At 67.4% G+C, this 113,275-nt stretch carries 108 protein-coding genes (2 of these 108 running past the window's edge); 55 read left to right on the forward strand and 53 right to left on the reverse strand.

Annotated features, from left to right (window positions below; translation table 11 throughout):
• A protein-coding gene (locus BCL79_RS02245) for an FAD-dependent oxidoreductase (protein WP_121036979.1) crosses the window boundary here: on the forward strand, window positions 1-1,271 show its 3' portion. Its footprint begins 517 nt before the window's first position; 1,271 of the gene's 1,788 nt are visible here — the last part of the coding sequence; its start codon lies beyond the left edge, outside the window; its stop codon occupies window positions 1,269-1,271.
• Window positions 1,272-1,289: 18 nt separating this feature from the next.
• On the opposite strand, the gene BCL79_RS02250 is transcribed toward BCL79_RS02245, so the two are convergent.
• On the reverse strand, window positions 1,290-2,483 hold the full coding sequence (locus BCL79_RS02250; protein WP_121036980.1) for a pyridoxal phosphate-dependent aminotransferase: 1,194 nt from the start codon (window positions 2,481-2,483) through the stop codon (window positions 1,290-1,292).
• A complete protein-coding gene (locus tag BCL79_RS02255; RefSeq protein WP_121036981.1) occupies window positions 2,480-5,155 on the reverse strand; it encodes a TonB-dependent receptor plug domain-containing protein in 2,676 nt (891 codons plus the stop codon). The genes BCL79_RS02250 and BCL79_RS02255 overlap by 4 nt, the downstream gene beginning before the upstream one ends.
• Window positions 5,156-5,576: 421 nt before the next feature.
• On the opposite strand from BCL79_RS02255, the gene BCL79_RS02260 reads away from it, so the two are divergent.
• The 6 genes from BCL79_RS02260 (at window position 5,577) to BCL79_RS20225 (ending at window position 10,640) form a co-directional block, all read left to right on the forward strand.
• Window positions 5,577-7,469 carry a DUF885 domain-containing protein gene (locus tag BCL79_RS02260; protein WP_183073640.1) on the forward strand — a complete coding sequence of 631 codons (1,893 nt, stop codon included), beginning with the start codon at window positions 5,577-5,579 and terminating at the stop codon, window positions 7,467-7,469.
• Between the two features lie 155 nt (window positions 7,470-7,624).
• Window positions 7,625-8,407 (forward strand): DUF2092 domain-containing protein, encoded by a 783-nt coding sequence (locus BCL79_RS02265; protein ID WP_121036983.1) that lies wholly within the window; start codon window positions 7,625-7,627, stop codon window positions 8,405-8,407.
• Window positions 8,408-8,868: 461 nt separating this feature from the next.
• On the forward strand, window positions 8,869-9,018 hold the full coding sequence (locus BCL79_RS20360; RefSeq protein WP_220668926.1) for a hypothetical protein: 150 nt from the start codon (window positions 8,869-8,871) through the stop codon (window positions 9,016-9,018).
• On the forward strand, window positions 9,015-9,833 hold the full coding sequence (locus BCL79_RS02270) for a hypothetical protein (RefSeq protein ID WP_121036984.1): 819 nt from the start codon (window positions 9,015-9,017) through the stop codon (window positions 9,831-9,833). The genes BCL79_RS20360 and BCL79_RS02270 overlap by 4 nt, the downstream gene beginning before the upstream one ends.
• A gap of 11 nt (window positions 9,834-9,844) precedes the next feature.
• Window positions 9,845-10,441 (forward strand): YSC84-related protein, encoded by a 597-nt coding sequence (locus BCL79_RS02275; RefSeq protein WP_183073642.1) that lies wholly within the window; start codon window positions 9,845-9,847, stop codon window positions 10,439-10,441.
• A 22-nt stretch (window positions 10,442-10,463) separates the two neighbouring features.
• The gene (locus BCL79_RS20225) at window positions 10,464-10,640 is read left to right on the forward strand and encodes a hypothetical protein (RefSeq protein WP_183073643.1); all 177 of its coding nucleotides are present in this window, start codon (window positions 10,464-10,466) and stop codon (window positions 10,638-10,640) included.
• Window positions 10,641-10,666: 26 nt separating this feature from the next.
• On the opposite strand, the gene BCL79_RS02280 is transcribed toward BCL79_RS20225, so the two are convergent.
• The 10 genes from BCL79_RS02280 to BCL79_RS02325 all read right to left on the reverse strand — a co-directional run bounded on the left by BCL79_RS02280 (window position 10,667) and on the right by BCL79_RS02325 (window position 19,654).
• Complete coding sequence (locus tag BCL79_RS02280) at window positions 10,667-12,964, reverse strand: patatin-like phospholipase family protein (protein ID WP_183073644.1); 2,298 nt, start codon at window positions 12,962-12,964, stop codon at window positions 10,667-10,669.
• Window positions 12,955-14,148, reverse strand: a complete 1,194-nt coding sequence (locus tag BCL79_RS02285; RefSeq protein ID WP_121036987.1) for a BamA/TamA family outer membrane protein — start codon at window positions 14,146-14,148, stop codon at window positions 12,955-12,957. Before BCL79_RS02285 ends, BCL79_RS02280 begins: the two co-directional genes overlap by 10 nt.
• A gap of 108 nt (window positions 14,149-14,256) precedes the next feature.
• On the reverse strand, window positions 14,257-14,805 hold the full coding sequence (locus BCL79_RS02290; RefSeq protein WP_070470735.1) for a DUF4136 domain-containing protein: 549 nt from the start codon (window positions 14,803-14,805) through the stop codon (window positions 14,257-14,259).
• Between the two features lie 156 nt (window positions 14,806-14,961).
• The gene (locus BCL79_RS20440; protein ID WP_121036988.1) at window positions 14,962-15,471 is read right to left on the reverse strand and encodes a hypothetical protein; all 510 of its coding nucleotides are present in this window, start codon (window positions 15,469-15,471) and stop codon (window positions 14,962-14,964) included.
• Window position 15,472: 1 nt separating this feature from the next.
• Window positions 15,473-16,291, reverse strand: a complete 819-nt coding sequence (locus BCL79_RS02300; RefSeq protein WP_183073645.1) for a DUF2092 domain-containing protein — start codon at window positions 16,289-16,291, stop codon at window positions 15,473-15,475.
• A 52-nt stretch (window positions 16,292-16,343) separates the two neighbouring features.
• A complete protein-coding gene (locus tag BCL79_RS02305; RefSeq protein WP_183073646.1) occupies window positions 16,344-17,321 on the reverse strand; it encodes a SphA family protein in 978 nt (325 codons plus the stop codon).
• A gap of 43 nt (window positions 17,322-17,364) precedes the next feature.
• On the reverse strand, window positions 17,365-17,748 hold the full coding sequence (locus BCL79_RS02310; protein WP_121036991.1) for a DUF1622 domain-containing protein: 384 nt from the start codon (window positions 17,746-17,748) through the stop codon (window positions 17,365-17,367).
• A gap of 42 nt (window positions 17,749-17,790) precedes the next feature.
• The gene (locus BCL79_RS02315; RefSeq protein ID WP_121036992.1) at window positions 17,791-18,717 is read right to left on the reverse strand and encodes a formylglycine-generating enzyme family protein; all 927 of its coding nucleotides are present in this window, start codon (window positions 18,715-18,717) and stop codon (window positions 17,791-17,793) included.
• Window positions 18,714-19,253 carry a YidH family protein gene (locus BCL79_RS02320; protein ID WP_259462080.1) on the reverse strand — a complete coding sequence of 180 codons (540 nt, stop codon included), beginning with the start codon at window positions 19,251-19,253 and terminating at the stop codon, window positions 18,714-18,716. Before BCL79_RS02320 ends, BCL79_RS02315 begins: the two co-directional genes overlap by 4 nt.
• Window positions 19,250-19,654: a hypothetical protein gene (locus tag BCL79_RS02325; RefSeq protein ID WP_121036993.1), complete on the reverse strand. Its 405-nt coding sequence runs from the start codon at window positions 19,652-19,654 to the stop codon at window positions 19,250-19,252. Before BCL79_RS02325 ends, BCL79_RS02320 begins: the two co-directional genes overlap by 4 nt.
• A 188-nt stretch (window positions 19,655-19,842) precedes the next feature.
• Here BCL79_RS02325 and BCL79_RS02330 point away from each other — a divergent pair, with 188 nt between their 5' ends.
• Entirely contained in the window at window positions 19,843-21,015 is a 1,173-nt protein-coding gene (locus tag BCL79_RS02330) for a hypothetical protein (RefSeq protein ID WP_121036994.1), read from the forward strand.
• A 21-nt stretch (window positions 21,016-21,036) separates the two neighbouring features.
• On the opposite strand, the gene BCL79_RS02335 is transcribed toward BCL79_RS02330, so the two are convergent.
• The 3 genes from BCL79_RS02335 to BCL79_RS02345 form a co-directional block, all read right to left on the reverse strand.
• Window positions 21,037-21,444 (reverse strand): response regulator, encoded by a 408-nt coding sequence (locus BCL79_RS02335; RefSeq protein WP_147433834.1) that lies wholly within the window; start codon window positions 21,442-21,444, stop codon window positions 21,037-21,039.
• Window positions 21,445-21,560: 116 nt separating this feature from the next.
• Window positions 21,561-22,331 carry a response regulator transcription factor gene (locus BCL79_RS02340; protein ID WP_259462081.1) on the reverse strand — a complete coding sequence of 257 codons (771 nt, stop codon included), beginning with the start codon at window positions 22,329-22,331 and terminating at the stop codon, window positions 21,561-21,563.
• Window positions 22,332-22,409: 78 nt separating this feature from the next.
• Window positions 22,410-23,381: a helix-turn-helix domain-containing protein gene (locus tag BCL79_RS02345; RefSeq protein ID WP_121036997.1), complete on the reverse strand. Its 972-nt coding sequence runs from the start codon at window positions 23,379-23,381 to the stop codon at window positions 22,410-22,412.
• 197 nt (window positions 23,382-23,578) lie between these two features.
• Between BCL79_RS02345 and BCL79_RS02350 the strand changes: the two genes are divergently transcribed.
• From BCL79_RS02350 to BCL79_RS02360, 3 genes are all read left to right on the forward strand, one after another.
• Entirely contained in the window at window positions 23,579-25,270 is a 1,692-nt protein-coding gene (locus BCL79_RS02350; protein ID WP_147433835.1) for a sensor histidine kinase, read from the forward strand.
• Window positions 25,271-25,358: 88 nt separating this feature from the next.
• Window positions 25,359-26,243: an acid phosphatase gene (locus tag BCL79_RS02355; protein ID WP_121036999.1), complete on the forward strand. Its 885-nt coding sequence runs from the start codon at window positions 25,359-25,361 to the stop codon at window positions 26,241-26,243.
• 224 nt (window positions 26,244-26,467) lie between these two features.
• Window positions 26,468-27,052: a fasciclin domain-containing protein gene (locus BCL79_RS02360; protein ID WP_121037000.1), complete on the forward strand. Its 585-nt coding sequence runs from the start codon at window positions 26,468-26,470 to the stop codon at window positions 27,050-27,052.
• A gap of 200 nt (window positions 27,053-27,252) precedes the next feature.
• Here BCL79_RS02360 and BCL79_RS02365 read toward each other — a convergent pair whose 3' ends face one another.
• From BCL79_RS02365 to BCL79_RS02375, 3 genes are all read right to left on the reverse strand, one after another.
• A complete protein-coding gene (locus BCL79_RS02365) occupies window positions 27,253-28,098 on the reverse strand; it encodes an OmpA family protein (RefSeq protein ID WP_121041076.1) in 846 nt (281 codons plus the stop codon).
• Window positions 28,099-28,175: 77 nt separating this feature from the next.
• Complete coding sequence (locus tag BCL79_RS02370; RefSeq protein ID WP_121037001.1) at window positions 28,176-32,708, reverse strand: YadA-like family protein; 4,533 nt, start codon at window positions 32,706-32,708, stop codon at window positions 28,176-28,178.
• Window positions 32,709-32,922: 214 nt separating this feature from the next.
• Window positions 32,923-33,912, reverse strand: coding sequence for a helix-turn-helix domain-containing protein (locus BCL79_RS02375; protein WP_121037002.1), 990 nt, complete (start codon window positions 33,910-33,912; stop codon window positions 32,923-32,925).
• A 793-nt stretch (window positions 33,913-34,705) separates the two neighbouring features.
• Between BCL79_RS02375 and BCL79_RS02380 the strand changes: the two genes are divergently transcribed.
• From BCL79_RS02380 to BCL79_RS02445, 14 genes are all read left to right on the forward strand, one after another.
• Window positions 34,706-34,897 carry a Flp family type IVb pilin gene (locus tag BCL79_RS02380; RefSeq protein WP_121037003.1) on the forward strand — a complete coding sequence of 64 codons (192 nt, stop codon included), beginning with the start codon at window positions 34,706-34,708 and terminating at the stop codon, window positions 34,895-34,897.
• A gap of 97 nt (window positions 34,898-34,994) precedes the next feature.
• On the forward strand, window positions 34,995-35,540 hold the full coding sequence (locus BCL79_RS02385) for an A24 family peptidase (protein ID WP_121037004.1): 546 nt from the start codon (window positions 34,995-34,997) through the stop codon (window positions 35,538-35,540).
• On the forward strand, window positions 35,537-36,025 hold the full coding sequence (locus tag BCL79_RS02390; RefSeq protein ID WP_121037005.1) for a pilus assembly protein: 489 nt from the start codon (window positions 35,537-35,539) through the stop codon (window positions 36,023-36,025). The genes BCL79_RS02385 and BCL79_RS02390 overlap by 4 nt, the downstream gene beginning before the upstream one ends.
• 19 nt (window positions 36,026-36,044) lie before the next feature.
• Window positions 36,045-37,082, forward strand: coding sequence for a Flp pilus assembly protein CpaB (gene cpaB, locus BCL79_RS02395; RefSeq protein ID WP_121037006.1), 1,038 nt, complete (start codon window positions 36,045-36,047; stop codon window positions 37,080-37,082).
• Between the two features lie 19 nt (window positions 37,083-37,101).
• Complete coding sequence (locus BCL79_RS02400) at window positions 37,102-38,469, forward strand: type II and III secretion system protein family protein (protein ID WP_121037007.1); 1,368 nt, start codon at window positions 37,102-37,104, stop codon at window positions 38,467-38,469.
• A 67-nt stretch (window positions 38,470-38,536) separates the two neighbouring features.
• Window positions 38,537-39,772: an AAA family ATPase gene (locus BCL79_RS02405; protein ID WP_121037008.1), complete on the forward strand. Its 1,236-nt coding sequence runs from the start codon at window positions 38,537-38,539 to the stop codon at window positions 39,770-39,772.
• On the forward strand, window positions 39,757-41,112 hold the full coding sequence (locus tag BCL79_RS02410; RefSeq protein ID WP_121037009.1) for a CpaF family protein: 1,356 nt from the start codon (window positions 39,757-39,759) through the stop codon (window positions 41,110-41,112). The genes BCL79_RS02405 and BCL79_RS02410 overlap by 16 nt, the downstream gene beginning before the upstream one ends.
• A 2-nt stretch (window positions 41,113-41,114) precedes the next feature.
• Window positions 41,115-42,053 carry a type II secretion system F family protein gene (locus BCL79_RS02415; RefSeq protein ID WP_121037010.1) on the forward strand — a complete coding sequence of 313 codons (939 nt, stop codon included), beginning with the start codon at window positions 41,115-41,117 and terminating at the stop codon, window positions 42,051-42,053.
• A 33-nt stretch (window positions 42,054-42,086) separates the two neighbouring features.
• A complete protein-coding gene (locus BCL79_RS02420; protein ID WP_121037011.1) occupies window positions 42,087-43,037 on the forward strand; it encodes a type II secretion system F family protein in 951 nt (316 codons plus the stop codon).
• Between the two features lie 5 nt (window positions 43,038-43,042).
• Window positions 43,043-43,957 carry a Flp pilus assembly protein TadD gene (locus BCL79_RS02425; protein WP_121037012.1) on the forward strand — a complete coding sequence of 305 codons (915 nt, stop codon included), beginning with the start codon at window positions 43,043-43,045 and terminating at the stop codon, window positions 43,955-43,957.
• The gene (locus BCL79_RS02430) at window positions 43,954-44,421 is read left to right on the forward strand and encodes a DUF3613 domain-containing protein (protein ID WP_259462082.1); all 468 of its coding nucleotides are present in this window, start codon (window positions 43,954-43,956) and stop codon (window positions 44,419-44,421) included. Before BCL79_RS02425 ends, BCL79_RS02430 begins: the two co-directional genes overlap by 4 nt.
• Before the next feature lie 13 nt (window positions 44,422-44,434).
• A complete protein-coding gene (locus BCL79_RS02435) occupies window positions 44,435-46,606 on the forward strand; it encodes a TadG family pilus assembly protein (RefSeq protein WP_121037013.1) in 2,172 nt (723 codons plus the stop codon).
• A gap of 92 nt (window positions 46,607-46,698) precedes the next feature.
• Window positions 46,699-47,418 (forward strand): DUF2968 domain-containing protein, encoded by a 720-nt coding sequence (locus tag BCL79_RS02440; protein ID WP_121041080.1) that lies wholly within the window; start codon window positions 46,699-46,701, stop codon window positions 47,416-47,418.
• Between the two features lie 118 nt (window positions 47,419-47,536).
• The gene (locus BCL79_RS02445) at window positions 47,537-48,916 is read left to right on the forward strand and encodes a serine hydrolase domain-containing protein (RefSeq protein WP_121037014.1); all 1,380 of its coding nucleotides are present in this window, start codon (window positions 47,537-47,539) and stop codon (window positions 48,914-48,916) included.
• 29 nt (window positions 48,917-48,945) lie between these two features.
• Here BCL79_RS02445 and BCL79_RS02450 read toward each other — a convergent pair whose 3' ends face one another.
• Together BCL79_RS02450 and BCL79_RS02455 are read right to left on the reverse strand one after the other, a co-directional pair.
• Window positions 48,946-49,380, reverse strand: coding sequence for a hypothetical protein (locus BCL79_RS02450; protein WP_147433836.1), 435 nt, complete (start codon window positions 49,378-49,380; stop codon window positions 48,946-48,948).
• A 127-nt stretch (window positions 49,381-49,507) separates the two neighbouring features.
• Window positions 49,508-49,975: a GNAT family N-acetyltransferase gene (locus BCL79_RS02455; protein WP_121037016.1), complete on the reverse strand. Its 468-nt coding sequence runs from the start codon at window positions 49,973-49,975 to the stop codon at window positions 49,508-49,510.
• A 5-nt stretch (window positions 49,976-49,980) separates the two neighbouring features.
• Here BCL79_RS02455 and BCL79_RS02460 point away from each other — a divergent pair, with 5 nt between their 5' ends.
• Window positions 49,981-50,853, forward strand: a complete 873-nt coding sequence (locus tag BCL79_RS02460; protein ID WP_121037017.1) for an AraC family transcriptional regulator — start codon at window positions 49,981-49,983, stop codon at window positions 50,851-50,853.
• 79 nt (window positions 50,854-50,932) lie between these two features.
• Complete coding sequence (locus BCL79_RS02465) at window positions 50,933-51,571, forward strand: LysE family translocator (RefSeq protein ID WP_121037018.1); 639 nt, start codon at window positions 50,933-50,935, stop codon at window positions 51,569-51,571.
• A gap of 61 nt (window positions 51,572-51,632) precedes the next feature.
• On the opposite strand, the gene BCL79_RS02470 is transcribed toward BCL79_RS02465, so the two are convergent.
• Window positions 51,633-54,356, reverse strand: coding sequence for a TonB-dependent receptor plug domain-containing protein (locus BCL79_RS02470; RefSeq protein ID WP_121037019.1), 2,724 nt, complete (start codon window positions 54,354-54,356; stop codon window positions 51,633-51,635).
• A 164-nt stretch (window positions 54,357-54,520) separates the two neighbouring features.
• Here BCL79_RS02470 and BCL79_RS02475 point away from each other — a divergent pair, with 164 nt between their 5' ends.
• On the forward strand, window positions 54,521-55,237 hold the full coding sequence (locus tag BCL79_RS02475) for an MgtC/SapB family protein (protein WP_121037020.1): 717 nt from the start codon (window positions 54,521-54,523) through the stop codon (window positions 55,235-55,237).
• Between the two features lie 75 nt (window positions 55,238-55,312).
• Here BCL79_RS02475 and BCL79_RS02480 read toward each other — a convergent pair whose 3' ends face one another.
• From BCL79_RS02480 to BCL79_RS02500, 5 genes are all read right to left on the reverse strand, one after another.
• Window positions 55,313-56,080: a SapC family protein gene (locus tag BCL79_RS02480; RefSeq protein ID WP_121037021.1), complete on the reverse strand. Its 768-nt coding sequence runs from the start codon at window positions 56,078-56,080 to the stop codon at window positions 55,313-55,315.
• A 125-nt stretch (window positions 56,081-56,205) separates the two neighbouring features.
• Window positions 56,206-57,066 (reverse strand): hypothetical protein, encoded by an 861-nt coding sequence (locus BCL79_RS02485; RefSeq protein ID WP_121037022.1) that lies wholly within the window; start codon window positions 57,064-57,066, stop codon window positions 56,206-56,208.
• Window positions 57,063-57,851 carry a CDP-diacylglycerol diphosphatase gene (locus BCL79_RS02490; RefSeq protein ID WP_121037023.1) on the reverse strand — a complete coding sequence of 263 codons (789 nt, stop codon included), beginning with the start codon at window positions 57,849-57,851 and terminating at the stop codon, window positions 57,063-57,065. Before BCL79_RS02490 ends, BCL79_RS02485 begins: the two co-directional genes overlap by 4 nt.
• Before the next feature lie 86 nt (window positions 57,852-57,937).
• Window positions 57,938-58,564 (reverse strand): decarboxylase, encoded by a 627-nt coding sequence (locus BCL79_RS02495; RefSeq protein ID WP_121037024.1) that lies wholly within the window; start codon window positions 58,562-58,564, stop codon window positions 57,938-57,940.
• A gap of 100 nt (window positions 58,565-58,664) precedes the next feature.
• Window positions 58,665-59,159 (reverse strand): DUF1543 domain-containing protein, encoded by a 495-nt coding sequence (locus tag BCL79_RS02500; RefSeq protein ID WP_121037025.1) that lies wholly within the window; start codon window positions 59,157-59,159, stop codon window positions 58,665-58,667.
• A gap of 118 nt (window positions 59,160-59,277) precedes the next feature.
• Here BCL79_RS02500 and BCL79_RS02505 point away from each other — a divergent pair, with 118 nt between their 5' ends.
• Window positions 59,278-59,583 carry a hypothetical protein gene (locus tag BCL79_RS02505; protein WP_121037027.1) on the forward strand — a complete coding sequence of 102 codons (306 nt, stop codon included), beginning with the start codon at window positions 59,278-59,280 and terminating at the stop codon, window positions 59,581-59,583.
• Between the two features lie 33 nt (window positions 59,584-59,616).
• On the opposite strand, the gene dld is transcribed toward BCL79_RS02505, so the two are convergent.
• The 7 genes from dld to BCL79_RS02540 form a co-directional block, all read right to left on the reverse strand.
• The gene (gene dld / locus BCL79_RS02510) at window positions 59,617-61,338 is read right to left on the reverse strand and encodes a D-lactate dehydrogenase (RefSeq protein WP_121037028.1); all 1,722 of its coding nucleotides are present in this window, start codon (window positions 61,336-61,338) and stop codon (window positions 59,617-59,619) included.
• A complete protein-coding gene (lldD, locus tag BCL79_RS02515) occupies window positions 61,335-62,495 on the reverse strand; it encodes an FMN-dependent L-lactate dehydrogenase LldD (RefSeq protein ID WP_121037030.1) in 1,161 nt (386 codons plus the stop codon). The genes dld and lldD overlap by 4 nt, the downstream gene beginning before the upstream one ends.
• 3 nt (window positions 62,496-62,498) lie before the next feature.
• Entirely contained in the window at window positions 62,499-63,263 is a 765-nt protein-coding gene (gene lldR / locus BCL79_RS02520; RefSeq protein WP_121041082.1) for a transcriptional regulator LldR, read from the reverse strand.
• A 67-nt stretch (window positions 63,264-63,330) separates the two neighbouring features.
• The gene (gene lldP / locus BCL79_RS02525; RefSeq protein WP_121037032.1) at window positions 63,331-64,989 is read right to left on the reverse strand and encodes an L-lactate permease; all 1,659 of its coding nucleotides are present in this window, start codon (window positions 64,987-64,989) and stop codon (window positions 63,331-63,333) included.
• Window positions 64,990-65,174: 185 nt separating this feature from the next.
• On the reverse strand, window positions 65,175-65,609 hold the full coding sequence (locus tag BCL79_RS02530) for a VOC family protein (RefSeq protein ID WP_121037034.1): 435 nt from the start codon (window positions 65,607-65,609) through the stop codon (window positions 65,175-65,177).
• Entirely contained in the window at window positions 65,606-66,064 is a 459-nt protein-coding gene (locus BCL79_RS02535) for an MgtC/SapB family protein (protein WP_121037036.1), read from the reverse strand. Before BCL79_RS02535 ends, BCL79_RS02530 begins: the two co-directional genes overlap by 4 nt.
• Before the next feature lie 99 nt (window positions 66,065-66,163).
• Complete coding sequence (locus BCL79_RS02540) at window positions 66,164-66,922, reverse strand: SDR family NAD(P)-dependent oxidoreductase (RefSeq protein WP_121037038.1); 759 nt, start codon at window positions 66,920-66,922, stop codon at window positions 66,164-66,166.
• Between the two features lie 208 nt (window positions 66,923-67,130).
• On the opposite strand from BCL79_RS02540, the gene BCL79_RS02545 reads away from it, so the two are divergent.
• A complete protein-coding gene (locus BCL79_RS02545) occupies window positions 67,131-68,225 on the forward strand; it encodes an alkene reductase (protein ID WP_121037040.1) in 1,095 nt (364 codons plus the stop codon).
• 11 nt (window positions 68,226-68,236) lie between these two features.
• Here the strand turns inward: BCL79_RS02545 and BCL79_RS02550 are convergent, their stop codons facing one another.
• The 4 genes from BCL79_RS02550 to BCL79_RS02565 form a co-directional block, all read right to left on the reverse strand.
• On the reverse strand, window positions 68,237-70,108 hold the full coding sequence (locus BCL79_RS02550; RefSeq protein WP_147433837.1) for a hypothetical protein: 1,872 nt from the start codon (window positions 70,106-70,108) through the stop codon (window positions 68,237-68,239).
• 125 nt (window positions 70,109-70,233) lie between these two features.
• Window positions 70,234-72,129 carry a CocE/NonD family hydrolase gene (locus tag BCL79_RS02555; RefSeq protein ID WP_121037044.1) on the reverse strand — a complete coding sequence of 632 codons (1,896 nt, stop codon included), beginning with the start codon at window positions 72,127-72,129 and terminating at the stop codon, window positions 70,234-70,236.
• Between the two features lie 98 nt (window positions 72,130-72,227).
• Window positions 72,228-72,623, reverse strand: a complete 396-nt coding sequence (locus tag BCL79_RS02560) for a hypothetical protein (protein WP_121037046.1) — start codon at window positions 72,621-72,623, stop codon at window positions 72,228-72,230.
• Window positions 72,620-73,975 carry an MFS transporter gene (locus tag BCL79_RS02565; protein ID WP_121037048.1) on the reverse strand — a complete coding sequence of 452 codons (1,356 nt, stop codon included), beginning with the start codon at window positions 73,973-73,975 and terminating at the stop codon, window positions 72,620-72,622. Before BCL79_RS02565 ends, BCL79_RS02560 begins: the two co-directional genes overlap by 4 nt.
• A 106-nt stretch (window positions 73,976-74,081) precedes the next feature.
• Here BCL79_RS02565 and BCL79_RS02570 point away from each other — a divergent pair, with 106 nt between their 5' ends.
• Window positions 74,082-74,978 (forward strand): LysR family transcriptional regulator, encoded by an 897-nt coding sequence (locus BCL79_RS02570; protein WP_121037050.1) that lies wholly within the window; start codon window positions 74,082-74,084, stop codon window positions 74,976-74,978.
• A 38-nt stretch (window positions 74,979-75,016) separates the two neighbouring features.
• Here the strand turns inward: BCL79_RS02570 and BCL79_RS02575 are convergent, their stop codons facing one another.
• On the reverse strand, window positions 75,017-77,836 hold the full coding sequence (locus BCL79_RS02575; protein WP_121037052.1) for a beta-glucosidase: 2,820 nt from the start codon (window positions 77,834-77,836) through the stop codon (window positions 75,017-75,019).
• 268 nt (window positions 77,837-78,104) lie between these two features.
• The gene (locus BCL79_RS02580) at window positions 78,105-78,548 is read right to left on the reverse strand and encodes a winged helix-turn-helix transcriptional regulator (protein ID WP_121037054.1); all 444 of its coding nucleotides are present in this window, start codon (window positions 78,546-78,548) and stop codon (window positions 78,105-78,107) included.
• 74 nt (window positions 78,549-78,622) lie between these two features.
• Here BCL79_RS02580 and BCL79_RS02585 point away from each other — a divergent pair, with 74 nt between their 5' ends.
• The 9 genes from BCL79_RS02585 to BCL79_RS20230 all read left to right on the forward strand — a co-directional run bounded on the left by BCL79_RS02585 (window position 78,623) and on the right by BCL79_RS20230 (window position 87,555).
• A complete protein-coding gene (locus tag BCL79_RS02585) occupies window positions 78,623-79,960 on the forward strand; it encodes an MFS transporter (protein WP_121037056.1) in 1,338 nt (445 codons plus the stop codon).
• Window positions 79,882-80,316, forward strand: coding sequence for a VOC family protein (locus BCL79_RS02590; protein ID WP_070425312.1), 435 nt, complete (start codon window positions 79,882-79,884; stop codon window positions 80,314-80,316). Before BCL79_RS02585 ends, BCL79_RS02590 begins: the two co-directional genes overlap by 79 nt.
• A gap of 256 nt (window positions 80,317-80,572) precedes the next feature.
• Complete coding sequence (imuA, locus tag BCL79_RS02595; RefSeq protein WP_088433373.1) at window positions 80,573-81,190, forward strand: translesion DNA synthesis-associated protein ImuA; 618 nt, start codon at window positions 80,573-80,575, stop codon at window positions 81,188-81,190.
• Window positions 81,191-81,199: 9 nt separating this feature from the next.
• The gene (locus BCL79_RS02600) at window positions 81,200-82,615 is read left to right on the forward strand and encodes a Y-family DNA polymerase (RefSeq protein ID WP_121037057.1); all 1,416 of its coding nucleotides are present in this window, start codon (window positions 81,200-81,202) and stop codon (window positions 82,613-82,615) included.
• Window positions 82,612-85,713 (forward strand): error-prone DNA polymerase, encoded by a 3,102-nt coding sequence (locus BCL79_RS02605; protein WP_121037059.1) that lies wholly within the window; start codon window positions 82,612-82,614, stop codon window positions 85,711-85,713. The genes BCL79_RS02600 and BCL79_RS02605 overlap by 4 nt, the downstream gene beginning before the upstream one ends.
• Before the next feature lie 111 nt (window positions 85,714-85,824).
• Window positions 85,825-86,331, forward strand: coding sequence for a hypothetical protein (locus BCL79_RS02610; RefSeq protein ID WP_121037061.1), 507 nt, complete (start codon window positions 85,825-85,827; stop codon window positions 86,329-86,331).
• A gap of 111 nt (window positions 86,332-86,442) precedes the next feature.
• Entirely contained in the window at window positions 86,443-87,210 is a 768-nt protein-coding gene (locus tag BCL79_RS02615; RefSeq protein WP_121037064.1) for a YggS family pyridoxal phosphate-dependent enzyme, read from the forward strand.
• On the forward strand, window positions 87,207-87,329 hold the full coding sequence (locus BCL79_RS20445) for a hypothetical protein (RefSeq protein ID WP_259462083.1): 123 nt from the start codon (window positions 87,207-87,209) through the stop codon (window positions 87,327-87,329). The genes BCL79_RS02615 and BCL79_RS20445 overlap by 4 nt, the downstream gene beginning before the upstream one ends.
• Before the next feature lie 70 nt (window positions 87,330-87,399).
• Window positions 87,400-87,555 (forward strand): hypothetical protein, encoded by a 156-nt coding sequence (locus BCL79_RS20230; RefSeq protein ID WP_167390404.1) that lies wholly within the window; start codon window positions 87,400-87,402, stop codon window positions 87,553-87,555.
• Window positions 87,556-87,655: 100 nt separating this feature from the next.
• On the opposite strand, the gene BCL79_RS02620 is transcribed toward BCL79_RS20230, so the two are convergent.
• Entirely contained in the window at window positions 87,656-88,540 is an 885-nt protein-coding gene (locus BCL79_RS02620; RefSeq protein ID WP_121037066.1) for an AraC family transcriptional regulator, read from the reverse strand.
• Window positions 88,541-88,699: 159 nt separating this feature from the next.
• On the opposite strand from BCL79_RS02620, the gene BCL79_RS02625 reads away from it, so the two are divergent.
• From BCL79_RS02625 to BCL79_RS02635, 3 genes are all read left to right on the forward strand, one after another.
• Complete coding sequence (locus BCL79_RS02625) at window positions 88,700-89,770, forward strand: aldo/keto reductase (RefSeq protein ID WP_121037068.1); 1,071 nt, start codon at window positions 88,700-88,702, stop codon at window positions 89,768-89,770.
• Between the two features lie 3 nt (window positions 89,771-89,773).
• The gene (locus BCL79_RS02630; RefSeq protein WP_259462084.1) at window positions 89,774-90,304 is read left to right on the forward strand and encodes a nuclear transport factor 2 family protein; all 531 of its coding nucleotides are present in this window, start codon (window positions 89,774-89,776) and stop codon (window positions 90,302-90,304) included.
• 107 nt (window positions 90,305-90,411) lie between these two features.
• On the forward strand, window positions 90,412-91,719 hold the full coding sequence (locus BCL79_RS02635; protein WP_121037072.1) for a chloride channel protein: 1,308 nt from the start codon (window positions 90,412-90,414) through the stop codon (window positions 91,717-91,719).
• 13 nt (window positions 91,720-91,732) lie between these two features.
• Here BCL79_RS02635 and BCL79_RS02640 read toward each other — a convergent pair whose 3' ends face one another.
• From BCL79_RS02640 to BCL79_RS02650, 3 genes are all read right to left on the reverse strand, one after another.
• The gene (locus BCL79_RS02640; RefSeq protein WP_121037074.1) at window positions 91,733-92,719 is read right to left on the reverse strand and encodes an MDR family oxidoreductase; all 987 of its coding nucleotides are present in this window, start codon (window positions 92,717-92,719) and stop codon (window positions 91,733-91,735) included.
• Between the two features lie 86 nt (window positions 92,720-92,805).
• The gene (locus tag BCL79_RS02645) at window positions 92,806-93,192 is read right to left on the reverse strand and encodes a lysozyme inhibitor LprI family protein (protein WP_183073647.1); all 387 of its coding nucleotides are present in this window, start codon (window positions 93,190-93,192) and stop codon (window positions 92,806-92,808) included.
• 172 nt (window positions 93,193-93,364) lie between these two features.
• Window positions 93,365-94,009, reverse strand: a complete 645-nt coding sequence (locus BCL79_RS02650; RefSeq protein ID WP_121037078.1) for a TetR/AcrR family transcriptional regulator — start codon at window positions 94,007-94,009, stop codon at window positions 93,365-93,367.
• A gap of 129 nt (window positions 94,010-94,138) precedes the next feature.
• Between BCL79_RS02650 and BCL79_RS02655 the strand changes: the two genes are divergently transcribed.
• Together BCL79_RS02655 and BCL79_RS02660 are read left to right on the forward strand one after the other, a co-directional pair.
• Window positions 94,139-96,421, forward strand: a complete 2,283-nt coding sequence (locus BCL79_RS02655; protein ID WP_121037080.1) for a TonB-dependent receptor — start codon at window positions 94,139-94,141, stop codon at window positions 96,419-96,421.
• A gap of 17 nt (window positions 96,422-96,438) precedes the next feature.
• The gene (locus tag BCL79_RS02660; RefSeq protein WP_121037082.1) at window positions 96,439-97,350 is read left to right on the forward strand and encodes a tyrosine-protein phosphatase; all 912 of its coding nucleotides are present in this window, start codon (window positions 96,439-96,441) and stop codon (window positions 97,348-97,350) included.
• 117 nt (window positions 97,351-97,467) lie between these two features.
• On the opposite strand, the gene BCL79_RS02665 is transcribed toward BCL79_RS02660, so the two are convergent.
• From BCL79_RS02665 to BCL79_RS02675, 3 genes are all read right to left on the reverse strand, one after another.
• Entirely contained in the window at window positions 97,468-98,037 is a 570-nt protein-coding gene (locus tag BCL79_RS02665; protein ID WP_259462085.1) for a hypothetical protein, read from the reverse strand.
• A gap of 131 nt (window positions 98,038-98,168) precedes the next feature.
• Window positions 98,169-98,984 (reverse strand): S1 family peptidase, encoded by an 816-nt coding sequence (locus tag BCL79_RS02670; protein WP_121037086.1) that lies wholly within the window; start codon window positions 98,982-98,984, stop codon window positions 98,169-98,171.
• A 62-nt stretch (window positions 98,985-99,046) separates the two neighbouring features.
• Window positions 99,047-99,487: a MarR family winged helix-turn-helix transcriptional regulator gene (locus tag BCL79_RS02675; protein WP_259462086.1), complete on the reverse strand. Its 441-nt coding sequence runs from the start codon at window positions 99,485-99,487 to the stop codon at window positions 99,047-99,049.
• 93 nt (window positions 99,488-99,580) lie between these two features.
• Here BCL79_RS02675 and BCL79_RS02680 point away from each other — a divergent pair, with 93 nt between their 5' ends.
• Entirely contained in the window at window positions 99,581-101,065 is a 1,485-nt protein-coding gene (locus BCL79_RS02680) for an FAD-dependent oxidoreductase (RefSeq protein ID WP_121037090.1), read from the forward strand.
• A 13-nt stretch (window positions 101,066-101,078) separates the two neighbouring features.
• Here the strand turns inward: BCL79_RS02680 and BCL79_RS02685 are convergent, their stop codons facing one another.
• The 3 genes from BCL79_RS02685 to BCL79_RS02695 form a co-directional block, all read right to left on the reverse strand.
• Complete coding sequence (locus BCL79_RS02685; RefSeq protein ID WP_121037092.1) at window positions 101,079-101,759, reverse strand: hypothetical protein; 681 nt, start codon at window positions 101,757-101,759, stop codon at window positions 101,079-101,081.
• Window positions 101,760-101,915: 156 nt separating this feature from the next.
• Window positions 101,916-102,185 (reverse strand): hypothetical protein, encoded by a 270-nt coding sequence (locus tag BCL79_RS02690; RefSeq protein ID WP_121037094.1) that lies wholly within the window; start codon window positions 102,183-102,185, stop codon window positions 101,916-101,918.
• A gap of 264 nt (window positions 102,186-102,449) precedes the next feature.
• Complete coding sequence (locus tag BCL79_RS02695) at window positions 102,450-103,031, reverse strand: TetR/AcrR family transcriptional regulator (RefSeq protein ID WP_121037097.1); 582 nt, start codon at window positions 103,029-103,031, stop codon at window positions 102,450-102,452.
• 178 nt (window positions 103,032-103,209) lie between these two features.
• Here BCL79_RS02695 and BCL79_RS02700 point away from each other — a divergent pair, with 178 nt between their 5' ends.
• Genes BCL79_RS02700 through BCL79_RS02710 form a run of 3 tightly spaced genes read left to right on the forward strand, consistent with a single transcriptional unit; the run spans window position 103,210 to window position 106,153 of the window.
• On the forward strand, window positions 103,210-104,307 hold the full coding sequence (locus BCL79_RS02700) for an alkene reductase (protein WP_121041084.1): 1,098 nt from the start codon (window positions 103,210-103,212) through the stop codon (window positions 104,305-104,307).
• A 59-nt stretch (window positions 104,308-104,366) separates the two neighbouring features.
• Window positions 104,367-105,155: an SDR family NAD(P)-dependent oxidoreductase gene (locus tag BCL79_RS02705; RefSeq protein WP_121037099.1), complete on the forward strand. Its 789-nt coding sequence runs from the start codon at window positions 104,367-104,369 to the stop codon at window positions 105,153-105,155.
• Window positions 105,152-106,153: an NADP-dependent oxidoreductase gene (locus BCL79_RS02710; RefSeq protein WP_121037101.1), complete on the forward strand. Its 1,002-nt coding sequence runs from the start codon at window positions 105,152-105,154 to the stop codon at window positions 106,151-106,153. Before BCL79_RS02705 ends, BCL79_RS02710 begins: the two co-directional genes overlap by 4 nt.
• Before the next feature lie 35 nt (window positions 106,154-106,188).
• Here the strand turns inward: BCL79_RS02710 and BCL79_RS02715 are convergent, their stop codons facing one another.
• From BCL79_RS02715 to BCL79_RS02730, 4 genes are all read right to left on the reverse strand, one after another.
• A complete protein-coding gene (locus tag BCL79_RS02715) occupies window positions 106,189-107,502 on the reverse strand; it encodes a hypothetical protein (RefSeq protein ID WP_259462087.1) in 1,314 nt (437 codons plus the stop codon).
• A 24-nt stretch (window positions 107,503-107,526) separates the two neighbouring features.
• Window positions 107,527-107,841 (reverse strand): excalibur calcium-binding domain-containing protein, encoded by a 315-nt coding sequence (locus tag BCL79_RS20565; protein ID WP_121037103.1) that lies wholly within the window; start codon window positions 107,839-107,841, stop codon window positions 107,527-107,529.
• On the reverse strand, window positions 107,756-108,331 hold the full coding sequence (locus BCL79_RS02725) for a hypothetical protein (protein ID WP_121037105.1): 576 nt from the start codon (window positions 108,329-108,331) through the stop codon (window positions 107,756-107,758). Before BCL79_RS02725 ends, BCL79_RS20565 begins: the two co-directional genes overlap by 86 nt.
• A gap of 169 nt (window positions 108,332-108,500) precedes the next feature.
• The gene (locus BCL79_RS02730; protein ID WP_121037107.1) at window positions 108,501-108,878 is read right to left on the reverse strand and encodes a hypothetical protein; all 378 of its coding nucleotides are present in this window, start codon (window positions 108,876-108,878) and stop codon (window positions 108,501-108,503) included.
• A 225-nt stretch (window positions 108,879-109,103) separates the two neighbouring features.
• On the opposite strand from BCL79_RS02730, the gene BCL79_RS02735 reads away from it, so the two are divergent.
• The 6 genes from BCL79_RS02735 to BCL79_RS02760 all read left to right on the forward strand — a co-directional run.
• Entirely contained in the window at window positions 109,104-109,556 is a 453-nt protein-coding gene (locus BCL79_RS02735; protein WP_121037109.1) for an FG-GAP repeat domain-containing protein, read from the forward strand.
• A gap of 52 nt (window positions 109,557-109,608) precedes the next feature.
• Entirely contained in the window at window positions 109,609-109,854 is a 246-nt protein-coding gene (locus BCL79_RS20235; RefSeq protein WP_183073648.1) for an FG-GAP repeat domain-containing protein, read from the forward strand.
• Between the two features lie 98 nt (window positions 109,855-109,952).
• Complete coding sequence (locus BCL79_RS02745; protein ID WP_259462088.1) at window positions 109,953-110,369, forward strand: H-NS family nucleoid-associated regulatory protein; 417 nt, start codon at window positions 109,953-109,955, stop codon at window positions 110,367-110,369.
• 9 nt (window positions 110,370-110,378) lie between these two features.
• The gene (locus BCL79_RS02750) at window positions 110,379-110,735 is read left to right on the forward strand and encodes a bleomycin resistance protein (protein ID WP_121037115.1); all 357 of its coding nucleotides are present in this window, start codon (window positions 110,379-110,381) and stop codon (window positions 110,733-110,735) included.
• Window positions 110,736-110,781: 46 nt separating this feature from the next.
• Window positions 110,782-111,711: a hypothetical protein gene (locus BCL79_RS02755; RefSeq protein WP_121037117.1), complete on the forward strand. Its 930-nt coding sequence runs from the start codon at window positions 110,782-110,784 to the stop codon at window positions 111,709-111,711.
• Window positions 111,712-111,901: 190 nt separating this feature from the next.
• Window positions 111,902-113,275, forward strand: the 5' portion of a protein-coding gene (locus tag BCL79_RS02760; RefSeq protein WP_183073649.1) for a TonB-dependent receptor domain-containing protein. 681 nt of this gene lie beyond the right edge of the window; only the first 1,374 of its 2,055 coding nucleotides appear in the window; the start codon lies at window positions 111,902-111,904; its stop codon lies beyond the right edge, outside the window.

Here is a 113,275-nt window from a genome sequence, read left to right on the forward strand (position 1 = left end):
CGGGCACGGCGCCGCAGCCGGCGGTCAGCGTAGGCGCCGGGGCGATGTGGATCGATGCCTACGATGCGGTCACCACCCGCGGTGGGCGCTATGTCCAGGGCGGCGGCTGTACCTCGGTGGGCGTGACCGGCCTGGTCACCGGCGGCGGCTTCGGCAGTTTCTCCAAAGCGCATGGCACGGCCGCGGCCAGCCTGCTCGAAGCCGAGATCGTCACCGCCGACGGGCAGATCCGCACCGTCAACGCCGACAACGACCCGGACCTGTTCTGGGCCTTGAAGGGCGGCTGCGCGGCGAGTTTCGGCATCGTCACCCGGATGACGCTGCGGACCCATGACCTGCCCGACACCTTCGGCGGCGTCTCCTGCCAGATCCAGGCCAGCGACGACGCCAGCTGGCGGGCACTGGCGGTGGAGATACTCCGCTTCTACCGCGACACGCTGTGCAACCCGCACTGGGGTGAGCAGTTCACCTTCAAGGACACGCGCCGGCTGTCGATCTCGATGGTGTTCCAGGGTCTGTCGCGCGACGCGGCCGAAGCGACCTGGACGCCGTTCCTGGACTGGGTCCGCGCCCGACCGGTGTACACGATCACCGAACCCTTGCAGGCACTGGCGATGCCGGCCAGAGACTTCTGGGACGCGGACTTCTTCCGCCGGCACGCCCCTGCCCTCATCGCCGAGGACACCCGCGACGGCGCCTCCTCACGGCACATGCTGTGGAAGGGCGACCAGGGCCAGGTCGGCTGGTTCCTGCATGGCTACGCATCGGCGTGGCTGCCGTCGGGGCTGTTGGACGATGCGCAGCGTGAGCAGGCGGCCGCCGCGATCTGTGCGGCCGCCGATCACATGGATGTCGGCCTGCACTGCAACAAGGGCCTGTTCGGTGCGCCGGCGGCGGCGCTGGCCGCCAGCCGCGACACGGCCACCCATCCGGCCGTGCTGGACGCCTTCGCGCTGGCGATCATCGGCAATGCCAGCGGGCCGGTGTATCCGGGCCTGGGGCGCACGGTGGATGAGCCCCGGGCACGCCGGGGCGCCTTGAACGTGGCGCGCGCCTACCAGGCCCTGAGCGTGGTGGCGCCCTCGGCCCCGGCCTATGTTTCAGAGAGCGACTACTTCCAGAAGGACTGGCAGCAGGCGTTCTGGGGGCCGAACTACCCCCGGCTGCAGGCCGCCAAGCGCCGCTACGATCCGCAGGGCCTGTTCGTTATCCATCACGGTGTAGGCAGTGAGGACTGGAGCGCGGATGGCTTCGAGCGCATCGGCGGCTGACGGCGGGTCGGGCAGCGTCTACGCCGCCGCCCCACCCTGGGCCGTGCCCAGCTGGACGAGCACGCTGCGCAATGCCTGCTGCGCACGCCGGTTCTCCGCCGGCGTGCCGACGGTGATCCGTACCCAGGTGTCATACCGGGCGAACACACGGGCGATGCGCACGCCCTGTTGCAGGAGCCCGGCGGCGACGGCTGCATGGGGGTGCCCGGTATCGACGAACACGAAATTGCCGGCCGCTTCGGTCGAGCGCAGGCGCAGCCCGCTCAGGACCTGCTGCCAGTGCCGCCGCTCCGCCGCCACGCTGCGCCGGACCTGGGCCACGTGGGCGGGATCGGCAAGCGCGGCCGATGCAGCCGCCAGCGACAACTGGTTCTGCGCGTGCGCGCCGCCGACGCCGCGCTGGCGCAGTGCCCCGGCGAGCGCCGCAGGCACCAGCGCATACCCGACCTGCAGCCCGGCCAGGGCATGGATCTTGCCCAGCGTGCGGAACACCACCACGTTCTGGCCCTGCCGCAGCAGGCGCACCGCGCTCAACGTGGCGGCATCCTCGCGGTAGTCGAGGTACGCCTCGTCGACGATCACCAGCGTGCGCGCCTGCGCGGCGCTCACGAAACGATCGAACTCGGCCCCGGGGCTCAGCGTGCCGGACGGGTTGTGCGGATTGACCACGAACAGCGCGCGGGTATCCGGCGCGATCGCCGCCAGCAATGCGGGCAGATCATTCTCCAGCCGCGCGTTCAACGGCACTTCCACCGCCCGGCCGCCAAAGGGCCTGGCCGCATCCACCAGAGCGCCATACCCGGGCACGCTGTAGATGAAACCGCCCGCGCCCTGGCTCAGCGCAAGATGCTGGCCCAGTGCTTCGAGCACTTCACCGACGATGACCTGTTCGGGCGCGACCCCTTCCAGCGAGGCGATCTGGCTCTGCAACGCCTGCAGCTGCGCGGCGCTGACATACCGCGGGGCCTCCACCAGCGCGCGCTGTACCGCGGGCCCGACCCGAGGTGACGGGCCGTAGCTGCTTTCATTGAGATCCAGCCGCAGCAGGTCCGTGGTGCGCCCGGCGGCTGTCACGGCTACCGGAGCGGCCGGTGCAGCGGATCCAGCGGCCGGCGCCAGCGCGACCGCTGCGGCACTGGTCAGCCCGGCACGCAGCCAGTGGCGGCGCTGCGGGTCGGCAGGCAGGTGGCCTGCAATCGTGGAACGGGTCATTGGAAACGGGCCTCCAGGCGTGCGTAGTAGTAGGTGCCACTCCAACCGAACGGCGACAGCTCGCTGTACGGGAACACGCCAAAGGTATCCGCGCCGGAGACCTGCGGGGTGGTGGCGATGTTGCGGGTGGGATAGGTGTTGAAGAGGTTGTTGGCGCCCAGCACCAACGTCACCGTCTCGGTCGCGCGGAAGGCGATGTCCAGATCGGTGACCCAGCGCGCCTCCAGTGTCTGGATCACGTCGACATTGCCAGCACTACCCGCTTCGGTCGGCAGCGTGCGGAAACGGGTCGAGCCCTGCGCAAAGGCGGCGACATTGGCCGCGCTCTGGTTGGTTGCCGCCACGCCTTCGATCTCACCGTAGCGGTGCGTGCCCAGGTGGATGCCCCAGCGGCCGACTTCCCACCCCAGCGCGAGCGTCAGGTTGTCGCGCGGCTGGCCTTTCTCCACGCGGGTGCGCTCGGTGACATCGAACAACGGCGTGCGCACGCCGAGCGCGGCGAGCTGCGCCGGGGTCGAGGCGACATGGGTCAGCTCGGTCTTGTTGCGGTTGTACGCGACGGTCGCGGTGAGCCTGCCATAGTCCGCCAGCTCCCAGCGGTAGCGCGCCGAGGCGTCCACGCCAGTGGTACGGGTATCGGCGGCATTGCTGAAGTAGCGCACGCTGGTGACGCCCGGCGAGCCCAACGCGGCCAGGTAGTCACGGATCGCGGTCGACCCGGCTGCATCAACGAAGTTGCTGGAGAGGAAGATCCGGTCGTCGATGTCGATCCGGTACACATCCACCGACGCGCTCAGCCCACCGATGCCCCAGGTGAGGCCCGCCGTGACATTGGTCGCCTGCTCCGGCTCCAGCGAGCGCGCCCCCAGGGCACGCGCCTCCACCGTATCCACCGGTGCGGTGCGCACCAGCACGTACTCGGGCACCCCGGTCACCGCGTTGTTCAACGTGCGGCTGCTGGTCGAACTGAAGTACTGCTGGGCCAAGGCCGGCGCATGGAAGCCGGTGCTGACCGAGGCGCGCACCGCCACCCCGCCGTCGAGCTGGTAGCGCAGGGCCAGCTTGCCGTTGGTGGTGCTGCCGAAATCGCTGTAGTCCTCCCAGCGCCCGGCCAGCGAGAGCAGGAAGCGATCCGTCACATCGGTTTCCGCTTCGGCGTAGGCCGAAACGTTGTGACGGTGATGGTTGCCGGCGTCCGCCGGCTGGATGCCCGCGAAGCCCTGCGAGCCGATCGTCGGCACCGCGCCGGCCGAAGGGCCATCAAGCACCCGCGCCGGCCCCCAGACGTACGAGTTCAGCTCACCGGGTGAAATGCCGTAGGTATCGCGGCGGAACTCCGCCCCGATCGCCAGCCGCAGCGGCGCATGCCAACCCAGCTCGATGCTGTTGTTGGCATCCAGATTGGTGGTCCACTGCGAGGCCTCCAGCGCACCGTTGTAGAACGCGGTGGGGCTGGCCGCACCCAGCGTGGCGTTGAGCGTGTTGCGGGTGCGGTAGACCAGCTTGTTGCGGCCGTAGACGCTGCTCAGGTCCCAGTGCCAGTCGCCGAGCAGACCTTTGATGCCTGCGCCGAGCGAGGCGTTGGTGCTCTGGGTATCGACCCACGGCAGGAACCCGTCCGGGTAGATCGCGCGCACGTTCTCGACCTGGCCAGCGCGGCGCAGGGAGGCGTTGGAACTGCCCTCGCTTACCCCGTAGCCGCCGAACGCATACGCCTCCAGTTCCTCAGCCCAGGCGAGCGGCTTGCGCAGGTTGCCGAACACAGTCTTTTCCACGGTGTCGGCCGAGTCGGCGAAGCGCCACAGGGCATCGCGGTCGATGCTGGCTTCGCGTGGGTCGGCCACGGCACCCGCCGCCGCGCCCCCGATCGGGGCCAGGCCGGTGCCGGAGCCGAAGGTGCCCGACGGCGCCACCGGCGCACCGTTGCGACCGATCCCGAAGTACTGCTGACGGGTATCGGGCAAGGCGCGGTTGGCGGCCTTGCGGTCACGATAGTCCCAGGTGAGGTGCAGGCCGCCGCCGTCGGCAAAGGCCACGCCGGTGTCCAGGGCGACGGCCGTGGTGCCACCACCGCCGTCGCGGGTGGTGCCGCGGCTGACCCGCCCTTCAACGCCCGCATCCTCGCGCAGCACGATGTTGATCACCCCGGCAATCGCATCGGAACCGTATTGGGCAGACGCGCCATCACGCAGCACTTCGATCCGTTCGATCGCACTCACCGGGATCGCATTGAGATCGGTCGAGACCGCGCCCTTGCCCACCGTGCCGCCGGTGTTGACCCACGCACTGGCATGCCGCCGCTTGCCGTTGACCAGCACCAGGGTCTGGTCCGGCGAGAGCCCGCGCAGCGTCGCTGAGCGGATGTGGGTGTTGCCATCCGGGGTGGTCGGGTGCGGGAAATTGAACGAGGGCAACAGCGACTGCAGGATCTGGCTGATATCGGTGTAGCCGCTGCTGCGGATGTCCTGCGCGCTCAGCACATCGATCGGCACCGGCGATTCGAGCACGGTGCGGGCCAGGGTGCGGTTGCCGAGGACGGTGAGCTGGTCGAGCTGGGTGACCGCCGGCGCACTTGCCACGGTCTGAGCATGGACCGGAACGGTGGTGAACAGGCTGGCAAGCACGGCGACGGACAGACGGCGACGTCGCAGCACGGTGGCGCGAGGATTCATGACAACTCCGAAGAGATCGGGCATCACGCCCGAAGAAGACGATGGAACAGCGCAGGCGGTACGTCAGCGGCGACATCGCCGTGGCAGATTCGAAGCAGGCAAGACACGTCCCCAGGTGACCCTGCGGGACATGTTGCAAACTTGTTGCAGAGCGTCAATCGGTGCGGACGCGTGCATTCGCGCCCCGGTGCGCAGGTGGGTAACGAGTGCGGGGCAAGTCACTGATTTCATTCGGCGCAGCCAACGGCGCCGCACCGATGTCCTTACTTCCGGGCATATCCAGATAGCCAACCGTGCGCGGCCGGCAGTGCCTGCACGCTGCCCGCATCTGCCCGCCTGCGCAGACATGACGATCCGCAGGTGCAGCCGCACCCGTGCAGGCGTAGCCTGCCCGCAGCCTGCCGCCAACGGAGATCGCCCTGTGATTACGACCTCGCCTGCCCGCCGTGTCCCTGTCCTGCTCGCACTGGCCATCGCAGGCGCACTGCTGCTGCCGCGAGCCGATGCACATGCGCAGGCGCCGTCCACGGTGAGCACACCGGCCACCGCCTCGTTCAACGCCCTGCTCGATGCGCAGACGATGGCTGCGATCAACGCCGATCCGGAACTGCGCACCATGCTCGGCATCAGCGACGATGCCAGCGGTGATCTGTCCGGCCAGCTGACCGACGTCTCGCTGGCCCGGCGCGAGGTCAACCGCCGCTTTCTTGTCGACAACCTGGCGCAGATCCGTGCCTGGAAAGGCGCGCCGCTGGACCCACAGCAACGCCTGAGCGACGGCCTGGCACGCTGGTTCTACCAGACCCAGATCGATCTGATGGCCGTGCCATGGGCCGCGGCGTGGTTGCCGGTCGGCGGCAGCACCTACGCGATCGACCAGTTGTTCAGCCTGCCGGTCAACCTGCCACAGTTCATGGACAACCAGCACGCGGTGACCGACGAGACCAGCGCCCGCCGCTATATTGAACGGCTGCAGGCGATGGGCACCAAGCTGGACCAGGTCCGCGCCAACGTCGACATGCAGGCCCAACAGGGCGTGGTGCCGCCGGCGGTTGCGCTGGAAGGCGCGGCCAACCAGTACCGTGCCCTGCTGAAACCGGCGCCGCAGGACAGCCTGTGGGTGCTGTCGTTGCAGCGCAAGCTGGACAAGGTGCCGTCCATCCCGGCGGCCCGTCGTGCTGAACTGATCGCGCAGGCCACCGCTGCGGTCCGGGACGCGGTGAACCCGGGGTATCAACGCCTGCTCGACAACGTGCAGGCCACGCTGGCGACCCATCCCGGCAACAACGGTGTGTGGGCACTGCCCGAGGGCAAGGCCTACTACGATGCCGCCCTGCGCTGGTACACCAGTACCGACCTGGACGCCGATGCCATCCACCAGATCGGCCTGCGCGAAGTGGCGCGGCTGGACACGGCGATGGATGACCGCCTGAAGCAGCTGGGCCTGCGCGAGGGCAGCGTGGCCGCCCGCATCGAACAGCTGCGCAAGGACCCGCGCTACCTGTATGAGGACAGCGACGCTGGCCGCAGGCAGCTGATCGGCGACATCGAACAGCGCCTGCGCGCTCTCGATCCGATCCTGCCCACCTACTTCGGCCACCTGCCGACGCAGAAGCTGCTGGTGCAGCCGGTCCCTGCGCACATGCAGGCCACCTCGCCCGGCGGCTACTACTACCCACCGGCGATGGACGGCTCGCGGCCGGGCACGTTCTTCATCAACCTGGGCGACATCACCTCCAATACGCGTTGGAGCATTCCCACCCTCACCTATCACGAGGGCGCGCCGGGCCATCATTTCCAGATCTCGATCGGCCAGACCCTGACCGAGCTGCCGATGCTGCGCCGCAGCCTCAACCCGAGTGCGTTCAGCGAAGGCTGGGCGCTGTACGCCGAGCAGCTGATGGCCGAGACCGGTGTGTACCGCGACGACCCCGCCGGTGATCTGGGCCGCCTGCAGGCCGAGATGTTCCGCTCGGTGCGGCTGGTGGTAGACACCGGCCTGCATCGCAAACGATGGACGCCCGAGCAGGCCATCGCCTACATGCAGGACAAGACCGGCATGACCCCGGCGGATGTGCGCATCGAGGTCTACCGCTACCTGGTGCAGCCGGGTCAGGCCGCCTCCTACAAGATGGGCCAACTGCGGCTGCTGGAACTGCGCGAGCAGGCACGCCGGGAGCTGGGCGACCGCTTCGACATCCGTGCGTTCCACGACCTGATCCTGGGCAACGGGGCCATGCCCATGACAGTGGTCAGCCAAGCCGTGGACGCCTGGATCGCCGCCGGCGGACCGGCCTCCCCCCGGACACCATGATGCCCCTGCACAGCGGCCGGCCGCTGGCCGGTGCCTGCGTATAAATACCTAGCGCGTTACCGTGTAACTCCGGTTGTCCGCCGCGTGGGCGGTGCGCAGAGTGTCAGCAGGGTCGGCCCGTCGCGCGCCCCACCGACGACACTCTGGAGACTGTCATGCCGCGCACCTCATCGTGCCTGCTGTTGGCGCTGGTCCTGGCCGGACCGCTGCTCCTGCTTCCTCCTCCGCTTGCGGCGCAGCCCGCAGCGGCCAGCGTTGATCCCCAGGCCGTACAGGCGCTCACGCGCATGGGCGCGGCCCTGCGCGCGCTGCCGCACTTCACCCTCAACGCCACCACCAGCACCGAGTATGTGCTCGACGACGGCCAGAAGATCGCCCTGCCCGGCACCGTCGCGTACCGCGTGCTGGGCCCGGACCACTTCTTCGTGGAGATACAGAGCGAGGACCAGCACCGCCAGCTGTTCTACGACGGCAAGGCGCTGACGATCTACTCGCCGCGGCTGAAGTACTACGCCACGCTGGATGGCCTGAACAAGAGCAGCCAGGCGCTGTTGACCGAATCGGCGACGACCTATGGCATCGAGTTGCCGCTGGCCGATCTGTTCCTGTGGGGCACGCCGGCGTTTCCGACCGATCAGCTGCAGTCCGCGCTGCGCATCGGCAGCGCCCGCATCGGGGGCGAGGCCACCCAGCACTACGCCTTCCGGCAACCCGGGGTGGATTGGCAGGTCTGGATTTCCGACACGACCCACCTGCCCCGCCAGCTGGCGATCACCAGCCACAGCGATCCCGCGTTGCCCACCTACCAGGCTACGTTGAACTGGGATACGCGGCGCACGGTGACCGCCAAAGAGCTGGCGTTCGATCCCAAGGGTGCGACGAAGATCGTGTTCGTACCGGTCGCGCTGGCCGTACAGACCACTGACGGGGAGAACTGAGCATGGACCGTTCCGCTTGCCTGCGCGCCGCGCTGGCCCCGGCCCTGATGACACTGATGCTCGGCGCCGCACTGCTGCCTGCCGATGCCGGGGCGCGCCCCGGGCTGCGCGGCTTTGCCCACCCCTCGATCGCCCATGCCGGCGGCTTCGGCGGGGGTGGCATGCCCCACGGCGGCGGTGGATTCACCCCGCACCCGCCGGGGCCTGGCCCCGCCCCGCATCCCGGCCCGGGCCCGCGCCCGGAGCCGGGCCCGCATCCTGGCCCCGGTCCCGGCCCCCACCCTGCTCCGGGGCCGGGACCCGGCCCGGGACCTCATCCGCCTGGACCTGGACCTGGCCCTGGCCCTGGCCCCGGGCCGCATCCGCCCGGGCCACCCCCTCCGCCGCCCCCGCCGCCGTACTGGGACCATCCCTTCTGGGATGCCGCCGCGTTCACCGCAGGCGTGGCCGTTACGTCGGCCGTGATCGGATCGATCGTCTACTCGCTGCCGGTGGACTGCAGCACGGTCGTCGTCAACGGCATCGGCTACCAGCAGTGCGACAACGCCTGGTATCAGCCGCGCTATGCGGGCACCACGGTGCAGTACATCGTCGTGGATGCGCCGCGATGAGGTGCCGGCGGCATCCGGCCTGGCTGGCGCTGCTCGCCCTGCTGGGTGCCGCGCCCCTCGCCGCGCAGCAGGCGCCGGCCGGGTCGGCGTCCTCCGACGACATCGCACGCAAGCTCGCCGATCCCGGTGCGGCGCTGATCTCCGTGCCGTTCCAGTACAACTACCAGGGCTCGGTCGGGCCCGGCGGCGATGCGCACAACCAGCAGTTGAAGATCCAGCCGGTGATTCCGTTCGTCGGCGAGAACGGCAAGTTCATCCTGCGCCCGATCCTGCCGCTCAGCTGGAACCAGTTTCCGCAGGACAAGCACGGCACCGGGGACCTGTTCGTGCAGGGGTACTACATCCCCAAGACTGCAGCTGAAGCGCACGGCACCGAATTCGGCTACGGCTTCGCCGCGCTGCTGGATACCGCCTCGCACGACAGCCTCGGCACGGGAAAATACTCGCTCGGCCCGGCCTTCATCCTGGTCCACAAGACCAAGGCGTGGACCGTCGGCGCACTGGCCAATCATGTCTGGTCGGTCGGTGGCGACGGCGCCCGCGAGGACGTCAGCAGCACCAGCGTGCAGCCGTTCGTGACCCGCAATCTGCCCGATGGCTGGTCACTCAGCGTCACCTCGGAAACCAACTACAACTGGAAGGCGGCCAGCGGCGATGCCTGGACGGTGCCCCTGGGCGCCACTGTCTCCAAAGTGCTCAGGCTCGGCCATACCCCGGTCAGCATCGGTGTCGGCGGCTTCTACAACGTGGACCGGCCGCAGTACGCCAGTCGCTGGACCGGCCGGTTGATCGTGACCCTGGTCTTTCCCGAATGAGGCAGCTTCCCATGAACCGTTCTCTCCTTGCCGGCACCGCCCTGATCCTGCTGGGCGTGGCCCCCCTCGGCTGCAGCACCTCCACGCCCACTCGCAGCGACGCACCGCCCTCCACCGAAAAGAGCGAGGCACAGAACCAGGCGCGTACCGCCACCGCCGCAGTGCTCTCGCGGCTGTATGCCGCACAGCCCGGTGCGCGCCAGGCCGTGGAGCAATCGGCGGGGTACGCGGTCTTCCGCAGCTTCGGGGTCAAGGTGTTGATTGCCGGCGGCGGCGGTGGGCATGGCGTGGCCATCGACAACCGCAGCGGGCAGGAAACCTTCATGCGCATGGTGGAGATCCAGGCCGGACTGGGCTTTGGCGCCAAGACCTTCGATCTGGTCTGGGTATTCAAGACGCCCGAGGCGTATCAGGATTTCATCACACGCGGCATCGAGATCGGCGGCCAGGCAACGTTGGCAGCGAAGGTGGACAAGGCCGGCGGTGGGCTCACCGGCGCGGTGCAGATTTCCGAGAACGTCTGGGTGTACCAGATGACCGAAAGCGGTCTGGCGGCGGAGCTGACCGTCAAAGGCACCCGCTACTACCCCGACAAGACGTTGAACTGAGCCGGCAGGCCAAGGAGTTCCCATGCATGGCCATCCGCTGGTCTGGATCGTCAGCCTGTTCGTCCTGCCCCTGGTGGCGGCGCTGGTGCTGAGCCTGTTCGCCCGCCACCGCGGCATCAGTGCCAATGCGGTGCTGGCCTGGTTCGTGATCGTCTGCTGGTGCGGCGCGCTCGGGGTGATTCTCTCGCAGGTGTGGTAACTGGTAGTGCCGGCCGCTGGCCGGCATCACAGCGATTGCCCGAGCTCGATGAAGAGCACGTTCTCGCCGCCTTCGCGGAATCCCATGCCGAAGATCAACGGGCCGACCCACGAATCAAAGCCGAGGAACACGCTGCCGTTCCAGATGCCGTCGCTCAGTGACATGTCGCTGCGTCGCTGCCAGGCATTGCCGTACTCCACCGTGCCCCCGACCTGCGCCGAGCGGCCCAGCAGCTTGCCCAACTCATAGGTATAGCCGGCGAACCCGAGCGCATAGTCCTGGCCAGTCAACTGGTTGTGCTGGAACCCGGCCAGCCGCCAGCGCCCGCCGAGGCGGTAGAGGTTCTGCACCGGCGCCGTGCCCGACGCGGTCACGTGATAGCGCAGCCCCAGCTGCAGCGCATGCTTGCCAAACGATCTGGCGGCCACGGCATCCAGATCGATCTGGCCGAAGCGGGCATCTGCGCCGAGACTCGGGCTGGACTGATACGTCCCCGCCGTAACGAGATAACCATCGCGCGGGAAGTACACGCTGTCGATATCGTCTAGGGTCGCCTGCGCGATCCACGCGCCCTCGTCGAAGTTCACCCGTGGAATGGTGGGGTCGCCCACTTCCACCTCCGCATTGCCGGTATAGCGCTGCACGCCGACCGACAGCGCCAGCACATTGGACACATTGCGGAACACGGCCAGCGTCGCACCGGTACGACGCACGCGATAGCGCGCGATCTTGTCGCCGTCATCGTCGTAGAGATTGAAGCTGCGGGTCTGGAACCCGCCGCCCGCCTGGAAGGCGTAACGATCGTGCAGATCGAACGGATGATAGTACTGGCCGGTCAGCCCCGGCTCGCTGCCGATCTGCAGGGCGATACGCGCTTCGGCACCGTAGGGCGACAGCGGCGAAAACAGCAGGCCGGCGCGCAGGTTGCTTTCGTGATTGCCTTCCAGATCATTGCTCAGGCTGAGCCCGGCTTCCAGGTACACCGGTCCGTTGGGCTTGGCGTACGCGGACACCACCACGCCGGTGCGTCCGTCACGCTGCTTGACCTCATAGTTGATGCTGGCCAGCGTTCCCATGCCGTAGGCGCGCAGTACACCGGCCTGCATCGCCTCGATATCCAGCGGCGCGCCGACGTGGACCGGGAGATAGGACAGCAGCAGCGCATCGGCATAGCCGGTGTGGTTGTCGACCTCGACGAAATCGATGGTGGCCGGTGCCACCGGATGCGTCCGGCCGGCACGCTCGGCGGCCAGTCGGGTGTACTCCTGTGGCGCCTGCGCGAACGCCTGCAGCGCCGGCGCGGCCTGGTCGGCGGCGAGCTGGCCGATCCGCAACGCCTCGGGCGCCTTGTCGAAATCGCCGGTGGCCACCTTGCCGGTCAGATCGGGCGAGATCAGCAGATCCTGCGCGCCCAGACTGTCCAGTTGTGCCTGCGCGCTGCGGGTGGTCAGGAATCCGCTCAGCTGGCTGATCACATCCACCAGGCTGGCGTCGCGATCCAGCGCGCTCAAGGGCGTGCCGACGTCCACCGCTATGACCCGGTCGGCCCCCATCGCGCGTACCACATCAATCGGCACCTGGTTGGACAGGCCGCCATCAAGCAGCACGTGCCCGTCGATCACCACCGGCCGGAAGATGCCGGGCAAGGACATGCTCGCGCGCATCGCCATCGGCAGGCTGCCCTCGGCCAGCACCACCGCCATGCCGGTATTGATATCGGTGGCGACCGCCCGGAACGGGATCGGCAGGTCATCGAAGCGGCCATTGACCCGGCCGCCGCCGGTGGCGCGCTCGAACAGGGCGATCAGCTTTTCGCCCTCGGAGACGCCACCAGCCAGTGCCACCGCCTTGCCCTCGCCGCCGAGCCCGATGCCGATCGGTGCCAGCTGGGCGTAGTCGTCGGCCTTGCGTCGCAGGGAGCGCTCACGGCGTGGCAGGGTGTCGGTGAACAGGCTCAGCCATTCGGTGCTCAGCACCAGCTGCTCGATCTGTTCGGGCGTGGAGCCGGAGGCATACAGGGCGCCAACCAGCGCCCCGGCGCTGGTACCGGCGATGCAGTCCACCGGCACGTGCAGCGCCTCCAGCTGCTTGAGGATGCGCACGTGTGCGATACCGCGTGCGCCGCCGCCGCCCAGCGCCAGCCCGACCCGTGGCCGGGTGTCGCCCGGGCCGCGCACGCCGCAGTGGTCTGCCTGGCCTGCCGGAGCGACAGCAACCACCGGTTCGGCGGCCTGCAGCGGCGACAGGGCGCCACTGGCGCACAGCCACGCCACGGCGAGCGCCGAGGCGCGCGATACACGGTGCCCGGGGCGTTTCAGCGCCACGCGCTGCCGACCTGGATGTAGAACGTGTCGTCCTCCGGCCCCCACGCATAGTCCACGCCGACATGCATGCCCAGCTGGCGGGCGATCAGATAGCGCACGCCGGCGCCTTTCGACACCTGGCTGGCGCCGTCGCTGAAACTGTTGTGCCGGCCCCAGGTGCGCCCCGCACCGACGAAGCCGATCAGCGCCCAGCGCTGGGTCATGTTCCAGCGCAGCTCGCTCTCCAGCACCGCAGCCCGCGTGTCCTGGTAACGCGCCGAGCCGATGCCGCGCAGGTCGATGTAGGGCAGTCGATAGAACGGAATCTCACCGTTGGCCCAGCGGGCATCCGCGCGCCCGCCGAGCACGAAATGCTTGCCCATCGGCCAGTAACCGTAGGCGTGCCCGCGATAGCTCTGGAAACTGGCATCGCTGCCGATTTCCGGCAGATACGCGTTGCCTTCGATCATGCCAAGCCAGCCGCTGGAAGGCGTGAACGGGTTGTCGCGCGAATCGTACTCCAGCGACAGGCCCAGCCCGGAGCTGCGCCTGGACAGTTCGTGTGGCTGGAAACGATCGCGGTCGGAGGCGACATCGAAGCCGATATCCAGATCCATGTAGATCCATGCCAGGCCGACATAGAGATCGCGGTCACCCAGGCGCCGGAAGCCCTGCTGGAACGACATCAGGCCGTCCATGTTGTAGTCGATCTTCTGCGCGGGCAGCACCGTGCCGGGCGTATAGAAGCCCAGATTGAACGACGCTTTGGCGACGCCGCCGCGGTAGCGCCAACGGTCATCGTCGAAGTGCAGCGAGGCGCCCACGCCATACGCTTCGCTGCCATTGGAGGTGCGCATCGCGCCACCGCCATAGATGTCCGGCGTGACCATCTTCGGGGTGCCGCCCTCACCTGCCGCTGCCGACGCCGGTGGCCGATGGAAGAACGCCAGCGCCACGCCGCCGCCATTGCCCACGGCGGGGTCGGTCACGATGATCGGCACCGGCAGAAAACCGCGGTGCTCCAGCAACCAGCGCGACATGTCGAACCGGCCGTCTTGCGCGTCACGGAACAGGGACGCCCGCGGCGCCGGAGCGGCCGCGGGCGCCGGCGCAGGCGATGGCGCGGCGGGCTGCTGGGCGATCGCGGCGCAGGGCGTGAGCACGCCCAACAGCGAGAGCAGGCGTACGGCATGGCCGATCGACACGGTGCACCTCGGGGATGGGAAGCCAAGTGCGCGGGCCCGGGCCGGTGGGAGGGAACAGCCCGGCGCGGGCCCACGCGGTTGAACGCATCTCAGGCCGTGCCGCAGCGATCAGCGTGCGGCGGTCGTGCCCGGCGGGAACGCCGCAAACAGCTTGTCCAGGCCGGCTTCCACCGCCGCGTTGACCTTGTCCGGCGAGGTCGGCACGGTGCCACTGGCGGTGCCGCGCCAGACCGCCTGTTTGGTCTTGGCGTCGAACATATCCACGACCAGCGTGCCGACGTCATAGGTGTGCACCGTGGTGGTGGCATTGCCCATGGCCATCCCGCCACCCCAGCCACCGCCCCGCCAGCCCCAGCCGCCCATGCCCGTCCCGGAGTAGAACGTATCCAGGGTCTGCTTCTGGCCGGTGGCGATATGCGCTGCCAGGGCGATGTCGCCGTTGGGCGCTTCGCGCAGGCCCTTGGCCTGCAAACGTGCGTTGATGCCGTCGATGATGCGTTGCTGCACCAGCGGCGAGCTTGCCTGGGGTTTCATCGCCCAGGTGTAGGTCTTGTAGGAGGCGAAACTGGCTGACGGATCGAAGTCGGTCTTGACGGTCGGTGTGGATGCACAGGCAACCAGGGAGGTCGCCAGGACGGCGATGGCAAAGGCTTTCATGACGCGAGTCTCCAAAGGCGGGATGGAAAGACGCGCTGCGGTCGCAGCCGTCCTGGGGCGGGCCGTGGTGGCCGGTGGTTACAGCCCCACGGTAGTGCACTGCCGGCCACGCGTAATGCGCATAACTACGGTAGAGAGGCGGGAAAAACTACCGAGTCAACGCGGCGGATTGATCACCACGTATTGCACGGTGGTCCCGGCATAGCGCGGCTCATACCAGACGTTGCCGCACTGCTGGTAGGCCATGCCGTTGATCACCGTGGTCACGCAGCTGGGCGGGACCGAATTGACGATCGAACCGATCACCGCCGAGGTCACGGCCACGCCCGCCGTCACCGCTGCAGCGGTGGCGAAGGGATGATCGTCCCAGTGGTTCCAGTGGTCGTCGTGGTAGTTCACGTCCACATTGACGTTGCGGTTCACGTTGCGATTGACGGTGCGGTTGCTGTCGATGTTGCGGTTGATGTTGGCCCCGCGGTTCACGTTGCCGCCCTGCGGGCGCTGTACCGGGCGGTTGATGCTGGTATGGGCACTGGCGCGCGCGCCGCCGCCATGGAACCCGCTGCGCTGCGCGCTGGCCGGCACGGACACGGCCAGCAGCAGCGCCAGCAGCATGCCCGCCGCCAGGGAGGAGGCCACGAAGAAGCGGTTGATCACGGTACGCATGTCAGTTCTCCTGCCCAGCATCGGTGACGACCACCGCGACCGGCACCAGCTTGATGCGGGCGGCATCGGCCGGCGGCGTGAACTGGAAGGCGGTCGCGGGCACGGCGCTGCGGGTGTCCCAGCGCAGGTGGGCGCGGTACTGCGGCAGCGCCGGATCATCCAGTGAGGTGATCACCAGCTTCTTCGGCAATGCGGTGGCCTTGCTGACCCACAGCTGCCAGTCCACGCCGTCCTGCTTGAACGCGTACTGCTCGATCGGCTCGCCGTCCACCGTGCCACCGCCGATGTGCAGCGCGCCACGGATGGCGGTTTTGGGCGCCTTGTCGGTGCCCCACAGGAACATGTCGGCCAGCGGCATGTCGATGCCATAGCGGGCGGCGGCATCCTCCACCAGTTCGCCCAGCGTGCTGTTCAGTCCGTCCACCTGGGCGTAGTACTTCAGGCGCGGCGAATACAGCGACAGCGCCTTGCCATCGTAGAACAGCTGGCGCAACTGACGATCGCTGCGCAGCTCCAGGAACAGCTGGTTCGGGGCGCGCACCTTGTAGGTCACCACGCCATCCAGTTCCACCTTCTGGCCGTCTTCCAACACGATCTCGGTGCTGGCGTCGGAGCTCAGCGAGAACTGCTTGAGCGCACGCAGCGCTGCGCCCATGCGGTCCAGGGCGGCCAACGCCTCGGGATCGCGCTCGGGGGCGTCGGCCGGTGCAGCCGGGGGCGGTGCGGCAGTGGCAACACGGGTAGCGCCGTGCGCGACGGGCACCAGCGCAGCCAGCATCAGGCAGGCCGACCACGCAACCGGGGGAATGGCAGAGGACATGACCGTTACTCCATGGCACGGTAAACAGGTGGCCGCCGGCAGGCGGCCGGGATCAGAAGCCGCCGCTGATCGACAGACTCCACGGGTCGCCTTCGAAGCGGTTCTTGACGCTGAATTCGCCGACATAGCGGAACGACACATCCACATGCTCGCCGCCGGACCATTTCTTGCCGTAGGTCAGCACCGGGCCGATACCGAACGAGCGGCCTTTGAAGCCCCCCAGGCGGTCGGCGGTGTCGCCCTTGTCGTCCTGCAGCTGCTGGATCCAGCCACCGGCGGCCCCGAACCCCCAGCCACTGGCGGTGCGCTTGACCAGCAGCGCATCGGCCCGTGCGACCACGCCGTTCTTGTAGTCGGTATCGTCGTTGCGGGTGTACCAGTCGGTGGCGCCCAGCACGCTGAATTCCAGCGTGCCCTTCTGGAACAGGTGCGTGTAGCCCACGCTGGGCGAGAACGTCCAGATGTTCATGCCCGGATTGGCCAACCGGTTCGGGTCGTACTTGGCGGTGGGCGCATACACGTACACACCGAAGGAAAGGTGCTGCACCTCGCTGATGTGGAACCCGGCGATCACCGGGGCGAAGTACACGTCGAACAGGTTGGAGGCATGGTCCTTGGTCTGGAAGCGGTTGCCCAGCGGGCCTGCCAGGTTGGCGGTGACCTCGGCATCGATGTACGGCACGGTCAGCATGGAAGCGAAGTTCCAGCGCCCGGGCTTGGTCGGCCACACGTACACCCCGGTGGCAGCGGTCAGGTTCACGTCGGCCTCCAGGCCCAGCGAGATCTGCCCGGCGATGGGCGCGGGGCGGTCGCCGCTGATCTTGCCGTTGTAGCGGATGTAGCTCAGCGACCACTGCATGCCCGGCTCCGGCGGAATCACACCGGCGTACGAGGTGATCTGCATGCCGGTGATCGAGCGCCCCAGCGCGCCCTCGGTCGCCCATGCCGGCGCGGCGGACAGTGCAGCCAGCGAGCCCAGCGCGAGGGCCAGTGGCCAGCGACGCGGCAGGCGGAGAAAGGACATGGTCATGCGGTGGCCCTCCGGCACGGGTGCAGGTTCATGGATACGCACCTCACAGCGGCTCCGGCTCCGGCGCCGGCCGCGTGGCACGCTGACGTTCGCGGACATCGGCGATGTCGCGCTCCAGGAAGTAGTTCAGGAACGTGCGGATCACGGCGATCGCGGCCAGCTGGCCGATCGCGTCCCAGCTGGTGTAGATCGACGATTCGATGATGTCCGCCGAGAGCTGCATGGTCAGCCCGGCCACCAGCCAGCGCCCGTACCCCAACCACAGGTCGCGGCGCTCGACGTTGGTCAGATGGCCGCGCAGCGCCAGCCGCACGGCCCTCACGAACACCACCACGGTGGCCATCGCGATCAGCACCAGGGCCATCGCATCGATGATCACCACCACCGGTTCGGTGATGGCGATCAGCCACGCCTTGAGAGGAAGCATCGTCGGGGCTCCGGTAGGCATCGCAGTGCGGGGGGTTCGGGTTCATCCGCGCTCCACGCAGCGGAAGCCGAGGTGGCAGGTGGAGGTGTCGATCGGCTGCGCCATGCGCGCCGCAGGGCGATAACGCTTGCAGTAATTCGGCGCGCACAGGTGCGAGCCGCCTTTCATTACCCGGCGTGGGACCGCGCTGCGATCGCGCGGGTCGTGGCTGCGTTCGCGCAGCCCCCCTCGCGGATTGTCGATCGCGCAGCACGGTTTGCTCTGCAGCTGGTCATGCTGCTGGTACCAATCGCTGGTCCATTCCCAGACGTTGCCGATCATGTCGTACAGCCCGTATCCGTTGGGCGGATAGCTGCCGACCGGTGACGTCCAGCGGTGGCCGTCCTCCTCCAGGCTCTGCCAGGGAAATTCGCCCTGCCAGGTATTGGCCTGGTGGCGGCCGCCGGGGATGAAGGTGTCGCCCCAGGCGAACTCACCACTCTGCTGGCCGCCACGCGCCGCGAATTCCCACTCGGCCTCGGTCGGCAGGTCCTTGTCCATCCACCGGGCATAGGCCAGCGCGTCGGCGAAGGTGACGTGGACCACCGGGTGATCCTCCAGGCCCTGCAGGCTGGACAGCGGACCGCGGGGATGCCGCCAGTCGGCCCCGGGAATGTAGTGCCACCAGTTGTGTGTGTTGCCCATGTCCACCGGGTGCGGCGGCTGCACGAACACCACCGAGGCCGGTTGCAGCAGCGCCGGGTCCGCACCCGGATAGTCACGCGGGTCGGCTGCCTGCTCGGCTGCGGTGACGTGGCCGGTGGCCCGGATGAAGCGGGCGAACTCCCGGTTGGTCACCGGGTAGCGATCGATCCGGAACCGCCCTACCCGCGCTTTGTGCGCCGGGCGCTCTTCGGGATAGTGATCGTTGGAGCCCATGCTGAAGACCCCGCCGGCCAGCTCGATCATGCTATCGGCCACGACACTCATGCGAACGGTGCCACGTTGAAGGTCATGCTGACGATCGCCAGCAGGCCCAGCAGCCACAGCAGGCCGGCGGTGATCAGGGTCAGCGAGATCGGGTAGTGACTCTCCCCGTGGATCAGGCCTTCGCGGATCATCTCCTCGCGCTCGGCACGCAGGCCCTGCATGTAGCGGATGTGATAGAGGATGCCGAGGGTCAGCAGAACCATGCCGAGGCCGACCAGCGCGATGCCGAAGTTGCGTGGCGCATGCGGGCGCAGGCCAACGCCGGGCACCTCCAGCATGTGGCCGAAGAACTGATAGATGGTGAAACCGAAGCCGATCAGCGACAGCGCCGTGCGGATGATCGACATCAGCGTGCGATCCGCGCTCATGCGCGTGCGCTGGAATGACATCCCGGTGCGCCGCGAGGAAAGCTCCATCGAGGTGGCATCGGCACCGCCCAGCAGCGTCTTGGCCTGCTCGATGGTGAGCGCACGCTCGGTCAGCTGCTCGCGGGGGTCCTGGGCACTCATCGGCGGGTCGTCTCGTGAGGGGGTCATTTGCGGTGCAGGAAGTAGCTGGCGATGCGGGTGATCGGGCCGCGCAGGATCAGATACGGCAGGAACCCGAGCACGACCGCGATGACGAAGGCTTCCACCGGATACTTGAAACCGCCGAACATGCGGAACTGGTAGATCACATCCATGCCGACCCCCAGCAGAAGAATCCGGGCGGTCGCGGTGACCCCTTCGCGCCAGGCGACCAGCCGGTCACCCGCAGAGCTGTGCGCCATCAACCAGGCATAGGGCGCCTTGCCCGCCTTGGCATCCTTGATGCCATCGATCAACGCCGCGATCAGTGCCATCGTCGGCTGCAGGAAGAAGCGGAAGGTCATGGGGCCATCCGCGCGATCGATCATGTCGGTCCAGAAGCGCGTCAGAATATCGATCACCAGGAGCATGGGCGGGATCCTTGCGTCAGGCCTCCAGCTTGGGCGCCGCCCGGTAGCCACACAATCGAGTTGTTACTGCAACCTCCCCAGTATTTTTACTGCGTCCAACGCGTGGAAAGGCAGCGCTATGCTCAGCGACATCGCGTCCGCTGCCCGCTGCAGCCGCGCCTTCTCTTTCTTCGCCACGGGCTGCCCCCATGCACCTGGACCAGCACCATTACTCCCTGATGCGCGGCGGACTGGTGCACCGGCTGCTGCAGGCCGCCGGCATGCTGCGCGGCACCGCCCGGCTCTCGCTGTGGATCGCCGTGGCATTGGTGGTGATCTCGCTGGCGCCGTTGGTGGTGATGACCGCGCGCGCGGGCACCCTGTGGACGCCCCCGCCGGGCATGCCGCTGCTGGGCGACTACGCAACCCTCGCCCGCGTGCTGCTGGCGATGCCTCTGCTGGTGCTTGCCGCCCCGCGCTCGGACACCTTGCTGCGCAATGCGTTCCGCCAATTGACCCGCGCCGGCCTGGTGCCACCGCAGCGACAGGAAAGATTGGCCGCACTGCTGGCGAAGGTGCGCCGCTGGCGCGATGGCTGGTTGCCTGAAGCGCTCTGTGTGGTGATCGCATGGCTGCCGCTGCTGTTCGGCACGGACAGCGTGAGCCTGCTGCCGGGCGTCGCCGACTGGCGGCTGGAGCACGGTGCATTGACGGCCGCCGGACGCTGGTACGAATGGGTCGCCGTGCCGCTGTTCCGGCTGCTGGCCTTGCTCTGGCTGTGGCGCTTCGTGCTGTGGACCGGCCTGCTCTGGCGACTGCCGCGTGTAGGACTGGCACTGCACGCAGAGCACCCGGATGGCGCTGGCGGCCTGGCGTTCCTGGGCATGGCGCAGGAACGCTTCGCGGTGCTCGCCCTGGCCGGCGGCATTCTGGTCGCCGGTGCGTGCGTCAATCATGTTCACTATCTGGGCGAGAGTCTGTATGACCTGCGCCACCTGCTGGCCGGCTATGTCATCGGTGCCACGCTCCTGCTGGTGGCGCCGCTGCTGGTCATGATGCCAAGCATGATGCGGGCCAAGCGCCATGCGCTGTACCGCTTCGATGCGCTGGGCAATCGGGCCGCGGCGCTGTTCGACCAGCGCTGGCGATCAGGGTCACGACAGGGGGCCGACGCGGATTCCCTGTTGGACCATGGCGATGCATCCGCGTTCGCTGATTTCAGCGGCGTATACAAGGGCTTGGCCAGCATGTCGGTGCTGCCGTTGAACCGCTGGAATCTGCTGTGGATCGCCCTGCACGCCATCGTGCCTCTGCTGCCGCTGGTGCTGCTGGCGATGTCGGTGGATGAGCTGGCCCGCAAGCTGCTCGGCATCCTGGTCTGACTGCCCGCGCCAGTAGCGGGATCAGCCCTTGCGCGGGCCGCGCAGCGAGCGCGAGACGAACGATTCGCCCTTCAGGGCGGCCGCCACCGCCGGCAGCAGGTCATCGCCTGCGTCGGATTTGAGCACATAGCTGCACGCTCCCAGGCCCATCGCCTGCGTGACCATCTGGGGCTCGGCATGCACCGTGATGAACACCACGCCCAGCACAGGCCGCTGCAGGCGCAGCCGGCGCGCGGCTTCCAATCCGTTCATTTCCGGCATCGCGATATCGGTGACCACCACATCCGGCAACATGCTCTGCGCCGCCTGCACCAGCGAGGCGCCATCCTGGACCAGGCCAATCACCTGGAACTGCTGGGACAGCAGGCTACGCAGCTGCCGCCCCATCGCGCATCCATCCTCGGCCAGCAACACACGGACAGCATTCATCGCACTCGCCCGCTCGATGCCTGCCACGATGATGTGGCCGGACACAGTACGGTAACAAGGGAAAAACAACCGTTGGCGGGCAAGTAAATCTACTTGCCCACCCGCAGGCGGGCGGCCTAGTGGCGGATCAGACCATCCAACTCGGCCTTGCGCACCAGCTCCAGCGTGCCGTGTACGCCCAGTTCCTGCATGATCGCGTACTTGTGCGATTCGATCGTCCGCACCGATACCCCAAGCTCGTAAGCGATCTGCTTGGAGCGCAGGCCGCGCGCCACGTATTCCAGAATGCGCAGCTGCTTGTCGGTCAGTACATACTGGCAGCGACCCGATGCCACGATCGCGTTGGCCGCCAGTGTCGGCGTCACATACGTCTGGCCGTCCATCACCCCGTTGATCGCGCGGACCAGCTCGTCGCCGGCCGCACTTTTGAGAATATATCCCCGCGCGCCTGCCCGGATGGCCTCGGCCGCCATGCTGGATTCGTCGTGCATGGTGAGGAACACGAAGGGCGTCAGGCACCCCTCGCTGCGGGCCTGACGCATCACGTCGATGCCGCTGATACCGGGCATGCTGATGTCAGAGACGACCACGTCCGGCGATTCGCGGCGTAGCGAGTCCAGCAGTTCCTCGCCGGAGGACACCAGCACGATCGATTCGAAACAATCCATCAGCAATCTTTCGATGCCCTGCGCCACCAGCATATGGTCGTCAGCGACGACCACCTTGCGGAAGGGCACAGACACCGACTGCGCGCACGAAACGCTCATTGCACTGCCTCCATTGGCTTCAATCATCCCCTGATTGACCTGCCGGTGCACGGGTGCCTGATAACCAGCGCGAAGGCGCCCGCTCATGGCATCGCGGTGCAGCGGCAGCCTGCCGAACATGCGAGTCACCGCGTGATGGGGTCGTGATGCGAGGCACACTGTTTCATCCGCCCAGGGACACGCTGTTCAGCCCTGCATTCAGCGTCGCAGGGTGTCTCGCGGACATTCACCGAAGACATTTCGATACATCACGGAAAAGCGCCCGAGGTGCCCGAAGCCCAGTCGCAGCGCGATGTCGGTAACGCTGTCCTGGCAGTCTGCGTGCAGCAACGCGCTGCGGGCCTGATTCAACCGGGCCAGTTGATGCCAATGACAGGGGCCGTGTCCGTAGGCATCACGGAACAGGCGTTCCACCTGGCGTTCGCCCACCCCCAGCGCCAGCGAGAGCGCGCGGCTGTCGAAGGGGCGATCCAGCTGCGCTTTCAGGTAGTCCTCTGCCCGGCGTACCACGGCATCGCGCTGGCGTTCGATCCAGCTCGGGTCCGCGCCTCGCGATGGCCCGGTGTCAGTCACGCTGACCGCGTCCACGAACGCCCCGAGCAGCAGGGCCGATTGCGCTGCCACCTGTTCCGGCGTGACCAGTCCCTCCCCATGGGCGGCCGCCTCCAGCGCCTTGGAAACGCCGTAGCGCAGGTTCCACGCATCGGCAGGCGCGGCAGCGCGGCTGCACCACCCGCTGCGCGGCAACCGCAGTTCGCGCCCCACTCTGGCCACGGCTTCACGCTGCAGCACGTCACGCGGGATCAGCAGCACCGCCCATTGCCAGCCACCAGGACGCGGCCGCACGTTGAGTTCGCTGTCCTCGGCGAACACCATCACCTGCCCGGCCGGGACCCAGCGTCCGTTGGCCCACATCGGCTGCTCGCAGGAGACGGCCATCGCCAGGGCGATCACGCCCTGCCCGAAGCTGCCACTGGCGAAGATCGGCAGCGAGTACGCGCCACTGTCCAGGCTGAATTCGGGAAAGACCAACCGCTGTAGACACGCGCGGAAGTGCCCGGCAGCCAGCAGGCGCTGCTCGAAGCGGGTGTCGCGCACCACCCCCAGCAACGCATCGGCGTCGAAGCCATCGACCACGAAGCGGCTGTAAGGGGCCATCGGTTCGTCCATGCCAGCTCCTGGGGCAAGTCGGAAATCGGATAGCGCGGGGGAAGACAACCTGCTTACATCGGCGCGATTGTGGGGCGGAAGCGACAGCGGAACAAGCAACGTCGCGATGTCTCCCCGCAAGCGTGAAACGCATCACATCGAGAGACGTCCGAAGGCGTATCGATCCGACGCTTCATCACGCACCGGCCGAGGTCCACGTGCCCGTCATTGCAACGGTAACGCACATCGCTCCTGTCGACAGCTCCACCGACATTCCGCCGGACGACCTCGGCAACACCCCGCCCTCCACACGCACATCACCCGGGCTTCGCAGCGCGCTCACGCAGGTGTTGCCGCTGCTGCTGGGGTGCCTGCTCGGGCAGCTGCTGCCGACCCTGGCGCAGATCCCCGGTTTCCGGCTGCATGTGCTGTGGATTCCGGGCCCCCTGCTGCTTGGCTGGTTGCTGTTCACCCCCAGGGCGCAATGGCGGACCTGCGTGCTCGCCGCCTGTGCGGGTACGGCGCTGGCCTTCGTGCTGGTGCCTTTCGTGGCGCTGCCGCGGCTGCTGGCCAGCGCAGGCGAATTCGCGCTGGTCATCGCAGCGGCCTGGCTGCTGCTGCGCTGGCGCGGAGAGCGCGCACCGCTGGAGGGCTACCGCGAGATCGGCCTGTTCGTGCTTCTGGGGTGCCTTATCGTGCCCGGCTGTGTGGCCTGGTGGCAGGCGCTGTTGTTCGCCGGCGGCCCACCGGGGCTGGCGCCGGGCGCGATGTTCACGTTGATGCTGTGCAGCAGCGTCAGCTATCTGCTGATCGTCTCGGCGGTGGTCAACCTCGCGCGTGTGCTGCAGACACCGGAGCGGCGCAATGGATGGCGCTGGCGAACGCTGGCCGTCGCGCTGTGCCTGCTGGGAGTGCTGGGCCTGGCCTGGGGCGTGGACTGGCGTGATGGGGTGATCACTCCCCTGCTGGTGCTGGTACCGATTCCGCTGCTGGTGTGGGCGTTGATCGTCTTCGGTGTGACCGGTGCGTCGATCGCCATGGTGATCGTTGCCCTGCTTGGCATGCAGCTCAGCATGGAAGGCATGGGGCCGTTCGCGTTCTGGACGCCGGACCGCAACCTGATCACCGCACAGGCGTGGACCTTGGGCACCGGGTGTGCGCTGTTGTTCCTGGGCGCGCTGTCGGAGCAGAAGCTCTCCAATCACCTCAAGCTCCAGCAGGCCTATCGGCGCCTGGGCGAGGTCACCGGGCGGATGCTGGTGGTGCAGGAGGAAGAACGCACGCGCATCGCCCGCGATCTGCATGACGACGTCAACCAGTCGCTCGCGGCCATTTCCATCTGCCTGAGCGCATTGCGCAATCAGATTCCCGATGCCGAGCGCCGCAGCGTGGTGGAACTTCAGGAGCAGCTGCTGACGGTATCCAACGACATCCGCTCGATCTCCCACGAGCTGCACCCCAGTATCCTGCGCTTCACCGGGCTGGCCAGTGCGCTGGATGCGTTCTGCATCAAACGCAATGCGCGCGGCGCGTTGCGGGTGCGTTGCCGGATCGAGACGCCGCCACGGCTCAGCGACGAGCAGGAGCTGAGCCTGTTCCGGATCGTGCAGGAGGCCGTCAACAACGTGGACAAGCATGCGCGCGCCAGTACGGCCCACGTGCTGGTGGCGGTGCGTGGCGAGCAGCTGCTGTTGCGGGTCGACGATGACGGCGTCGGCATGCCTGCGCCCAGCGGGACACCGCCCGCGCCGGGCTTGGGCATGATCAGCATGGAAGAACGCGCGCGGCTGCTGGGCGGCACGCTTGAGGTGAGTGCCAGCCCGTTGGGAGGCACCCGTGTCGAAGTGCGTTTCCCGCTTGGGGACGCCGCAGTCGATCTGCCCCCCCTGCGGGCGGCACTGCATCAGTAAACATACTGGCGGCGGACACGTAGAAAGGCGGTTGTGCAGGGTGGGGCGTCCGCACACAGTAAACCGACACTTGCCCGTGGAGCGCCCCATGCACTGGAATGCCCTGCCCTCCCGCTGTCGCCATGGCGCGGCCCTGCTCGCGCTGACCTGCGCGTTGACGGCCTGCAGTACCACGCCGCCGGCATCCACGATGGCATCCACGGCGCCGCCGAGCGCTGTCGCCACGCCGGCGCCAGTACCGGAGCTGCGGCCCGGGATTCCCGCCGGCTACCTCGGGCGCGCACTGCCGGACAGCCTGGCCCTGCTGCCAGCGCCCCCGGCCAAGGGCTCGGCGGCATTCGCCAACGATCAAGCCATCCATCGGGCCGCGCAGCAGCTGCGAGGGACGCCCAGGTACACGCTGGCGACCACGGATTCGGACCTGCACTTCCCGCAGGTGGCCAACACGTTCTCCTGCGCGCTCGGGGTGCCGATCAGCCAACAGACATCGCCGGCGCTGTACCTGCTGCTGCAGCGCACGCTGGTCGATGCCGGGCTGGCCACCTATGCCGCCAAGGACCATTACAAGCGCACGCGCCCCTTCGTGTTCTACAAGGAAGGCACCTGTGCGCCGGCCGACGAGGCCTCCCTGCGGACCGACGGCTCCTATCCGTCCGGGCATACCGCCATCAGCTGGAGCTGGGCCCTGCTGCTGACCGAGCTGAGCCCGGAGCGCGCCGACGCCCTGCTCGCACGTGGCCGCGCGTTCGGTGAAAACCGCCTGATCTGCAACGCGCACTGGCAGAGCGACGTGCTCGAAGGGCGTGCGGTCGCTGCCGGCGCGGTGGCGGCCCTGCATGCCAACGCGGATTTCAACCGCGACATGGCGCTGGCGCGGGCGGAGATCCAGTCGCTGCGCAGCAACAGTGTGCAGCCCAGCAACTGCGAGGCGGAGAAAGCAGCGCTGGCCATCCCGATTCCCGGGGTCCTCTAGCGCACGGCCGTGCGTGACCCGGCGGCCCATGCCATCCTGCGCCGACATCACCAGCGAACAGGGCCGCTGAACCCCGCACCCGGGCGCCGCCATCGCACCGTGCTGACGCCATCCTCACCTGCGCCTGACAGTTGAAAAATAGTGCGCTTGAAGTGCATCCGCCCCGCCACTCCCGCCGTAGCTGAAGGTGCGTCACACCGGCGCATCCATTCGGGAGTTTGGTCATGAAGATCCAGTTCGCAGGCCTTGTACTGATCGGCTGTCTCGCCGCCACCGCGTCCCCGCTCGTCTTCGCGCAGGCCCCTGCCCCCATGATGGGCGCGCAGCACAGCAATCCGATGGTGGGGGGCGCGGCGATGTATGCCAACAAGGACATCATCGACAACGCCGTCAATTCCAAGGATCACACCACGCTGGTCGCGGCGGTCAAAGCGGCCGGCCTGGTCGATACGCTGAAGGGCCCCGGTCCGTTTACCGTGTTCGCGCCGACCAATGCGGCCTTCTCCGCGCTGCCCAAGGGCACCGTGGAGGGACTGCTGAAGCCGGAAAAGAAGGCGGACCTGACCAAGATCCTGACCTACCACGTGGTCCCCGGCGCGGTCACCAGCACCGATCTGATGGCCAAGATCAAGCAGGGCGGTGGCAAGGCGAGCCTGACGACGGTCGAAGGTGAAGCGCTGACCGCCCGCGTCGCCGGCAAGGGCATCACCCTGACCGACAGCAAAGGCCAGGTCGCGCATGTGACCATTGCCGATGTGAAGCAGAGCAACGGCGTGATCCACGTGATCGATAAAGTCCTGATGCCGTAACCGGCAATGGCGGCCGCAGATCGCCTGTGGCCGCCCCGGGTGGGAGGAAGAGATGACCTGGCGCGCCGTCTTCAGAACGATGACGGGGGAGACATCACGCTGTGCGGACGACGCGCCAGGTCAAGACGGTCCCTCGCCGGCGCACGGGTGCGCCGACGGGGTATGCGCAGACAGAGGTGAGCAGGCGGGACCGTGCGGCTTCAGCGCGGCAGTGCCCTGCCCGACAGTTCGACGCGCCGGTTCGGCGCCAGACACACGATCAGGGCCTTGCGCTGCGCCTGCTCGCACTGCACCAGCGGATCGGCCTTGCCGCGCCCTTCGGCAACGATGGCCGCCGCCGGCACCCCGCCGGCCACCAGCGCATCGCGCACGGCTTCGGCGCGCCGTTGCGACAGCACCAGGTTGTAACGGTCACTGCCGATCCGGTCCGTATAGCCGATCACCCGGATCGTCTGCACCCGGCTGGCATCGCGTACCTGCTGCAGGAGGGCATCCACGTTCCGGCGCCCCTCGGGGGTGAGCACGGCGCTGTCGAAGGCAAACATCGCGTCGGCCGCCAGCCGCAGCGGCTCGCTCGGCATCGGCGCGGGTGCCGGGGGCGCCGGGGGGCGCGGCGGATCAAGCACGGCCGCACAGGCCTGGGGTTTCCAGTGCGCCGCCTGGGCGATGCCTTTGCCGTCGAAGTCGACCTTGAACTGGCAGGTGAAATAGTCCCCACCCGGGCTGCTGCGGAAGTTGAACAGGTAGTTCCATTCGCGCACGCCCCACATGCCCTCGCCGAAATGCGGAGTGCCCAGCAGCGAATACAGCTGGCGTTTGCTCATGCCACGGGCGAACAGGCGCAGGTTGTCGACATCCACGAACAGGCCCTCCTTCAGCGTCGCTTTGCGGGGATCCGGGAAGCTCGCCGCGTCGGTGTCGGCGCTCGCAGTGGACGGTGTGGTGCGTTGCTCGCCGTGGCTGGCGCAGGCGCCCAGCAGCAGGGCCGCCAGGCTCAGGCCCAGTGACCGCAACAGCGGCACCTGGGTGGTGGATGTGGGCTGCATGGACATGGTGTTCCCCCTGTATGCGTTGAATACGGACCGCAGGTCCGGTGCCGGCAGCGCGCCGGCACCGGAGGCGGTCACCACTGGATGCCGGCACCTACCGCGACACCACCATCGCCGCGGCTGTTGGTCGACCCGCTGAACTTGTAGATCCAGCGCCCGCCTTCGGAGACCCCGGAGATGCCCACCGCCACGCCGGATTCGCCGTTGAAGCTGCCGGCGGCGAGCGAGGCCATGCTGCGGCCGGCCTCGTAGGGTTGCGGCAGGGCGGCCACCGCCATCGCCGAGGCCACACCGGCCGACGCACGGTTGTCGGTCTTCTGCAGGTTGCGGTCGAACGAGTCCATGCGCTCGTCGGTGTAGGCCTTGGACCAGTCCAGGGTCTGGGCCATGCCACTGCGCAGCTGGTCCACGTTGACGGCATCGGTCCCGGCGGTACCCGGGGCGACGTTGCGCACCGTCGTCGGCCCCGTGGCGGTACTGCCCAGGGTCACGCTGTTGAGGTTGGTGGTGCCATTGATGTTGCTGTCATAGCGGATCGTGCCCTGCTGCGAGGCCTGCAGCTGGCGCACGTTGACTGCATCGGTGGCTTCACTGCCATCGGCGACATTGGCGATCTGCCGTTCCGCGCCGCTGCTGCCCACCGAGACCGTGTTGGCCCGGTTGGCCACCGAACCGGCACCCAGGGCGACGCTGTTGCTGCCCTGCGCATTGGCCCCGTTGCCCAGCGCCGTAGCGTTGTTGCCCGCAGCGGCGGCGCCGGCGCCACCGGCCACGGCGTTGTCGCCAGTGGCGGCCGGCGCGGCCAGGTTCTGCGTGTTGTTGACCTGGAACATGCCGGACGTACCGTTGTTGATGTTGCTGATCTGCGTGTCCGTGTAGGTCTTGGACTCGCTGATCGCGTAGTTCACGCCGCTCTGCAGCTGCCCGACATTGACCGCGTCGTAGCGTTCGGAACCGTCCGCCACGTGGGTGACCTTGCGCTCGGCACCGGTGCTGCCGACGGCCACCTCGCCCACCGAGTTGCTGGCACCGGCCTGGCCGTAGGCACCGGTGTACCCGGCCTGTGCGCCCACACTGGCCACCGAGCCGGCGCCGAGGGCGACGCTGTTGTCCGCGCTGGCGCTGGCGCCATCGCCGATCGCCGCGCTGCCGCTGCCCGCCGCACTCGCCAGCGGCCCGATCGCGATGCTGTCGGCACCGCCCGCGGTGGCCGCGCCCTTGGTCGAGTTGACCTGCACGTACTGGCTGTTGCCGCCCGGCTGGATCTGGTCGATGCGGGTATTGAGGTTGGTCAGCGAGGTATCCACCGCCGAGAAGGCCACGGTGACGTCGCTGTAGTCGTTGGCGATGACGCTGCCATCGGTGGCGATCGAGGAGATGCGGAAGGTCGGCGCGGTCCAGATGCCGGTGTTGCCATCGAAGTTGGTGGTGCCGCCGAAATACCCGACCAGGGCAGCGTTGGTCTGGAACAGCTGGTTGCCGTTGACCGCATCCAGGCTGTCGGCCAGCACGCGTCCGTCGGCCAGGTTGGTCAGTGCCACCGCCGCGCCGCTGGCATCGCCGGCCAAGGTGATGGTGTTGGTCGCGTTGCCACTGGCATCGGCGTCGTACTTCACTGCCAGCCGGTCCACGGTGTCGGTCTGGTCGGCGACGTTGGCCAGCGAGGTGCTGACCGCATCGAAGGCGCTGCCGACGTTGTCATAGTTGCCCGTGGTGACCTGGCCATCACTGGCCACGTTGTTGATCGTGTAGCTCGGCGCGGTGACCATGCCGTTGGCATCCAGCGCAGCGCCGCCACCGAGGTGGGTGGCCACGGCCTGGTTGGCCGCGAACAGCTGCGCGCCGTTGATCGCCTCGCTGCTGCTGGCGGTGACACTGCCGGCGGCCAGGTTGCTGAGCGTGGTCGCAGCCCCACCGTTGCCCAGCGTGGCACTGGCGTAGTTCACGCTGGCATCGGGATTGAGGTCGTAGCGCAGTGCGCCCTGTTCGGACGCCTCCAGCTGGCCCAGGTTGACTGCATCGGTGGCCTCGGTGCCCGCGGCCACGTTGACCACCTGGCGTTCTGCACCGACCGCACCGACGGACACCGTGTCCTGGCGGTCGGCCAGTGCGCCGGCGCCCACCGCGATGCTGTTGGCGGCCGTGGCCGAGGCACCCGTGCCGACCGCGATGCTGTCCAGGCCCGCGGCGGCGGCTTCCGCCCCGGTCGAGTTGATCTTCAGATAGCGGCTGCCAACACCGTTGCGGATATCGGTGATCTGCGTGTTGAGGTTGACCAGCGAGCCATCCACCGCGGAGAAGGCGTCGCTGGCGTTGTCGTACACCCCCTGCGCGACTGCCCCGCCGGTGGAGATCGTGGAGATCTGGAAGCTCGGTGCGGTCCACGCGCCGGTGACCGGATCGTAGCCAGTGACGCCGCCGAAGTAGTCGACAATCGCACTGTTGGTGTCGAACAGCTGGGCGCCGTTGATGGCCTCGGTGCTGGTTGCGTTGACCGCGCCGTTGGCGAGGTTGGCGATCGTGGTGGTGCCGGTGCCGCCGCCGAGGGTGACCCGGCGGAAGTCGGCGCCGCCTGCGCCATCGTCGTCATAGGTCACCGCGAGCGTGCCGACCGCATCGATCTGCGAGATCGCGCCCTGCAGCTGGGCCACGTTGACCGCGTCGGTGGCGGCGCTGCCGGCAGCCACGTTGCTGATCTGGCGCTCACCGCCGGCGAAGCCGACCGAGACTTCACCGGCCGACACCTGCTGCCCGTTCAGCCCGTAAGCACTGTAGCTGGCCTGCGCACCGCGGTTGGCGGCCGAACGGTACCCCAGCGCCACGCTGTTGGCCTGGTTGGAGGTGGCTTCCGCACCGAGGATGGTCTGGCCGTTGGCGGTGCCCGTCGCACTATCGCCGACGACCACCGAATGGCCCATGCGCGCGGCGTAATCCGCGGTCGGCACACCGGTCGGGTCGGTCGGATCATTGAGTCCGACACCGGGGAACGCGACGTTGGCATCCTGCCGCGGCAGCTCATGCCGTGCGTTGGCACCGATGACCACTTCCTTGGAGCCGTTGGCAAAGGCGCCATCGCCGACCAGTACCTGGTAATCCTGCGCAGCGTTGACCGCCCAGCAGTCCACGCTCGCCACCAGCAGATTGACGCAGGTGTTGGACCACGCCGGCGAGCCGTCGGGCAGCAGCAGGCCGAGCAGGCCATTGGGATTGCCGTTGTTAATGTTGTAGATGTAGCTGTCGGAGGTGACGCCACCGATCAGGGTCAGGTGGGAGCTGCCGCCGGTGCTCGCATTGCCCAGGCCATCGAGCAGCGTGCCGACCGGGGTCAGGTTGACCACCGGCAGCCCCAGCACGTTGGTCACCGAGTAGGTCTGCATCACGTTGGCGCTGCTGACCGACAGATTGCCATTGCGCACGTAGCCATCCCCACCCAGCAAACCCTGCGCGGTGGGGCCGACCAGCTGCGAGAGCGAACCGACCAACCCGGCGGTACCGATGACCAGGCCGGCATTGGGATCGGCCGGTGCCGGCCCTTTCGGGCTTCCCGGCGGCAGCGACGTCGGCGCCGGGAACACCGTGCCGAGGATCGGCGTGGTGATCGCACCGACCGCACCGACCACCGGTGTGGTGATCGCCCCCACCGTGGTGCCGACGCCGTCGAGCAGGCCGCCAACGGCCCCGCCCACACCGTTCAACAACCCACCGAGCGCGTTGCCCAATCCGTTCGGCGCCAGCGCCATCGAGCTGGTCTGCACGGCACTGACGCCGGCATCCACGCGCTTGGGGTTGCGGTCGGCCGCATCGACCCGGTGGCCGACTGCATCCACCCGCACGCCGCCGGCGACGTTGCTGGCCAGCGATGCCTGCACGGCATCCGGTGCGTCGGGCGTTACCGTGGCCTCGGCAATCAATGCCGCCTTGGCCTGCACCTCGGCCGCCGCCAGGCGTGCCTGGGCGGCCGCATCGACGTTGGCCTCCAGTGCCACCTTCCGTGGTGACGGCGTCGCGGCGACCGCCACGCCCGCCGCCGCCTTCGCCTCGGCCTTGACCGGCACCCGCACCGTCGCTGGCGTCGGCGCAACCGCGGCGACCGCATCGATGTCGGCATGGGCATTCAACCTGGCACCGTTACCCGTGCCTGCCGCGATGCCCAGATCGGCCAGGGCCGCCCCCTGGGCACCCGGCGCGCCAACGCGCCTGGGCAGGTCCGCGTTCGCCTGCGCAGCGGCATGTACCTGCAGCGCCGGCCGCTGGGTCGTCGGTGTACCGAGGTTGAGATTGACCTTGGCATCCACGCTCAGCAGGGGGGCCGTGCCACGATCACGCGCCGCCGCGGCCAGCGCCACTTCGGCATCGAGCTTCACCGGCAGGGGTGCGGTGTACTTGGCGGTCAGTGCCTGCAGGTCGGTGAGGGTCTGGTTCTCGCCCGCCCATGCACTGCCCGTGCACAGTGCCAGCGACAGACCCAGCGACAGCACCGACATCGGCACCTTCAGATGCACCACCACCGGGCCAGCAGCCAGGCTGCCGCGCGCCGTGGCGATTTCGGAGACGACCACCAGGGCGTTCAGCCGGTGGCTCCACACCAATCGAAAGATACGGTTCATCAGGTATTCCCCCGTGTACGAATGCGTTGAACATCACCGGTGCCTGACGGCACGTGGATGTCATTACAGTCGAGGGGTCAAACCGCGAGCACTTCATTCCGGCAGCGCACACGTGCGTTCCGGCAAGACGAGGGGTAAAACCGGCAGGCCGATAGGCAATTTCGGCAGGTTGCCGAATATGTGCACGGCGGGCACGCAGCTGCCCACGTAACCCTCAGGCCGGGCTGCCCATCTGGGCCGGCGCACGCATCAGCGTGTCGCGCGGCAGCTCGCCGAACACGCGTCGATAGTTGTCGGCGAATCGCGACAGATCCCACAGCCCGCAGCTGAGTGCGATGGCTTTCACCGATTTGCGGCTGGAATCGGCCATCGACAACCCGCGGCAGGCTGCGCATAACCGCAGCATCGACAGATACCGGTTGGGCGAGGTGCCGAACAGATCTTCGAAGGCATACCGCAACGCGCGCTCGCTCACACCGGCTGCGTCACAGATTTCATTCATATAGATATAACGACGCAGATTGAGCCGCATGAAGTTCTCGGCACGCTGCGCGATCAGATAATGCGTGCGCCGGCCGCGGCTGCAGGTAGGGTGGTCATCGCTGCCGGCGCCCAGCAGCGCCTGGATGTGGTCATGCAGAAGGGCGTCCACCGCATCGGCCGCCAATACACCGCCCTGCCCGGCCAAGGCCGCGTGCACATCGGCATAGCGCTGCGTCAGCCGCGCCCCTCCGCCGCTTCCCCCCGCCTGGAACAACGACAGCGCCTGCCCGGAAGGCAGGGTATTGCGCAGGCTCAACTCGGTCAGCTTGCGCTGCACACGTCGCATCGGCGCCAGCAGCAGGGTCAGGTGGGTGCCGGCGCTGAGGGTGAACTCGCTGATGCCTTCGGGCAGCACCGTCAACGCCATGCCGGCGGCCAATGGCATGCCATGGCACCAGCTGACATTCTCATCGGTGGCATGGATCAGCCCGAGCAGGCACCAGTCCTGCGGCAGCATGAAGCGGCCGCGGAAATGAAAACCGCTCACCGCGGTGCAGAACAACGCTTCGTCATGCACCTGCGATTCAATCGCGGCACGCGGGCCGTTGCCATCCAGCAGCACCATCTCCAGATCGCACACGCGCAGCACGCCGCTGAGCGAGGCCAGGTCGAATGCCCGCAGCCCGCTCTGGATCTGGTCATCCACCACACCATCTACCATGACAGTGATGCCCCCTTTCGCCTGGAACTCCGGTGCCTGCGCCGCATGGCCACCGGGTGCGCACTCCTGCGTGTCCTGCAGCGCATCCTGCTACGGCCAACCCGCCGCGGCGATGCCTGCCAGCCCGCCCACCTAAATCATTCAGTGATCGCAGCTAAATCATTCACTCCATGCGACATCGATTTACGCGAAGCCGTGGATGCGCATTTTTGGCAAGTATGCCCGAACTGGACGGCAGGTAAACAGAATCATAATCACCGTCACAACCAAGACCGCCCTGCGTGAAATCCAGCGTTTATGCGCCTGCCAATCGTGTCAAAAAGTTGACATCACAGGGCCATCACATAATCTACACCCGCACTTCACTTTGCCGCGATTACATCAACTCCACGCAATACGCAGAAAAAGAATCGTCATTTACTCAAGTTGAAACGACGCCTGCCGATTTTGTGTATTGGATACCGCGCGGTTCGTCGAGCATCCAGATCAGGACGCCCGGTTGTACCGACACGGTGATGCTGTAACGCAGGGGGAACGCCATGGACAGCAACCTTCATTCTCAGTGCCCGCATTGCCACTGCCGCACGTCGCAGGCAATGCCCGCACTGTCCAGCGCGATCTGCCGCCAATGATGTCGATCGGGCACTGTCCGCTCGATAGCGCAGGCCTGTAAGGGCTGCACCGCGCAGGATGCGCGGTCTGGATGGCCGTCCTGGCGGAGCCAGGCAACACCATCGGTACCAGGGGCTGTATCCGCCCGTTCGGGCTCTGATTGGGAAAGGGAGAAACCGTCATGAATGCATCCGTTCGCAAGTTCCTCGTGGAAGAAGATGGCGTGACCGCGCTCGAGTACGGCCTGCTGGCCGCCGTGATCGCGGGCATTCTGGTGGCCGTCGGCAAAAAGGAAATCCAGGGTTTCTTCGAGAACCTCTTCGAGAAGCTCGGTACGGTTGTTGACGACGCGACTGCGAAAGCATCGACCTGATCGTCTGATCTGACGCCAGCGCTGTCGCCCGGCTCTCCCGCGGCGACGGCATGGCACGGATCACGTTGTCGCACGACCGATTCGGGGGACTTACCGCATGGAACTTCTTCCCCTGCTGGCACTGCTGCTGGGTGTACAGGTCGCCATCCACGACCTGTATGCCCGGCGGGTATCCAATCGTGGGTTGCTCCTGGCTGCCGGGGTGGCGCTGGCCGCGCTTGCCTGGCAGTGGCTGATGGCCGGCCGCGGCTTTCCGGGCACGCATCTGCTCGGCTTCGCGCTGGGGTTGCTGTCGCTGCTGCCGTTCTATGCCATCGGCTGGATGGGCGCCGGTGATGTGAAGTACTTCGCCGTGCTGGGGCTGCTGCTGGGCGCCTCGCCGCTGCTGCCGATCTGGATCATCGCCAGCCTGCTCGCCGGCGCACATGCGATGTGCGTGATCGTCGCGCGGCGCCTTGCACCTGCGTTGTCCCACGGCGCGTTCTCCACTGTCTCCAGCGGCCCGGTGTCGCGCCGCTTGCAACCGGTGATCGCGCAATGGCGTCACGCACGCCAGGGGCGGGTTGGCATCCCGTATGCGGCCTACCTGGCGTTCGCCAGTCTGTGGTGGGTGCTGCAGCAGCACGTCGGCGGTGCTGCATGAGCGTCGCGCTCCCAGACCGCCGTCCTGCCCGGCGCCAACGCGGCATCGCCACGCTGGAATTTGCCTTGATGCTGATGTTCGGCCTGCTGCCGTTGCTGCTGGTCACCTATTCCGGCGTCATGATCATGGCCGTGCAGCAGACACTCTCGGCGGCGTCGGCCGAGGGTGCACGTGCCGCCTTCCGCCATGCCACGCCGGGCGAACGCCGCACCGCCGCCTGCCTGGCGGCACGCCGCTCCATGCAGTGGCTGCTGACCTACGCCAAGCAGACGCCGGACTGCGCTACCGCAGGCGCCCCGCCGATCACGGTTTCCACGCCCACCCCCTGCGCGGATCTGCCCGCGGTGCAATGCATCCGTGTGGAAGTGAGCTATGACTACGGCGCCCACCCCTTCCTGCCCGGCACCGGCCGCGTCTATGGCTGGGTGATGCCCAAGCCCTTGCGCAGCACCGCCGTGTCCCAACTCGATCTCGGCGGCAACTGATGACACTCCGGAGAACCGCATGCTCAAGTTGACCCGCGTCGCCGCGATCCTGCTGATCGGCCTGGCGGTGATCCTGGCGTTCGTCGCCTTCGGCATCAGCCGTCGTGCCAGCGAGGTAGCACCGGGCACGCCCGCGAGCGTCGGCGCGCCCGCCCAACCGGCGACCTGGCCCGTGGTCGAGGCCGCCAGCGCACTGCCCGCCGGGCGGCCGATCACCGCCGAGGACCTGCGGGTCAGCGGTCATCCGCAGCGCCCCGTGGGCGCCTACACCTCGATCAACGCCCTGGTCGGCGCCGTGCCGACCCAGGACATCGCGGCCGGCACGCAGATCCAGACCGCGCAGATCGCGCAGGGTTTTTCGCTGCGCCTGAATCCCGGCGAGCGCGCACTCGCGGTGCCGGTGGACGAGCTGGTCGCCGCGGGCAACCGCATCCAGCCCGGTGATTTCGTCGATGTGTTCCTCAACCTGCGCGCGTCCGGCGGCTTGCGCGATGACGGTGACGCGCAGACCCGGCTGCTGCTGTCGCGGCTGCGTGTTCTCAGCTATGGCGCGCACGACATCCAGAGCGTTGCCAGCATGCCGAGCGATGGCAGCGCGCCCGCGCCGGACGACAGCCGGGCGCAGGACATCACCGGCGGCAGCACGTCGGCCAGCAGTTCGCGCAGCGATGGAACGACAGCGCCGGCACGCAGCGCCGTGCTCGCAGTGCCGGTCGCCGAGGCGAACCGGCTGCTGCTCGGTGCCCAGCAGGGCAAGCTGTTCCTGGCGCTGCGCAACCCGGCCGACATCGGGCTGCCGGACCAGGCGTTGTTCCCCACGCCCAGCCGCGTGCTCAACCCGCGCCGCGAGCTGTCGCCCGACGAACGGCTTGCCCTGCAGCGCCCGGAGAACGACGCCTACGCCGGCATCGACACCGACGCACTGGCCGGGCGCGGGCGCAGTGCCGCCGCGACAGTGCCACTGCCCAGCAGCGCCCCGCGCCGCGCTGCACCGCGCGCGGACCGGGGCATTGAAATCATCCGTGGTGACATTTCCTCCCATAGCGGGTCGCGTTGAGCCCATGCCGAGACAGCCCATGACCGAACGCCCCACCCTCGCGCGCCGCTTCTCCCACGCCCTGCCGCGCTGCCTGCTGGCCGGCGTGTTGATCGGCAGCCCGCTGCTGGCCAGCGCAGAGGCGGAGCTGGTGCTGCAGACCCGCGAGCAGCGCCCGTGGTCACTGCCTGCCAACCTGGAGCGGGTGGCCATCGCCGACCCCAGCGTGGCCGACGTGGTGATGCTGCGTGGCCGCGAGGCGCTGTTGGTCGGCAAGGCGGCCGGCAGCACCACCCTGCTGCTGTGGCGTAATGGCAACCGCGAGCCGGAACGGCTGCAGGTGGAAGTACGCAGCGCCGTCCAGGGTGCACTGAGCGCACAGGGCGGTGGCACCGAGCTGATCGTGCAGGACGGTCAAGGCCTGCTGCAGGGCCTGAGCCCCTCGCTGCTGGACCACCAGAACAGCGTCAAGGCGGCGGCGATGGCGGTCGGCAAAGACGGTCAGCTGGCCGATGTCTCCACCATCGCCAGTGGCGGCGTGGTCCAGGTCGAGGTGAAGATCGTCGAGTTCAACAAGTCGGTGCTGCGCCAGATCGGCATGAGCTTCGGCAACAAGAATTTCAACCGCAACAACGGCTTCTACTACGGCATCACCCGGCCGGGCGCGACCCTGCCCGGCGTGTTGCCGGCAGGCGAATCGGCCGGCCCGGACGACGTCATCATCACCAACCCGCTTTCCTCGGCGTTCGGGCTGGTGTTCAAATCCCTCACCCACGGCTGGGACGCGAACATCGACCTGCTGCAGAGCAACGGCATGGCCCGGGTGCTGGCCGAGCCGACCCTGGTCGCGTTGTCCGGGCAGAGCGCGAGCTTCCTGGCCGGTGGCGAACTGCCGATCCTGGAGCCGCAGGGCCTGGGCACCACCACGGTGACGTTCAAGCCCTTCGGCATCGGCCTGACCGTGACGCCGACCGTGCTCGGGCCGAACCGCATCGCGCTGAAAGTCGCCCCGGAAGCCAGCGATCTCAACTACGCCGCCGGCATCACCTACAACGACGTGCAGGTGCCGTCGATCACCACGCGCCGCGCGGACACCACGGTCGAGCTGGGCGACGGCGAAACCTTCGTGATCGGCGGGCTGGTCAGCAACAACGTCAGCTCCAACGTGGACAAGGTGCCGCTGCTCGGCGATCTGCCGATCATCGGCTCGTTCTTCCGCACCCTCAACTACAAGAAGGAAGAGAAGGAACTGGTCATCATCGTCACGCCACGGCTGGTGCAGCCGCTGGCCCAGGGCACCGAAGTGCCGCTGCCGGGCCAGCGCGAGGCATCGCCGAACCTGCCGGTATGGGGTGCTTGGCTGCTGAGCCCGGCCTCCTCGGACCAGCTGCCCGGCTTCTCGCGCTGAGCCCAATGCCAGGAACCCGCCCCTCATGTCCGCCACTCTGCAACTGGTCCAACCACGGGATGCTTCGATGAAGCTCGTGCTGTTTGCACCGGACCGCGAACTCGCCACCCTGCTCTCGGCGTTGCTGCCGTCGCTGGGCGTGGTGCAGTGGCTGGACAGCGCCGCACCGGCCTCGGCGCTGGAGCCGCTGCGCGACACCGGCTGCGTGGTACTGCTGGACTATCGGCACGAGCAGGCGGCGTTCTCCACAGCGTTGACCCGGCAACTGCAGGCGCAGGCGCCAGAGCTGCCGCTGGTGGCGATCGGCTCGACCCAGGCCGACCACATGGATGGCGTCGTGGCTGCGCTGCGCGCCGGGTTGCGCGATCTGCTCGATCTGGACAGCGCGCCGCAGGAGATGGAGGCGGTGTTGCGCCGTGCTGCCTCACTCGCCGTGCAGGGCCGCAGCAGCGTTCCGGCCACGCCATCGGCACGTGCACGCATGGTCCTGTTGCTGGGCGTGCGGCCTGGCGTAGGCAGCAGCACCCTGGCGGCGCACCTGGGGGTGCTCGCCCAGCAGACTGCCACGGCCCATCGGGCTGCCCCGGCAGAGACGGCGCCCGCCGGTGCGCAGACCCTGCTGCTGGATCTGGGCCAGCCCACCGGCGATCTGACGCTGTACCTCAATGTGGACCCCACCTTCCATTTCGACGATGCGTTGCGCAATGCCGGGCGTATCGATGCGACGCTGGCACGCACCGCGCTGGCGCATCACCCCAGTGGCGTCACCCTGCTCGGCCAGCCGCCGGGCATGGAGGGCGCCACGCTTGCGGACCCGGGCATGCTGATGCAGCGCCTGCGCAGTGTCTTCCACACCGTGCTGTGCGATCTCGGCGGTGTTCCGCTGCGCCAGTTGCCGGTGTCGCTGCTCAACAGCGCCGATGAGATCTGGCTGATCGCCGACCAGGCGATCGGCACCCTCGTCTCGCTGGACCAGATGCTCCGTCATCTCACCCAGGTAGGGGCACGCGATGCCCGCGTGCAGCTGATCATCAACCGCCACGACGATGCCAGTGGACTGAGCCCGGCGCAGATCGCCACCCGCTTCGAGCTGCCCCTGTTGGCAGTGTTGCCGGATCGTCCCACACTGCGCTCCAGTGCCAGCCATGGCCGCCTGCTGCTGCAGGATGCGCCACGCGACCCGTATGTGCGTGCCCTTGCCCCGCTGTTGTCGCACCTGGATCCGACGGCCCCCGCGCCGGCCAGGGGCTGGCGGGAACACCTCGCCCTTCGCCTGAGTGGTTCCCCATGGAAGACAAAGTGACCCCGTTCCCGACTGCTACCACTGCCCGCGCCGACGCCGGCACCGAGGCCGAGCACGGCGTGCAGCCGTTCGAGCAGTCCGAGCAGTACCAGAAGGTGCTGATCGCCGCACATGAGCATCTTCTCAACAGCATCGAGGACGAGCGCATCGATATCGATGCGTGGGCCCCGGACACCGTGTCGCGCTACGTGCACGCGCAGACCGCCGGCTTCGTCCACGAATGGCGGATCCCGATCAACGAAGCGGAGAAGGACATCGTCGCCACTGCGCTGGTCAAGGAACTGACCGGCTTCGGCCCGCTCGATGACCTGCTGCATGACCCGGAGATCGAGGACATCCTGATCAACGGCTACAAGGACATCCACGTCTCCCAGGGCGGCATGCTCAAGCGGGCGCCGCAGCGTTTCAGCGATGACAGCCACCTGCTGCGGATCCTGCGCCGGATCCTGGCCCCGCTCGGGCGCCGCCTGGACGAATCCAACCCGATGGTGGATGCGCGCCTGCCCAACGGCGGCCGCCTCAATGCCATCATCTCGCCGTTGGCCGTGGATGGGCCGATGGTCTCGATCCGCAAGTTCCGCAAGGACCCGTTCACCCCCGATGAACTGCTGCGCATGGGCACGTTCGACCGGCCGATGCAGGCGCTGCTGCATGCGATGGTCCTGGGGCGCTGCAACATCCTGGTGTCCGGCGGCACCAGTTCGGGCAAGACCTCGCTGCTCAATGCACTGGCCAATTACATTCCGGCCAACGAACGCGTGATCACCGTTGAAGACACTGCCGAGCTTTCGCTCAACCATCCACACGTGGTGCGTCTGGAAAGCCGGATCGGCGGCGCGGACGGCAACGGCGCGATCAGCATCCGCGACCTGGTCCGCAACAGCCTGCGCATGCGCCCGGACCGGATCGTGGTCGGCGAAGTGCGTGGCGCCGAAGTGCTGGAAATGCTGCAGGCGATGAATACCGGCCATGACGGCTCGATGGCCACCATCCACGCCAATTCGCCGCGCGACTGCCTGTACCGCATCGAGATGCTCGCCGGTTTCGCCGGCTTCCAGGGCAGCGAGGACAGTCTGCGCCGGCAGATCGCCAGCGCCATTGATTTCATCGTGCAGATCTCGCGACTGGGCAGCGGACGCCGAGTGCTCATCTCGATCACGGAAATCACCGGCGTCACCGACAACATGATCGCCACCCAGGAGATGTTCCGTCACGAAGTGCAGATCGACGCCGATGGCAACGAGTACGACCGTTGGGTCGGGCTTGGCTTCCAGCCACACTCTCACAAGCTCGAACCGTTCCGCCGGCAGCTGCGCGAAGCACTGGGCGGAGGCTTCTGAGCATGGCCTTCGTCCTGCTCCTGTGCAGTGCGGCACTGGTGCTGATCGCCCTGGCCGTGGAGCTGTGGGGCGGCGCGGCCGCACGCGAGCAACGCCGGTTGTCATTGCAGCACGCCGAGCAGCGGCTGGCGCGTCCGGACACCTCGCCGCGCCTGGCAGGCATGGGTGACAGCCCGGGGCCGATGCCGGTGAGCACGGCACCGGCGGGGCTGCCGTGGGACGCGTTGATGCAGCGCGCTGCGCTGCCCACCGGTTGGCGGGTACCGCTGCTCATCCTCGCCGCCGCGGCGCTGCTGGCCTGGATCGCCAGTGCACGCCTCGGCACGGTGTGGGCCGCGCCGATCATCCTGGTACTGAGCGCTCTGGCAGCCTGGTTCTGGGTATCGCGCCGCATCAACCGGCTGCAGACCAAGCTGTTGCGCCAGCTGCCGGACTTCCTCGACAACCTGGTGCGCCTGGCCGGTCTCGGCAACAGCCTGCAGATGGCCTTCCAGACATCGGCCGCGCAGATGCCGATGCCGCTGCGGGGCCTGCTCGATGCCACCCTGTCCTACACCCGCAGCGGCCTGGACCTGGACCGCGCCCTGGCGCAGGCCGCCCAGCCCTATCGGCTGGAAGCCTTGAATGTGCTCTCGGTGGTGCTGGGCGTCAGCGTGCGGATCGGCGGGCGCGCCGATCAGATCCTGCAACGCATGGCCGATTTCATGCGCGATCTGGATCAGGCCCAGCAGGAACTGATGGCCACCACCTCCGAGACCCGGATGTCGGCCTGGGTACTCGGTCTGCTGCCACCGATCAGTGCCGTCCTGATGGCGATCACCAGCCCGGATTTCTTCCAGCCGATCATCCACGAGCCGCTCGGCCACAAGCTGTTGCTGTGGGCATTGGGGCTGGAACTGATCGGCGGCTTCCTGCTGTACCGGCTGGCCAAATCCCTATGAGTGCCTGCCTGCGCGTCCAGATCGGAGGCCCGCATGACCAGTAGCAGCTGGTGGATCGCCACGTTGTTGGTGCTCGCCGCCGGCGTGGCGCTGCTGGGGGTGCGTGGCTGGGTGCTGAGCGGGCGCGAACAGCGCCACCAGGATGCGTTGCAGGCCGCATTGCGGCCGCGCGATGTGGCGGGCACGCCGGCCGCACCACCTCCGCCGGCGGTGAGCCTGCGCCAGCGCTGGCTCAAGGGTGTCGCCGCGTTCGGCCAGCGCTTCAACGGCGGGCGTATCGAAGCGGCGCTGCTGGCTCCGGAAGACCGGCTACTGCTTGATCAGGCCGGATGGAACACCCACGCCGGCACCGCGATCTTCCTCGGCCTGCGCCTGTTGATCGCGGTCGCCACTCTGGCCTTGGTGCTGGCCTTCAACCACAGCACCGGCTTCAGCCGCGCGATGGTGATCTTCGGCGCGCTGGCCTTTGGCATCCTGCTGCCCAAGTTCGCCCTGCGCGCGTGGGCGATGCGCCTGCGCAAGCAGGTCTCCGCCGAGCTGCCGCTGCTGATCGACCTGTTGCGGCTGCTGCAGGGCGTGGGCTTCAGCATGGACCAGAGCCTGCAGACCCTCGGCGACAAACTGCGCAACGCGGTCCCGGTGCTGGGCCGGGAGATCCACCAAGCCAACATCGCCTACATGCATGGACGCAGCCGGGAGCAGTCACTGCGCCGCCTCAGCGAATCCTTCGATGACGAAGACCTGCGCAGCCTGGTGCAACTGATCCTGCAGGTCCATGCCCATGGCGGCGCGGTGCAGGAACCGCTGCGCCAGTTCAGCCTGCGCCTGCGCGAACAACGCCGTTCCACGCTCAAGGAGAAGGTCGGCAAGCTCTCGGTGAAGATGACCGTGGTGATGATGTTGACGTTGTTGCCGGCGTTGATGCTGGTGCTGGCCGGTCCGGCCATCATCGCCCTCGCCTCCGCCCTGACCAAACTGGATTGAACGCCATGCGCCACGCCGTGCTTCCCCGCCTCTGCCTGCTGCTCGCCGCGACGGCGCTCTGCGCGGCCTGTTCGAACGTGCGCAACGGTTATCGCCAGGACCCGATGGCGCTGGCCTCGCCCGAGGTGGCGCCGCAGGACGACAAGCAGCTGTACGTCGAGCTGATCTCCAAAATGCAGCAGCAGGGCGCCTTCTACGCCTCGCTGGCGCATGTGGAGGCATATCGCCAGCGCTATGGCGACAGCCCGCAGCTGCGCCTGTTGAATGCCGATGCGCTGCGCGAAACCGGGCAGCGTGAAGCCGCACTGACCATGTACGGCAGCCTCACCAGTGGCCCGCAGGCGGCCGCGGCCTGGCACGGCATCGGGCTGATCGCCGCCCGCGACGGCGACGCGGTACGCGCCGAGCAGTCACTGGCCAAGGCGGCGCAACTGCAGCCGTTGAACACCGGCTACCTGGGTGATCTCGGCTTTGCCCGCCTGCGCGCCGGTGACTGGGCCCGCGCACAGGAGCCGCTGGCCAAGGCCGCCGAGTTGTCCCCGGGCAGCGCGAAAGCCAACGCCAATCTGGCGGTGTGGGCACTACTGCGCGGCCAGAACGAGATGGCCGAGACGATCATGCGCAATGCTCGCCTGACCGACGGTGCGCAGGCAGAGGTGCGCCGCCTGGCCGAGCAACTGCGCCAGCAGGCGACACCCGCACCGTCCGTGCAACGCGCGCCTGCCAGCGTCGCGGCGGCGCCCGCCGTGCCCGGGCCCGGGTACGGCGCCCTGCCTGCGCCGCACCCCGCTGCCCCGCGTCCAGCCCCACGCCACGTGGCGGTGGATACCGATCGCCGCACCAGTGCCGATGCGCGCCTTGCGCCATCGATGCTGGAACGCTTCAGCACGCCTTCTCCTGCCAGCGAGACCACGCCATGAGCCAGCTGCGTCGCCTACCTGTTCCGCTCCTGCACGCTGGCCTGCTGCTGATGCTGGTGACCTGGGCGGTGCCCGTGATCGCGCAGCAGGCACCGCTCACCGGGCAGATGCTGGGCAGGCAGGATGCCCCCACGGCCGTCGCCACGCCGCTGCCCCCGCCCGCGCCCGCGCCCATTGAGCGCGTTGAGCCCGTACCGGCTTACGTGCAGCGTTCGCCGGCATCCGCAGCCGCCACAGCTGCCGAGCGCTACACGCCACCCGCACCGCCACCGCGCGGCGAGATCGGCCAGACCACCCGCGACCTGCTGCGCATGCAGGCCCAGGGCACCCATGCCGGGGCACGGCTGCCGATCCTGGGTGACCAGGCCGCCGCCAGCTACGCGCGCTACCTCAAGAGCTTCGAGCACGAGATTCCCGAGTTCCTCAAGACCAGCGTCAAGAAGGACGTCGCGGACACCAACTAAGGAGGGCAAGGCCATGCACCACTCCAGCGCCTACGCACCCCGGCCGTCCCGACGGCGGCTGCGCGGCGGGATGTCGGTCACCATGATGCTGGTGCTGCTTGGCCTGGTCGGCATGCTCGGCCTGGTCGAAGTGGGCTATCTGTACTGGGCCAAGCGCGATGCGCAGAAGGTGGTGGACCTGGCCTCGATGGCCGGCGCGCAGCGGCTGGACCTGTGCAATGCCAACCGCACGGACAACAGCGCCGCCCGCGGCAACGCGCAGAAGGACAACGGCTTCACCGGCACGCTGGCGATCCAGTGCGGCAACTGGAACCCGAGCCGCGGTGCGGACGATCATTTCAGCATGATCCTGGACGCGGCCAGCCCGCTCAACGCGGTCAAAGTGGTCGCGACGCGCTCGGTCGTGCCGTTCTTCGGCCAGAACACGCGCCTGCCCTCGCTGCGTGCGGAGGCCGTGGCGACCCGCGCCCCGCCGATCGCGGTGTTCTCGGTGGGCTCGCAGTTGCTGCGGGTCAATGGCACGACGCCGTTGGGCAACGTGCTCAATCTGGTGGGTGTCAATCTGGACCGGACCACCCTGCTTGGCTATGACGGATTGGCCCAGGCGAAGGTCAGCCCGGGCGGCCTGCTGCAGGCACTGGGAATTCCAGTCAACGCAAATATCGGCGTCGCCGAGTTCAACGCACTGCTGGCCGCCAACCGGGTCTCGCTCGGGCAGCTGCTGGATGCCACGGCCACCGTGCTGACCAACAGGGGTGTCGCCAACGTGGACCTGAGTGCACTGCGCAATGCACTCGCGGCAAAGCTCGATCTCAACCGACTCACTATCCAGCTGGGCAGCACCGATGCCGCGGGCGGCCTGTTCGCACACATCGTGGCTCCCGAAGGCCCGGCAGCGCCGGCACTGCAGGCCGACGTCAGCGCATTGGACCTGATCACCACCAGCATCAGCATCGCCAATGGCGGCAACGGGGTCACGGTCAACAATCTGGACATCCTTGGCATGGTCAAAACGCAGGCGGCGATCATTGAACCGCCGTCCATCGCCATCGGCGGTGTCGGCACGCGCGCCTACAATGCGCAGGTCCGGCTGAAGATCAATATCGATACCGGCGGCCTGGCGCTGCTCGGCCCCATCCTCAATACGCTGGGCATCCGTCTGAACCTGCCGATCTATGCCGATGTGACCAACGCGATGGGCACGCTGGAAGCACTGAACTGTGGCGCCACCCCGCCAACGGCCACGGTGCGGGTGCAGTCGTCGCTGCTGCGCGCCTGCGTCGGCCGTGTGGATGCGGCCAGTCAGTTCTCGCAGCGCAACGTGTGCGATACCGGGCTGCAGAACGAGCAGCTGCTGACCCTGCTGGGGGCGCCGCTGGTCACCGACAAGATTTCCCTCACTGCGCTCACCCACGATGAAGCCATCACCCTGGCCGCCGGAGAGACCGCGTCCACTTACTTCAACCAGGCGCAGGTCGGATCGGCCGTCTCCGGCCTGGTGAGCGAGCTGCTGCGCGTTCTGAGCAACGTGGTCACCCCGGGCAAGCAGGGCACCACCGACGCTGCTATCGCCAATCGATTGGCGGACCAGTATCTCAAGGCGGCCAATCCGGGTAATGGGTTCTACGATGCCAAGAAGACCATCGAGCTGCTGCGCCATGGTGATCCGGTGCATGGCGTCGGTGCATTGGGCGACTGGACTGTACCCAATGGCGTGCCGTTCGCATGCGGGATTCTGTATCTCGATACCTGTTTCAAGGCGGGATCCGTCTGGGACGGCTACAACGCTACGGTCACCGGCGAAGGCATGGGAGCATTGAGCGGCCTGCTCGGCTCTCTGCTTGGCGGCTTGGTGATCAACCGCTGCAACAGCCTGCTCAGCAGCCTGCTCAACTACAACAACTGCGTGAAATCCAACCTGGCCTCCTACATGCAGACCCGGCCCGGCGGCCTGCAGGACCTCGGCGGCGGCACCGGGGTGACCGACCCCGGCACCGACCAGGTCCGCTGCAGCGGCCTGCTGTGCCTGGCACTGACCCCGGTGCTGGAGACCCTCAAGCCGCTCCTCAATGGTGTCGGCACCCTGCTCTCGCAGACCCTGGCCCAGATACTCGGGCTGGAGCTGGGCCGGACCGACGTGCACATGCAGTCCATCAAGTGCACCCCGGCGCAGTTGGTTTATTGACGCTGAGGCGAAGTGCAGACCACGCGATTGTGCGTGCTAGACTCCGGCGGGGACTTTACTTCACTGATAATCCACTCGTGGATGGCCTGAATATGCGAGAGAGAAAAGGGGTTGGTTCCATCGTCGCGCACGCGCTGACCGGTGGGATTGTGTTGCTGCTGACGTTGAGCGTCATCCCGCAGGCCCTGGCAGCGCGCGCACCGCGTTCCGAGCCGGCCGTGGATGCCGCTGCGCGCCCGGCGCCGGTGGTCCGCAATACCGTGGATGAACTGCGTCAGCTGGTCGATTCCAAGCAGCTCACCGAGCTGCGCACCACCTATAACGGCAGTTATGGTGCCAGCCTGCTGTTCAATACCAGCACGCTGAACTATTACGTGGCGCTGTTCCACGAGAAGGATTTCTGGCGCGTGATCAAGACCGATTCGGTCGACAATGCCGAGAAGGTCTACCGCACATTCGTCGAGCAGACCGAGCAGCTGGCCCAGGTGTATATCGACACCACCCGCCTGCAGGCCGGCAAGCGCTATACCGAGAATCTGGTCGCTTACAACGAAGAGCGGCTGCGCAGCCTGCAGCAGGAAGCAGATCTCCAGCGCCAGCAGTCGTTGCAGGTCAGCGCTTCGCTGGAACAGGCCAAGCAGCAGGCGGTCAGCCTGAGCACGGACCTGCGCAGCAGCCACAGCGAACTGGACGCGCTCAACCAGCGCATCCAGACGTTGCAGGCCCAGCAGCTGAACCCGGCACTATCGCTGCCCTCGGCCGAGACGGCCACGCCGGACCCTGCCCCGCAGGGCAACCCCGGCAACCCGTAACGGCATGACGCCCTGTAGTTGCAGGGCACGTGACAGACGGCGCCGAGGGCGCCGTCGTTCTTTCCGGTGCAGTACCCTTGGTGGCGCAGACGTACTGCGCATCAGCAAGGAGTGCACCATGCCCGTTCCACGCCCCCGTAGCGCCCTGTCCCGCGCGCGCGCCGCCCTGGTGTCCTCCCGCACACGGCTGGCCGCGGCCCTGGTTGCCGCGCTCGCCCTGCCGGTCGCCGCCCCTGCCGCCCCGGCCCCGCCCGCATCGCCGCCACTGTCGGCCGAAGCGTCCGATCCCAGGCTGCTGGGCTGGATGCAGGGCGCGCCGCCGCCGGAAGACAAGCGCATCCGTTACACGGATGACGACTATTTCAGCTTCCCCAAGCTGCGCTGGACGGCCTGCCATTTCCGCCAGTTGATGCCCACCGTGGGCGTCAGCCGGGGACCGGGTGCCGCGCATGACCTGCCGCGTCGGCTGGATGCCGCGATCGACGCGCTGTCGTTCACGCCCACCGGCACCAACCGTCAGATGACCTGGGCACAGTCGCTGTCGGCCAACTACACCGACGGCATCGTGGTGCTGCACGACGGGGTGGTGGTCTACGAACGTTACAGCGGCTGCCTGGACGAGCACGGCCAGCACGGTGCGATGTCCGTCAGCAAGTCGATGACCGGCCTGCTCGGCGAGATGCTGGTCGCCGAGGGGGTGATCGATGAAACCCAGCGCGTCAGCGCGATTGTTCCCGAGCTGAAGGACAGTGCGTTCGGCGATGCCACGGTCAAGCAGGTACTGGAGATGACCACGGCACTGCGCTACAGCGAAGACTACGCCGACCCCAACGCCGAGGTCTGGGCGTTTTCCGCCGCGGGCAGCACCCTGCCCCCTGCCCCCGGCCACACCGGGCCGCGCAGCTATTACGATTACCTGCAGACCGTGCAGAAGCAGGGCCGCCACGGCGAGGCGTTCGGCTACAAAACGATCAATACGGACGCGCTGGGCTGGATCATCGCCCGGCGTACGGGGCAGTCGGTTGCACAGGTGCTGCAATCGCGGATCTGGCAACGCGTTGGCGCCGAGCAGGACGCGTACTACACCGTTGATTCCACCGGCACGCCGTTTGCGGGCGGCGGCTTCAATGCCGGCCTGCGTGATCTGGCCCGCGTCGGCCAGCTGCTGCTTGACGATGGCAAGATCAACGGCCAGCCCATCGTGCCCGCCGCCGCGATCGCCCGTATCCGCGCTGGCGGCAACAAGCAGGCCTTCGCCAAGGCCGGCTATCCCCAGCTGCCGGGCTGGAGCTATCGCGGCATGTGGTGGATATCGCACAACGACCATGGCGCCTACATGGCGCGCGGCGTGCACGGCCAGGCGCTGTACATCGATCCCACCGCACGCGTGGTGATCGCGCGGTTCGGCTCGCACCCGGTGGCCGGCAACAGCGCCAATGACCCGACCACCCTGCCGGCGTTCGATGCCGTGGCGCGCTATCTGATGGACCGCCACTGACGGCAGTGACTGCCGACGATGCCTGCACCTCATCGGCAGGCATCGTGCACCAGGTCATCCATCCGCCGGCTCAGTGCCAGGCTCGGGCGGTCACCCGCCTTTGCGTAGGTTGCCTCGCGCTGGCGGCGCGCGGCATCGCACCGGAGCGAATCGGCATGCACCGAGATCACTGCGCCCCGGAAGGCGGGTGCCGGCCGCACGTTGCGGCGCGGCGACCGGCGCGGGCGCGCCGGTGCGGTCTCTGCGCGCCTTTTGGCCTTGAGCTCCTGGCGAAGTGATTCGATGTACAACGCATTGGCGCGCGTATCCACAGGCGGCGGCATGTCACGGATGCGCTCGGTCCGGCCGCTGCACGGCGTGGACTGGTACTGACGGCTGCCTTCCACGACACAGGTGTGCACCTGCCGCGGAGAAGCCTCGCTCGCTGCAGCGCTCATCATGATGGCCAACATCCACACAGGCATGGCTCAGCTCCCTCCAGGAGGCTGCAGCATCTCCCCGGCCCATCATCCCCGGCCGTGACCTGCCGCACGCTGGACGCGCGACGCGGATGATCCCGACACGGAGTCAGTGCTACGCCCTACCCCGATCCTACGGCGTGGCGCCCACGTGCAGCTCGAGCACCTCATCGCCCAGCGCATCGATCTCGCCGGTCGGCCGCCAGCCGAGATAACGATAGAACCCGTGCGAGCGCACCGCCGGATCCGCTGCACACCCCAGGATCAGCCGCGTATGGCCCGCCTCGACCAGATCGGCGATGGCCAGATCCAGCAAGTGCCGACCGATGCCCCGCCCTTCATAGGCCGGCAGCAACGCCAGGACCACGATCTCGCCGCCTTCGCGATCGCCAAAGCAATAGCCGACCATCCGCCCGTCTTCGAGTGCGATATGCCCCGGCAATGCATCGTCACGGATACCGGCCGCCCAGCTGTCTTCGGTGATGCCCAGTTCGGCCAGCTGAGCGGCGGAGAAGGCGTTCTCGCGGGTGCGTCCGCGCAGATCGATGCAGGCAGCGGCGTCGTCTGGCAGCGCACGGCGGTAGTGAAGGTGATTTACCATGGCGCATGGATTGCAGTGAGTTTCAGGCGGTGAGCATACGCGAGCGCCGCCCTTCCGGCCGCATTGCCTCGGATAATGACGTCTGGCGCGACCCCCGGCTGTCCTGGGTTGAGTCACGCCGCGCGTGCAACAGCCGGGCCTGTTACCGCCCGCACAGTCATCCAACCTGGTCGATCGGCGCCGTGGACGCGGGTGAGAGCATTTTCAGCGGCGCGCCTGGCGGACAGCACCGCCTTCAACCAGGCACCTTGGTCATCGTGCCGGCGCACCGTGTACACGCCTGCAATCCGGCGCCCAACACCGCCTGGAGCTATCAGATGCTGCATCTGGATGCGGCATGGGTGGCGGCAGTCACAGAAGACATGCAATCCATCGACAAAAGCGCCCCAACGGCGCCGCTGATCCGGATCGACCGCAGCCTTGCGCGCTACCGGACGTTCTGCGACATGAATGCCCTGCTGTTCTCCGGTGCCGATCCCGGAGAAAAAGAAGCAGCTATCGTCGCTTTCATCGACGATCTCGACGTCACTGCCGGGGCGCCGGTTCCCGCCCCGGACGCAAGCGCAGCGCAACACCGGCGACTGCAGCCAGCACTCGCCCTGCTGGATGCCGCGCCGATGTCGAGCGTATCGCTGGCCGATCTGGCCACATGCACGGGGATGGACCGCTACGCGATGATCCGGGCGTTTCGCAAGGCCACGGGGCTGACGCCACATGCCTGGCAGCTCAATCGGCGGATCAATCTCGCCCGCGAGCGCCTTGCTCAAGGGCAACCGCTGGCCGAGGTCGCACACGCGCTCGGCTTTGCAGACCAGAGCCATTTCCAGCGCCTGTTCAAGGCTCACGCCGGTATTACGCCAGGCCGTTATCGCCGCTGAGTACTACGCAATATCGTGCAATACATCAACCCGCAACACCGGCACAGTCAGGCGCCCCGTTGAAGCCTGCCTACCCCCCATGGAACAGTTTCTGCTCGTTGCTGCCGTGCACTTTCTGGCGTTGCTGTCGCCCGGGCCGGACTTCTTTCTGATCACCCGCACCGCAATCCGTCAGGGCTGGCGTGTTGCAAGCGGCGCCTGCATCGGGGTCGCACTGGCCAATGGGGCCTATATTGCGCTGGCATTCTTCGGCGTCGCGGGGCTGCAGGCGGGCAGCGCGCTGTTTCAGGTGATCCAGATAGCGGGCTGCGCTTTCCTGCTCTACATCGGCCTGCTGTTCCTGCGCCATGCCGGGACCGCCTCACTGCGTCTGCCGGGTGAGCAACCGGCGGAGCTGTCCCGCCTGGCACAGCGTTCGGCGTGGTTCCGAGCCCTCGGACTGGGCGCCACCTCCGCCCTGCTCAATCCCAAGAACGCCTTGTTCTACGCCAGCTTGGCGGCCATGTTGAGTGGGCCGGACACTACCGCCGGAACACGGCTGTTCTATGCGGTGTGGATGTTCGCGGTGGTGCTCGGCTGGGACCTGTTGATGGCCGGTATGGTTGGGCGCGCGGCAGCGATGGGCCGATTCAACGCAGCGCTGCCGTGGATCGAGCGCCTGTCTGGCGTGCTGCTGATCATCCTGGCACTGGCGGTATTGGGCGCGATGGTGATCTGAGCAGCTTCGACGCCTGTGACCCAGACGCAGCGGGCCCGGCATTGCCGGGCCCGCGAGCGGATTACAGGAAGCGGTAGTCGAACTCCAGCCACAACTGACGGCCGTAAGGGTCGTAGTTGCCGACCGGGTAGAACGGCCAACCACCGCCGTTCTTGTCTGCCGGTGGGCGGCTGTCACGCAGGTTGTTGACGATCAGGCCGAGCGTGGCGTTGTCATTGAGCTTGCGGTACAGGCTGGCGTTGTAGGTCATGTACGGGGCGATGCGGCCACTGCCGTCGGTCTTGGGCAACGAGCCGTAGCGCATGCCGTACAGCGTGGCGGTCCAGTCATTGATCGCCCAGGTGACGCTGCCGTTGACCTTGCTGCGCCACTGGTAGGAATCCAGCGAATTGCGCTGGTCCTGCACGTCATCGCCAGCGAACTGGCGGTAGCTGTGGTCGATCACCAGCGAGTACGCCACGCGGGCCGAGAAACGACCGTAACGGCCTGCATCCCAGCGCAGATTCGACTTCAGGTCGATGCCGCGCACGGTTTCGGAGGCGGCGTTGATCGGGTTGATCAGGACGCGCACGACCTGGTTGGGCTGCACGGCGGCATCGGCCGGGTTGCGGATCACCCGGCGCAGTGCATCCTGGCATTGTGCCGAGCCGATATCGCGTGCGTCACCGCCCACGGTCTGGCCGAGGCGGCAGTCCGCTTCGTCCTTCAGGATGCGGGTGGCATCGAGGTTGGTGACCTCATCGTCAATGCGGATGTCGTAGTAGTCCGCCGTGAAGTCCAGGTTCGCCGAGGGCGACCACACGAAGCCCAGGCCATACGATCTGGCGGTTTCCGGCTGCAGCTGCGGGTTGGCGCCGCTGGTGTAGTCGATCGCCAGCCCGCTGAAGTCACAGTCGTCATACGCCTGGCCGGCACTGCGGCAGCGCCAGTAGTCGGTCATACCGGGGTTGTAGCCACGCGTTTCGGTCGCGAACACGTAGTTCATGTCCGGCGCACGGAAGCTGGTCGCCGCACTGGCACGCAGCAGCAGCGTATCGAACGGACGGAACTCCAGGCCGGTGCTCCAGGTCGCCTTGCCCAGGTGATCGCCGGCGGCGCGGTACTGGTCGTAGCGTCCAGCCACGGTGGCGGTCAGGCGCTCCAGCAACGGCAGCTGCAGCTCTACGCCGGCCGCATAGCGATCACGTTCGCCACCGGCGGGAATGCCGGCATTGAGGTTCCAGAACACGCCCTGTGCCAACGCCGGGTCCGGGCGGTTGCGGTAGCCCTGGCTGCCCGCTTCGACAACGGCTGCCAGCGCGGCACGGCCACCGGGCAGATCGAACAGCTGGCCGTTGACGCTGACGCTGGCCGTCTGCAGCCACGCAGCGTTGCGGCTCTCGTAACGGTCCGACAGGCCCTCGTACTCGCCCGGGGTCAGCGGCTGGTACAGGCGCGACGGATCCGGTGCGTAGACCTCCACGCCATTGCGGGTGCCGAGCTGCGGGCCGAGCAGGTACTCGTTGATACCGATCAGCAGGCCCGGGCGCTGCGTCTTGTTCTCATAGCGCGAGCGGCTGTAGGCCGCTTCGTAATCCCAGTCCGAGCCGCCGATGCTGCCACGCGCGCCCACGTTGAACGACCAGGACTGCTCAAGGAACCGGTTGGCATTGCGCTGCACGCCGCCGATCTCTTCCGGTGCGAAACGCCGGTACCAGCTTTCCAGCTGACCGCTGTTCTGGTTGTAGAAGTAATTGCGCGAGGAGGTCCAGCTCGGTGCGCGGGTGTTGTTGTAGATGCGCGCGGTGCCGATGGCCGCATCGGCGAACAGTTCCTGGCGATCGTTCAAGCGCCAGGTCACCGCGCTGTAGGCGTCGATGTTGCGCTTCTCTGTCTGCACGGTCCAGAACGTGGGCGCGGCCTCATTGCTGCCGCAGTACCAGCCCTGGCGCGGATTCTGCGCGCGGAACACGCTGTCGCCATACAGCGTGCTGGTGGCATCGCAGCCGTCGGCACCGGGATCGATGTAATTATTGGTGGAGGCGTTGCGGCGATACGCCACCGCCGTCGCCAGCGGTGCCACGCCACGCGGATCGTCGGTCAGCGAATCCATGAAATCGCGCTGCGAGCCGTAGATGGCCTTGCGGTTGGCGATCTCCAGCCCGAAGATCGCGTCCCACTGCTCGCCCGAGCCGCCGCCGACCGCCTGCAGGCGCTGGTTGTCGCCGCCGCCCTGTTCGGTGGTGCCGGCGCGCACATTGATGCCGACGCCGTCGTAGGTCTTTTTGAGGATGATGTTGACCACACCGGCGATCGCATCGGAGCCATACACCGCCGAGGCGCCCCCGGCCAGCACTTCGATCCGGTCGATCAGCGCACTCGGGATGTTGGCCAGGTTGACCACATTGACCGAGCCTTCGTAGGCCAGCGGGTAATCCGACTGGCGGCGACCGTTGACCAGCACCAGGGTGCGGTTGGGGCCGAGGCCACGCAGGTTGATGGTGTTGGCGGCCGGCGTGAAGGTGTTGCCGAAATCCTCACCCTGCACGTTGCCGGTGTTCTCGGTCAGCGCGCTGAGCGCTTCGAAGGCGCTGCGGTAGCCCTGCGCCTCGATCTGCTCCTGGGTGATCACGGTGACCGGAGATGGGCCTTCCACGCTGGCGCGGGGGATGCGCGAGCCGGTGACCGTGACGGCATCGAGCTGGGTGGGCGCATCGGCCGCGTGGACCATGGAACCTGCGCCGAGCAGGGGCAACAACGACAGAACCAGGACCCGCCGACGCAGCGGGCGATACAGCACAGACATGCAGATTTCCGGTAAAAGAGCTACGTACCGGCGCGGGCAGGCCCGTGCCAGAGTGTAGTGAGGGAGGGGCCGTGATTCTGCTGAACAGGCGGAAAAGGGGGAAATGACCGCCCGGGATATGCTTATCGGGATTTCGCCTAAGCCCTGCCCTGCAAGGACTCCGCATGCGCTTCATCCAGACCTTCGAGCTGCATCCCTTCCTGGACACCGTGGTCAGCCTGGTCGCCGCGTTCGTGCTCGGCACGTTGATCGGCGCGGAACGGCAGTACCGCCAGCGCACCGCCGGGCTGCGCACCAATGTGCTGGTCGCGGTCGGCGCAGCGGCCTTCGTGGATCTGGGCATGCGCATCGCCGGCAACGCTGAAGCCGTGCGGGTGATCTCCTACGTGGTGTCCGGGGTCGGTTTCCTCGGCGCCGGTGTGATCATGAAGGAAGGCATGAACGTGCGTGGCCTGAACACCGCCGCGACGCTGTGGTGCTCGGCGGCGGTCGGTGCGTGCACCGGTGCGGACATGCTGGCCGAAGGCGCGCTGCTGACGGTGCTGATCATCGCCGGCAACACGCTGCTGCGCCCGCTGGTCAACGCGATCAACCGCATCCCGATCAATGAGGCCGCCTCTGAAGCGACCTACGAGGTGCGCCTGAGCGTGGACCCTGCCGCCACGCCCCTGGCACGCGAACGCCTGGTGGACGCACTGGAGGCCGCGCAGTACCCGGTCAGCGACGTGCAGGTGATCGAACACGGCGACGGCCCGGTCGAGCTGGTCGCGATCCTGGTCAGCACGGCGGTCAGTGCCGACGAGCTCGATGCCGTGGTCGCCCGCCTGCAGCGGCAGCCGGGCGTGGTGCATGCCAACTGGGAAGTCAGCACCCGCGACTGATCCGCGCCCTGCCCTGCACAACGAAAAACGGCGGCCCTGCGGCCGCCGTTTCCGTGATGGCCCGTGCGCCTTGAATCAGGCGTCGGCAGGCAGCGCGCTCTGACGGCTCACCAGCGCGCTGAAACGTGCCAGCGAGCTCAGGTGGTGATGCACCAGCGCCAGCCAGCCGCTGCGGTGCCAGGCCACGACGGTGGCGTCCGGCAACGCGGCGAACTTCTCCACATCCACGACCTGGAAGCCGTTGATCGACATCTGCCGGCCATCGGCCAGGGTGACGTCGATGTTGCGGTCGATCAGCAGTTCGTTCTCGATCAGCGCAGCGGTGAAGTGACGGGTCTGATCATGCTCGCGCGTGTAATCGCCGCAGAAGCGCATCGCGTTGTCGACAATCTCGGTCGCCTTGCCATCCTGGAACAGCGGCACGCCGTCCTCGCTCTGGCCCTGGTTGACCTGCTTGGCGGCCGAGTCGAGCGCGAGCACGTACTCGTCCTGCTCACCGGCCTGCATGAACACGAACGGGTAGCGGCGCACGTACGCCGGCACGTAGCTCTGCTCGTCCCATACGCCATCGGCAACGAACAGGTTGCGCTGGGCCAGGCCGACGGCCACCAGCGGCATCGCGTCCTTCCCGGTGAAAATGATCGGGTAATGCTGGGCCAGCGAGCCGAACTCGCCGATCACGGCGGGGATCGCATTGGTGTCGGCAGCAAAATGCGCGGTGTCGGGCACCAGGCGCCAGGCGGCATGCAGATCCGAGCGCAGCGGCACGGGCGCTTGGTAGAACAGCGGACCGGTGGCCTGGGACGGCGCAGCGGCGGGCGGAGTCGTGGTTTCAGCAGTCATGGATTAAGTCGGATACGACGCGCCAGTCAGCCCGGGCGCGAAAGCGGGAACCGCATTGAACGGCCACTATAACGTGCCACGTCCGCGGTTTTTATTTCAATCGCGCGTTGGATTCCCGCGCCCCACTACAGTTCGGTGAATTCGCTGCAGTCCGGCAATGCCTGATCGGCCATATAGGCACCGTTCTGGAAGCGGTACACCCGCTGATACGAGCAGGCCGGATCCGACACGGTGCGCAGTTCCGACGTTTTTACCCGGCCATGCGCAAGCGAATCCTGGTTGCGTGAGGCAAACGCAGGAAACCGGTGCGCGTGCGTTTGATAGTGCAGCACCGGCATGCCCTCGCCAGCCGGATCCAGGCTCAGCGCTGCATCGAAACCATACTCGTCGTGACAGGCGCCGGCGCGGAGGTCCATATCACGCTCGCTGAAGCAGGCGCGGATGCTGGCATGGCCCTGCACCGGCAGCCGCAGCACCTCGCCAGAGTCGGCGTCGGCGTCGGCTGCGTGGCGCATGACGCGCGCCACGACCCGCTCGGTCACGCTGGCGCCGCCGCCGGAGTACATCGTGCTGGCCTGGGCATCCACGCCGACCAGTACACCGCCCCCCGCGGCCGGGCCAAGTTCGACCAGGGCCGGCCAAGGCTGCAGGCCGCCCTCGGCGTTGCCGATGGCCAGCGCGAGCGCGCGGCGGGAGATATCCCTGCCAGCGGAGCGCTCACGCACGATCAGCACCACCTGTTCCTCGTCGTCGCCCGGCTGCACGCGCACGCACCAGTGCTGGTCCGCGCTGCAGTACCAGCGCGGGTCGAACCCTTGGTCGCCGGCCGCCGCATCACTTGCCCCTGCAGGCGCTGCCGCGAGCGGTATCAGCCGATTGCCGGACACGTCCTGCAGGCGTGCACCCGCGTCATCCGCCGCTGCCCAGCACAACGCGGGCAACGGTGGCAGCACCATCCATACCGCCCACGCCCAGGTGCGCCTCACAGCACGCCCTCCAGCGGCCCGGCTGCACCGGTCAGCACGGCGCAGGCGTGGTCCTGGAGTTCCTCGCCACTGGCTTTGTTGCCCGCTGCCAGGTCCAGCCGGGTGGCCAGCAGCACGAAGCCCGGGGCACCGGCGGGGTCCGTCTGCCCGGCCACCACCAGCGACCAGTTGCCGATATCGGCAGGCTCGGCCAGATGAGCGGCCAGCAGACGGACCGGATTCGCGGTGAGCTCGGCACCCGGCAGCTGGCGGGCGAGATAGGCATGCCCGCGCAGCGGCTCCGGCAGTGGTTGCCAGTCCGCGCCGATGGAGGGCTGCAGCCGGCGCAGCTGGGTCAGGACATCCGCCCGCAGGCAATCCACGTGGATGTGCAACTGGTGCTGGGAGCGCCCATGCGGGGAGTTCAAGGCCAGGCTGGCCACGTCGCGCGGCAGGGACCGGCCCAGCGCCTGCTCGGTGTGGCTGCGGGCGGCCCAGGCCGCGGCGAAGTAGTTCGGTGCTCCGGCCCGCAGCAGCGCGGGGCTTTCGATCCCCGAGACCCGGTCCAGCGGCAACACCAGGAATTGGTAGTGGCCGTGCGAATCCTTGAGCAGCACATCGCGGCGCTGCGCCTCGGCGGCCACCGCCAGGCAGCTGCCACGGGGGGCGGCATCGCCGGCACAATCGCGCTGGATGATGCCCCACAGGGCGTCTGGATTGGCGGGCGGTTTGGCCGGTGGCCGGGCCGGCGTGGCGCAGGCGGCCAACAGCAGCAGCGCACAGGACAGGAAGAATCGGGCGATCACGGACAGGCTCGGACAAGGATGCGGGCCCGGCCGGCACGGCCGGTGGGCGGGCGCGATTGTACCGTGCCGGTTCTGTCGCTTCCGTGTCAGTAGGTGCTGTACGGCACCTCGACCACCACCGGCGCGGCCGGTGCCGGCGGCTGCAGGGTGTAACGATCCAGCGCGCCGTTGTCATCGGCGAACCGCTGCGACTGCACCTGCAGGCGGTACATGACGGTGCCGAGCTTGATGCTGCCGCCGGCATCCAGCGCAGCCCCGGCCGGCAGCAGCAGGCCTCCGAGGTCGCTGTAGCCGCCGCCTTCCTGCGAGAAGACGTGGTCGACCAGCTCGCCTTCGCGCTTCATCGCGAACACATGCGGGTCGCCGTGCCGGCGGTTGTAGTCCTCGTTGCCGAGCAGATCGGCGATCCATACCCCGGGCAGCCGGTAGCGGGTCTCCAGCGCGATCGCATCGAGGCGGTCGCTGTCTACCACCAGGCAGCACACTGCCTGCTTGTTCTCGCGGTCCAGGATCGCGAAGCGCTCGCCCTTGGCAACCTCGCCCGGCAGGATCGCAAACGGCTGGTTCCTCAGTACCGGCTCGGCGCCACTGGCCGAATGCAGGTTGCGCCAGCCACCGAACACCGGTGCGTCCGGCTCGGCCGCCACGGCGTTGCCTGCCATCATCATTCCCAGCGTCACGATCACTGCGGCGGTGATCTTCCTGCTCTGCATGCGCTACTTCCGTTGGTTGACCTGTCGCGGCGACATCGCCGGACCTCACAAGACCGCGACACTATGCGCCAGCGGCACGGCCGCGGGCAATCGGGGCCGTTCAGCCGATCACGATGTAGTCACTGACCAGCGCGATGCCCTGGTGCTCCCCGCGCTCAAGCTGCACATACCGGCCGCCGACCTGATCGATGGCGATGCAGTCATCGACCTCCAGCAGGGCATCGGTATGCGGCTTGAACCAGCTGGCATCGCGCAGCGCCCTGGCCTTGTGCTTGGCCTCTTCGACACTGGTGGCGACCAGCAGCCGGTAGTCATGGGCCTCGCCCAGCGCGCCGGCGGCATACCCGCCGAGATTGAGAAAGTAGAGCCGCGGCGCGCCCGCCGCCGGGGCCACCTCGCCGAAGCGCACCTGGTACGCCTCCACCCCATCCACCGCGAGCCAGCCATCGACATGCAGCCCTTTGCGTTCGCCGAACCACTCCTGGCGCAACTGCGGGTAGGCCTCTTCGATGACATCGACGTTGGCGAAGGCCACATCGTGGACCTCGATCCTGGCCCGGGCATGGCGCCCGCCAAGCATGAACACGTGCAGCACCTGCGACTCCCGGCATGATCGATCGTGAGAGGCCGTCAGTGTAACGCCAGGGTAGCCACCACACGTCCCTGCGCACCGCGGTGGTATGGTCGGCGCCTGACCCCGCAGGAGCGACCCGATGACATCCCTTTACCGCTACCCCCTCGCCGCGATCATGCTCGCAGGCACCCTGTCACTGGCCGCCTGCGTCAGCACGCCGGGGCCGGAAATCAAGGGCCCAGGCCTGTGCAAGGCCGATGCGCTGGGCTGGGCTGTTGGCCAGCCGGCCGACGAAGCGAACATGCGCAAGCTGCTGGTACAGAGCGGCGCCGGCCTGATCAACCCGATCGGCCCGGCCACGATCACCACCCGTGACCTGCGCCAGGATCGCCTGCGGGTGTTCATCGACAAGGACAACGTGATCACCGCCGTCCGTTGCGAGTGATTCCGCGCGGGTAAAGCCACCCCATGGGTGGCTCTACCCGTGGGTGGTGCAGTCGCAGCTGCCCCATCCGCGCGTCTTCGGGGTCTGGCCGATGCCCGGATTGAGCGTATTGCTGGGATCCAGCTGCTGGTAGAACGCCGCCAGCGGCGGCTTGGCCGGGTACAGGTGGCCCACGTTGTGCTCAGCCGGATACTCGGCACCGCGCGCATCCAGCAGCGCCCACATCGCGTGCTCGATGGCCAATGGATCTTCCCCCTTGCGCACGATGTAGTCCTGGTGGAACACGTGGCACAGGAAATGGCCGTAATACAGCTTGCCGGCCAGGCATGCATCGAGGTTGGATGGCAGGTGTTCCACCCACTGGCGGTCGTCGCGTCGCAGCGCCACGTCCAGGGCCACGATGTCCTCGACCTCGCGCCGGTGCACTTCGCGATACCGCACGGCCGCGCCGGCCACGGCGAAGCGATGCAGGAACGCCTTGCGCCCCTCCCCGGCGGTGCACTGGAAGAAGTCGCCCTCGCCGTCAGCGAAGTGATTGCGCAGGAAGGTCTCGGTTGCGGCGGCATCCACCGCCGACACCTTGAGCAGCAGATGGTGCTCGTAGCGGTCACGGAACTGGCCCATGCGCGCGGGCAGATGGCGTGGCAGGCAGCGCATCGCCCACTGGATCACCCGGTCGGTGACCCCGTGCAGGCCGAGACTTTCGAACCAGCCATCGACGCGGCTTTTCAACGCGAACGCAGCCGGCACCCGGGCCGTACCGAAGCGATCGATGAGCAGGAAGGTGTCCTTGCCGTAGCGCTCGCCGATGTCATACGCCTCGCGGTGCAGGTACTCGCCGGAGATCGGCAGGCGTTCGAACGCGGTCAGCAGATGGCGGCGGATCGCGGTCAGATCCTCCATCGCGTTGCTGCCGATGTAGAACACCTCACCCGGCTCGCGCGCAAACGTATCCAGCCGCACCGCGAACACCGCCAGCTTGCCGGCCGAGCCGGAGGCTTCGTAGTGGCGCGAGGGATCGGCGTTGTAGCGTGCCGGCGTGGCTGCATCGACCTGGCGCACCTGCTCGGCATACCGCGGGTCGGAGGCGGCGCGGCCGTTGCCGTTGTCCACATCGGCGGGCACGTAGTCGCCGCGCTGCAGCCGTTCCAGGATCTGCTCGGGGGTGTCGCCCAGCGCGATGCCAAGATGATTGACCAGCTGCAGCTGGCCGTGGGCATCGACCTGGGCGAACAGCGCCATCTCGGTATACGCCGGGCCACGCCGCACCAGCGAGCCACCGGAGTTGTTGCAGACCCCGCCCAGCACCGACGCGCCGATGCACGACGAACCGATCACCGAGTGCGGCTCGCGATCCAGCGGCGCGAGCACTTTCTCCAGACGGTCCAACGTCGCCCCAGGCAGGCACACCACCTGGCGGCCCGCGTTGATCAGCTGCACGCCGGTGAGGCGCAGCGTGCTGATGATCACCACGGGACGGTCGTAATCGGCACCATCGGGGGTGGAGCCGCCGGTGAGGCCGGTGTTGGCGGCCTGCATGATCACGATGGCATCGGCCGCCACGATGACCTGCAGGGCGCGCCACTGTTCCAGCAGCGTGCCCGGGCGTACCACCGCCAGCACCGGGCCGTCGCCGAAGCGGTAGCCCCTGCGGAAGCGCCGGGTCGGCTTGTCGCCCGAGAGCACGTGCGCGTCGCCGACGATGCCGCGCAGCTGCGCAAGCAACGCGGCGCTATCGCTGCCGACGCCGCTCACGGTGCGACCGCAAGGCGCCGGGTGGCGTCCACCAGCGAATCGGCACTGATATCGGCGATGGTCTTCGCGCCGGTGAGCGTCATCGCCACACGCATTTCCTTGGCCATCAGATCCAACAGGTTGGCCACGCCGGCCTCGCCCTGCGCGGCGAGCGCATAGACGAAGGCGCGGCCGAGCAGCACGCTGTCCGCGCCGAGCGCGATCATGCGCACCACGTCCAGGCCGTTGCGGATGCCCGAATCGGCCAGGATCTTCAACTCACCCTTGACCGCATCGGCGATCGCCGGCAAGGCCCGCGCGGTGGACAGCACGCCGTCCAGCTGGCGCCCGCCGTGGTTGGAGACCACGATGCCGTCGGCCCCGAAACGCACGGCATCGCGCGCATCGTGCGGATCGAGGATGCCCTTGATCACCATCGGGCCGGTCCAGAACTCGCGGATCCACTCCAGGTCTTTCCACGAAATGGACGGATCGAAGTTGTTGCCCAGCCAGCCGATGTAGTCGGCCAACCCGGTCGGGCTGCCGCGATACGTGGAGATGTTGCCCAGATCGTGCGGGCGGCCGAACAGGCCGACGTCCCACGCCCAGCGCGGGTGGGTCACCGCCTGCAGCATGCGCCGCGCCGGCGCGTTCGGGCCACTCATGCCCGAATGCGCATCGCGGTAACGTGCGCCCGGCGTCGGCATGTCCACGGTGAACACCAGCGTGGTCACGCCGGCCGCCTTGGCCCGCTCCAGCGCATTGCGCATGAAGCCGCGGTCCTTGAGCACATACAGCTGGAACCACATCGGCCGATCGATGGCCGGGGCCACCTCCTCGATCGGGCAGACCGACACCGTGGACAGCGTGAACGGAATCCCCCGGCTCGCCGCCGCCCTCGCCGCCTGCACCTCACCGCGGCGCGCGTACATGCCGGTCAGTCCGACCGGCGCCAACGCCACCGGCATCGCCAGGCGTTCGCCGAACAGCTCCGTTTCCAGGCTCAGATCGGACATGTTGCGCAGGATGCGCTGGCGCAGTGCGATGTCCGACAGGTCTGCAACGTTACGCTTCAGGGTGTGCTCGGCGTACGCGCCGCCATCGATGTAGTGGAACAGGAACGGCGGCAGGCGGCGTTGCGCCGCGGCGCGGTAATCGGTGGAGGCGGAAATGATCATGGGTCAACCGTGGGAAGAAGGAAGCCGCGACGCACGTGCGCGCCGGGCTTCGTTGTCGTCGAGCGTGCGCAGGGAGGTGTGCACGAATTCCAGGTGCGCGTGCGCGGCGGCACGCGCGCGTTCCGGGTCGCCGGAGAGCACCCCATCCATCATCTCGCGGTGCTGGACCGACAGCGGCTCAAAGGTGCGGGCCGAGGTATAGAGCTTCTCGCGGCTCTGCGAGATATTGGTCTGCAGCAGGTCGAACAGGCCGCGCATGACCTGCAGCAGCACCAGGTTGTGCGAGGCCTCGGCGATGGCCAGGTGGAAGGCCGCATCGGCCTGTGCCTCGCCGGCCGGATCGTCCTTGCCGTGCGCGGCCATCATGGTATCGAAGGCCTGGCGGATCTTGGCGCGGTCTTCGTCGGTGGCGCGCAATGCCGCATGCCAGGCGGTCGCCCCTTCCAGCGCGTGGCGGATCTCCAGCACATCGAAGCGGTATTCCGGGTCCCCCTGGAACAGCGGCAGGTACGGCATCAACGGCTCATCGATGGTCTGCCGGGCCCGGGCCGCCGGCTCGCTCACGTAGGTGCCGCCGCCGACCCGCGCGCTCAGCAGGCCCTGGCTGGCCAGCTGCGCAATCGCTTCGCGCAGCGCCGTGCGCGACACCCCCAGCTGCACCGCCAGCGGTCGCTCGGCCGGCAGCCGGTCGCCCGGCTGCAGGTTCTGCTCACGGATCAGGCCACGCAGCTGCGCGGCCACCTTGTCGGACAGGCGTTCGTTCTTCATGCCGCCATTGTCGCCCGCGTGGCGGGCGATGGGGTCGATGCCGGTGGCCGGAATGCCGCGCATGGGCTCAGGGAATCATCCAGGTCAGCCAGTAGGCCTGGACCGTGGTGATGATGCCGACCATCACGGTGAAGATCAGGCTGTGCTTGACCGTGAAGCGGAACAGGTCCGATTCCTTGCCGGCCAGGCCGACCGCCGCGCAGGCGATGGCGATCGACTGCGGCGAGATCATCTTGCCGGTTACCCCGCCAGTGGTATTGGCCGCGACCAGCAGCACCTCGGACACACCGATCTGCTGTGCCGTGGTGGCCTGCAGCGCCGAGAACAGCGCGTTGGACGAGGTGTCCGAACCGGTCAGGAACACGCCCAGCCAGCCCAGGAACGGCGAGAAGAAGGTGAAGGCCTTGCCGGTGTGTGCCAGGGCCAGCGCCAACGTTGCCGACAACCCCGAGTAGTTGGCGATGAAGGCGAACGCCAGCACCATGCCGATGGAATAGATCGGCACTTTCAGCTCGTTGGCGGTTTCGCCGAAGGTGCGCAGCGCCGCGGCCGGGCGCATCTTCAGCAGCACGATCGCGATGACCGCGCCCAGCATGATCGCCGTGCCGGTCGCCGAGACCGCATCGAACCTGTAGACCGCCTCGTACCCGGTGGGCACCGGCACGATCGGCGGCATCTTCTGTACCAGTTGATCCAGCGACGGCACCGGGATCTTCAGCACCCAGTGCTCCAGCGCGCCGCCGGCGGCGAACAGTGCCTTGAACGGCGCGATGCTCCAGATCGTGACCATCGCGGTCAGGATCAGGAACGGCGACCACGCCTTGACGATCTGGCCGGTGGAATAGCGCGGGGCCTCCAGTGCCTGGGCGGTGGCTTCAGCGCTGGTCTCGGTATCGAAGCGGAAGATCCGCACGGGCCTCCACCTGCGCAGGAACAGGGTCAGGCAGACCAGCGACGTCAGCGAAGCGGTGATGTCCGGCAGCTCCGGGCCGATGAAATTGGAGGTCAGGTACTGCGCGATCGCGAAGGAACCGCCGGCCACCAGCACCGCCGGCCAGGTTTCCTTGACCCCGCGCCAGCCATCCATGATCGCCATGATCCAGAACAGCACGATGAGGGTCAGGAACGGCAGCTGGCGCCCGGCCATTTGTCCGATCTCGAACGGATCCAGACCGGTCACCTGCCCGGCCACGATGATCGGAATGCCCATCGCGCCGAACGCCACCGGCGCGGTGTTGACGATCAGGCACAGGCCGGCCGCATACAGCGGCTTGAAGCCCAACCCGACCAGCAGCGCGGCGGTGATCGCCACTGGCGCACCGAAGCCGGCCGCCCCTTCCAGGAACGCGCCGAACGCGAACCCGACCATCAGCATCTGCAGGCGCTGGTCTTCGGTCACCGACAGGATCGAGGCGCGGATGATGTCGAACTGGCCGGTCTTGACCGAGACCTTGTACAGGAACACCGCGCCCAGAATGATCCAGGCAATCGGCCACAGGCCATAGACGAAGCCATACCCGGCCGCCGCGAACGCCTGCGACAGCGGCATCCGGTAGAACAGCAGGGCCACTGCCAACGCGATCGCTACGGTGATCGTGCCGGCCAGCCACCCCTTCATGCGCAGCACAGCCAGGGCGACGAAGAAGAAGGCGATCGGCAGCAGCGCGATCAGGCTGGACAGCCAGAGGTTGCCAGCGGGGTCATACAGTTGTTGCCAGGCCTGCATCGGCGGATCTCATCAAGACGGACAGGGGCCCGCGCGGTCAGCACCGCACGAGCCAAGAACGTTCAACGATGAGCATTGGTAGTACCAATACTCATGGAAGTCGTTGAAACTGCCCGCATTGAAACGCCAAACGCAAGGCGAGCCTATTAGACCATAGGTCTAGGCCCGCCTATTGGTATTACCATTTAACAGCCGCAGTCGTTGGAGCGGCCTTTGAGCTCGACCGAGTTGCCATCGGGATCGCGCAGGCGCAGCGACAGACCGTCGCCCTCCGCGCCGTAGTTGCGCTCGGCCGGTCCACTCAGCGCCACCTTCAGCCCCTGCAGATGCGCGCGCACCTGTTCGGCGTCGAACGGCTCCACGCGCAGGCAGACATGCTCGACATTGCGCCCTTCCCGCCCAGGTGCTGCGCCACCTTCGCGCCCCAGCGGGCCGTCGACACTGATCAGATCGATCAGCGATTCGCCGGCATGCAGATGCACCATGCCCAGCGAGGGCCGCTCGCGGGCAACCGTGCAGCCCAGCACGTCGCAGTAAAAGCGTACCGCGCGTGGCAGATCCTGCACGCGCAGCACCACATGGTCGATGCGCTGGATCTCGAAGGGACGTTCGCTGCTCATGACGACTCCAGTTTCTTAGCGATACGGCTGAACACCACCAGCACGATCAGGCACAACACGCTCACTCCGACAGCGATCACGTACTCGCCGATGCCGACCGCGATACCGATCGCTGCGGCCATGATCAGTGAGCTGGCCGTGGTCAGGCCGCTGACCTGATCGTCGCGCGAACCGCGCAGGATCGTACCGGCGGCGACAAAGCCGACGCAGGCCACCACTGCTTCGATCAGACGGACCGGATCGACCTGCAGCAGGTCGCGGTAGCGCTCTTCCTGGAAGTGCTCGGCAATGCTGTCACCGAGCCCGACAATGAGGGCGGCGGCACCGGCGATCAGCATGTGCGTGCGCAGCCCAGCCGCATGCTTGCCCATCTCCCGCTCGATGCCGAGCGTGGCGCCGAGCAGCATTGCCACGGCGATCCGCAGCAGGATTGATAGATCTTGTTCCAGTCCCATCTGCACCTCTCATCCAGCAATGGACGGAGCGTCGCAGACAAGGGCGTCTGAGCACCGTGAAGCCAGCGGCAGGCCCGGGTGAGCCTGCCGCTGCAAGGCTTACTGCGCCAGATAACCGCCATCGATGGCGTAGTACGTGCCGGTGGCAAAGCTGGCGTCCGCACTGGCCAACCAGGCCACCAGCGCAGCGACTTCCTCCGGGGTGCCGAGCCGGCCGAGCGCGTGCTTGCTCTCCAGCGCCTGCTTCACCTTCGGGTCCATCTTGTCCAGCAACGGCGTGGCGATGAACCCGGGGCCCACCGCATTGATGCGGATCTTGTCCGCGGCGTGCTCCCACGCCGCCGTCTGGGTCAGACCGACGACCCCATGCTTGGCCGCGACATAGGCCGCGGAGTTGTTGAAACCGACCTGGCCGAGGATGGAGGCCATGTTGATGATGCTGCCGCCCTTGCCCGCGCTGCGCATCGCCTGGATCTGCGCCCGCTGGCACAGGAACACGCTGTTGAGATTGACGTCGATGACGTTCTTCCAGCCCTCCACCGGGTAGTCGCCGCTGGCCGCCGACGGCCCGCCGATACCGGCGTTGTTCACCGCGATATCCAGCCCGCCGAGTTCCTCGACGGTCTGCTTCACGGCCGCTTCAACGGCGTGCTCGTCGGTGACGTTCAAGGCGATGCCGATCGACTTCACGCCTTTCTTCCGCAGCGTCTCGGCGGTTTTCTCGACGGCGTCGGCCTTGAGATCCCACACCGCTACCGCTGCACCGGAATCGGCCAGCAGCTCAGCCACGGCCAGGCCGATGCCGGAGACGCCGCCGGTGACGATGGCGACCTTTCCCTTGAGTTGATAATCAATCATCGCGTTGTTCCTCGGGTTGGAATAAGGCTGCGGGCAGTGCCTGCCCATGCCTGGACCATACGCCGCGAAAACGTTACAGAACGTGCACAGGATGCTTCGCAACAATCCTTCCCATCACTGCAACGCACCTGGGCCTATGCTCGGGGTCGTACGCCCACATCCCTTCTTTCATCCGCCGATGGCGGTCGCCCTCCCCCAAGGTAAACCCATGACAGACTCCAATGACGGCCAGTTGTTCTCCCCCACCCGCCTGGGGGCCATCGACGTCGCCAACCGCGTCGCAATGGCACCGCTGACCCGCAACCGCGCGATCAACGACCGCATCCCCAATCCGCTCGCCATCCAGTACTACGAGCAGCGCGCCAGCGCCGGCCTGATCATCGCCGAGGCCACCCAGATCAGCCCGATGGGCCAGGGCTATCTCGACACACCCGGCATCTACAGCCAAGCCCAGATCGACGCCTGGAAGAAGGTCACCGATGCGGTGCATGCACGCGGCGGCAAGATCGTGCTGCAGCTGTGGCATGTCGGCCGCATCTCGCACACCAGCCTGCTGCCCGAGGGCGAGGTCCCGGTAGCACCGAGTGCCTTGCGTGCCAACACCAAAACGTTCACGGCCAAGGGCTTTGAAGATGTCTCCGAACCACGTGCCCTGCGCCTGGACGAAATTCCCGGCCTGATCCAGGACTTCCGCCAGGCCGCGCGCAACGCGATCACCGCCGGTTTTGACGGCGTGGAAGTGCATGCCGCCAACGGCTACCTGATCGACCAGTTCCTGCGCGATGGCAGCAACCACCGCACCGACGGCTACGGTGGTAGCATCGAGAACCGCACCCGCCTGCTCGATGAAGTGGTCCGCGCGATCGTCTCGGAAATCGGCGCCGAACGCACCGGTGTGCGCCTGTCGCCGGTGACACCGGCCAACGACGCGGAGGATTCCAACCCGCAGCCCTTGTTCGAACGCGCCGTGGAGCGCCTGGATGCCATCGGCCCGCTGGCCTTCATCCATGTGATCGAAGGGGCGACCGGTGGCCCACGCGACAACATCGCCTTCGACTACGCCGCCCTGCGCGCCAAATTCAAGGGAGCCTGGATCGCCAACAACGGCTATGACCAGGCACGCGCGGAAGCGGCCGTGGCGTCGGGCTACGCGGACATGATCGCGTTCGGCCGCCCCTTCATCGCCAACCCGGATCTGGTCGAGCGCTTCCGTCTCGGCGTAGCGCTGTCCGAGCTGGACCAGGACACGCTGTACGGCGGCGGTGCGCACGGCTACACCGACTACCCCAGCGTTTCAGGCTGATCCGCGCGCGGTTACCGGTCGCGCATCGCATCGGTCACATCGCCGCCGGCAAGCACCGGCAGCAGCGCCCGGGGCAGCTTGCAGGGGCGCGTGGGCACACTGTCCACGCGCCACCCGCGCCCGAGCAGGACGCCCTTCCCCTTCGAGGGCGGGCCATTGCCGGGTGCCGGACAGCTGATGTCACTGAGCAGCACCTGTCCGTCGCGATCCAGCCATTGCTGGACGAAGTATTCGCCATCGGCAAAGCGCATCGTGCCGAGATTCACCAGCGTCAGCGGCTGGCTTTCCACATCCCCTTGCCAGGTGGACTGCAGTTCCACACCACTGAACAGCAGGCGTCGCCGCAGCAGCACCTGATGGCTGGCGTCCAGCAGGACCAGCTCTTCATCGCCCCCGTCCAGATAGCGGCGCGTCCAGGTGCGATCCGTGCCCCAGGGCAGGATATCGAAGCTCTCCGGCGGCGCCGGTTCGCTGCCATCGGCCAGCATCATGCCGAGTTTCCCGTCCCGGCGGAACACCACCCGGCCACCGTCCATGCGCACCACACCTTCGAACGGACGACCCACGATGCGGCCACGCTCGAGGTTGTACAGGTGGTTGACGCCGGCGGCCTCCCCCCGGAGCACCAGCAACGGCGGGGTGACGTGGCGTTCGTCGATGGCCATGTCGGCAGGCACCGTGTAGGCCGTGCGTCCATCCCACCACAGGCGCGGTGAGGATTCGCCGCCGACCCTTCCAAGCAATCCAGTGCCGACGGCGTCGAACCGGGTCACGTCTGAAGGCGCGAACACGACCTCGCCATTGCAGTCCAGCACCGCTGCGGTCTCGGTCTCGGTGGGATGCCGCACGCGCCACGGCGGTGCCTGCCGTTGTTCGGCATCGGGCTCGTCGAGCACCGCTGCCAGCGCGGCCGGGGCGGCGGTGGGCGAGTTGGCGCCCTCGTTGTCCAGCACCTGCCAGCGGCCACCGCAGTAATCCAGGCGGACGTTGCCACGCTGTGCGGCAAAGTGTCCGTCGGCCATCAGCCTGCCGGGCTCGGGCGTGTCGTCGGCGCTGCCGGTGGCATGCCGGTTGACCTGCTCGGGCCAGTCGCGCCGGCCCGCAGTGCCGCCATACTGGCGATAACGGGGATACAGACCATCCTGCTGGTAGCGCGCACTGTCCGTCGCCCTGCCCTGTGCATCCACCCGCCGCCACAGCTCGCCTTGGCGCAGCCACCAGCCACCGTCGGGGACCGGCAGCAGCGCGTCGATGTCATCGGAAAACAGCGTCGTACCGGATTCATCCCGCACGTCGCAGTGCTCAGGCACCTGGACACTGCACGCAACATATACGTGGCGACCGGCGAAGGGCCCGGCCACCCACTGGACCTGGCGCTCGTCCAGTTCCATGACGGCGCGCCCGTGCAGGTCATGGAAGCGCAGCGGACCACTGCGGGCGTTCCACAGCACGCGATCGGGTATCGCCAATGGCACCCATTCGCCATCCTTCAGCGCTGGAAAACGAACCTGACCCAGCGCATCCACCACGGCCCGGCCACCGACCGCCTCACCATCGGCCTGGATGAACGCCTCCCACAACGGATCACCGGGTGCGGCCTGCGGCAGCACGAACCGTTCGTGGTACTCGGTATAACCGCGATCCTCACGCAGCAGTCGTCCTGCATCGTCGTACCACTGCTGCGGCGTGGTGGGGCCCTGCGCACGCATCCAGCGGTCGGCGGACAGCCGATGCATGCGCGCGCCATTGGGCGGCACCAGCAGGCGGCCATCCAGGGACACCAGCGCCTCGGCGCCGAAACTGTTGCCCAGTGCGGTGAACGACTGCGCCTGCGCGCCGCCTGCCAGCCAGACCAGCGCGCCTACCACGAACATCCTTTTCATCGGTCGCATCAGACAAAGTGGAGCTGCACGCTAGCGCCTGTCCCTTGGCGATGCAATGTGCCCGGCACCCCCCCCCCGCGCGCAGCATTCATGGCCGCGGCGTGGCACCGGGAACGCGCTTGCGCTCAGTACACCGGCAATGAAATGAAACTGGCCTGCTGCGGCGCGTGCCAGATCTGCTGCGTCGCCTTCTGGTAATCGCCCGGTTTGGCCAGGTAGATGTTCGGCACGAACGTCTGCGGATTGCGGTCATACAGCGGGAACAGGCTCGACTGCACCTGCACCATGACCCGATGACCCGGCTGGAACACATGGTTCGCGGTCGGCAGACCGAATTTATAGTCCAGCACCTGATTGCTCGCGATCGCCTTCGGATCGCTGAAGCTCTCGCGGTACCGGCCACGGAAGATCGCCATCGAGACCGACAGCTCGTAGCCGCCCATCTCCGGCGTCGACGGCGTCTGGTCCGGATACACATCGATCAGCTTCACCACCCAGTCGCTGTCGCTGCCACTCGTGGCTGCCTGCAGATTGACCTGCGGCGCACCGCCGATCCGCAACGGTTCGGTCAAGGGCTCACTGACGAAGGTGAGCACGTCCGGCCGGCCATCCACGAAGCGCTGATCCTTCACCAGCCAGCTCGTCCACATATCCCGATCAGCGAACCGCACCGGGCGCGGCACGAACGGCACCGGCTTGGCCGGATCGGACACATAGGCCTCGAACGTCGCCTCACCCGCCTGCGGCGCTTCGAAGGACAGCTTGCCGCCCGCGCGCAGATACAGCGGCCTGGACTGCGCCACGCTACGCGGCCATTGCTGCAGTTTGTCCCAGTGGTTTTCACCGGTGTTGTAGATCAGCACCGGCGGCGTCTGCGCCGTGGGCGCGCCATCCACCAGGTACTGATCGAAGAACGGCTTGAGCACATCGCGGCGGAACTGCAGCGCGGTGTCCCCGTCGAACTTCAAGGCGCCCAGGCTGCTGCCGTCGTAGTTGACCTGGCTGTGCCGCCACGGCCCCATCACCAGATAGTTCAGCGTGTTGCCGGTGTCACGCGGCTCCATCGCCGCGTAGCTGTGCACCGCGCCCCACATGTCTTCCTGGTCCCACAGGCCCTGCAGCCACATCGTGGGCACCTTCAGCTCCGTCTTGGCCATGCACGCGTCCAGCGCCTGTTCCTGCCAGAACGCGTCGTAGCTGGGGTGTTCGATCAGCTTGTGCCACCACGGCAACTGATCCAGGCCATTGGCCTTGGCGTAGTCCCCGGCCGAGCCGGCGCGAAGGAAGGTCGTGTAGTCGTCGTAGCCCACGCTGGGAATGGACGGCCCCTTGCCGCGCTTGGCCAGCTGGCCGGTGAAATAGCCGAAATTGACCTGCCGGAACGCACCGTAGTTGAGCCAGTCATCGCCCATCCAGCCATCGATCATCGGGCTCTGCGGCGCAGCCACCTTCAGTGCCGGATGCGGGTTGGTCAGCGCCATCACCACGGTGAAGCCCTCATAGGACGAACCCAGCATGCCGACCTTCCCATTGCTTTCGGGTACATGCTTGATCAGCCAATCGATGGTGTCCCACGCGTCGGTCGCGTGGTCCACCTTCGTGGTGTTGAGCGGCCCGCGCAGCGGCCGGGTCATCACGTAATCGCCCTCGGAGCCGTACTTGCCGCGGATGTCCTGGAACACCCGGATGTACCCGCCATCGACGAACACCTCGTCGCCCTGCGGCAGGATGTCGCGCATGTTCGGCGAATCCATGCGCTTGGCACGGTTGGCGGCATCGTAAGGCGTACGGGTCAGCAGGATCGGCGCGTGCCTGGCGCCCTTGGGCACCACGATCACCGTGTAGAGTTTCGTCCCATCGCGCATCGGCACCATCACCACGCGCTTGTCGTAGTTGTCCTGCGCCGTGGGCGTCACGAAGCCCTTGGCGGGGATGTCCGGGGTCATCGGCGAGGTCTGCGCCGACACACTGGCGGCAACCATCAGACTCAACAGCGCAACTGGCACTACACGCACACGCATGGGGCTCTCCCGGCAGTGATGGCAACTCCCGCAGCCTAGCGCCGCGCGGCCTGCGCCGGTAGATGCCGATCGGCCTGTTCCGTGGCCATTTCGCGCATTCAGCCGCCAACCACCGTTTCGTGCAAAGCCTGCCAGCGCAGCGTGCCGTCCGGGCGGCTCACGAGAACCGCCAAGGCCTCACGTCGATGGCCGGTGCCCTCCGCGCCGATCTGATCCTCGCGATAGCGCACCGCGCAGGCGGCGGGCGCGAGCGGCAGGTACTGCATTGCATCGACCGTGATCTGCAGCCCGGGCCGGCTGCCATGGGCGGAGGCGAAGAGGTCGGCGAGCGCGGGCTTGTCCAGGCGGATGCCACGGATCCCGACCATGCTGAAGTCCTCGCTGAAACGGGCCAGCAGCGTGTCCAGCGCAGCCACCGGCGAGCGGCCGGTGAACCAGTCTTCGATCAGCACATGCAGGTCATGGATCTCGTTGAAGGCAAGCGTGTCATTCATGGGGAGGCTCTCAAGGCAAGGGAAGACGCCGGCAGGCGCCATAGCAGAAGCATCGGCAGCAGGCTCATGCCCGCCGCCAGCATCAGGGTGAGCGGGAACGCGTGCGCTGGCAGCACGGAGGACAGCACTGCCAGCACACAGGCCAACAGCGCGGCGGCCAGACAGAAGCTGAGTTGGCGGTTGAGATTCCACAGCGCACTGCCCGGCAGCAGCTCCGCGTCCGCCAGTGTCTGGAACGCGAGCGTCTGTGCGCTGCTGCTGCACAGGCTCCCGCCCAGCCCCATCAGCGCGAAGGCCAGTACCGGCAACCACGGCTGACTGGCCGGTAGGCCGATCAACAACGCGATGCCGACCGCCTGGCCTCCCATGCCAGCCGTCAACAGCGGGCGCGCCCCGATGCGTGGCAGCCAGTGCCGTGTGGTGGCGATGGCGCAGGCCGAGGCGATCGCCCACGGCAGCATGAAACCCCCGATCGCTGCGGCCCCGTAGCCCTGGCGATGCAGCAGCAGCGTGGCCACCAGTTGGGTGCCGATGAACGTACCGGGCACCAGCAGATAGATCAGCATCGCCAGCCGCAGCGAGGCATGCCGCAGCAGCGACCACTGCAGGACCGGATGATCCGTAAGGCGCGCACTGCGGGCATACAACGCCAGCACCAGGGTGGCGACCACGAGCAGGCCCGCGCCGAGCATCCGCTGCCCCGGCTCTGCCAACAGGCTCAGCGCCACCAGCAACACGCTCAGGCCCACGGAGCCCAGCAGCAGACCGCGCCGATCCAGCGCCGGCACCGCCAGCGGTGCACCCGGACGCACCCATGCGGCCGCCAGCGCCAAGGCCACCATGGCCAGCGGCACACTGACCAGCAACACGCCGCGCCATGAGCCCCACTCCACCAGCAGGCCGCCCAGCGTGGGCGACAGCGCCGGCACCAGCAGTGCCACCGCCATGATGCGGGCGGTCAGACGCGCGCGGTCGGCCGGCGGGCATTCGCGGTAGGCCATCGCCTGCCCCACCGGAATCAACAGCCCGCCACCCAGCCCCTGCAGCAGGCGCCAGCCGATCAGCCACTCGATGCTCGGCGCGGTGCCTGCCAGCACAGCGCCCGCGGTGAACAGGACCAGCGAGAGGCACAGCACCCTGCGCTCGCCGAGGCGCGCGGCCAGCCAGCTGCCCAGTGGAATCACCAGGGTCAGGCCGAGCATGTAGGCGTTGCCGATCCACGCCAGCTGCGGCACGGAGGCCTGCAGGTCGGCGGCGATGGCCGGATACGCGACGGTACCGATGAACATGTTCACCAGGTCCAGCGAGAATCCCAGCAGGTACAGCGTTTCCACCCTGGCCCGGTATGTCATGCGGCGCTCCAATTGCGAGGCGGCAGCATGCGCGTTGGCGGTGGCTGGATATACGGGCAACCGGATGCCAGACTGTCAAACCTTTTTTGACAGTCAGAGCGCCGCCATGGTCAGCCTGGACCGCTTCGAGACCTTCAAGGCGATTGTCGATGCCGGCAGCCTGACCGCGGCCGCGCAGCGCCTCGGCCAGAGCCGCGCGGTGGTGAGTTTCAATCTCAAGCGACTGGAGCAGGAACTCGGCGTGACCCTGCTGGTGCGCAATACCCGCAGCCTGGCACTGACCGAGGCCGGCGAACGCTTCTACCAGCACTGCACCGCCCTGTTGGCGACTGCCGAGCTGGCGATCGAGGAGGCACGCAGCGAACAGCTGCAACTGCGTGGCACGCTGCGGCTGACCACCACGCCGGAGTACGCGATCGCCCGGGTCGTGCCGGTGCTGGAGTCGTTCCGTGCCCTGCATCCCGAGCTGCGCCTGCACCTGTCCACCTCACCGGCGCCGGCGGACCTGATTCCCGAGCGGTTCGATCTGGCGATCCGGTTGGGGCGGCTGCAGGACTCGCAGCTGCGCGCGACTCTGCTGGACGAACACGCGCTGTGCGCGGTCGCCGCGCCGTCGTTGTTGTCCATGCTGCCGGATGATGCCGCGCGCGATGATCCGGACTGGGTCCGTACGCTGCCACGATTGGGGTATCCGCGCCTGGCGGATCTGCCGCTGGTGGCGCCGGATGGCAGCGACCAGCTGTTTGCCTGCAACCCCGCCCATGCGGTGGTCACAGTTGATAACGCCTCCACCCTGCGCGCATTCGCGCTGGCCGGGGCCGGCGCGACGGTATTGCCGCAGTGGTTGATCGATGACGATCTGGCGCAGGGCCGGCTGCTGCCGATCCTGCGCCGTCATCGTTTCCCGCGCCAGGGCGTCTATGCGGTGTATCCCAACACCGCCCAGCCCTCGCGACGGGTCCGGCTGCTGCTGGCGCACCTGCGCGAGCACCTGCCGGGGTGACCGGGGGCACGACCCACGGTCGTGCCCCGCCCGTCAGCTCAGCGGACGACCTGCTCGGCCAGCTCCAGCGGCACGCGCTGCACCGGTGCATTGGCCGCGCGCGAGAGCTGTACTTCGTACTGCCCACCGGCGATCTTCCACTGCTTGGCAGCGGTATCGAAGCTGGCCAGCGTCTTCGGCTCGGCTTCGATGCGGATACGGCGGCTTTCGCCCGGCTGCAGCGTCACCTTCTGGAAGCCGATCAGGCGGATCGGCGTGGTGCTGCCCTGAGGCAGCTGCAGGTACAGCTGCGGCACGTCCGCACCGGCGACCTTGCCGGTGTTGCGCACGTCCACGCTGGCGACCACACGCTGGCCTTCCACCACCACCTGCAGGTTGTCGTAGCCGAAGCTGGTGTAGGACAGGCCATGGCCGAACGCATACTGCGGGGTCAGGCCCTTGGCGGCGAACCACTTGTAGCCGACGTTGGCACCTTCGATGTCGTAGTCGATGGTGTCATCCGGCTTGTTCTTCGGATTGAAGCCCAGGCCGTTGACGTGCGGGCGCGGCAGCTGGCTGACATCGGTCGGCCACGTCACCGGCAGACGACCGGACGGATTGACCTTGCCGGTCAGCAGCGCGGCGATGCCTTCACCGCCCCGGATGCCCGGGTACCAGGCCTGCAGGATGGCCGGCACCTGCTGCAGCCACGGCAGCTCGACCGGGCCATTGGTTTCCAGCACCACCACGGTCTTCGGGTTGGCCTTGGCCACCCCGGCGATCAGCTTGTCCTGGTTGTCCGGCAGCTGCATGTGCGGCAGATCGACCGATTCGGCCGACCACTGCGTGGCGAACACGATGGCCACATCGGCGGCAGCGGCAGCGCGCGCGGCGGCAGCCACATCGCGGCCATCCACGTAATCGATGCGGGCATCCGGACGCTCGGCGCGCAGCGCTTCCAGCGGCGAGGACGGGTGGAAGATCACCGGGCCCGGCCAGGTCGTCGGCATCACACCCGGCACCGCATTGGTGCCCCGCGCGGTCCAGCCCACCATCGAGGAACCGCCGCCACCGATCACGCCCTTGTCGGCATGGCCACCGATGATGACGATGCGCTGCACGTCCTTGCCCAGCGGCAGCAGGTCATCGGCATTGCGCAGCAGCACGCTGCCTTCTTCGACGGTGCGCTGCGCGGCGTGGAAGCCGGCCTCGTCGTCGATCGGCTCATGCACCGGCGGCAGATCGAAATTGCCGTGCGCGAACATGGTGCGCAGGATGCGGCTCACCATGTCGTCCAGGCGCGCCTGCGGCACCACGCCACCGGCCACGGCCAGGCGCAGCGGCTCGTCGAAATAGACCGCCTTGTCGAACACTTCACCGGCCGACTGCTGGTCCAGGCCGGCCAGCGCCGCCTTGGAGCCGCTGTGCACGCCACCCCAATCGGACATCACGAAACCGGGGAACTTCCATTCCTGCTTGAGCACCTCGTTCATGAGGTAATCGTGTTCGCAGCCGTAGGTGCCGTTGATGCGGTTGTACGAGCACATCGCCGAACCGGGCTTGCCGATGTCCATGGCGATCTCGAAGGCCAGCAGGTCCGATTCGCGCATCGCCTGCTCGCCGATCTCGGCGCTGTGGAAATTGCGCGAGGTCTCCATGTCGTTGAGCGCGAAGTGCTTCATCGTGGAGATGACATGCTGGCTCTGCACGCCGCGGATCGACTCACCGACCAGCACACCGGCCAGCAGGGGATCTTCACCGGCGTATTCGAAGTTGCGGCCATTGCGCGGATCGCGCTGCAGGTTGACGCTGCCGGCCAACAGGATGTTGAAGCGCTGCTGCCAGGCTTCGCGACCCATGGTGGCACCGCCAGCGAAGGCGATATCCGGGTTCCAGCTGGAGGCCGTGGACGGGCCGGACGGCATCGCGGTGGCGTGGTCGCCCTTGCGCAGGCCGCCCGGATTGGTCACGCCGACACCGGCATCGGCCGACTGCTGCGCCGGAATGCCCAGGCGCGGCACGCCCGGCACGAAACCGGCCGAACCGACCGCGCCTTCCGGCAGCGGACCGCCATCCTTGCCCAGCCCGAAGTAGCTGTGCAGCATCTGGAACTTCTCATCCACGGTCATCTGCGCGACCAGCGCCTTGGCACGGGCATCGGCGTTCAGGCCGGTGTCCATCCACGGCGTGTCGCCACCGACCGGCGCGGCATACCCCAGGGTCAGCAGCGTGGCGGCGGTGGTGCCCTTCTTGCCGTCATGGGTGCGCAGCTTGATCGCCGCCGACGTGGCGGACTGGAAGCCATCGCTGAAGTAGCTTTCATTGGCTTCCAGCGCGACGCGCGACGGATCGAAGCCTGCGGTGGTGGCTGCATCGGCACTGACCGCGCCCAGCAGCACGGCCGGCGCGCCCAGGCGCGAACCGGTGACCAGCGGGGGCAGTGCCGCCGCATCGGCGGCGCTGGTGTACAGCGCGACCACGTGGCGGCCATCGTTGAGGCGCAGGTAATTCAGCGACGGCTGCTCGGTGCCCGATTCGGCCTCGATCGGCAGGCGCGTGAGCACGACGCTGCCGGTCTGCTGCGCGGCGGCCGGATCGGCGGTCACGAAACGATAGTGATAACCCAGCGCATCGGCCAGGCCCTGCAGCGGATCCACGCGGTCGGCGCGGCGCTCCACGTTGCGCACGGTCACTGCATCGACCTGCAGCTGCTCCAGCTGCGCGGCGACCACGGCGGCGTCCAGCTCACCCGGGGTCTGTTCCAGGGTCAGCACGGTGAACGCGTCGGTGGCGGCGGCCGGGGCAGCAGCCCAGGCGGAAGCGCTCAGCGAGAGCGCGATGGCGGCCGTCAGGGCCAGGGGCTTTGAAATCGTTTTCATGAGCGGACGAAACACCTTTGCTTGCGCAATAAATCCAGGGAGTCTTGCCGCAGAAGGGTGCAGCGCCATGTCGGCGGGAACCACGCGCGGGCGCGCGGAACCGTTTACAACGCAAGGCGATGACGACTACGTCCAGGCCCCTCCGCCCGTCGTGACAGCCGCACCACCCGGGAGCCCGTGACCAGCGCCCCACCCCGGAAGAGTGGGCGAGCGTGTTCATGCCTGTCAACAGGATGCTTACATTTGAGACACCGCAACCCGCGCGAAATCAGGGCGACAGCGGCTTCATCACCCGGGTGTCGGCGCCCTCAACCACCTGCCCACGCTGGTCGCGCGGCTGCATCGGGGCCAAGGGCTGCCCATCGCTGTCGGCCTGCAGCACCGAGCGCGGCTCGCCGGGTGCGAACAGGAAGGCCTCGCCCCATTGGCGCAGCGCCACCACCAGCGGGAACAGCGCGCGACCGCGCTCGGTGAGCACATATTCCTGATAGCTGCGGCCTTCGCCCAGCGGCTGCTGCGCCAGCACGTCCGCTTCCAGCAAGGCCTGCAGGCGCTGGCTCAGCATGCTGCGCGACATTCCCAGGCGGCGCTGGAAATCGCTGAAGCGGCGCACCCCGTCGAAAGCTTCGCGCACGATCAGCAGCGACCAGCGGTCACCGACCAGATCCAGCGCGCGCCCCACCGGGCAGGGGGTAGTGGCATCGGTTGTCATGAGCGGCCTCCTTTCTAGGTTTCATTTTAGAACCACATACCCCAGAATCAACTGGTTCTATTTTGAGACTACATATGGCGATCATCGCCCGACCCCCTGCCTCCCGCCTCCCCTCCGCCCTGCTGATGCTGTTCGCCTGCGCCGCCGGTTTGAGCGTGGCCAATGTCTATTACGCCCAGCCCTTGCTGGACGCGCTGGCCGCCGATCTCCAGATCAGCACCTCCCGCATCGGCGCGGTGATCGCCGCCACCCAGCTGGGGTCGGTGGCGGCGCTGCTATGGGTGGTGCCACTGGGTGACCGCGTGGACCGCCGCCGCCTGATGGCGATCCAGACCGGTGGCCTGGTGCTGGCCCTGCTGGCCGTCGCGCTGGCCGCGCAGGCCTGGAGCCTGCTGCTGGGCATGCTGGCGGTGGGCCTGCTCGGCACCGCGATGACCCAGGGGCTGATCGCCTATGCCGCCGCCGCTGCAGGCGGGCACGAGCGCGGCCGCGTGGTCGGCGCCGCACAGGCGGGCGTGGTGGTCGGGTTGTTGTTGGCACGCGTCGTGGCCGGCGCGGTGGCCGATCTGGGCGGATGGCGGGCGGTGTACCTGCTCTCGGCGGCGCTGATGGTGGTGACGGGCGCGCTGTTGTGGGCGCGTCTGCCACGGCTGCCGGTGGCGACGCCACCCACCGCACGCACCGGGTTGATCGCCTTGCTGCGGCAACAGCCGGTGCTGCGCCAGCGCGGCGTGCTGGGCCTGCTGCTGTTCACCGTGTTCGGCCTGTTCTGGAGCAGCATGAGCCTGCCGCTGGGCGCGCCGCCGTATGCGCTCACGCACACCGCCATCGGTGCCTTCGCGCTGGTCGGGCTGCTCGGTGCATTGGCGGCGGCACGCAGTGGGCACTGGAGTGACCGGGGCCATGCCGGGCGGGTGACCACCGGCGCCCTGGGGCTGATGCTGCTGAGCTGGCTGCCGATCGCCGCGATGCCCCACCACCTGGGCTGGCTGGTGCTCGGCGTGCTGCTGCTGGATATGGCAGTGCAGGCGCTGCACGTGACCAACCAGAGCCGGATTCTGGCCGCAGCCCCGCATGCGCAGGCGCAGGTGATCGCCGCCTACATGCTGTTCTACGCGGCCGGCAGTGGGCTGGGGGCGCTGGCCGGCAGTGCGTTGTATGCCGCGTTCGGCTGGCCCGGGGTCTGCACGGCGGGTGCCGGTGTGTCGCTGCTGGCGTTGCTGGCCTGGTGGGCGATGCCGGGTTATCACGCCATCACCGGTGGTCATGAGGCCTGCCCGGTTCCAGGCGGATCGCGGCTCGATAATGAGCGCTCACGTCCCGGAGCCGCCGCATGCCCCCACACCGCCACTTCGATCAACTCTGGCGCGACCGCAACGACACCTCCCGGCAACGCAGCCCGCGGGTGCTGATCCGGGTGTTCGTCGGCCCGGGCGAACTGGAAGCACGGGTGGCGTTCTACGAGCAGTTGCAGGGCGTGGTCGCCGATGCGGGCTTTCCGTTCCCCGAGGCCGGCCTGCGCCTGGCGATGGTCGGGGCGTTCCTGCTGATCGAGGGCGCGCCGGACAAGCTGGCCCCGTTCACCTCCACCACCGGCACGCTGCTGGTGGATGACGTGCAGCCCTATTACGACCGGCTGGTGGCGGCCGGGGCGCAGATCATCTTTCCACTGCAGGTCGTGCCCACCGGGGCGGCTTTCAACGCCGTGCATCCGGACGGCACCGTGGTCGAGTACGTGCACCACCGGCCCGATCCGCAGGGGCGCTGAGTAGATCCACGCCATGCGTGGATGCCCTCCATCACGCGCGTGGCCATCCCATCTGGCGCGCTGCCATTCCGCTCTCCTGAAGCATTCATCACCCCCAACGGGTTGGGAATCCGGCCGCCGAATTCGTTAGCATTTTTACTAATTGCGGGTAGGATTGTCGGTCTCAGCCTTTGACACGCGTGCTGCCGATACTCGCCGCCATGCCCTTGTTTCCTGCCCGTTTCCACCTGCTCCAGCCCTGCCGGGAGGCCCGCTGATGGGCGCCGTGCTGGCCCTGGACCGGCTGCTGGAAACCCGCCGGGTCTGGCGGGGGCAGCCGCGTGCGGCCTTCCCGGAGGTGGCCCCGCACCCGACCGGCCACCCGGCGCTGGATGCCCGCCTGCCGGGCGGTGGCTGGCCGCCCTCGGCGCTGTCGGAGGTGCTGCTGGCCTCGCCCGGGGTCGGTGAGCTGGCCCTGGTCTGGCCGACGCTGGCGCGGTTGAGCCAGCAACAGCAGACCGTGGTGCTGATCGCCCCGCCGCACCTGCCGCATGCCCCGGCGTGGGCCCGCGCCGGGCTGGCGCTGAACCAGGTGCAGGTGGTCCAGGCCAGCCCGCGCGATGCGTTGTGGGCCGCCGAACAATGCCTGCGCTCGGCCGCGTGCGCGGCGGTGCTGTGCTGGCCGCAACAGGCCGATGACCGCGCGCTGCGCCGGCTGCAGGTGGCGGCCGAAACCGGCCAGTGCCTGGGGTTTTCCTTCCGCGATGCCCGGCACGCGCGCAACCCCTCCCCGGCCGCGCTGCGCCTGCAGCTCGACGATGGCCAGGTGCGTGTCCTCAAATGCCGTGGCGGGCTGGCACCGGCCCAGCCGTTGCCGCTGGCCGTGGCCCATTGAGCGGCCGCCGTGGACTGGGCCTGCCTGCTGCTGCCGCACCTGGCGCTGGATGCCGCCCTGCGCCAGCAACCGGACCCGGCCGCGCCGCTGGTGCTGGTCACCGGCCCGGCGCAGCGGCGCGTGCTGCATGCGGTCAGTCCCTCGGCGCGGCAGCTGGGGCTGCGCCGCGGCATGCTGCTCTCAGCTGCGCAGGTGCTCACCCGCGACATGCTCACCGTGGAATACGACCCGCGCGCCGAACAGGCCACCCGCCAGCTGTTGGCCAGTTGGCTGTACGGCATCAGCTCGCAGGTCAGCCTGGATTTCCCGCACGCGCTGGCGTTGGAGATCCGGGCCAGCCGCGCGCTGTTCGGTGATTGGCCGGAGGTCGAGCAGCGGCTCACCCGTGGCCTGACCGAACTGGGTTTCCGCCACCGGCTGGTGGCCGCACCGAATCCGCATGCCGCCAGCGTACTGGCCCGCGTGCATGGCCGGCTCGGCGTGGCTGCGCACCAGGTGGAGGCGGCCCTGGCCCAGGTGCCGATCGAACGCAGCGGGTTGCCGGCCGAGGCGGTCACGGTGCTGGCGCGCTCGGGGTTGCGCACACTGGGCGCGGCATTCGGCCTGCCGCGCGAGAGCCTGGCCCGGCGCTTCCCGCCGCAGGTACTGGCGCACCTGGATGCGCTGCGCGGGATCAGCACGCCGCCGCTGCGCTATTTCCAGCCGCCGGACCGCTTCGATGCGCGCATCGAGTTCGAGTACGAGGTCGAGTCCACCCAGGCCATGCTGTTCCCGTTGCGGCGCCTGACCGCCGATCTGGCCGCGTTCCTGTGTTCGCGCGATGGCGGCGTGCTGCAGTTCGATCTGTGGTTCGAACACGAACACCACCCCGATACGCGCCTCTCGATCGGCCTGCTCGCGCCCGAGCGCGAACCGGCGATGCTGTTCGAGCTGGCCCGCAACCGTGTGGATCATCTGCAGTTGCCAGCGGGCAGCCGCGGCCTGCGCCTGCAGGCCGAGCAACTGCCGCCGTTCGTCCCGGCCGCACGCGATCTGTTCGACCCGCGCCCGCAGCAGGCAATGCCGTGGGAACAGCTGCGCGAGCGCCTGCGCGCCCGGCTCGGCGATGACGCCGTGCAAGGGCTGGGGCTGCGCGCCGACCATCGGCCCGAACACGCGACCGGTGACGCCCAGGGTGCGCCCAAGCCCCCGCCCCCGGTGCTGCCGATGCGCCCGGGCTGGCTGCTGGCCCAGCCGCAGGCGCTGCAGGATCCGCATCTGCGCATCCTGTCCGGGCCGGAGCGGATCGAATCGGGCTGGTGGGATGCCGGCGACATCCGCCGCGACTATTACGTCATCGAAACGCCGCAAGGCCAGCGCGGCTGGGCCTATACCGCCGCCGATGCACGCAGCGGACCGTTCATGCTGCATGGCTGGTTCGCATGAGCGCATCGCTGCCCGGATACGCCGAACTGCATTGCCTGTCGGCCTTCAGTTTCCAGCGCGGCGCGTCCATCGCCGAGGAGTTGTTCGCGCGTGCCAAAGGCCAGGGCTACCACGCGCTGGCGATCACCGATGAGTGCTCGCTGGCCGGCATCGTGCGCGCCTGGCAGGCCGCGAAGAAGCACGCACTGCCCCTGATCACCGGTGCCGAATTCCAGCTGGAGGACGGCCCGAAACTGGTGCTGCTGTGCACCGATCAGGGCAGCTACGCCGCGCTGTGCCAGCTGATCACCACCTGCCGCCGGCGCGCGCCCAAGGGCGAGTACCGCTGCCTGCGCAGCGACATCGCACAGCTGCACGCCGGCCTGCTGTGCCTGTGGGCAGACCCTACCCCGGGCATCGAGGATGCGCAGTGGCTGCAGGCCTGCTTTCCGCAGCGGCTGTGGCTGGCGGTTGAACTGCACCGCGAGGCCGACGACCGTGCGCGCCTGCAACGGCTGCGTCGTTTCGGCCGCGACCAGGGCATTCCACTGGTGGCCAGCGGCGATGTGCACATGCACGTGCGCCGCCGCCGCGCGCTGCAGGACACCCTCACCGCGATCGGCCACCACTGCACGCTCGGCGAAGCTGGCTGGCGGTTGTTTCCCAACGGTGAGCGCCACCTGCGTACCCGCCAGGCCCTGGCCACCCTGTACCCGCCCGAGCTGCTGGCCGAAACCGTGCGCATCGCCGAGCGCTGCCACTTCGATCTCAAGCAACTGAAGTACACCTACCCGCGCGAACTGGTGCCAGCCGGCCACGACCCGGCCAGCTGGCTGCGGGTGCTGGTGGAAGAAGGCATGCAATGGCGTTGGCCCGCGGGCGAGACGCCCCAGCAACGCCACCAGATCGAACACGAACTGGCGCTGATTCACACCAAGCAGTACGAGTCGTACTTCCTGACCGTGCACGACATCGTGCGCTTCGCGCGCCGCCAGCAGATCCTCTGCCAGGGCCGCGGCTCGGCCGCCAATTCCTCGGTGTGTTACGTGCTGGGCGTGACCGAGATCGACCCCAGCGAGATGGCGCTGCTGTTCGAGCGCTTCATCTCCGCCGAACGCGATGAGCCGCCGGACATCGACATCGACTTCGAACACGAACGCCGCGAGGAAGTGCTGCAGTACGTGTTCAACCGCTACGGTCGCGAACGCGCCGCATTGACCGCGGTGGCGATCAGCTACCGGGGGCGCAGCGCGGTGCGCGATGTGGCCCGGGTGCTGGGCCTGCCGCCAGACCAGGTCAACGAACTGGCCGCCTGCCTGGACCGCTGGAGCAGCCACGAGCCGCTGCCGGAGGCATTGCGCGAGCGCGGCTTCGACCCGGAGACCCCGCTGATGCGGCGGGTGGTGGCGCTGACCGCCGAACTGGTCGACTTCCCGCGCCACCTGTCCCAGCACCCGGGCGGTTTCGTGATTTCCGAACATCCCCTGTCCACGATGGTACCGGTGGAAAACGCGGCCATGGCCGACCGCACCGTGATCCAGTGGGACAAGGACGATCTGGATGTCACCGGGCTGATGAAGGTCGACTGCCTGGCACTGGGCATGCTCACCGCCGTGCGCAAATGCCTGGCGATGCTGGAAGCGCATGGCGAGCCGAAGATGGGCATGGCCGATATCCCCTCCGGCGATGGCCCCACCTACGACATGATCTGCCGCGCCGACACCCTGGGCGTGTTCCAGATCGAGTCGCGCGCGCAGATGGCGATGCTGCCGCGCATGCAGCCGCGCTGCTTCTACGATCTGGTGATCGAAGTGGCGATCGTGCGCCCCGGCCCGATCCAGGGCGACATGGTCCACCCGTATCTGAATCGACGGAAGAAGCTCAAGGAAGAAGGCATCGAAGAGGTCGACTATCCCCCCGAGCTGGAGAAGGTCTTCAAACGCACCCTCGGCGTGCCGCTGTTCCAGGAACAGGTGATGCAGCTGGCGGTCGCCGCCGCCGGCTTCAGCCCCGGCGAAGCCGACGCGCTGCGCCGCTCGATGGCCGCGTGGAAGCGCCACGGCGGGCTGGAGCCGCACCGCGACAAGCTGCTCACCGGCATGGCCAGCCGGGGCCACAGCCGCGAATACGGCGAGCGCCTGTTCGAGCAGATCAAAGGGTTCGGCAGTTATGGCTTCCCGGAAAGCCATGCGGCCAGCTTCGCGCTGATCACCTATGTCAGCTGCTGGCTCAAGTGCCATCACCCCTCCGCATTCGCCGCCAGCCTGATCAACAGCCAGCCACTGGGGTTCTATACCCCGGACCAGATCCTGCAGGACGCGCGTCGCCACGGCGTACCGGTGTTGCCGGTGGACGTACGCTACAGCGACTGGGACTGCACGCTGGTGCCGCCCACCTCGCCGGGCCGGCCGTTCGGCATCCGCCTGGGCCTGCGTCTGGTCGATGGCTTCAGCGAGGCGGTCGCCACCGGCGTGGTGCAGGCTCGCCAGCGCGCGCCCTTCGAGAGCGTGGCCGACCTGAGCCAGCGCGCGCAGCTGGACCGTCGCCATCAGGGTCTGCTGGCCGATGCCGGCGCACTCAAGGGCTTGAGCGGCCATCGCCATCGCGCGCGCTGGGACGTCTCCGGCGTGGAGAAGCCGCTGCCGCTGTTCGAGGCTGCACGCGCCACCGCCGAAGCCGCCGTCCCGCTGCCGCTGCCCAGCGCGTTCGAGGACATGCAGGCCGACTACAACACCACCGGCACCACGCTGGGCCGGCACATGGTCTCCTTCATCCGCAGCCAGCTGCGCCAACGCCGCTGCCACCGCTCCGACGAACTGGCTACCTTGCCGCACGGGCGCAGCGTGCGCTTTGCCGGGCTGGTGCGCATGCGCCAGCGCCCGCAGACCGCCAGCGGGGTCACCTTCCTCACCCTGGAAGACGAATGCGGCATGGTCAACGCCGTGGTCTGGCGCAAGATCGCCGACCGCCAGCATCGCGTACTGGTTGAAGCGCAACTGATGCAGATCGATGGCCGGCTCGAACGCGTGGACGGCGTGCAGCACCTGATCGTCCGCCAGATGCACAACATCGACACCCTGATCGACGGCGTGCGTACCCACAGCCGCGATTTCCGCTGAGCCATCCCGTGACCGACCTCACGCTCTGAATGTAATTCCAGACTTTTCCGACTGGTGTCGTGAATGCCCTATCCGGTATGGTCGCAGCCTTCCAAGGATCCGGAGAGCCACATGTCGCGCGCGCTGACCATCACCACGCTGGTCGTTTCCAGCCTCGCCCTGATCGTTTCCGGTTGGACCGCGCTGCGCCTGCACCAGAGCCAGTCCGAGGAGCGTGTCATCACCGCCCGTGGCCTGGTGATCCGCGATGCCAGTGGCCAGGCGCGGGTGATTCTCGGCGCCCCCGTCCCCGATCCGCTCACCAAGGGCGTCACCCAGGGGCCGCGCGCGTCACCGCTGTCAGGCCTGATCCTGCTGGGCGCCGATGGCTCCGAGCGTGGCGGCTACGGCACCGCCGATGTCGGCGACGAGGCCATCCTCACCCTCGATGATGCCACCGGCACCACCGAGGTATTCAAGGTCACCGCCAACCCGGATCGCGGCGCCACCCTGGTGGTCAAGCACCAGAACAGCACCGGCGCGATGCTGACCTCCTGGCAGGGCAAACCGGAACTGATCTTCCTCAACGACGACGAACAGACGCACTACGTCAGCCCGAACGCCGCTGCGGCGCCCTGACATCGGCGGGCGGTGATTTTCGGGTAGCGCTATGACAACCTGTCCGGTGTTACGGGACCGCCCTGCCGGCGCGCCGACGCGCCGCAGCCGTCCCCGCTTCCGGAGCTCCCCATGCCCATCGCTGCCCCCACCTGGCCCCAGGCCACCACTGTCGACGAGATCCGCCACAACCTGGCGATGGTCCGCGAACGCATCGCCCGCGCCTGCGCACTGGCCGGCCGCGACCCGGCCAGCGTGCGCTTGCTGCCGGTCAGCAAGACCGTCGATGAGGCCCGCCTGCGCCTGGCGTGGGAGGCCGGCTGCCATGAGCTGGGCGAGAACAAGGTGCAGGAAGCCCAGCGCAAGGCCGCGGCGATGGCCGACCTGCCCGGCCTGCGCTGGTCGGTGATCGGCCACCTGCAGACCAACAAGGCACGTGACGTCGCACGCTTCGCCAGCGAGTTCCAGGCGCTGGACAGCCTGCGCGTGGCACAGGCACTGGATCAGCGGCTGGAACTGGAGCAGCGCACGCTGGATGTGTTCGTGCAGGTCAACACCTCCGGGGAGGACAGCAAATACGGTCTGGACCCGATCGAGGTCGCCGATTTCGTGCAGCAGCTGCCGGCCTTCTCCAACCTGCGCGTGCGCGGGCTGATGACCCTGGCGGTGTTCTCGCCGGATCCGGAACAGGTACGCCCGTGCTTCGCGCGCCTGCGCGACCTGCGCGACCGGTTGCGCCCCACCCTGCCGCCGGGCGTCAGCCTGGAGGAACTCTCCATGGGCATGTCAGGTGACGTCGAGATCGCCATCGAAGAAGGCGCTACCGTGGTACGCGTGGGCCAGGCCATCTTCGGTGCGCGTTCGACACCGGACAGTGTCTACTGGCCGACCCCGACATGAGCGGCTATCGCCTGCAATGGCAGCAGGCGGTCGCTGAGCAGCGGCGGCTGCACGGTGGTCCGGATGGACTGAAGGTGCTGAGCAGCGAGGCGGCCTATCGGGATATGCCTGCGCCATGACCGGGCGCACCCCGGGTTCACTTCAGCGCACCCATCGCACGCCGATGCGCCGGCCGACACCGGATGTGCCATGCTCGCCTCCGTTGCAACCCACCTGGAGAGCGTCGCCATGGCCAAAGGCCTGAACAAACAGAAAGAGCAGAAGAAGAAACCTGCCAAGACCGCCAAGGAAAAGAAGGCGGAAAAGAACGAAAAGAAGACCACCCGCGGTTTCGCCCCGGTCTGACCGGCGGCACCTCCGCTTACATCGCGGGCATCATGGGAGTGCGGCCACACCACGGTGTCCCGCAGCTCCTCCCGATGTCATCGCGCAAGCACCGGCACGCTCACACCTCCGCCAACCTCAGCCGCTGCGCGTCCGTTGCCGGTGGCATGCCGAACAGCCGTGAGTAGTCCCGGCTGAACTGTGAGGGGCTCTCATAGCCCACCCGGTGGCCGGCATCGGCCGCATCCAGACCGTCATTGACCATCAGCCGGCGCGCCTCCTGCATCCGCAACTGTGTGCGGAAGTCCAGCGGGCTCATCGCCGTGACCGCCTTGAAATGGGCATGGAAGCTCGAACGACTCATGCCCGCAACGCGCGCCACCTCATCGGTACGCCAGACACCACGGAAATTCGCCCGGATCCACAGGATCGCGCGGGCAACCTGGCCGTGCCGGCTGTCGCCGCGGGTGATCGCGTGCAGCACGCTGCCGTTGGGGCCGGTCAACAGCCGATAGAGGATCTCGCGCAGCACCAGCGGCCCCAGCGCCTCGGCGTCGTCCGGTGAATCCAGCAAGCAGACCAGCCGCGTGGCGGCATCCAGCAGCCCGGGTGTCATCGTGTCGAGCGCCAGGCCCGCGGCGACCGCTGGCTCGCCGGCAGGCTGCGGATACTGCAGCGCGAGCTCGCCCAGCACCGCCGCATCGAGATCGACCTGAAGGCTCAGATACGGCTGCGTCGCGGTCGCCTCGATCACCGAGCCCATCACCGGCAGCCCGACCGACGCCACCAGATAACGGGTCGGATCGTAGTAGTAAACGCTCGACCCGAGCAGGGCACGCTTGCGGCCCTGGGCGACGAAGCACACGGTGGGCTCGTAGATCACCGGCATGGGCAGCGTCGCGGTGCTGCAACGGATCAGCTTCACCCCGGGCAGCCGGCACGCGAAGGTGCCATCGCGCGGTGCATGCCGGGCGATGGCATCACGGAACAACGCGAGCGGGGCCATGCAGGTCTCCATGGGCGCGGCAGGACAGGTCGACATCATCCGTCGTGTTTGTACGATCGTGCAAGCATGCCGGAGGACCCGGCTACCGGGTCAACGCGACGCGCCAGAACAATGGGAGCCCACGCAGGCACCGCCCTGCCCGCCCCGGAGATCCTTCGCATGACGTCCCCTGCCTCGCTTGATCACTACCGCCTGCTCGGCCGTTCCGGGCTGCGCGTCTCCCCCCTCTCGCTGGGCACGATGACCTTCGGCGCCGACTGGGGCTGGGGCGCCGATGACGCTGAAGCCCAGCGGATTTTCGATGCCTACGTCGACCGCGGCGGCAACTTCATCGATACCTCGGTCAACTACACCAACGGCGCCGCCGAACGCATCCTCGGCCGCTTCGCCAAGGCCCAGCGCGACCGGCTGGTGCTGGCCACCAAATTCACCATGGCGCGCGACCCGGCCAACATCAATGCCGGCGGCAACCACCGCTACAACCTGGTGCGCTCGGTGGAAGCCAGCCTGCGCCAGCTGGATACCGATCGCATCGATCTGCTGTACGTACACGCCTGGGACTTCACCACCCGCCCGGACGAAGTGATGCGCTCGCTGGACGATCTCGTCCGCGCCGGCAAGGTCCAGTATCTGGGCATCTGCAACACCCCGGCGTGGCGCGTCGCCGAACTGCAGATCCTGGCGGACCTGCGCGGCTGGTCGCCGTTGATCGCGCTGCAGATCGAGTACAGCCTGGTCGAGCGCACCGTGGAGCACGAACTCATGCCCATGGCCAAGGCGATGGGTTTGGGGGTACTGCCGTGGTCGCCACTGGGGGGTGGCATCCTGACCGGCAAGTACACCCGCGCCGATCTCTCCGACGAAAATGGTGCGGACGTGGCAAGCAGCCGCAAAGGGGTGATCGCCTCGATCGGTCATCTCAACGAACGCTCGCTGGCAATCGCCGCAGTGGTGGGTGACGTGGCGGAGGAACTGGGCGTGACGCGCTCGCAGGTGGCCATTGCCTGGACGCTGGCCAACCCCGCGGTGGTCTCGCCGATCATCGGCGCACGCACCGTGGCGCAGGCCGAAGACAATCTCGGCGCCCTCACCGTCGTGCTGAGCGAGGCGCATCTGGCCCGATTGGATGAGGCCAGTGCACCGGCACCGATCTTCCCCGCCCGCTTCATCGGCCGGCCGATGGCCCAGCAGTTGATCTTCGGCACCGCCACGCTGAGCGGGCGGAGATAAGCCATGGCAACCTCTCCCTTTGGCGGGATGCTCGCCATGGCCATCACGGTGGCCTCGCTCGCCGTTGGGCCACTGATCCCGGTCGCCGCGGCGGCTGAAGCCACCCTGCCGCACACGGCGCACAACAAGCAGGTGGTGACCGAGGCCTTCGATCGATGGGCGGCCGGTGGCACGGCGTTCTTCGACGAAGTGCTCGCACCCGAGGTCGTGTGGACGATCGCCGGCTCCAGCCCGAGCTCAGGCACCTACCGCGGGCGGGAGGACTTCATCGCCCGCGCGGTGCTTCCCTTCGTCAGCCGGCTACGCACGCCGGTCCGCCCGACCTCCCGACAGATCTGGGCGGACGGCGAGCATGTGATCATCCAGTGGGCCGGCAACGCGGTGGCCCGGGACGGCAGGCCGTATCGCAACGACTACGTCTGGATATTCCGGATGCGCGCGGGCAAGGCGGTCGACGTCACCGCCTTCCTCGACCTTGTTCCCTACGACGCTGTCATCCACCGCCTGCCCGGCACGGACACCCCCGGCACGTGAACCCGCAGCGTGCCTGCACTGGCACCGCGCTGGCACCCGCGTTTGAAAGCGCAAACCGACAGATTGGGTGAAAAGGACCGGCGGATCACCGTGGGATAATCCGCCCCATGACCTCGCCAGACCCTCAACGCCCTCTCCTGTCCAGGGATGCGTGGAAGCGCCGTGCGGCCCTGTGGGGCGGTGCCGTGGCTGTCGCCCTGGTCGCGATCGTGTTTGCCAAGGCCAGTGATGCGGCCTTCCGGGTCTTCCAGTCGATCATCGCCCATTCGATCTGGTGGGCGCTGCTGCTCACCCCAACCGTGTTCGCGCTGTTGGCGTGGCTGACCAGTGGCGCGCTCAAGCCCACCCGCGGCAGCGGGATTCCGCAGGTGATCGCGGCCCTGGAGATCCCGACGCCCACGTTCCGGCGTGTGAATCTCTCGCTGGGCGTATCGGCAGGCAAACTCGCCTTGACCACGCTGTCGTTGCTCGGGGGCGCCTCGGTGGGCCGGGAGGGCCCTACCGTGCACGTCGGTGCCAGCGTGATGTACATGTTCGGGCGATGGTTCGGGTTCCGCGATCCGAAAGAGCTGTCGCACTTTCTGCTCGCCGGCGGCGCAGCCGGCATCGCGGCGGCGTTCAACACGCCGCTGGCGGGCATCGTATTCGCCATCGAAGAGCTCAGCGGCCGCTTCGAGCACCGCTTCTCCGGCACGCTGCTCACCGCGGTCATCGTGGGTGGCGTGGTGTCGCTGGGCCTGCTCGGCAACTACACGTACTTCGGCAAGGTGAGTGCCACGTTGCCGCTGGGGCAGGCCTGGCTGGCGATCGTGCTGTGCGGCACCGTCGCGGGGTTGCTTGGCGGCCTGTTCGCCAAAGCCGTGCTGCTGACCATGGAAGGCAGACCACGCTGGCTGGGCACGCTGCGCCAGCGCCATCCGGTCCTGCTGGCGGCGCTGTGCGGGCTCGCCCTGGTGCTGCTGGGCGCAGCGTTTGGCGCAGGGGCCTTCGGCACCGGCTACGAGCAGGCCAAGGGACTGGTGCAGGGAGCACCTTCGGTGGGTCACGAGTTCGGGCTGATGAAGCTTGTCGCCAATCTGGTCTCCTACGTCGCCGGTATTCCCGGCGGCCTGTTCTCGCCCGCCCTGGCCGTCGGCGCCGGGCTCGGCCACAACCTCGCCGCCCTCATGCCGACGGTCGATGAACGCATCTTCGTGCTGCTGGGGATGTGTGCCTACCTGACCGGCGTCACCCAGGCACCGTTGACCTCGGCGGTCATCTCGCTGGAGCTGACCGACAGCAGCGATATGCTGCTGCCCATCCTGGCCACCGTGCTGGTCGCGCGCGGCGTCTCCGGCCTGGTGTGCCGCGTGCCGATCTACAAGGCCATGGCCGAACAGCTGGTCAAGCAGCTGCCGGGCCCCCACCCGCCTTAGTGCCGCGACTGGATCACGCGTTGACGTCGACCACGGTGCGGCCCTGCACACGCCCCTGCAGCACCTGGTCGGCCAGCGCCGGCACCTCGGCCAGACCGATCATCTGCGTGGTGCGCGCCAGCTTGCCCAGGTCCAGATCGGCCGCCAGGCGCGTCCACGCCTGCTCGCGCGCGGCGTAAGGCGCGTTGACCGAATCGATGCCGGCGAGCGTCACGTTGCGCAGGATGAAAGGCAGCACCGAACCCGGCAGATCCGCACCCTGGGCCAACCCGAACGCCGCCACCACGCCGCGGTAGCGCGTCTGCGCCAGCACATTGGCCAACGTGTGGCTGCCCACCGCGTCGATCGCACCGGCCCAGCGTTCCTTGGCGATCGGCGCACCGGCCTCGGACAGCGTCGCGCGGTCGATGATCTCTGCCGCACCCAGTTCCTTGAGATAGGCGGATTCCTCGAGCCGGCCGGTTGACGCGACGACCCGGTAACCCAGCGTGGAGAGCAGTGCGATCGCGATGGACCCGGCACCGCCGTTCGCGCCAGTGACGAGGATGTCGCCCTGATCCGGTGACACGCCGCCATGCTCCAGCGCCAGCACCGACAGCATCGCGGTGTAGCCGGCGGTACCGACCGCCATCGCATCGCGGCTGGAAAACGCCGCGGGAATCTTCACCAGCCACTCGCCTGGCACCCGCGCCTTCTGCGCATAGCCGCCATGGTGGGTCTGGCTCAAGCCCCAGCCGTTGACCAGCACGCGATCGCCCGGCGCAAAACCCGGGTGGGTGGACGTTTCAACCACACCGGCCAGATCGATGCCGGGAATGAGCGGGAAGGTGCGGATCACCGGCGAACGGCCGCTCAGCGCAAGGGCGTCCTTGTAATTCACCGTGGAGTACTCCACGGCAACGGTGACGTCGCCGGGCATCAGATCCTGCTCGGTCAGCTGGACGAGACCGGTCGCGATGGTATCGCCGGTCTTGGTCGCAAGGAGGGCGTTGAAGGACATGGGATCTCCGGTTCGGGTGCATGAGGGACAGTGCAGACAGAACCAGTGTGCGCACCTGGCCGTACCGAGGCGTTAAACGGCCCCGGCTAGCGCCCGCTCATGGGATAGGACCCGGCGCACACGTCACCCTCCTCGACCCCGGCAACCCAGGCCTTGAGCTGCTTGATCCGATCCAGGGTCAGCTGCTCGTAGTCGCCACTCTGGCACATCGGCAGAACGCTCCCATAGTCGTCTGGAGACGGATACCGCGCCGCGATCTGAGCATCGCGGAACACCAGCCAGGCGCGCTGCGCTGCCTTGAACCGCTCCAGGAAAACGGGGTCCTGAGCATTGAGCGCCAGCACGTTGGCATAGATCCGATTGAGCTCGGCATCGGCGCGCTGCGCGCTGTTGCTGGCACATTGGTTGAGCCCGGCCTGCGACTGGTTCGGGCTGTCGCAGGCCATGCCATCGGAGGTATGCGGTGACGCCACGGCCCTGACAGCCGCCTTGGGTGCCTGCGCGTATGTCGCCCCTACCGGGGCGAGTGCGCAGACAAGGAGAAGCGAAGGAAGCATGCGCATTGGATCCGCTCCACACGGGACAGCGGGGAGACCGCCACGGGCGGATTAACCGCGCCGATCCGTGAAATCCACGTGACTGCGCTTACTCCCCCAGCACGGTTGCAATCGAGGCCGTCAGCAGCGCCCGCACGGTGTCGGCGGCCACATCCGGATCGCGTACCGCGCGCATCGCCAGGCCCTCCACCAGCAGCCGCATCAATATCGTGCGGCGCTCCAGGTCGGCCTCTTCGGGCGTGCGGCCGCGCGCGATGTCGTGCTGCCGCAACCACGCGGTGATCGCCGCACTGGTCTGCCTGTCGTGCCGGCGCAGCACCTCGGCAATCACCGGATCGCGATGCGCTTCGGCGGTGATCTCCGCATACAGCGCCACATTGGCGATGGCATTGCCACGGGTTTCCAGCGTTTCGCCCCGCGCCCACAGCTGATAGCAGCGCAGCAGCCCGTCGACCAGATCGGCCGCCGCCGGCATATGGCCGATCGCATCCTGGTCGTAGGCGAGCTGCCGTTCGATCAAGGCCAGGATCAGCGCGCGCTTGTTCTCGAAGTACCGGTACATCAGGCCCTGGCTGATCTCCGCCTCCGCGGCGATGTCGCTGATCGAGCCGGCATGGAAGCCGCGGGCGATGAAACAGCGCTGCGCGGCGTCCAGGATCCGCTGGCGCTGCACTTCGGCACGCGCGGCTGCAGCGTCTTCGGCGGGGGCGCCGGATAGGGGGGTAAGCGTCATTGCTTGTCGTAGATGGCGTCCAGTTGAGCACCGATGGTACGGCAAACCCGGGCATGAATGAACGGTCATTCACCTGTCATTTCGCACACCCAGACTGCGCCGGCCCCCTTCCTTCCGTGAACCCGACCGATGCGCCACGCCCCGTTGCACCGTCGCCTGTTAGCCCTTGCCATTGCCACCGCCCTGCCCGGTCTCGCCCTCGCCAACGACGCGGAGACGACCGGCACCGCCGATGCCGCCGCGCGCGATGTGGTCGCACTGGATCAGGTCGTCGTCACTGCCCAGAAGCGTGCGACGAATCTGCAGAACACCCCGATATCGGTCTCCGTGGTGGATGCCGAAGCATTGAAGGATCGCAGCGCGATCTCGCTCGGCAGCTTGTCCGACGGCTCGATCCCCTCACTGCGGGTCACCCCGTTCGCCACACGCAGCTCGGCGCTGAACATCGGCATCCGCGGCATCGGAGCCTCCGGTGATGCCAACCAGCCCGCGCGCGACGCCGGTGTCGGCGTGTATGTCGATGGCGTGTTCATGGGCCGCGCGCAGGGCCTGGGCAGCATGCTGTACGACGTGGAGCGCATCGAGGTGTTGAAGGGGCCGCAGGGTACGCTGTTCGGCCGCAACACCGAAGGCGGCGCGATCAGCATTGTCACCAGACAGCCCACCGGCGAGTTTGGCGGCAGCGTCAGTGCCGGCGTCTCCAACTACAGTGGCTACACCACGGGCCTGCATCTGGACCTGCCGAAGGTGGGCGATGTGAGCTTCAAGATCGACGCCGTGCAGGCCAAACGCGGCGGTACCACCGACAACCCGATGCGCGGCGAGCGCGACTTCAACAGCTACGACAAGCGCGGCGCACGCTTCAGCGCGCTGTGGCAGCCCAGCGATGATTTCTCCGCGCTGTACGCCTTTGACCGCTCCTACGATGCCACCACGCCGTACCACACGCAGTTGTTGGTGCCCGGCGCCTATGTGAGCCCGCTGCAGAAGGCCGGCGCCAGTGAGGACCGACGCGATTCCGCCATCCTTGGTGGCCCGCAGGAAGACAACATCGGCCGCACCAGCGGCCACCTGCTCAACCTCGGCTGGACCCTCAGCGAGAACGTGGAACTGAAGTCGATCAGCTCCTATCGGGAACTGACCCAGGGTCAGTTCGACATGGGGCTGGTCGACGCGATCTCCGCCTACGGTGGCCCGAACACACCCTTCGGCCGCTACAGCCTCGCCCAGGTCTACCAGCACCAGTACAGCCAGGAATTCCAGCTGATCGGCACCACCTCGCAGGTGCAGTTCCTCGCGGGCGCCTTCTACTATCACGAAACCGCCGGCGACAATGCGCAGACGCCCAACATGCTGCTGTGGGGCCCGGGCGGCAACAGCTATACGCTCAACCCGGCGACCAACCCGTTGAACCTGAGCAACGTGCGCATCGACCGCGCCAGCAAGGCGTGGACGGACAGCCTGGGCATCTTCGGCCAGGCCACCTGGACGCCGGCCTCGCTCGAACGCCTGCACCTGACCGCCGGTGGCCGCTACACGCGCGATGACAAGAAGGGCAGCCTGTACATCGTCAATGGGGCGGCTAAAGATCTCGCCTTCGATGATGCATGGGGCCGTTTCGATCCGATGGTGAACATCGCCTACGACGTGGGCGAGAACGCCATGGTGTATGCCAAATACAGCACCGGCTTCAAGGCGGGCGGCGCCAACTCGCGCTCGACAACGTATACCGCCTTCGCGCCCGAAGAAGTGACGGCGTTCGAGCTCGGCGTCAAGTCGCAGTTCTGGGACAACCGCGCGCGCCTGAACCTGGCTCTGTTCGATTCGACGATCGAACACAAGCAGATGGACTTCTCGCTGCCGTTCGATCCCAACAGCGGCGAAACCCGCACCACGATGGTCACCACCAACGCGCTCAGCAACGGCACCTCGCGCGGTGCGGAGCTGGAGTTCAACGTGATGCCGGTGGACAACTTCACCGTGGGGTTGAACTACGCCTACACCCGCATCGATGCGCAGCGCGCGGTCGACCCGTTCGGCGCCGGCGTGCAGGTCACGGTGCAGCCATTGCTGGCGCCGAAGAACGCCGGCAGCGTGTCGCTGGACTATCTGGTGCCGTTCGCCAACTTCTCCGCGCTGAAGTTCCACCTGGACGGCAACTGGTCCGATGGGTACTACACCAGCGAGTACGACCAGATGCTCACCGGCAGTTCCTTCATCGTGAACGCCCGTGTCGCCCTGATCGACGTCCCCCTCAACAGCACGGGCTCGACCATGGCCGTCTCACTGTGGGCGCGCAACCTGCTCGACGAAGAACACCTGTTCTACAAGCTCAACAACGCCTCACTGGGCCAGAGCGGGATCTTCAATGACCCGCGCACCTATGGCCTGGACGTCACCGTCACCTTCTGATCGCCCTGGAGATCCTGATGTACCTTCGCCGCACCTACCTTGCCCTTGCCATTGCCCTCAGCCTGCCGATGCTCACTGGCGCCGGCCTCGCACTGGCCCGCTCGCCCGTCACCGATACCGCCGCTGCATCCACCATCGCGGCTAGCACCAACGTGCAGCCGGTTGCCGCCGATGCGCAGCGCGTGATCCCGCTGCAGGGCGCCTGGAACACGCGTACCTTTGCGGGCCTGCAAGGCACCCATGGGCCGATCCCGGCCAGTGCCTTCGTGCGCACCTCCGACCTGGGCCGCCTGACCGCCGCTGACCGCGACGCACTGGCCGCTGCCGGCGTCACGCTGGATATCGACCTGCGTACCGCCGATGAGCAGGCGCAATCGCCTGACCTGCTGGCCGCCGACGCCCGCTTCGCTTACCAGCGCACCTCGCTGATGGGGACCGAGAAGATGGACCTGCAGAAGATGATGACCACCTTCCCCGACTCGCTGGGCGCGGCCTATGTGCAGTGGCTGGACCACAGCCAGCCGCAATTCAAGCAGGTCTTCCAGCGCATCGCGGCGGAGCGCGACGGCACCGTGCTGTTCCACTGCACCGCCGGCAAGGACCGCACCGGCATCATCGCCGGGCTGCTGCTCGACCTGGCGGGGGTGTCCCGGGCGGACATCGTGCACAACTATGCGATCTCCGCACATTACCTCGAGGGCCAGCCCAAGGACAGCGCAATGAACGCGCAGATCATGGAACTGATCAAACAGAACCCGGAGATCGGCAGGAAGATGGCCGGCATGGCCGGCACCGCACCGGAGAACATGGCGATGTTCCTGGTGGCTCTGCATCAACAGTACGGCGGTGCCGAAGGCTACTTGAAGTCCATCGGCGTCAGCGAGGCGGAGATCGATCAGCTGAAGGTGCGGTTGGGTCAGGCGGGCTGATCGCAATGCATGACGCAGGCGCCGGGGCACGCCCGGCGCCTGCTCGATCCGAGGTGAGCCAGCAGCTCTCCATCCCGGGCGAGCACGCGGCTCTGCGTGGGCATGAGCGATGACGGCCTATTGCGCCTGCGGCTCGCCCAACGGGCGCTGCTGCCGCTCGTCCTGATCGAACGTAATGTAACGGCGGTGGATGAGCTTGGCATCCATGTCCCAGCGATACGTCTCCACCCCGCCGTTGCCCGTACCGTCGGATAGAAGACCGACAATGCCGCGGGTCAGGTTGTCCGTGAGCAGCACCTGGGCCGCACCGTCGGCATCCACGCGCAGGCTCAGGCGATCACGCAGGTGATCCTCGCCCTTCCCCACCGGAGCATCGAAGGCAAGACCTACCAGGCCATCTTCGTGGGTTGCCATCCCACCGCGTTCGTCGCCTTTGGCGTCGTACAACCACACACCGGCCGTGCGCGATCGCCTTCCCGCATCCACTGCATCCTGGCCCATCTCAACGCGCATTACGCCTTGGTCATCCAGCACAACGATGCGATGGGCGCGGAGTTCATCAACGGTGAGCGTTCCGCGCGGCGCCATCGACAGTGCGAAGACCGCCACGGCCAGGCCGGCAACAAGCACTCCAAGGGCGATAGTCAACAGAGTGAGGCGGCGTACGGACGTGCGAAGCACCTCCATTGGTTCTACAACGTCCATGTGCGTGGTGCTCCTTTGCTGATGTCCTTCCTTGGATCATAGCGCTGGCATCGCCGTTGACGTTGCGCCACGCGGTGATACGAGGTCCGCCAGGCACCCTCTTCCAATGTTGTCTAAGGCTGCCCGGCCATCACGCGTTCAATCCAGTCCCGATAGTGACTCACGCGCACATTGCAGGTGACCTGCCCATAGCGCCCGGGCCGGGCGGTCAGCACATTGCCCTGGACGACCTTCCACGCGCCCTGCCCGGCCAGCAGCCAGTGGCCATCGTGCTCGATGAGCACCGGGCCGCCACTGTCACCGTTGCCCAGCACAGCCTCGAGCGGCAGCGCTTCGGGTGGTGCATCGAAGACATAGCAGAGCCAGCGGTCGTAGGCGCTGGTGATCCGGTTGAAGCCGCGGCGAAGCTCGGTGCGGTTGGGGCCGTTGGGAGAATGCCCCGTAGCGCCGGTACCCGTAGCGCCCTTTCCCAGCATCTTCGCGATCTGACCGGCTTCGTCGCTGTCGCCGTAAAGCGCCACCGGCGCCACGTCGGTGACCGGCGCTTTCAACCGGATCAGCGCAACATCATCGCCCGAGGCGAGAAACACCACGATCAGCATCGCCTCGCCGCTGGCCATGGCCTGCTCGATCAACGTCTGCGGCAGCGTCCTGTAGCCGGGATGGGTGACCACCCGCTCAACCTCCCGCGCGGTACCGTTGATCATCACCTGCTTGAGATCGGCCTGCATCGGCAGCGTGTGCGCGGCCGTCAGCACCCACTGCGGTGCGATCAGCGCGCCGTGGCCCTCGCCGGGCATGTCCACGAGGGCGGGAAACTCGGTGGCGGGAACGCGGTACTGCGCATCAGCCACGTCATGACGGATGACGATGGCATGGGCGGTCGAAGACACTGCGAGCAGCATCCCGATCAACAGAAATCGCTTCATTGGTGATGCCTTGTGAGGTTCAGACAGCGGCGTCCAGATGCCCTGCGAGGCGTGGGGTACCGTTACGGCTCGCGCTCACGGGCTTCCAGCGCGCTGGCGAACTTTGCCATCAAACGCACCAGCTCCGATACCTCCTGCGCAGGCCACGAGGCGAAGATCTCCCGGCCGATCCGCTCACGTGCGGCATCCAACCGGTCCGTCATGTCCTTGCCTTTCGGCGCAATGGTCGCCTCACGGATGCGGCGGTCCTGTGGGTTACCGCGACGCGTGACCAGCTCCATCGCGGCCAGTTTGGCCACCTGACGGCTGATGGTCGTGTAATCCCGGCCCAGGCGATCGGCCAGCTCAACCACCCCGATCGGCCCTACCCGTTCGATCACCACCAACAGGCGGAACAACGCCTGGTCCAGCGTCACGCCCGCGTCCTGGATCAGCCGTTCATCGTTGCGCGGCCGGTTCATCACGCTGGCGAGGCTGACCATCGAGAGGTGAAGCGACCTCAACCCGGCCGAATTATGTGTATCTTGCACCTTCTTTTTCACCGGCATAGCATCCCCTCCAAGTAAGTGCATATTACACATACCTGGAGCGATGCAATGGGCAACACCCCTGACGTAGTGATCTGTGGTGCCGGCGCCGCCGGCCTCACCCTGGCCATTGAACTTGCCCGCCGCAACGTGGCCTTCCGCCTGGTGGAGCAGCGGGATCAGCCGTTCCATGGGTCGCGTGGCAAAGGTATCCAGCCGCGCAGCCAGGAAGTCTTCGAGGACATGGGCATCGTCGATCAGCTGTTCGCGGCCGGCGGCCTCTACCCCGTCTCGCGCTCGCACCATGCGGATGGCACCCACACGGACGCCGCCGTCATCGAGGCCGCGCCGGCCTCCCCGGCCGAACCGTATCGACAGCCGCTGATGGTGCCGCAGTTCCTGACCGAATCCGTGATGCGCGACCGCTTGGCGGAGTTGGGGCACCGGGTCGACTTCGGACACGGACTGATCGGCGTCGAGCAGGACGACACCGGGGTAAGCGTCCGTCTTGCCACGCCAACGGGCGAGCAGACCGTGCGCACGCGCTACCTGATCGGCACCGACGGCGGGCGCAGCTTCGTGCGCCAGGCACTGGGTATCGGCTTCCCCGGCAAAACGCTGGGCGTGCGCGCGGTGGTGGCCGACATCGTGCTGCAAGGGCTGCCACGCGACGCCTGGCATACGTTCAACCAGGACGACATGGCGCAGCGGATCTCTCTGTGTCCACTCATGGGAACACGCCTGTTCCAACTGCAGGCGCCGGTCCCGCTGGAGGGTGAGGTGGACCTCTCGGCCGACGGCCTCGGTGCCATGGTGCGTGCGCGGACCGGTCGCCATGATCTCGCCGTTCTCGACGTGCAATGGGCCTCGGCCTACCAGATGAGTGCCCGGCTGGCAGAGCGCTACCGCGACGGCCGCGTCTTCCTGGCAGGCGATGCTGCCCATACGCATCCACCCACCGGCGGCCAGGGCCTGAATACCAGTGTGCAGGATGCCTACAACCTTGGGTGGAAACTGGCTGCAGTGCTGCAGGGTGCACCGGCCGCGCTTCTCGGTACGTACGAACAAGAGCGACGCCCCATTGCGGCCGCCATGCTCGGGCTTGCAACCACGCTGCTTGAGCACGCACGGCGCGGCGACAATCGACGTGGGCGCGAGGTGCAGCAGCTCGACCTCGGGTACGCCGACGCCTCGCTCTCGCTACCTGCTGAGCCCCGACGTGGGCGTATCACGCCGGGGCGCCGCGCCCCCGACGCCCTTTTGCAGGGTGCGGGTGGGCAGCCAGTACGCCTGTTCGAGGTATTTCGAGGGACCCATTGGACGTTGCTGGGTTACCAAACCGGCCGCGCCGCCGCTCGTGCGCGGAAGGGTCTGCGCATCCATGTCATCGGCCAGGGCGGGGAGCTGCGTGATGCGGCCGGACACTTCGCCGATGCCTACGGTCTGGCGCCGGGTGAGTGGCTGCTGATCCGGCCGGATGGCTACGTGGCTGCTGTCGCTGTTGAGGGACACATCAACGTGCTCGAAGCACACTTCGAACGGCATGCACCGTGATGCGATGCGCCCCTCACTTGCCGGCTGGGCCAGCCCGGGTTCCCTCGTCGCCCTGCGTCGCCGCACGGCTCTTCGCGAACTCCGGGAAGGTCTCCGCTATCGACGCTTTGTCCGGCAGGACGTAGAACACCCCGCCCCGCTGGAATGTCGCCTGGATGACCTGCTCGTAGAAGCCCGGCGACACATTGATGCAGCCATGGGTTACCCGGTTGTCGTCTGGCGAGGGCGATGCCAGACGTTCCACGCGCCTTTCGGCCGGGACGCCCATCGCCGTCGGGTGGATGGAGACGGCGGACTCATAATCCACCCACAGCACGCGACCGGCATCGATCGACGGGCCGTAGCCACCCACGAAGCGACCTGCCGGCGTCGTACGGTCCCGACCCGGAATCTCGCGAAGCGCAAGACCGGCAATACCGGGGGCCGTGTGGTCACCGGTGGCCGAGCCGAACAGCCCGGACGCGGCGCCGCGAAGCCGGCCCTCGCCATCGAAGACCAGCACCTGGGCAGCGGCCTTGTCCATGATTGCGAACGGATAGCCTTGGCTGTCCTTGGTGGCAACCACCCAGCCCGCGAGTTCGATCACGGTGTTGGATACTTCCTGGCCTGGCGGGAGTTCATCGACAGCGGCTGTCGGCTGCGCAGCCGCATCCTCGGCGTTTGCCACGCCGATGCTTGCCAGCGCCAGCGCCATGGTCAGTGCGCCGCGAAGGGCCAGGACTACGGGGTAAGAGTGCGTACGGATGGGACACTTCCTTGCAATGACGATTGCACGATCATCGACAACGGGTGGCCTGCGTAGGCCACCCGTTGTCGATTCAAACGTTGCTCACACACGGCGCGCGAGCGATCAACCGCGTGGCTTGCGGCGGGGTGCCTGTTCGAGCTGCTGCACACGGCCTTCGATCTGATCCAGACGCTGGTTGGCCTGCTGCGCGGATTGATTGGCCGATTCGGCGCTCTGGGCCGCGCCCTGCACCTTCGTGTCGAGCTGATCAAGGCGCGAGTTGATCGTGGCGAACTCGTCCTTGTACGTGGCGCAGGAACTGAGGCCTACGGTAGCGATGATTGCCACAGCCAGCGTACGCGCCGTCGTCATTTGTTTTGTGGTCAGAAACATTGCAGTGCCTCCTTCGTCTGGGGTGTTCGGACTATAGCGGCCTTTTCGCCAGCGCCATGACCGGCATTCAGTTGAAGCTGGGAGACGTAGAGGCAGTGTGATGACGAGTCGCCACCGGCGTGGTAGAGGGCGCAGCTTCCGACGACGACATCTTCATGGATCACCACATACTCGGCGAGCATGCCCGGCAGCGGGCCACCGAGCGAGTGGCAGGACACGCATTGCGCGCCACCTGCTGCGCTTTGCGGATCAAGCCAGCACGCGTCAGCCGTTGGGCACACCACCCAGCCGCACCAGCACGTCTTCCCCGCACGCATCCAGGATCTCGTCCGCCAGCGGCGAGTCGTCCGGGCAGGACCTGGACAACACCATCGCGCCGACAGCCTGGGCCATCAAGGCGATGCGCCGCGCACGCGCCTGTTCGGACGTGGGGCCGTCTGACTGCCCGTTCGGGTAGGGAGAGACGGCCAACTGCGCCTCGATACCTGCCGCGAAGGCCGCCTTGACCGGATCCGGCTGACGCGACGCGTCGGTGCACAGCGCCGACATGGTGCAGCCCTGGCCCGGCGCGTCACGATGCTGCCGGGACAGGTAGTAGCGCATGAAACTCGCCAGGTCCATCTCGGCCGCGGCATCGGCCGATTTCGCCAGGCCGCAGCTTGCCGCCTCCGCCATCAGGTCGGCCTTGGAGCCGAAGTGCTTGTAGAAGCCGCCATGGGTAAAGCCGGCGGCCGCCATGAGATCTGCCACCCCCACGCCGTCGTAGCCCCGCTCCCTGAAGAGGGTGGAGGCGGTCTCGACGATGTGCGCACGGTTGGCCTGGGCCTGTGCCTTGGTGACTTTCATGACGGGTTGTCTCTTGATGCTTTGCCGCGATAGACCCGCACTTTACCATGGATAGATGACCATCATCATCAAACCATTGACAGCTACGATTATGGTCATCATCATTGCGGCACTTCCAGGCGACGCCACTGCCGGCCCGCCCGCGCCACCCCTCAACGATCACGACCCCGCACCCACCATGACGACCTCGACACTGTTCCAGCCCTACCCGCTTGGCCCGCTGACCCTGGCCAACCGCATCGTGATGGCACCGCTGACGCGCAACCGCGCCGGGGCCGGTCTGGTGCCCGGTCCGTTCGCCGCCACCTACTACGCCCAGCGCGCCTCGGCCGGGCTGATCATCACCGAGGCCACCCAGATCTCGGCGCAGGCCCAGGGCTACCAGGACACGCCGGGGCTGTACACGCAGGATCAGATCGACGGCTGGCGCAAGGTCACCGACGCCGTGCACGCGCGCGGCGGACGCATCTTCGTGCAGCTGTGGCACGTGGGCCGCATCTCGCACGTGGATCTGCAGCCCGGCAACGCCGCGCCGGTATCCGCCTCGGCCATCCGGGCGCAGACCAAGACCTTCGTCCACAACGGCTTTGTCGATGTGTCCGAGCCGCGTGCCTTGGAGATCGACGAACTGCCGTCCATCGTCAACGACTTCCGCCGGGCCGCCGCCAATGCGATCGCCGCCGGCTTCGACGGTGTCGAAATCCACGGCGCCAACGGCTACCTGCTTGAGCAGTTCATCAAGGACGGCGCCAACCAGCGCACCGACGCCTACGGCGGTTCGATCGAAAACCGTGCGCGCCTCCTGCTGGAGGTCACTGCAGCCGTGGCAGCCGAGATCGGTGCCGATCGCACCGGCGTGCGCCTCTCGCCGGTCTCGCCGGCCAACGCCATCGCGACCATCAGCGATCCGCAGCCGCAGTACGACTACATCGTCGATCAGCTCAGCGCGCTGGGCGTCGTCTACCTGCATGTGGTCGAAGGCGCGACGGGTGGCCCGCGCGATGTCGCCCCGTTCGACTTCGACGGCCTGCGCCGCCGTTTCACCGGCACCTACCTGGCCAACAACGGCTATGACCTGGAGCTGGCCAACGCGCATCTGGCCGGTGGCAAGGCCGACCTGTTCGCCTTTGGCCGTGCCTTCATCAGCAATCCGGATCTGGTCGAACGCCTGGAGACCGGCGCGCCCTTGAACGCCCTGAACCCGGCCACGTTGTATGGCGGCGGCGCGGAGGGCTACACCGACTACCCCGCCCTGACCGACACGCTCGCGCAGTAACTCCCTCGCCAGAGCCGCGCCGCATCCCCGTTCCCCCATTACATGCCAAGAGACACACCATGAGCCTGCTTCCTGCTGTCCTCATCACCGGCGCCTCCAGCGGCATCGGCACCGTTTACGCCGAACGTTTCGCGCGCCGCGGCCACGATCTGGTGCTGGTCGCGCGCGACACGGCGCGGCTGGACACACTGGCCGCGCGCCTGCGCCACGATACCGGCGTTGCCATCGATGTACTTCCGGCCGACCTCACCCAGCGCGCCGACCTGGCCGCCGTTGAAACCCGCCTGCGCGACGACACCCGCATCGGCATCCTGATCAACAACGCGGGCATCGCCCAATCCGGTGGCTTCACCGAGCAGTCGGCCGACAGCATCGAACAACTGATCACGCTGAACACTCTCGCCCTGACCCGCCTTGCCGCTGCCGTTGCACCACGGCTGGCCAGCGCCGGCGAAGGCGCGATCATCAATATCGGCTCGGTGGTCGGCCTGGCGCCGGAGTTCGGCATGTCCGTCTACGGTGCGACCAAAGCCTTCGTGCTGTTCCTGTCGCAGGGGCTCAGCCTGGAGCTGACGCCCAAGGGCGTCTACGTTCAGGCTGTGCTGCCGGCGACGACGCGCACCGAGATCTGGCAGCGGGCCGGTATCGACATCAACACGTTGCCGGAGGTGATGGATGTCGGCGAGCTGGTGGATGCGGCGCTGGTCGGCTTTGATCGCCGCGAGACCGTCACCATTCCACCGCTGCATGTGGCCGAACGCTGGGACACGCTGGACGCATCGCGTCAGGGCCTGCTCTCGGACATCCGGCAGGCGCAGGCGGCGGAACGGTACCGCAACCGCCCATGAAAGCCTTGCTCATCGACCGTTATGGCACAAAGGAGACCGGCCGCATCGGCGACGCCCCACAGCCTGCGCTGCGCGATGGCGATGTCCTCATCCGCGTGCACGCGGCCAGCGTCAATGCGCTGGACACCAAGATCCGCACCGGGGAGTTCAAGCTGATCCTGCCTTATCGCCTGCCGCTGATTCTTGGCAACGATATGGCCGGCACGGTGGTAAGTGTCGGCGCCGGGGTTCACCACTTCAAACCCGGCGATGAGGTGTATGCCCGTCCCGACGATGATCGCATCGGCACGTTCGCCGAGTTCATTGCGGTCAATGCTGCCTCGGTGGCGCTCAAACCCGGCAACCTCACCATGGTGGAGGCCGCCTCGCTGCCGCTGGTCGCACTGACCGCATGGCAGGCGCTGGTCGAAACCGCCCAGCTCAAACCCGGGCAGAAGGTCTTCATCCAGGCCGGCTCCGGCGGCGTCGGGACGGTGGCGATCCAGCTGGCCAAACATCTGGGCGCCTTCGTGGCCACCACCACCAGTACCGCCAACGTCGCGTGGGTGAAGGATCTCGGCGCAGACGTCGTCATCGATTACAAACAGCAGGATTTCGAGACGGAACTGCGTGACTACGATGTGGTGCTCAACAGCCTCGGCAAGGATGAACTGACCCGCTCGCTGCAGATCCTCAGGCCGGGCGGGCATCTCATCTCCATCTCAGGACCCCCCACGCCCGCGTTTGCCAGTGCGCGCGGGCTGGCCTGGCCGCTCAAGCAGGTCATGCGCCTGCTCAGCCATGGCATCCGCAGTAAGGCCAAGCAGAAGGGCGTGACCTACACGTTCGTGTTCATGCGGGCCAGTGGGCAGCAGTTGGGCGAGATCACCTCGCTGGTAGAGGGCGGTGCCATCCGCCCGGTCATCGACAGGGTCTTCCCGTTCCGGGAGACCCTGAGCGCCTTGGCCCATGTCGAGAGCGGCCGGGCCAAGGGCAAGGTGGTGGTGGAGATGCGGTAGGTCGCGACCAGGTCTCTCATCTCTGCCGACCCTCACTACCGGTGGTCATCGCCGCCCTGCACATTCGTCAAACGCCAGCCCTCTGATTCCTTTTCGAGACGCCAGCCCGCGTTGAGAACAAGGGTCCAGCCCGGCCCTGTCCAGTTGGAGGCACTACCGGTAACCTCACCGCCACTCAGCGTGACAAGTGTCCAGTCTTTTGACATCAGCGCACCCGATTCCGCCGTGAGCTCACCCCACTCGTCACGTACCGTGAGCGGTGTGTACACCGTGCCCACCTCGTCCAGCGGAAAGAGCGCGCGCGGATCGAACGACGCGGACGGTTTACTCAGTGGAAGCCGGACCGCGTCCCCACCGAGGTACCGCTTTCGATACCCGGCACTGCGCTGCTCACGGATCCTGGCGCGCTCATGTTCTTGGGCACGTACCTCGTCCACCCCATAACGGCGACCGACACCGTCCGCCCCGGTTGCGCTGAGCGGCGTGCCCAGCTGTTCGGCCAGCAGTGCCGGCAGGTCAGACGCGGGCGACAGCCCGCTGCGCCAGTGCGGCGACCACCGATCCAGCAACATCCCGTACGCCGGCCCGGTCACGTACGCCGCCGATCGGACAAAGCTCGGTGAGGCATCTGCTGCAGCCAGAGACTTGACCAACGCCGTCACCATGTTCCCCCCATTGGCAGCAGCCGCAACCCGGCGGCCTGTGTATTCGGCAAGGCCCTCATTACGCTCAACCCTTGCCTCTTCGTCCAGCACCCGGGTGCCCGACGCCGAGCCCGCAGAGCGAAGTGCACGGAATCGCAGCGCTGCGGCGACATGCGGCCGAGCATCACGATCATCGGTCGCGGACAGCGCCTTCGCCAACGCACGCATCTCCAACCGCAACGCGATGCGCCCAAGCTCACCATCAAGATGCGCTGTGTCGCCTTCGGAAGCGGAAAGCCCCAACATGGCCTGCACGCAGTGCCATTGTTCATGCCAGAACAGGGTCGCGAGTCCGTCGTTGTCCGCAGGCAGTGGCAGAATCAACAGCACGTTGGAGGCCCCGTCGATATCAATGCATGTATTCGCAGGCGGCTGATCCTTCCGCAGAACGACAGACTCCACATCGCCCGTGGCGACGTTTCGACGCCAACTCGTTCCGGTAACGCGGTCGTGCAGCACCACAGGGGCATCCAGCGGCAGTCCCCACAGTGCCTCTGCCGCCTGCTTCGACGCGGGCGCCTGCGCGACCGTCGCCACGCGTTGCAGCGCTTCTTCCAACCCCGGCGGCTGCACCGCAGCCGAAGCCGCAAACGGAGTCAACCAGGCGACGGCAATGGCTACGCCACGGAGAACAGGGATGGACATCCTTCTCATTGCAGGCGCGTCTCCTTAAGGCGCACATCCCACCCCGTGATTGTCACGGTCGAGGTGAGGCCCATATCCAGGGTCGCCGCGGCGCACCGGCGCAGCCCCGGCTGCTCTAGCCTCCGCGCAGTTTGCAAAGGCCCCGGCTCTGCCAGAGGCGGTTGAGGTCAACCCGCTACGAGGCACAAGAGCGTTGCTCGGCGCAGCAGAGTCTCCACCATGGCAGTGATAATTGCCCGTCTTGCGCGTTCCGCTAGAACTGCCCCTGCAAGTACTTTCCACCAGAATCTCTGAGCTCAGCTCTATTAAAGAGCTTCGCTTTAAAATTGAAATCCCCATCAATCCGCACGATCATCAGCTTCTCGAAGCCGCCTTCTCTCTTCACGATCACGCGGCTGCTGGCCTTCTCTGGAGAGATAGTCTTAACCTCGACAAGCGCGCCGTCGATAGTGCCGTCTGAGCCGGCATGGTGGGTGCAGTGTCGGCGCAGACCAAATCGGATCTCAGCATAGATCTCGCCGAGCTCTCCCCATATCTGCAGGTACCGGCCCGTATTTTGAAAGTGGCGTTCGGCACAGTCGACAAGGTCGCTGAAGACTTCGCCCTGCTCGATGAAGCTGTGAGGAAAGCCCTCACGACTTCTGAAAGGACTTGGAGATTTCCCCGCGTACGCATCGGCTTCATCAGCGTCATCCAGCTCACTATCGACCCAGTTGCTGTCCAGGCACAGCGATTCCGAGGGGTCATAACCACAAGCGGCAGCGTCCTCGATGTCCCGGGCGCTGCAACCGCGGCCATGCATCTCGTGTAGAAAGTCCCAATCTCCCATGACGCATCCCTGCCATGACCAAGTAGTGAACCAGCGCTGGTTATACTACTTGGTCACAAGCGACGCCATCCCCGACTTACTGTTGCGGCGCAAGCCTATGGCGCCCGGCTGACCCCATCCACGCAGGCAGGTCGGCTACCGCAGTTGTGGGCAATCCGTTCTTACCCGATCAGCGCCAGCCGCGGTTGTGGTTGCGGCGGTCATGGTCCCAGCGACGCTGGTCGTGACGACGATCGTGGCGGCTGGTGCGCTCGTAACGGTGCTCGCGGTCATAACGGCGATCACGGTCGTAGCGATAGTCGCGGTTGTCCCGGCGATCCTTGGTGGTGACATTGCCGATCGCGCCGCCGGCCACTGCACCGCCTGCGGTCATCATCGGGTCGCCGTTGGACAGCACGTGCCCCGCGACGCCACCCACGACGGCACCGACCAGTGTGTTCTTGTCCTTGCGCGACAGCGCGGAGGCATCGCCTGCGGCGATGACGCCAGCGGTCAGAGCCAATGCCATGGCCAGGCCACGGAAGCTGAAAGCGGTTGAGGTGAGCATCGTTGGATCCTCCAAACGTATCGGTGTGGAATCGAATCTGGTGGCCGAAGATTGCCGGAACATTGCGCACCCGCGGATGAACCGCCCCCTGTTCAGTTTGGCGAAAGTACAGCTTGGCAGGGCCATGCCCTCGCGCCAAGCCGACGCCTGCGCCTGCGCCTCTACAGTGGCACGCGTGTGCCTCGCCACGGACGCACTCAACGACCGCTTCGGAGCCCGAGCCGAATGCACTCACCGATCCCCGCCCTCGCCCTCGCCCTCGCCGCCTCTCTTTCAGGCCTCTCCGTCACGGCGTGCGCTGCCCCGTCGCAACCGTCGCGCACCGTTTTCACCGACGTCACCGCCACCCATGTTCCCACCGACGCGGCCCTCCATGCACTGGATGCGGCGTTGCTGGATGCCGATGGCGATGGCGATCTGGATGTCGCGGTGGCGGTGGAGAATGGCGCCAACCGGCTCTACCTCAACGAGGGCACCGGCAAGCTCACACAGGCGCCCGATGCGTTCGGCACGATCACCGGCGACAACGAGCATGTACGCGTGGCCGACGTCGATGGTGACGGCCATATTGATGTGCTGTTCATCGCTGAAGACACCGAGCAGCACAACCTGTTCCTGGGACAAGAATCCGCAGACGCGCCTGCTGATCAATCAAGGCGAGGCCCGTTTCAGGGATGACACCGCCGCCCGCCTGCCCGCGCATCGTTTCTCCAGCTGGGGCGGGACGGTGGTGGATGTCAATGAGGATGGCCATCCGGACCTGGTGGTCAGCGCGATTGAGGTACCCGGCTTCGTGCCGCTGCAGGTTCGCGCCTGGCAGAACGATGGCAAGGGCACCTTCACCGACGTCACTGCCTCGGTGATCCCCCGCACCACGGTGGGACGCAGCTGGAGCATGGCGCGCGGTGATCTGGATGGGGATGGCAAGCCTGATCTGTTCATTGGGGGTGGCAGTCGCAGGCCCGCCTGCTGCTGACCGGCAACAAGATCGACGAGTAAACCTGCGCAAACCGATGGCTTCACGCTGGCATTTGCTATCGTGCCCTCCGTCCGTCCCTCCTTCCCAGGAATCCCATGCCCCGTAAGCCCTCCACCGCCCCCTCCGCATCATCGATGAAGGCCAGCCTGGCAGCTGCGGTCGCGCGATCGGGAATGGATGAAAGCGCGCTGCTACGGGCCGCCACGAAGGAGGCGTTCGAGCGCGCACTCGTACTGCTCACCACCTCCTACGCCGATTTCAGCCCGGAACAACAGCGCAGGATCCAGGCAGCCGTGGACAGCGCCGGATCGTCCAGCACCGCCACGCGCGCCAAGCCGGCCAAGATTCCCCGCGAAGCACTGCCGCCCCGCTTCTGGCTGCCGCACAGCGGTGCCACCTGGTCCGGCCGCGGGCGCATCCCCGGTGCGTTCCTTGCGTGGGAGGGCACCGTGGCCCACACCGAATGGAAGAAGACCCACCCCGATCAACGCTTCCCGTCCTATCCGGGCTGAGGCGGCAGCATGCAGCAGACCGTCATTCCGCAGTTGCGCATGACCGATGCCACGATCAGCGTGCCGTTCTATCAGCAGCTCGGGTTTTCGATCGACTGGGAACACCGCTTTGCCCTGGACATGCCGCTGTTCGTGCAGATCAGCCGTGAGGGCCAGCAGGTGTTTCTCAGCGAACACGCCGGCGATTGTGAGCCCGGCGGCGCTGTCTATTTTCATGTGCCTGACGTGGATGCGCTGCATGCCGCGTTCGTCGCGGCCGGCGCGCCGGTCTTCCGGCCGCCGGCGGATGTGCCCTGGGGCGGGCGCGAAATGATGCTGATCGATCCGGACCACAACCGGCTGCGGTTCGCGACGCAGGGCGATTGATCGAAGCGACTATGATGGTCGCCATTGAACGAAGCAGTGGTTGCAGATGAGTCGCGGAATCAAGATGCGCAAGGCCGTGGGAACGCACGGCACCCTGCACCGGTTGGCCGACCTGCAGAAACGCCATGACGCGCAGCAGACCCTGCCCACGTTGCTCTGCGATGGCTGCAACGTGCCGGTGCGATTCGTCCCCGCGCACGACAGGAGCGGTGCCGACGGTGCCCTTCCCGCCGCGGTTCCTGCGTACATCGCGTTGAACAAGGGGGCTGAGCACCTGCCCGGGTGCCGCTACAACGCCCGCTCACATCTGCAGGCCCTGCTCGCCAGCGGAACCGATCCCGAGTTCCTGCCTGCGCTGGGCGATGGCCGGCATGAGCTGCGTCTGTTGATCCTCCAGCAGGCCCTGAAGCGGGGCAGCGCCGGGCCGCCCCCTCTCCCGGCAGACGCACCATTCGACGGTCACCTGCGCACCCTCAACGACCTGCTGATCCTGCAGGCGATGTGCGAGGACGACACGCTGCTGACCGCGCAGCTGACCCTGCGCCTGGGCAAGAAGCGGGTCGATTGGGCGAATTTCCTCTACGGGCAGGACCGCTACGACGAGGCATGGGAACGGCTTGGCTCGGCATCCAGCGAGCTGCCGCTGGCGCTGCTCGGGACGGTGCGGTCACATCGCACGCCACAGCCGGGTGACCCCCATCGCGTCACCTTCCTCAACTGTGCCCCGAAGTATCAGCACACCGGCGTGACCGACCGCCGGGATTTCTACGAAGTCAGCGTCGGGCACACCGATACGGCGTGGCTGAAGTCCTTCCCGGTGGGCGCGGAGATCGTGATGTTCGGGCTGTGGCGCCAGGGAAGAAGCAGCACCGCCTCACGGCCGCACCCGACCGACCCGCGCCGGACCATCACCAGCATCACCCACAAACTGGCACTGCGGCCGAGCTTTACCGGGCAGTTGCGTGTTGTGGAGTAAACCGCACGGCCCTCATGGGTTTCTCGTGATCGACCCCGCACAGCGATAACGACAGCCGTCGATATCGACGTGTATCACTACATTTCAAATGCGAATGATTCGTGATACTCTTGTTAAGATTACTTGAAACCCCACACGGACGTCCCCAGCCATCGCCAGCGGGCTCCCATAGCCACGGAGTACTTTCGCGATGTCGCACCCCTCCCCTTCTTCCCGTCGTTCCGGCGCCACGCTGGCCGTCGCCATCGGTCTGGTACTGACCGCCCAGGCGCATGCCGATGCCGCTGCGGATGCAGCCGCCTCACCCCGCCAGATGGATACCGTGGTGGTCACCGCCACCGGCGCCCAGCAGTGGATCAAGGACGCCCCGGCCAGCATCAGCGTGATCACCCGCGAGGAGATCGAACGCAAGCCGGTCAGCAGCATCGGCCAACTGCTGAGCACCGTGCCCGGCGTGACCGGCGGCTACGCGCTGTCCGGCGCGCAGTCCAAGATCCGCCTGCGCGGCCTGCCCGAGCAGTACACCCTGATCCTCATCGACGGCCGCCGCCAGGGCAATTCCTCCGGCGTGAACTACCGCGATGACCTGGGCCCGCAGGATCTGAACTGGCTCTCGCCGGACATGATCGAGCGCATCGAGGTGGTCCGCGGGCCGATGTCCTCGTTGTACGGCTCGGATGCGATGGGCGGGGTGATCAACATCATCACCCGCAAGATCGCCGACGAATGGGGCGGCTCGGTCACCTTCAACTACAGCAAGCCCGATTCCCCGACCCGCGGCGATACCACCCAGATGGGCGCGCTGTTCAGTGGTCCGCTGACGCAGAACCTGGGCCTGCGCGTCGGTGCCAATGTCACCAACCGCGAATCGGATACCGGCCGCCGCCAGACGCCCGGCAACAAGGCCGAGAACGCCAACGCGCTGCTGAACTGGCGCGTCAATGATGACCACACCGTCGGCTTTGAAGCCTCGCGTGGCGAGCAGCGCAACAGCGGTGCCGGCGCGGTCGGTGCGTGGGGTCTGTCCAAGCTGGTGCAGACCGGCTACGTGGTCATGCACGATGGTCGCTACGGCGATGCCGCCACGTCCAAGACGACGCTGGTGCAGAACGATTACGAAGACAAGGGCAGCGCCGTCGGCAACCACTCCAAGGAGACGGTGTTCGATACCGCGTTCACCCGCAGCTTCCATTGGGGCGTCGAGCAGAGCTTGAACGTGGGCGGGCAGTGGAAGCGCGAAGAGTTGAAGAACGGCGACACCATCGGCACCGTGCCGGTCACCTGGACCGGTACCGGGCGGATCAGCCCGGTCAGTGAGGCCGACTCCTGGGCGCTGTTCGCGGAAGATCACATCACGCTGCACGAGCGCTTCATCCTCACCGTGGGCCTGCGCTGGGACAACACCGACAATTACGACGACAACCTGAGCCCGCGTGTCTACGGCGTCTGGCACCCGTCCGATGACTGGACCGTGCGCGGCGGTGTCTCGCAGGGCTTCCGCGCGCCCACCCTGAAGCAGGGCACCGCGGGCGCTGCGACCCAGTCCGGTGGCAACGGCTGCACC

This window comes from Stenotrophomonas rhizophila (assembly GCF_003651185.1).
GTDB classification, from domain to species: domain Bacteria; phylum Pseudomonadota; class Gammaproteobacteria; order Xanthomonadales; family Xanthomonadaceae; genus Stenotrophomonas; species Stenotrophomonas maltophilia_Z.

Coding starts and splice junctions, on each gene's coding strand:
- BCL79_RS02415 (WP_121037010.1), top strand. CDS start 41,115: ATGGCCTTCGTCCTGCTCCTGTGCAGTGCGGCACTGGTGCTGATCGCC.
- BCL79_RS02345 (WP_121036997.1), bottom strand. CDS start 23,381: ATGGACGAACCGATGGCCCCTTACAGCCGCTTCGTGGTCGATGGCTTC.
- BCL79_RS02310 (WP_121036991.1), bottom strand. CDS start 17,748: ATGCTTCCTCTCAAGGCGTGGCTGATCGCCATCACCGAACCGGTGGTG.
- BCL79_RS02255 (WP_121036981.1), bottom strand. CDS start 5,155: ATGAATCCTCGCGCCACCGTGCTGCGACGTCGCCGTCTGTCCGTCGCC.
- BCL79_RS02390 (WP_121037005.1), top strand. CDS start 35,537: ATGAGCGTCGCGCTCCCAGACCGCCGTCCTGCCCGGCGCCAACGCGGC.
- BCL79_RS02745 (WP_259462088.1), top strand. CDS start 109,953: ATGCCCCGTAAGCCCTCCACCGCCCCCTCCGCATCATCGATGAAGGCC.
- imuA (WP_088433373.1), top strand. CDS start 80,573: ATGGGCGCCGTGCTGGCCCTGGACCGGCTGCTGGAAACCCGCCGGGTC.
- BCL79_RS02680 (WP_121037090.1), top strand. CDS start 99,581: ATGGGCAACACCCCTGACGTAGTGATCTGTGGTGCCGGCGCCGCCGGC.
- cpaB (WP_121037006.1), top strand. CDS start 36,045: ATGCTCAAGTTGACCCGCGTCGCCGCGATCCTGCTGATCGGCCTGGCG.
- BCL79_RS02300 (WP_183073645.1), bottom strand. CDS start 16,291: ATGTCCTCTGCCATTCCCCCGGTTGCGTGGTCGGCCTGCCTGATGCTG.
- BCL79_RS02555 (WP_121037044.1), bottom strand. CDS start 72,129: ATGCGTGTGCGTGTAGTGCCAGTTGCGCTGTTGAGTCTGATGGTTGCC.
- BCL79_RS02250 (WP_121036980.1), bottom strand. CDS start 2,483: ATGACCCGTTCCACGATTGCAGGCCACCTGCCTGCCGACCCGCAGCGC.
- BCL79_RS02605 (WP_121037059.1), top strand. CDS start 82,612: ATGAGCGCATCGCTGCCCGGATACGCCGAACTGCATTGCCTGTCGGCC.
- BCL79_RS02610 (WP_121037061.1), top strand. CDS start 85,825: ATGTCGCGCGCGCTGACCATCACCACGCTGGTCGTTTCCAGCCTCGCC.
- BCL79_RS02590 (WP_070425312.1), top strand. CDS start 79,882: ATGCCCCCACACCGCCACTTCGATCAACTCTGGCGCGACCGCAACGAC.
- BCL79_RS02710 (WP_121037101.1), top strand. CDS start 105,152: ATGAAAGCCTTGCTCATCGACCGTTATGGCACAAAGGAGACCGGCCGC.
- BCL79_RS02480 (WP_121037021.1), bottom strand. CDS start 56,080: ATGACTGCTGAAACCACGACTCCGCCCGCCGCTGCGCCGTCCCAGGCC.
- BCL79_RS02685 (WP_121037092.1), bottom strand. CDS start 101,759: ATGGCGCTGGCGCTGGCAAGCATCGGCGTGGCAAACGCCGAGGATGCG.
- BCL79_RS02360 (WP_121037000.1), top strand. CDS start 26,468: ATGAAGATCCAGTTCGCAGGCCTTGTACTGATCGGCTGTCTCGCCGCC.
- BCL79_RS02750 (WP_121037115.1), top strand. CDS start 110,379: ATGCAGCAGACCGTCATTCCGCAGTTGCGCATGACCGATGCCACGATC.
- BCL79_RS02385 (WP_121037004.1), top strand. CDS start 34,995: ATGGAACTTCTTCCCCTGCTGGCACTGCTGCTGGGTGTACAGGTCGCC.
- lldP (WP_121037032.1), bottom strand. CDS start 64,989: ATGCAGGCCTGGCAACAACTGTATGACCCCGCTGGCAACCTCTGGCTG.
- BCL79_RS02410 (WP_121037009.1), top strand. CDS start 39,757: ATGGAAGACAAAGTGACCCCGTTCCCGACTGCTACCACTGCCCGCGCC.
- BCL79_RS02530 (WP_121037034.1), bottom strand. CDS start 65,609: ATGAGCAGCGAACGTCCCTTCGAGATCCAGCGCATCGACCATGTGGTG.
- BCL79_RS20225 (WP_183073643.1), top strand. CDS start 10,464: ATGCATGGCCATCCGCTGGTCTGGATCGTCAGCCTGTTCGTCCTGCCC.
- BCL79_RS02330 (WP_121036994.1), top strand. CDS start 19,843: ATGCACCTGGACCAGCACCATTACTCCCTGATGCGCGGCGGACTGGTG.
- BCL79_RS02575 (WP_121037052.1), bottom strand. CDS start 77,836: ATGAAAACGATTTCAAAGCCCCTGGCCCTGACGGCCGCCATCGCGCTC.
- BCL79_RS02665 (WP_259462085.1), bottom strand. CDS start 98,037: ATGGAGGTGCTTCGCACGTCCGTACGCCGCCTCACTCTGTTGACTATC.
- BCL79_RS02730 (WP_121037107.1), bottom strand. CDS start 108,878: ATGCTCACCTCAACCGCTTTCAGCTTCCGTGGCCTGGCCATGGCATTG.
- BCL79_RS02325 (WP_121036993.1), bottom strand. CDS start 19,654: ATGCTCCTGGTGATCGATATTCTGACGCGCTTCTGGACCGACATGATC.
- BCL79_RS02420 (WP_121037011.1), top strand. CDS start 42,087: ATGACCAGTAGCAGCTGGTGGATCGCCACGTTGTTGGTGCTCGCCGCC.
- BCL79_RS02560 (WP_121037046.1), bottom strand. CDS start 72,623: ATGAATGACACGCTTGCCTTCAACGAGATCCATGACCTGCATGTGCTG.
- BCL79_RS02580 (WP_121037054.1), bottom strand. CDS start 78,548: ATGACAACCGATGCCACTACCCCCTGCCCGGTGGGGCGCGCGCTGGAT.
- BCL79_RS02455 (WP_121037016.1), bottom strand. CDS start 49,975: ATGGTAAATCACCTTCACTACCGCCGTGCGCTGCCAGACGACGCCGCT.
- BCL79_RS02550 (WP_147433837.1), bottom strand. CDS start 70,108: ATGAAAAGGATGTTCGTGGTAGGCGCGCTGGTCTGGCTGGCAGGCGGC.
- BCL79_RS02535 (WP_121037036.1), bottom strand. CDS start 66,064: ATGGGACTGGAACAAGATCTATCAATCCTGCTGCGGATCGCCGTGGCA.
- BCL79_RS02670 (WP_121037086.1), bottom strand. CDS start 98,984: ATGAAGCGATTTCTGTTGATCGGGATGCTGCTCGCAGTGTCTTCGACC.
- BCL79_RS02695 (WP_121037097.1), bottom strand. CDS start 103,031: ATGAAAGTCACCAAGGCACAGGCCCAGGCCAACCGTGCGCACATCGTC.
- lldR (WP_121041082.1), bottom strand. CDS start 63,263: ATGAAGAACGAACGCCTGTCCGACAAGGTGGCCGCGCAGCTGCGTGGC.
- BCL79_RS02400 (WP_121037007.1), top strand. CDS start 37,102: ATGACCGAACGCCCCACCCTCGCGCGCCGCTTCTCCCACGCCCTGCCG.
- BCL79_RS02655 (WP_121037080.1), top strand. CDS start 94,139: ATGCGCCACGCCCCGTTGCACCGTCGCCTGTTAGCCCTTGCCATTGCC.
- BCL79_RS02380 (WP_121037003.1), top strand. CDS start 34,706: ATGAATGCATCCGTTCGCAAGTTCCTCGTGGAAGAAGATGGCGTGACC.
- BCL79_RS02615 (WP_121037064.1), top strand. CDS start 86,443: ATGCCCATCGCTGCCCCCACCTGGCCCCAGGCCACCACTGTCGACGAG.
- BCL79_RS02465 (WP_121037018.1), top strand. CDS start 50,933: ATGGAACAGTTTCTGCTCGTTGCTGCCGTGCACTTTCTGGCGTTGCTG.
- BCL79_RS02505 (WP_121037027.1), top strand. CDS start 59,278: ATGACATCCCTTTACCGCTACCCCCTCGCCGCGATCATGCTCGCAGGC.
- BCL79_RS02335 (WP_147433834.1), bottom strand. CDS start 21,444: ATGAATGCTGTCCGTGTGTTGCTGGCCGAGGATGGATGCGCGATGGGG.
- BCL79_RS02425 (WP_121037012.1), top strand. CDS start 43,043: ATGCGCCACGCCGTGCTTCCCCGCCTCTGCCTGCTGCTCGCCGCGACG.
- BCL79_RS02565 (WP_121037048.1), bottom strand. CDS start 73,975: ATGACATACCGGGCCAGGGTGGAAACGCTGTACCTGCTGGGATTCTCG.
- BCL79_RS02725 (WP_121037105.1), bottom strand. CDS start 108,331: ATGGGAGATTGGGACTTTCTACACGAGATGCATGGCCGCGGTTGCAGC.
- BCL79_RS02435 (WP_121037013.1), top strand. CDS start 44,435: ATGCACCACTCCAGCGCCTACGCACCCCGGCCGTCCCGACGGCGGCTG.
- BCL79_RS02545 (WP_121037040.1), top strand. CDS start 67,131: ATGACAGACTCCAATGACGGCCAGTTGTTCTCCCCCACCCGCCTGGGG.
- BCL79_RS02365 (WP_121041076.1), bottom strand. CDS start 28,098: ATGCAGCCCACATCCACCACCCAGGTGCCGCTGTTGCGGTCACTGGGC.
- BCL79_RS02475 (WP_121037020.1), top strand. CDS start 54,521: ATGCGCTTCATCCAGACCTTCGAGCTGCATCCCTTCCTGGACACCGTG.
- BCL79_RS02275 (WP_183073642.1), top strand. CDS start 9,845: ATGAACCGTTCTCTCCTTGCCGGCACCGCCCTGATCCTGCTGGGCGTG.
- lldD (WP_121037030.1), bottom strand. CDS start 62,495: ATGATCATTTCCGCCTCCACCGATTACCGCGCCGCGGCGCAACGCCGC.
- BCL79_RS02570 (WP_121037050.1), top strand. CDS start 74,082: ATGGTCAGCCTGGACCGCTTCGAGACCTTCAAGGCGATTGTCGATGCC.
- BCL79_RS02470 (WP_121037019.1), bottom strand. CDS start 54,356: ATGTCTGTGCTGTATCGCCCGCTGCGTCGGCGGGTCCTGGTTCTGTCG.
- BCL79_RS02620 (WP_121037066.1), bottom strand. CDS start 88,540: ATGGCCCCGCTCGCGTTGTTCCGTGATGCCATCGCCCGGCATGCACCG.
- BCL79_RS02290 (WP_070470735.1), bottom strand. CDS start 14,805: ATGAAAGCCTTTGCCATCGCCGTCCTGGCGACCTCCCTGGTTGCCTGT.
- BCL79_RS02460 (WP_121037017.1), top strand. CDS start 49,981: ATGGATTGCAGTGAGTTTCAGGCGGTGAGCATACGCGAGCGCCGCCCT.
- BCL79_RS02430 (WP_259462082.1), top strand. CDS start 43,954: ATGAGCCAGCTGCGTCGCCTACCTGTTCCGCTCCTGCACGCTGGCCTG.
- BCL79_RS20445 (WP_259462083.1), top strand. CDS start 87,207: ATGAGCGGCTATCGCCTGCAATGGCAGCAGGCGGTCGCTGAGCAGCGG.
- BCL79_RS02370 (WP_121037001.1), bottom strand. CDS start 32,708: ATGAACCGTATCTTTCGATTGGTGTGGAGCCACCGGCTGAACGCCCTG.
- BCL79_RS02265 (WP_121036983.1), top strand. CDS start 7,625: ATGCCGCGCACCTCATCGTGCCTGCTGTTGGCGCTGGTCCTGGCCGGA.
- BCL79_RS02320 (WP_259462080.1), bottom strand. CDS start 19,253: ATGACCCCCTCACGAGACGACCCGCCGATGAGTGCCCAGGACCCCCGC.
- BCL79_RS20230 (WP_167390404.1), top strand. CDS start 87,400: ATGCTCGCCTCCGTTGCAACCCACCTGGAGAGCGTCGCCATGGCCAAA.
- BCL79_RS02650 (WP_121037078.1), bottom strand. CDS start 94,009: ATGACGCTTACCCCCCTATCCGGCGCCCCCGCCGAAGACGCTGCAGCC.
- BCL79_RS02630 (WP_259462084.1), top strand. CDS start 89,774: ATGGCAACCTCTCCCTTTGGCGGGATGCTCGCCATGGCCATCACGGTG.
- BCL79_RS02405 (WP_121037008.1), top strand. CDS start 38,537: ATGAAGCTCGTGCTGTTTGCACCGGACCGCGAACTCGCCACCCTGCTC.
- BCL79_RS02755 (WP_121037117.1), top strand. CDS start 110,782: ATGAGTCGCGGAATCAAGATGCGCAAGGCCGTGGGAACGCACGGCACC.
- BCL79_RS02700 (WP_121041084.1), top strand. CDS start 103,210: ATGACGACCTCGACACTGTTCCAGCCCTACCCGCTTGGCCCGCTGACC.
- BCL79_RS02355 (WP_121036999.1), top strand. CDS start 25,359: ATGCACTGGAATGCCCTGCCCTCCCGCTGTCGCCATGGCGCGGCCCTG.
- BCL79_RS02305 (WP_183073646.1), bottom strand. CDS start 17,321: ATGACCATGTCCTTTCTCCGCCTGCCGCGTCGCTGGCCACTGGCCCTC.
- BCL79_RS02270 (WP_121036984.1), top strand. CDS start 9,015: ATGAGGTGCCGGCGGCATCCGGCCTGGCTGGCGCTGCTCGCCCTGCTG.
- BCL79_RS02735 (WP_121037109.1), top strand. CDS start 109,104: ATGCACTCACCGATCCCCGCCCTCGCCCTCGCCCTCGCCGCCTCTCTT.
- BCL79_RS02690 (WP_121037094.1), bottom strand. CDS start 102,185: ATGTTTCTGACCACAAAACAAATGACGACGGCGCGTACGCTGGCTGTG.
- BCL79_RS02705 (WP_121037099.1), top strand. CDS start 104,367: ATGAGCCTGCTTCCTGCTGTCCTCATCACCGGCGCCTCCAGCGGCATC.
- BCL79_RS02585 (WP_121037056.1), top strand. CDS start 78,623: ATGGCGATCATCGCCCGACCCCCTGCCTCCCGCCTCCCCTCCGCCCTG.
- BCL79_RS02445 (WP_121037014.1), top strand. CDS start 47,537: ATGCCCGTTCCACGCCCCCGTAGCGCCCTGTCCCGCGCGCGCGCCGCC.
- BCL79_RS02635 (WP_121037072.1), top strand. CDS start 90,412: ATGACCTCGCCAGACCCTCAACGCCCTCTCCTGTCCAGGGATGCGTGG.
- BCL79_RS20440 (WP_121036988.1), bottom strand. CDS start 15,471: ATGCGTACCGTGATCAACCGCTTCTTCGTGGCCTCCTCCCTGGCGGCG.
- BCL79_RS02660 (WP_121037082.1), top strand. CDS start 96,439: ATGTACCTTCGCCGCACCTACCTTGCCCTTGCCATTGCCCTCAGCCTG.
- BCL79_RS20565 (WP_121037103.1), bottom strand. CDS start 107,841: ATGGGGATTTCAATTTTAAAGCGAAGCTCTTTAATAGAGCTGAGCTCA.
- BCL79_RS02440 (WP_121041080.1), top strand. CDS start 46,699: ATGCGAGAGAGAAAAGGGGTTGGTTCCATCGTCGCGCACGCGCTGACC.
- BCL79_RS02625 (WP_121037068.1), top strand. CDS start 88,700: ATGACGTCCCCTGCCTCGCTTGATCACTACCGCCTGCTCGGCCGTTCC.
- BCL79_RS02540 (WP_121037038.1), bottom strand. CDS start 66,922: ATGATTGATTATCAACTCAAGGGAAAGGTCGCCATCGTCACCGGCGGC.
- BCL79_RS02375 (WP_121037002.1), bottom strand. CDS start 33,912: ATGGTAGATGGTGTGGTGGATGACCAGATCCAGAGCGGGCTGCGGGCA.
- BCL79_RS02640 (WP_121037074.1), bottom strand. CDS start 92,719: ATGTCCTTCAACGCCCTCCTTGCGACCAAGACCGGCGATACCATCGCG.
- BCL79_RS02715 (WP_259462087.1), bottom strand. CDS start 107,502: ATGTCCATCCCTGTTCTCCGTGGCGTAGCCATTGCCGTCGCCTGGTTG.
- BCL79_RS02315 (WP_121036992.1), bottom strand. CDS start 18,717: ATGAGTGTCGTGGCCGATAGCATGATCGAGCTGGCCGGCGGGGTCTTC.
- BCL79_RS02450 (WP_147433836.1), bottom strand. CDS start 49,380: ATGCCTGTGTGGATGTTGGCCATCATGATGAGCGCTGCAGCGAGCGAG.
- BCL79_RS02495 (WP_121037024.1), bottom strand. CDS start 58,564: ATGCAGAGCAGGAAGATCACCGCCGCAGTGATCGTGACGCTGGGAATG.
- BCL79_RS02340 (WP_259462081.1), bottom strand. CDS start 22,331: ATGTTCGGCAGGCTGCCGCTGCACCGCGATGCCATGAGCGGGCGCCTT.